Annotated in this window: 87 protein-coding genes, 1 other RNA gene and 1 pseudogene; 32 read left to right on the top strand and 57 right to left on the bottom strand. The window is 58.3% G+C overall.

The window, feature by feature from the left end:
* A partial coding sequence (locus tag GSQ94_RS18030; protein ID WP_158945231.1) for a chromosome segregation SMC family protein occupies window positions 1-1,735 on the bottom strand: 1,735 nt, incomplete at its 3' end.
* An 842-nt stretch (window positions 1,736-2,577) separates the two neighbouring features.
* Between GSQ94_RS18030 and GSQ94_RS18025 the strand changes: the two genes are divergently transcribed.
* Window positions 2,578-3,891, top strand: a complete 1,314-nt coding sequence (locus GSQ94_RS18025; RefSeq protein ID WP_158945230.1) for a hypothetical protein — start codon at window positions 2,578-2,580, stop codon at window positions 3,889-3,891.
* 122 nt (window positions 3,892-4,013) lie between these two features.
* Here the strand turns inward: GSQ94_RS18025 and GSQ94_RS18020 are convergent, their stop codons facing one another.
* Both GSQ94_RS18020 and GSQ94_RS18015 read right to left on the bottom strand, forming a co-directional pair.
* The gene (locus tag GSQ94_RS18020; protein WP_158945229.1) at window positions 4,014-5,147 is read right to left on the bottom strand and encodes a citrate synthase; all 1,134 of its coding nucleotides are present in this window, start codon (window positions 5,145-5,147) and stop codon (window positions 4,014-4,016) included.
* 121 nt (window positions 5,148-5,268) lie between these two features.
* Entirely contained in the window at window positions 5,269-6,354 is a 1,086-nt protein-coding gene (locus GSQ94_RS18015) for an FAD-binding oxidoreductase (protein ID WP_158945228.1), read from the bottom strand.
* A 108-nt stretch (window positions 6,355-6,462) separates the two neighbouring features.
* Here GSQ94_RS18015 and GSQ94_RS18010 point away from each other — a divergent pair, with 108 nt between their 5' ends.
* The 3 genes from GSQ94_RS18010 to GSQ94_RS18000 all read left to right on the top strand — a co-directional run bounded on the left by GSQ94_RS18010 (window position 6,463) and on the right by GSQ94_RS18000 (window position 10,077).
* Window positions 6,463-7,290: a hypothetical protein gene (locus GSQ94_RS18010; RefSeq protein ID WP_158945227.1), complete on the top strand. Its 828-nt coding sequence runs from the start codon at window positions 6,463-6,465 to the stop codon at window positions 7,288-7,290.
* 791 nt (window positions 7,291-8,081) lie between these two features.
* Window positions 8,082-9,263 carry an acetyl-CoA C-acetyltransferase gene (locus GSQ94_RS18005; RefSeq protein WP_158945226.1) on the top strand — a complete coding sequence of 394 codons (1,182 nt, stop codon included), beginning with the start codon at window positions 8,082-8,084 and terminating at the stop codon, window positions 9,261-9,263.
* 40 nt (window positions 9,264-9,303) lie between these two features.
* The gene (locus GSQ94_RS18000; protein ID WP_158945225.1) at window positions 9,304-10,077 is read left to right on the top strand and encodes a class I SAM-dependent methyltransferase; all 774 of its coding nucleotides are present in this window, start codon (window positions 9,304-9,306) and stop codon (window positions 10,075-10,077) included.
* Window positions 10,078-10,129: 52 nt separating this feature from the next.
* On the opposite strand, the gene GSQ94_RS17995 is transcribed toward GSQ94_RS18000, so the two are convergent.
* The gene (locus GSQ94_RS17995) at window positions 10,130-11,587 is read right to left on the bottom strand and encodes an L-serine ammonia-lyase (RefSeq protein ID WP_158945224.1); all 1,458 of its coding nucleotides are present in this window, start codon (window positions 11,585-11,587) and stop codon (window positions 10,130-10,132) included.
* Between the two features lie 281 nt (window positions 11,588-11,868).
* On the opposite strand from GSQ94_RS17995, the gene GSQ94_RS17990 reads away from it, so the two are divergent.
* From GSQ94_RS17990 to rho, 3 genes are all read left to right on the top strand, one after another.
* The gene (locus GSQ94_RS17990; RefSeq protein WP_158945223.1) at window positions 11,869-13,461 is read left to right on the top strand and encodes a YifB family Mg chelatase-like AAA ATPase; all 1,593 of its coding nucleotides are present in this window, start codon (window positions 11,869-11,871) and stop codon (window positions 13,459-13,461) included.
* Between the two features lie 530 nt (window positions 13,462-13,991).
* The gene (locus GSQ94_RS17985; protein ID WP_158945222.1) at window positions 13,992-14,213 is read left to right on the top strand and encodes a DNA-directed RNA polymerase subunit omega; all 222 of its coding nucleotides are present in this window, start codon (window positions 13,992-13,994) and stop codon (window positions 14,211-14,213) included.
* Window positions 14,214-14,394: 181 nt separating this feature from the next.
* A complete protein-coding gene (rho, locus tag GSQ94_RS17980) occupies window positions 14,395-15,645 on the top strand; it encodes a transcription termination factor Rho (protein ID WP_020712094.1) in 1,251 nt (416 codons plus the stop codon).
* 166 nt (window positions 15,646-15,811) lie between these two features.
* On the opposite strand, the gene GSQ94_RS17975 is transcribed toward rho, so the two are convergent.
* From GSQ94_RS17975 to GSQ94_RS17965, 3 genes are all read right to left on the bottom strand, one after another.
* Complete coding sequence (locus tag GSQ94_RS17975; RefSeq protein WP_158945221.1) at window positions 15,812-16,471, bottom strand: riboflavin synthase; 660 nt, start codon at window positions 16,469-16,471, stop codon at window positions 15,812-15,814.
* Between the two features lie 46 nt (window positions 16,472-16,517).
* Window positions 16,518-17,723, bottom strand: coding sequence for a bifunctional diaminohydroxyphosphoribosylaminopyrimidine deaminase/5-amino-6-(5-phosphoribosylamino)uracil reductase RibD (gene ribD / locus GSQ94_RS17970; RefSeq protein ID WP_158945220.1), 1,206 nt, complete (start codon window positions 17,721-17,723; stop codon window positions 16,518-16,520).
* A gap of 571 nt (window positions 17,724-18,294) precedes the next feature.
* Window positions 18,295-19,203 carry an RluA family pseudouridine synthase gene (locus GSQ94_RS17965; protein ID WP_158945219.1) on the bottom strand — a complete coding sequence of 303 codons (909 nt, stop codon included), beginning with the start codon at window positions 19,201-19,203 and terminating at the stop codon, window positions 18,295-18,297.
* 433 nt (window positions 19,204-19,636) lie between these two features.
* On the opposite strand from GSQ94_RS17965, the gene GSQ94_RS17960 reads away from it, so the two are divergent.
* The gene (locus GSQ94_RS17960; RefSeq protein ID WP_158945218.1) at window positions 19,637-22,333 is read left to right on the top strand and encodes a glycoside hydrolase family 3 protein; all 2,697 of its coding nucleotides are present in this window, start codon (window positions 19,637-19,639) and stop codon (window positions 22,331-22,333) included.
* Window positions 22,334-22,505: 172 nt separating this feature from the next.
* Here the strand turns inward: GSQ94_RS17960 and ftsY are convergent, their stop codons facing one another.
* From ftsY to GSQ94_RS17900, 12 genes are all read right to left on the bottom strand, one after another.
* The gene (ftsY, locus tag GSQ94_RS17955) at window positions 22,506-23,510 is read right to left on the bottom strand and encodes a signal recognition particle-docking protein FtsY (RefSeq protein WP_158945217.1); all 1,005 of its coding nucleotides are present in this window, start codon (window positions 23,508-23,510) and stop codon (window positions 22,506-22,508) included.
* A 103-nt stretch (window positions 23,511-23,613) separates the two neighbouring features.
* Window positions 23,614-24,558: a ketopantoate reductase family protein gene (locus GSQ94_RS17950; RefSeq protein WP_158945216.1), complete on the bottom strand. Its 945-nt coding sequence runs from the start codon at window positions 24,556-24,558 to the stop codon at window positions 23,614-23,616.
* A 35-nt stretch (window positions 24,559-24,593) separates the two neighbouring features.
* Window positions 24,594-24,839, bottom strand: coding sequence for a hypothetical protein (locus tag GSQ94_RS17945; RefSeq protein ID WP_158945215.1), 246 nt, complete (start codon window positions 24,837-24,839; stop codon window positions 24,594-24,596).
* Between the two features lie 63 nt (window positions 24,840-24,902).
* The gene (locus tag GSQ94_RS17940; RefSeq protein ID WP_158945214.1) at window positions 24,903-25,109 is read right to left on the bottom strand and encodes a hypothetical protein; all 207 of its coding nucleotides are present in this window, start codon (window positions 25,107-25,109) and stop codon (window positions 24,903-24,905) included.
* A gap of 232 nt (window positions 25,110-25,341) precedes the next feature.
* A complete protein-coding gene (locus GSQ94_RS17935; RefSeq protein ID WP_158945213.1) occupies window positions 25,342-26,334 on the bottom strand; it encodes an NAD(P)H-dependent glycerol-3-phosphate dehydrogenase in 993 nt (330 codons plus the stop codon).
* Window positions 26,331-26,942: a glycerol-3-phosphate 1-O-acyltransferase PlsY gene (plsY, locus tag GSQ94_RS17930; RefSeq protein ID WP_158945212.1), complete on the bottom strand. Its 612-nt coding sequence runs from the start codon at window positions 26,940-26,942 to the stop codon at window positions 26,331-26,333. The genes GSQ94_RS17935 and plsY overlap by 4 nt, the downstream gene beginning before the upstream one ends.
* Window positions 26,943-27,182: 240 nt before the next feature.
* A complete protein-coding gene (locus GSQ94_RS17925; RefSeq protein ID WP_158945211.1) occupies window positions 27,183-28,472 on the bottom strand; it encodes a competence/damage-inducible protein A in 1,290 nt (429 codons plus the stop codon).
* 99 nt (window positions 28,473-28,571) lie between these two features.
* A complete protein-coding gene (locus GSQ94_RS17920; protein ID WP_158945210.1) occupies window positions 28,572-29,012 on the bottom strand; it encodes a cupin domain-containing protein in 441 nt (146 codons plus the stop codon).
* 51 nt (window positions 29,013-29,063) lie between these two features.
* On the bottom strand, window positions 29,064-30,875 hold the full coding sequence (locus GSQ94_RS17915; RefSeq protein ID WP_158945209.1) for an ATP-binding protein: 1,812 nt from the start codon (window positions 30,873-30,875) through the stop codon (window positions 29,064-29,066).
* 384 nt (window positions 30,876-31,259) lie between these two features.
* On the bottom strand, window positions 31,260-32,333 hold the full coding sequence (locus GSQ94_RS17910) for a gluconolaconase (protein ID WP_158945208.1): 1,074 nt from the start codon (window positions 32,331-32,333) through the stop codon (window positions 31,260-31,262).
* Window positions 32,334-32,498: 165 nt separating this feature from the next.
* Entirely contained in the window at window positions 32,499-33,008 is a 510-nt protein-coding gene (locus tag GSQ94_RS17905) for a phosphatidylglycerophosphatase A (RefSeq protein WP_158945207.1), read from the bottom strand.
* A complete protein-coding gene (locus tag GSQ94_RS17900; RefSeq protein ID WP_158945206.1) occupies window positions 33,008-33,223 on the bottom strand; it encodes a DNA gyrase inhibitor YacG in 216 nt (71 codons plus the stop codon). The genes GSQ94_RS17905 and GSQ94_RS17900 overlap by 1 nt, the downstream gene beginning before the upstream one ends.
* A 154-nt stretch (window positions 33,224-33,377) precedes the next feature.
* On the opposite strand from GSQ94_RS17900, the gene GSQ94_RS17895 reads away from it, so the two are divergent.
* A complete protein-coding gene (locus GSQ94_RS17895) occupies window positions 33,378-34,760 on the top strand; it encodes an alpha-L-fucosidase (RefSeq protein ID WP_158945205.1) in 1,383 nt (460 codons plus the stop codon).
* Here the strand turns inward: GSQ94_RS17895 and rimO are convergent.
* Entirely contained in the window at window positions 34,757-36,559 is a 1,803-nt protein-coding gene (gene rimO / locus GSQ94_RS17890; RefSeq protein WP_158945204.1) for a 30S ribosomal protein S12 methylthiotransferase RimO, read from the bottom strand. The two genes, GSQ94_RS17895 and rimO, sit on opposite strands and share 4 nt — an antisense overlap.
* Before the next feature lie 352 nt (window positions 36,560-36,911).
* On the opposite strand from rimO, the gene GSQ94_RS17885 reads away from it, so the two are divergent.
* The gene (locus GSQ94_RS17885; RefSeq protein WP_254063961.1) at window positions 36,912-38,612 is read left to right on the top strand and encodes a TIGR03118 family protein; all 1,701 of its coding nucleotides are present in this window, start codon (window positions 36,912-36,914) and stop codon (window positions 38,610-38,612) included.
* A gap of 110 nt (window positions 38,613-38,722) precedes the next feature.
* Here the strand turns inward: GSQ94_RS17885 and GSQ94_RS17880 are convergent, their stop codons facing one another.
* Window positions 38,723-39,469: a hypothetical protein gene (locus GSQ94_RS17880; protein ID WP_158945203.1), complete on the bottom strand. Its 747-nt coding sequence runs from the start codon at window positions 39,467-39,469 to the stop codon at window positions 38,723-38,725.
* Between the two features lie 180 nt (window positions 39,470-39,649).
* Window positions 39,650-41,113, bottom strand: a complete 1,464-nt coding sequence (locus GSQ94_RS17875; RefSeq protein WP_158945202.1) for a GH1 family beta-glucosidase — start codon at window positions 41,111-41,113, stop codon at window positions 39,650-39,652.
* Window positions 41,114-41,265: 152 nt separating this feature from the next.
* Here GSQ94_RS17875 and ffs point away from each other — a divergent pair.
* Together ffs and GSQ94_RS17865 are read left to right on the top strand one after the other, a co-directional pair.
* An RNA gene (gene ffs, locus GSQ94_RS17870) (signal recognition particle sRNA small type) lies at window positions 41,266-41,363 on the top strand.
* Between the two features lie 208 nt (window positions 41,364-41,571).
* Window positions 41,572-42,588, top strand: a complete 1,017-nt coding sequence (locus GSQ94_RS17865; protein ID WP_158945201.1) for a beta-ketoacyl-ACP synthase III — start codon at window positions 41,572-41,574, stop codon at window positions 42,586-42,588.
* Between the two features lie 106 nt (window positions 42,589-42,694).
* Here the strand turns inward: GSQ94_RS17865 and GSQ94_RS17860 are convergent, their stop codons facing one another.
* Window positions 42,695-43,420 carry a YqaA family protein gene (locus GSQ94_RS17860; RefSeq protein WP_158945200.1) on the bottom strand — a complete coding sequence of 242 codons (726 nt, stop codon included), beginning with the start codon at window positions 43,418-43,420 and terminating at the stop codon, window positions 42,695-42,697.
* 78 nt (window positions 43,421-43,498) lie between these two features.
* Window positions 43,499-44,341: a menaquinone biosynthetic enzyme MqnA/MqnD family protein gene (locus GSQ94_RS17855; RefSeq protein ID WP_158945199.1), complete on the bottom strand. Its 843-nt coding sequence runs from the start codon at window positions 44,339-44,341 to the stop codon at window positions 43,499-43,501.
* A gap of 54 nt (window positions 44,342-44,395) precedes the next feature.
* Here GSQ94_RS17855 and GSQ94_RS17850 point away from each other — a divergent pair, with 54 nt between their 5' ends.
* The 6 genes from GSQ94_RS17850 to GSQ94_RS17825 all read left to right on the top strand — a co-directional run bounded on the left by GSQ94_RS17850 (window position 44,396) and on the right by GSQ94_RS17825 (window position 50,761).
* Window positions 44,396-44,590, top strand: coding sequence for a DUF3565 domain-containing protein (locus tag GSQ94_RS17850; RefSeq protein WP_158945198.1), 195 nt, complete (start codon window positions 44,396-44,398; stop codon window positions 44,588-44,590).
* A gap of 58 nt (window positions 44,591-44,648) precedes the next feature.
* On the top strand, window positions 44,649-45,410 hold the full coding sequence (locus tag GSQ94_RS17845) for a hypothetical protein (RefSeq protein ID WP_158945197.1): 762 nt from the start codon (window positions 44,649-44,651) through the stop codon (window positions 45,408-45,410).
* A gap of 117 nt (window positions 45,411-45,527) precedes the next feature.
* On the top strand, window positions 45,528-46,712 hold the full coding sequence (gene dprA, locus GSQ94_RS17840; protein WP_158945196.1) for a DNA-processing protein DprA: 1,185 nt from the start codon (window positions 45,528-45,530) through the stop codon (window positions 46,710-46,712).
* Window positions 46,713-46,982: 270 nt separating this feature from the next.
* Window positions 46,983-49,883: a type I DNA topoisomerase gene (gene topA / locus GSQ94_RS17835; protein WP_158945195.1), complete on the top strand. Its 2,901-nt coding sequence runs from the start codon at window positions 46,983-46,985 to the stop codon at window positions 49,881-49,883.
* A gap of 20 nt (window positions 49,884-49,903) precedes the next feature.
* Window positions 49,904-50,323: a hypothetical protein gene (locus GSQ94_RS17830; RefSeq protein ID WP_158945194.1), complete on the top strand. Its 420-nt coding sequence runs from the start codon at window positions 49,904-49,906 to the stop codon at window positions 50,321-50,323.
* Window positions 50,324-50,476: 153 nt separating this feature from the next.
* Window positions 50,477-50,761, top strand: coding sequence for a DUF427 domain-containing protein (locus GSQ94_RS17825; protein WP_158945193.1), 285 nt, complete (start codon window positions 50,477-50,479; stop codon window positions 50,759-50,761).
* A 51-nt stretch (window positions 50,762-50,812) separates the two neighbouring features.
* Here the strand turns inward: GSQ94_RS17825 and GSQ94_RS17820 are convergent, their stop codons facing one another.
* From GSQ94_RS17820 to GSQ94_RS17760, 13 genes are all read right to left on the bottom strand, one after another.
* The gene (locus GSQ94_RS17820) at window positions 50,813-52,312 is read right to left on the bottom strand and encodes a sensor histidine kinase (RefSeq protein WP_158945192.1); all 1,500 of its coding nucleotides are present in this window, start codon (window positions 52,310-52,312) and stop codon (window positions 50,813-50,815) included.
* Window positions 52,313-52,546: 234 nt separating this feature from the next.
* On the bottom strand, window positions 52,547-53,572 hold the full coding sequence (gene ilvC, locus GSQ94_RS17815; RefSeq protein ID WP_158945191.1) for a ketol-acid reductoisomerase: 1,026 nt from the start codon (window positions 53,570-53,572) through the stop codon (window positions 52,547-52,549).
* Between the two features lie 2 nt (window positions 53,573-53,574).
* Window positions 53,575-54,021: a GIY-YIG nuclease family protein gene (locus GSQ94_RS17810; RefSeq protein ID WP_254063960.1), complete on the bottom strand. Its 447-nt coding sequence runs from the start codon at window positions 54,019-54,021 to the stop codon at window positions 53,575-53,577.
* Between the two features lie 150 nt (window positions 54,022-54,171).
* Complete coding sequence (ilvN, locus tag GSQ94_RS17805; RefSeq protein WP_158945190.1) at window positions 54,172-54,780, bottom strand: acetolactate synthase small subunit; 609 nt, start codon at window positions 54,778-54,780, stop codon at window positions 54,172-54,174.
* 26 nt (window positions 54,781-54,806) lie between these two features.
* On the bottom strand, window positions 54,807-55,364 hold the full coding sequence (locus GSQ94_RS17800) for a hypothetical protein (protein WP_158945189.1): 558 nt from the start codon (window positions 55,362-55,364) through the stop codon (window positions 54,807-54,809).
* A 248-nt stretch (window positions 55,365-55,612) separates the two neighbouring features.
* A complete protein-coding gene (ilvB, locus tag GSQ94_RS17795) occupies window positions 55,613-57,376 on the bottom strand; it encodes a biosynthetic-type acetolactate synthase large subunit (RefSeq protein WP_158945188.1) in 1,764 nt (587 codons plus the stop codon).
* 58 nt (window positions 57,377-57,434) lie between these two features.
* The gene (gene ilvD, locus GSQ94_RS17790; RefSeq protein WP_158945187.1) at window positions 57,435-59,132 is read right to left on the bottom strand and encodes a dihydroxy-acid dehydratase; all 1,698 of its coding nucleotides are present in this window, start codon (window positions 59,130-59,132) and stop codon (window positions 57,435-57,437) included.
* Between the two features lie 50 nt (window positions 59,133-59,182).
* Entirely contained in the window at window positions 59,183-59,818 is a 636-nt protein-coding gene (gene leuD, locus GSQ94_RS17785; protein ID WP_158945186.1) for a 3-isopropylmalate dehydratase small subunit, read from the bottom strand.
* A complete protein-coding gene (leuC, locus tag GSQ94_RS17780) occupies window positions 59,818-61,281 on the bottom strand; it encodes a 3-isopropylmalate dehydratase large subunit (protein ID WP_158945185.1) in 1,464 nt (487 codons plus the stop codon). The genes leuD and leuC overlap by 1 nt, the downstream gene beginning before the upstream one ends.
* Window positions 61,278-61,991 (bottom strand): hypothetical protein, encoded by a 714-nt coding sequence (locus GSQ94_RS17775; protein WP_254063959.1) that lies wholly within the window; start codon window positions 61,989-61,991, stop codon window positions 61,278-61,280. Before GSQ94_RS17775 ends, leuC begins: the two co-directional genes overlap by 4 nt.
* A gap of 7 nt (window positions 61,992-61,998) precedes the next feature.
* Window positions 61,999-62,181 (bottom strand): hypothetical protein, encoded by a 183-nt coding sequence (locus GSQ94_RS17770; protein WP_158945184.1) that lies wholly within the window; start codon window positions 62,179-62,181, stop codon window positions 61,999-62,001.
* Window positions 62,178-63,287 (bottom strand): 3-isopropylmalate dehydrogenase, encoded by a 1,110-nt coding sequence (leuB, locus tag GSQ94_RS17765; RefSeq protein ID WP_158945183.1) that lies wholly within the window; start codon window positions 63,285-63,287, stop codon window positions 62,178-62,180. The genes GSQ94_RS17770 and leuB overlap by 4 nt, the downstream gene beginning before the upstream one ends.
* A gap of 23 nt (window positions 63,288-63,310) precedes the next feature.
* The gene (locus tag GSQ94_RS17760; RefSeq protein WP_158945182.1) at window positions 63,311-64,504 is read right to left on the bottom strand and encodes a 2-isopropylmalate synthase; all 1,194 of its coding nucleotides are present in this window, start codon (window positions 64,502-64,504) and stop codon (window positions 63,311-63,313) included.
* A 120-nt stretch (window positions 64,505-64,624) separates the two neighbouring features.
* Between GSQ94_RS17760 and GSQ94_RS17755 the strand changes: the two genes are divergently transcribed.
* The 3 genes from GSQ94_RS17755 (at window position 64,625) to GSQ94_RS17745 (ending at window position 66,932) form a co-directional block, all read left to right on the top strand.
* Window positions 64,625-65,548, top strand: coding sequence for a LysR family transcriptional regulator (locus GSQ94_RS17755; RefSeq protein WP_158945181.1), 924 nt, complete (start codon window positions 64,625-64,627; stop codon window positions 65,546-65,548).
* 117 nt (window positions 65,549-65,665) lie between these two features.
* Window positions 65,666-66,130 (top strand): Spy/CpxP family protein refolding chaperone, encoded by a 465-nt coding sequence (locus tag GSQ94_RS17750; protein WP_158945180.1) that lies wholly within the window; start codon window positions 65,666-65,668, stop codon window positions 66,128-66,130.
* A 196-nt stretch (window positions 66,131-66,326) separates the two neighbouring features.
* Window positions 66,327-66,932, top strand: coding sequence for an acyloxyacyl hydrolase (locus GSQ94_RS17745; RefSeq protein ID WP_158945179.1), 606 nt, complete (start codon window positions 66,327-66,329; stop codon window positions 66,930-66,932).
* Between the two features lie 67 nt (window positions 66,933-66,999).
* On the opposite strand, the gene GSQ94_RS17740 is transcribed toward GSQ94_RS17745, so the two are convergent.
* The 4 genes from GSQ94_RS17740 to GSQ94_RS17725 all read right to left on the bottom strand — a co-directional run bounded on the left by GSQ94_RS17740 (window position 67,000) and on the right by GSQ94_RS17725 (window position 71,344).
* Window positions 67,000-67,527, bottom strand: coding sequence for an outer membrane beta-barrel protein (locus GSQ94_RS17740; protein WP_158945178.1), 528 nt, complete (start codon window positions 67,525-67,527; stop codon window positions 67,000-67,002).
* A 103-nt stretch (window positions 67,528-67,630) separates the two neighbouring features.
* Complete coding sequence (locus GSQ94_RS17735; RefSeq protein ID WP_158945177.1) at window positions 67,631-68,173, bottom strand: outer membrane beta-barrel protein; 543 nt, start codon at window positions 68,171-68,173, stop codon at window positions 67,631-67,633.
* Between the two features lie 115 nt (window positions 68,174-68,288).
* Window positions 68,289-70,157: a hypothetical protein gene (locus GSQ94_RS17730; RefSeq protein ID WP_158945176.1), complete on the bottom strand. Its 1,869-nt coding sequence runs from the start codon at window positions 70,155-70,157 to the stop codon at window positions 68,289-68,291.
* An 89-nt stretch (window positions 70,158-70,246) separates the two neighbouring features.
* Window positions 70,247-71,344, bottom strand: coding sequence for an energy transducer TonB (locus GSQ94_RS17725; RefSeq protein ID WP_158945175.1), 1,098 nt, complete (start codon window positions 71,342-71,344; stop codon window positions 70,247-70,249).
* Between the two features lie 377 nt (window positions 71,345-71,721).
* Here GSQ94_RS17725 and galE point away from each other — a divergent pair, with 377 nt between their 5' ends.
* The 3 genes from galE to GSQ94_RS17710 all read left to right on the top strand — a co-directional run bounded on the left by galE (window position 71,722) and on the right by GSQ94_RS17710 (window position 75,005).
* Complete coding sequence (galE, locus tag GSQ94_RS17720) at window positions 71,722-72,699, top strand: UDP-glucose 4-epimerase GalE (protein ID WP_158945174.1); 978 nt, start codon at window positions 71,722-71,724, stop codon at window positions 72,697-72,699.
* A gap of 84 nt (window positions 72,700-72,783) precedes the next feature.
* Entirely contained in the window at window positions 72,784-73,371 is a 588-nt protein-coding gene (locus tag GSQ94_RS17715; RefSeq protein ID WP_158945173.1) for a DUF421 domain-containing protein, read from the top strand.
* Window positions 73,372-73,661: 290 nt separating this feature from the next.
* Window positions 73,662-75,005 (top strand): amidohydrolase, encoded by a 1,344-nt coding sequence (locus GSQ94_RS17710; RefSeq protein WP_158945172.1) that lies wholly within the window; start codon window positions 73,662-73,664, stop codon window positions 75,003-75,005.
* Window positions 75,006-75,087: 82 nt separating this feature from the next.
* Here the strand turns inward: GSQ94_RS17710 and GSQ94_RS21015 are convergent, their stop codons facing one another.
* Both GSQ94_RS21015 and GSQ94_RS17705 read right to left on the bottom strand, forming a co-directional pair.
* Window positions 75,088-75,246 (bottom strand): hypothetical protein, encoded by a 159-nt coding sequence (locus tag GSQ94_RS21015; protein WP_174240957.1) that lies wholly within the window; start codon window positions 75,244-75,246, stop codon window positions 75,088-75,090.
* Window positions 75,247-75,303: 57 nt separating this feature from the next.
* Window positions 75,304-76,680: an OFA family MFS transporter gene (locus tag GSQ94_RS17705; RefSeq protein WP_158945171.1), complete on the bottom strand. Its 1,377-nt coding sequence runs from the start codon at window positions 76,678-76,680 to the stop codon at window positions 75,304-75,306.
* Window positions 76,681-76,883: 203 nt separating this feature from the next.
* Here GSQ94_RS17705 and acs point away from each other — a divergent pair, with 203 nt between their 5' ends.
* On the top strand, window positions 76,884-78,839 hold the full coding sequence (acs, locus tag GSQ94_RS17700; RefSeq protein ID WP_158945170.1) for an acetate--CoA ligase: 1,956 nt from the start codon (window positions 76,884-76,886) through the stop codon (window positions 78,837-78,839).
* A 7-nt stretch (window positions 78,840-78,846) separates the two neighbouring features.
* Here the strand turns inward: acs and GSQ94_RS17695 are convergent, their stop codons facing one another.
* Together GSQ94_RS17695 and GSQ94_RS17690 are read right to left on the bottom strand one after the other, a co-directional pair.
* Window positions 78,847-81,243: a PAS domain S-box protein gene (locus GSQ94_RS17695; protein ID WP_158945169.1), complete on the bottom strand. Its 2,397-nt coding sequence runs from the start codon at window positions 81,241-81,243 to the stop codon at window positions 78,847-78,849.
* A gap of 66 nt (window positions 81,244-81,309) precedes the next feature.
* Window positions 81,310-81,885 (bottom strand): DUF4440 domain-containing protein, encoded by a 576-nt coding sequence (locus GSQ94_RS17690; RefSeq protein ID WP_158945263.1) that lies wholly within the window; start codon window positions 81,883-81,885, stop codon window positions 81,310-81,312.
* A gap of 76 nt (window positions 81,886-81,961) precedes the next feature.
* Here GSQ94_RS17690 and GSQ94_RS17685 point away from each other — a divergent pair, with 76 nt between their 5' ends.
* Window positions 81,962-83,353, top strand: a complete 1,392-nt coding sequence (locus GSQ94_RS17685) for a dicarboxylate/amino acid:cation symporter (RefSeq protein WP_158945168.1) — start codon at window positions 81,962-81,964, stop codon at window positions 83,351-83,353.
* A 67-nt stretch (window positions 83,354-83,420) separates the two neighbouring features.
* Here GSQ94_RS17685 and GSQ94_RS17680 read toward each other — a convergent pair whose 3' ends face one another.
* Both GSQ94_RS17680 and sppA read right to left on the bottom strand, forming a co-directional pair.
* Window positions 83,421-83,774 carry an HU family DNA-binding protein gene (locus GSQ94_RS17680; protein WP_158945167.1) on the bottom strand — a complete coding sequence of 118 codons (354 nt, stop codon included), beginning with the start codon at window positions 83,772-83,774 and terminating at the stop codon, window positions 83,421-83,423.
* 251 nt (window positions 83,775-84,025) lie between these two features.
* Entirely contained in the window at window positions 84,026-85,039 is a 1,014-nt protein-coding gene (sppA, locus tag GSQ94_RS17675) for a signal peptide peptidase SppA (protein WP_158945166.1), read from the bottom strand.
* A gap of 196 nt (window positions 85,040-85,235) precedes the next feature.
* On the opposite strand from sppA, the gene GSQ94_RS17670 reads away from it, so the two are divergent.
* Both GSQ94_RS17670 and GSQ94_RS17665 read left to right on the top strand, forming a co-directional pair.
* A complete protein-coding gene (locus tag GSQ94_RS17670) occupies window positions 85,236-86,051 on the top strand; it encodes a dolichyl-phosphate beta-glucosyltransferase (RefSeq protein WP_158945165.1) in 816 nt (271 codons plus the stop codon).
* A gap of 299 nt (window positions 86,052-86,350) precedes the next feature.
* Window positions 86,351-87,118, top strand: a complete 768-nt coding sequence (locus GSQ94_RS17665; protein ID WP_158945164.1) for a GntR family transcriptional regulator — start codon at window positions 86,351-86,353, stop codon at window positions 87,116-87,118.
* Here GSQ94_RS17665 and GSQ94_RS17660 read toward each other — a convergent pair.
* Window positions 87,082-87,570, bottom strand: a complete 489-nt coding sequence (locus tag GSQ94_RS17660) for a DoxX family protein (RefSeq protein ID WP_158945163.1) — start codon at window positions 87,568-87,570, stop codon at window positions 87,082-87,084. The genes GSQ94_RS17665 and GSQ94_RS17660 overlap by 37 nt on opposite strands.
* 69 nt (window positions 87,571-87,639) lie before the next feature.
* Between GSQ94_RS17660 and chrA the strand changes: the two genes are divergently transcribed.
* Complete coding sequence (gene chrA, locus GSQ94_RS17655; RefSeq protein WP_158945162.1) at window positions 87,640-88,962, top strand: chromate efflux transporter; 1,323 nt, start codon at window positions 87,640-87,642, stop codon at window positions 88,960-88,962.
* An 87-nt stretch (window positions 88,963-89,049) separates the two neighbouring features.
* Here chrA and GSQ94_RS17650 read toward each other — a convergent pair whose 3' ends face one another.
* The 4 genes and pseudogenes from GSQ94_RS17650 to GSQ94_RS21730 all read right to left on the bottom strand — a co-directional run bounded on the left by GSQ94_RS17650 (window position 89,050) and on the right by GSQ94_RS21730 (window position 92,125).
* The gene (locus GSQ94_RS17650; RefSeq protein ID WP_254063957.1) at window positions 89,050-90,804 is read right to left on the bottom strand and encodes a cyclic nucleotide-binding domain-containing thioredoxin-disulfide reductase; all 1,755 of its coding nucleotides are present in this window, start codon (window positions 90,802-90,804) and stop codon (window positions 89,050-89,052) included.
* Between the two features lie 326 nt (window positions 90,805-91,130).
* Complete coding sequence (locus GSQ94_RS21520) at window positions 91,131-91,385, bottom strand: helix-turn-helix domain-containing protein (RefSeq protein ID WP_254063966.1); 255 nt, start codon at window positions 91,383-91,385, stop codon at window positions 91,131-91,133.
* A 229-nt stretch (window positions 91,386-91,614) separates the two neighbouring features.
* A pseudogene (locus GSQ94_RS21735) lies at window positions 91,615-91,938 on the bottom strand (sigma-54 factor interaction domain-containing protein); the annotation flags it as partial.
* A 1-nt stretch (window position 91,939) separates the two neighbouring features.
* A complete protein-coding gene (locus tag GSQ94_RS21730) occupies window positions 91,940-92,125 on the bottom strand; it encodes a sigma 54-interacting transcriptional regulator (RefSeq protein WP_305794722.1) in 186 nt (61 codons plus the stop codon).
* Between the two features lie 860 nt (window positions 92,126-92,985).
* Between GSQ94_RS21730 and GSQ94_RS17640 the strand changes: the two genes are divergently transcribed.
* A complete protein-coding gene (locus GSQ94_RS17640) occupies window positions 92,986-93,858 on the top strand; it encodes a class II fructose-bisphosphate aldolase (RefSeq protein WP_158945161.1) in 873 nt (290 codons plus the stop codon).
* A 139-nt stretch (window positions 93,859-93,997) separates the two neighbouring features.
* Here GSQ94_RS17640 and GSQ94_RS17635 read toward each other — a convergent pair whose 3' ends face one another.
* Window positions 93,998-95,011 carry a glycerol-3-phosphate dehydrogenase/oxidase gene (locus tag GSQ94_RS17635; RefSeq protein ID WP_158945160.1) on the bottom strand — a complete coding sequence of 338 codons (1,014 nt, stop codon included), beginning with the start codon at window positions 95,009-95,011 and terminating at the stop codon, window positions 93,998-94,000.
* A gap of 88 nt (window positions 95,012-95,099) precedes the next feature.
* Here GSQ94_RS17635 and GSQ94_RS17630 point away from each other — a divergent pair, with 88 nt between their 5' ends.
* Entirely contained in the window at window positions 95,100-95,645 is a 546-nt protein-coding gene (locus GSQ94_RS17630; RefSeq protein WP_158945159.1) for a carboxymuconolactone decarboxylase family protein, read from the top strand.
* 76 nt (window positions 95,646-95,721) lie between these two features.
* Window positions 95,722-96,399 (top strand): MOSC domain-containing protein, encoded by a 678-nt coding sequence (locus tag GSQ94_RS17625; protein WP_158945158.1) that lies wholly within the window; start codon window positions 95,722-95,724, stop codon window positions 96,397-96,399.
* Between the two features lie 30 nt (window positions 96,400-96,429).
* On the opposite strand, the gene GSQ94_RS17620 is transcribed toward GSQ94_RS17625, so the two are convergent.
* From GSQ94_RS17620 to GSQ94_RS17605, 4 genes are all read right to left on the bottom strand, one after another.
* Complete coding sequence (locus GSQ94_RS17620) at window positions 96,430-97,569, bottom strand: MFS transporter (RefSeq protein WP_158945157.1); 1,140 nt, start codon at window positions 97,567-97,569, stop codon at window positions 96,430-96,432.
* Between the two features lie 318 nt (window positions 97,570-97,887).
* A complete protein-coding gene (locus tag GSQ94_RS17615; RefSeq protein WP_158945156.1) occupies window positions 97,888-98,859 on the bottom strand; it encodes a zinc-binding dehydrogenase in 972 nt (323 codons plus the stop codon).
* A gap of 147 nt (window positions 98,860-99,006) precedes the next feature.
* Window positions 99,007-100,737 (bottom strand): MOSC and FAD-binding oxidoreductase domain-containing protein, encoded by a 1,731-nt coding sequence (locus tag GSQ94_RS17610; RefSeq protein WP_254063955.1) that lies wholly within the window; start codon window positions 100,735-100,737, stop codon window positions 99,007-99,009.
* Between the two features lie 42 nt (window positions 100,738-100,779).
* On the bottom strand, window positions 100,780-101,399 hold a 620-nt coding region (locus tag GSQ94_RS17605; protein WP_158945155.1), incomplete at its 5' end, for an FAD-dependent oxidoreductase.

The following is a 101,399-nucleotide window of genomic DNA, read 5'->3' as shown; positions in this document are numbered from 1 at the left end:
CGGTGAGCGTTGCTACTTCTCCGCGTAACTGGTCGCCACGGCGCTTGGAGTGCGTCTCCTCGTTGCGATTAGCCTCTATCTGAAGGCGGAGATCGGCGATCTCGGCCTCGAGACGCTTGAGGCGCTCGGTGACGGACTCGAAGGACATCTTGACCTGGCCACGCTGCATGCCGAGGGTTTCGAGCTCCTGCCTGGCGATCTCGGACTCGGAGAGGAGACGCTCGGCCTCGCGGTCCAGGCCAGCGAGAGCAGCGGCTGCCTGAGCCTCTTCATTGCGAGTCTGCGCTATGCGTTGGACGAGCTGCATGGTGGAGCGGCGATTTTGTTCGGCCTGTTGCTCGGCTGAGGCTACAGCGCGTACGGCTTCCTGCGCCTGCGCCTGATGGCTTTGCGCGGCCTCACGTGAGCCTGCTGATTCGGCAGTTGCACTGTTGAGAAAACTGCGGTGCTCTTCGAGGTCGGCGGTGAGGCTGGCGAGCTGTTCGCGGGCCTGGGCGAGATCGTCAGCGCCGGTGGCAAGCCGGTTGGTGAGTTCGGCGATGCGGTCGGCGTTGGCTACAGAGCGGGCGGTAATACGCTCGACTTCGACGGCGGACTGGTTGGCCTGCGCGCCAGCTTCGCGGATCTGCTGGTCGAGACTGTAACCGGAGTTAACTCCCTCAGTATGCTCGACGTCCATCTGCTCGACTGTTGCAGACTGAGAATCTATCTGAGTGGCAAGGGCGGTGATCTTCTCGGTGGTGGCGGTCTGCTCGGTATCGAGCTGGGCCATGCGGCTGGCAAGAACGATGCGGAGGCGGGTACGGAGTTCGTCGCGAAGGGCCCCGTAGCGCTCCGCCTTGGCGGCCTGGCGCTTGAGGGTGGTCATCTGCCGGGTGACTTCATCGAAGATGTCGTTGACGCGCGCGAGATTCTGACGTGCAGACTCGAGGCGTAGCTCGGCGAGGCGCTTCTTGGTCTTGAAGCGAGTGATGCCTGCGGCCTCTTCGATGATGGATCGACGATCGTGCGGCTTGGCGGAGAGAAGCTGGCCGATGCGCTCCTGCCCGATGATGGCGTAGGACTCACCGCCGAGTCCGGTTCCCATGAAGATGTCCTGAATATCGCGGAGGCGGCAGATCTTGCCGTTGAGGAGATATTCACTATCGCCGGAGCGGAAGAGGCGGCGAGTAATGGTGAGTTCGCCGGCACGCACCGGGGCGCGGCCAAACTTGCGGCGACGAATCTTCAGGACCACGTTATTCGGATTGGCGAGCTCGGCTGCGGCGTCGGCCTCGGTGGGGGGAGGGAGGATGTGTGGCCCCTTGGCCTCGCCCTCGATGATAGTGCCGGGCTGAGCCTCTGCAACGGCCTCTTCCGTCTCTTCTGCGCGCAACTGACGGAAGGTGGTTTCATCCCAGTCGGTGGGCAGGCTCTCGTCGATGACGATCTCTGGGTCGTCCTGAAGGCTGGAACCGTCGTAGACCTCGGGGTCGACAAGGGTGAGGGAGACCTCGGCCATGCCGGTGGGCTTGCGGTCGCGGGTGCCGGCGAAGATGACATCTTCCATCTTGATACCGCGGAGGCTTTTAGCGGACTGTTCGCCCAGTACCCAGGTGATCGCGTCGGAGATGTTGGATTTGCCGCAGCCATTGGGACCTACGATGGCGGCGATGCCTTCGCCTGAGAGCTGAACCTCGGTGCGGTCACAGAAGGATTTGAAGCCGAGTATCTGAACTTTCTTAAGCTTGAGCAAGTGCACCTCTGCGGGGCGACCGGTGAGTTCCCGAGGAATTCGCCCCCGTCGATAGGACTGTCTCAACTGTAGCTGCGGTTCAGCGCAGAATCAACGGGTACAACACTACCTATTGTGGATAAGACGACAGAAACACTAGAAATGGGCGGCTTTGTCGAGATAGGGGCCGAAACTGTCAAAATCGACAGGTTACCAAGTCTGGATGTTAGGGAAGCCCTAACCGGATCTCAACGCCATACAGATGCAGTACCACGAGGGTGACGCCTATGTTGGCAAAAAACAATAAAGCTTCACCCAAGGTGATTCTATTACGTATGAAGCGCATAAGAAGGCGGCAGAGCACCACGAACACGCAGCGAAGGCTCATCATGAAGCAGCAGAGCATCCTGCGAAGGACGACCAGCATATCGCCCATGAGCATGCGGTGAAGGCTCGCGAGCTCCACCTATGCCAACGAACACTCTACTGATGCGCGTGAGAAGTCCATGGCACACAAGTAACTTATTTTTGATTGGAAGATGTATGCCCTGACCGATGTTACCGGTCAGGGCATTTTCTGTTGAAAGGTCGTTCGCTCTGGGGGGCTTCTGCGCAATTGTTCGTGTATAACACTTTTATTGCCGGTAAAGGTTGCGTCGGCTTGCGTTTTGAGCAACGGCGTTTCTATAATCCGCATCATCATCCCGAGATGCCACGAACACTTCAATCGCTTGACCGAAGGGTTAGGCACGGCGAGGACAACTACCGAGGCACTAAGATCGGTTCTACTTCGTCTTATTTATCCAAGTGACCCCGAAGCATCGGTGACACATTTGAAAGAAAGCTTTACTGAGGAGTGTGGAATGAAGAAGGTAGTCGTTGCGTCTCTCCTGGCGGTCGCTAGCATGGCAAGTGTTGGTAGACCCCTTTTGGCACAAACCCAGGTCAATCTTGGTTCTAACGCGCAGGCCGCAGGCAGTGGTGGTGTTCAGTTGTCTCCGGCTGAATACAAGGCCTATAACGATGCGATCAGCCAGACAACCCCGCAGACGAAGGCTCCGGCCCTCGAACAGTATCTGACAGCTTATCCCCAATCCTCAGTGAAGGCATCCGTGCTGGAGCAGTTGATGCTGTCTTATGCAGCGTTCGATCCGGCCAAGACGCTGGATGCCGCAGACCGACTCCTGCAAGTGGATCCCAATAACCTGCGGGCGTTGACCTTCGAGGTTTACTTCCGCAAGCAGCAGGGTGACCAGGCCACAGATCCGACGGCGAAGCAGACAGCGCTTGATTCGGCCGCATCTTTTGGGCAGAAGGGTCTCGCAGTTACCACCAAGCCAGCGGATATGAGCGATGCGGACTTTGCCAAAGTGAAAGATGCTGCAACTCCCGTGTTCTATGGAGCGATTGCCGCAGCTGCTTTGAATAAGAAAGACGCCGCGACTGCGATTACGAACTATAAGGCTGAACTGGCTGCCGTTCCGGTCGCTCAGACCCAGACCCCAGGTGTGCTTCTTCAGGACACGTTCATCCTTGGTCAGGCTTACTATCAGTCGACTCCCCCTGATTATGTGAACTGCACCTGGTATGCTTCGCGCGCAGCCGCTTTTGCGCCCGAACCCTATAAGAGCCAGATGCTTCCCTTGGCGAAGTTTTGCTATAAGAAGTATCACGGCGCAGATGATGGCTACGATGCAGTTACGGCTGCAGTACAGACGAACTTGAATCCGCCCGCGGGCTTCACGATCAAGCCTGCCCCTTCGCCGGCCGACATCGTTGCCCAGGTAATTGCGAGCACGCCGGACCTGTCGACGCTCGCGATCAGCGACAAGGAGTTTATCCTTGCCAATGGCAAGCCCGAGGATGCTGCAAAGGTTTGGGACACGATGAAGGGTAAGTCAGTCCAGCTCCCGGATTCCACGGTGATCGCTGTTTCGGATACGGCTCTGCAGGTTGCGGTGTCGGATGATGCAGTCCAGTCGAAGACGGCGGACTTCACCTTCCAGCTGGCCGCTCCTTTGAAGACGCCCCCTGCTGTAGCCGCCAAGGTTACGGTGACCGGGACCTACGCCTCCTACACCCCAAGCCCCATCCTGATCACGATGAGCGATGGTGCGGTGGTGGAGCCGAAGAAGACTCCGGCCAAAGCGCCTGTGCATCATCCTGTTCATCACTAGAGTGCTGTAGCAAGAATGCTTTAGCAAACAGAAAAGCAGCTCCTGATGGAGCTGCTTTTCTGTTTGCATGAGAGAAGATTCCGAATCGTCGTCTTATGAGTTCCGAGCGGCTACATCTAACTTCAGCGTTTTTCGACAGGGATATAAGTTGCTGGGTAAGCCGGCCCAGTGTAGTCAGCGCGGGGGCGGATGAGACGGTTATCGTCATGCTGTTCGATGACGTGGGCGGCCCAACCGGAGATGCGACTGATGGCAAAGATAGGCGTGAAGAGATCGATATCGATACCGAGGGTGGTGTAGGTGGAGGCAGAGTAGAAGTCTACGTTGGCGTTGAGCTTCTTTTCCTGCTTCACGAAGAGTTCGATCTTGCGGGACATATCAAACCACCTGGTGTTGCCGGCGGCTTTTCCTAACTCCTCGGACATGCGGCGAAGATGAGTCGCTCGCGGATCTTCGGTGTGGTAGACCCGGTGGCCAAAGCCAGAGATCTTTTTCTTATCAGCGAACATCTGCTTGACGTATTCGGTGGGGTCGGCGCCAGCCTTATCGATGGCGTAAAGGAGGCGCATGGTGGCCTCGTTAGCTCCGCCGTGAAGAGCGCCTTTGAGCGCGCCGATGGCACCGGTGATCGCAGAGTGGATGTCGGCCAGGGTAGCTGCGATGACACGTGCGGCGAAGGTGCTGGCGTTAAGCTCGTGATCGGCGTGGAGGATGAGTGCGATATCGAAGGCACGAGTGGCGGTGTCCGAAGGCTTCTCGCCGTTGAGCATCCAAAGAAAGTTAGCGGCATGCGAGAGAGATTTGTCTGCTTCGACGAGAGGCTTTCCCTTGCGGATGCGATCGAAGAGAGCGACGATCATCGGGATCTGCGCGGTGAGACGGTATGATTTGCGGACGTTCGCGTCGCGGGTGCTGTCGGCTTCGTCTGCGTCGTAGATGCTGAGAAGAGAGACAGCGGTGCGGAGGACCTGCATGGGCGTGGCCTCTGTAGGGACACTACGGAGGAGGTCTACGATCTTGGGATTCAGTTCGCGCGCGGAAGAGAGGTGCTGGGTGAATTCTGCGAGCTCGGCGGTGGTAGGAAGCTTGCCGAACCAGAGAAGGTAGGTGCATTCCTCGAAGGTAGAGCGCTGCGCGAGTTCGTGAATGTCAATGCCGCGATAGGAGAGAACTCCGGCATCGCCGTCGATCCAGCAGATGGCGGACGTGGTGGCAACGATGCCTTCCAGGCCCTTCGGTGCGACGGCGGTAGACATAAGGCGCTTCTCCTGAACAGATGAAATGCGGTCGAACTGAGTACATCTGGTTATAGCGCAGCGGAGAAACGGTTGTCACGGGAGGCCGGGCGAATATCGATACGGCTGTGCGACTAAAGTGTCAGATCGCCTTGGCGCGAGTTGGAGAAAAAGCCGCCAAGTCGACTGAGGGAGCTTCGCCGGAAAGGATCTGCGCCATGACGCATGCCGTGGCAGGGGCGAGAAGGATTCCATTGCGATAGTGGCCACTAGCTATGAAGTAATTGGGCCGGTCGGGCAGAAGTCCTAGGAGAGGGAGGCCGTCACAGGTCACGGGACGCAGGCCAGCCCACGCTTCGAGTTGGGGGGCGTTGGCGAGGGGAGGAAGCAAGGCAGCGGCAAGGGAGCGTAGATGCGCAATGTCATTGGGATGCACGGTCTTGTTGAAGCCTGCGTCTTCGACAGTAGCTCCGACGATTGCGCAACCTGCTGCGGGTCCGGCGGTGCGGGGGACGATATAGATTTCCGGTGTGCGAATGACGAAGTGAAGCGGGAACGAGGTAGGTAGGGAAGCAGAGTACATCTGTCCTTTTTTTGCCGTGACTTGAAGGTTGCGCAGACGTGAGGTGCCCGAGGCCCAGGCGCCGGTGCAGTCAACAAACTGCGCGGCATCGAAGGTGCTTCCGGGAGTCCTAATCTCGATAGAACTGTCGGTGCGATGGACGGAGAGAACGGGCGTGTGGGAGCGGAGGTCGATGGTAGTGGCGCGGACGGCGGCGAGGAGTGCAGAGGCGAGTTGGCGCGGATCGAGGCTGTGTTCGTCGAGTAGTACGAAGCGATGATGGGAAGGAGTGAGTGCTGGGAGGAGATGAACGAGATCTTCCTGGGTGAGTACGGCGGAGAGGATGGGACTGTGCTCTGTGACTGATTGCAGAGCGGTGTGAGTCTGGAACGGAACCCGAATGCCGGAGAGGTCGTGGATGTGGTCGAGAAAATCGGGATACCGGGAGAGGCTTAGATCGGCGAGGGGACGGAGTGGTGGCGGGTTGTCTGGATCGGCGGCGGCAAGCATGCCTGCGGCGGCGGTTGAAGCCTCGCCGAGTGGGTCCCCCTGATCGAGGATCGTGACACAGCAACCGCGGCGGTGGAGTTCGAGGGCGAGCGAGAGTCCGATGATGCCGGCGCCCGCGATGCAGACCTCCGGTGCCGGAGAAGTGACAAGGTACATGGAATTAGTTTAGTTGGGTTTGGGAGAGGTGATAGTTTGGGTGTGTCCGTCTCACGAGACGGATGTCGGGAGATGGCAGCGAGTGGCAGAAGCATTGAGGAGAGTGTGATGAGCGAAGAGTACGTGGAGCAGAGGTCGATCTCCGGGGCATTGCTTGGAGTAGTGGCGGTCGCGTTGCTGGCGGCGCTGGGCGGACTGGTGTGGTGCTACGGTCTGCAGAATCATCTTGCAGCGGCCGAGCAGAAGATCGTAGCGAGTGACCAGAAGAACGCGGAACTGACGGAGAAGCTGGAGGCGACCAACGCACGGCTTCGAGCAACAAGCGAGACTCTGGGACAGACGGTTGGGATGACCCAGAAGCAGATTGAGCTGAGGACGCAGAGCATCATTGCGCAGCAAAAGATCGCTAACGCAAAGCTGGAAGAGGAGGAAGTCGCGACCTCAAAGAAGATTGGCGCGGTCTCGACCGATGTTGCGAGCGTGAAGACGGATGTTGGCGGCGTGAAGACGGATGTTGCGACGACGAAGTCGGACCTCGAGGCGACGAAGACGCAGTTGAACCGCGTGGTGGGTGATGCGGGCGTGATGAGCGGTTTGATTGCAACCAATCACGACGAGCTCGAGGTTCTGAAGCATAAGGGCGACCGGAACTATCTCGAGTTCACCTTGCAGAAGGGCGCGAAGCCAACGTTGCTGTCGACGATTAAGCTGCAACTGAAGAAGGCGGACGAGAAACACTCTCGCTACACATTGACGGTAAGCTCCGACGATCGCACGATTGAGAAGAAGGATAAGGGGCTGGATGAACCGGTACAGTTCTACAACGGTAAGGACCCTGTGCTGTATGAGCTGGTGGTGAATGTGATTGAGAAGAACAAGGTGTCGGGATATCTGTCGACTCCAAAGAACGCAGCCAGAGCGGCTGCAACGCCGTAGAGATCAAGGATTGCAGATGCAGAAAGGGGGACGCTTATCGCGTCCCCCTTTCTGTTGCCTTGGTTGGATTACTTCTTGGTTGCCTTTTTTGCTGCCTTCTTCGCTGGTGCTTTTTTTGCTGCTTTCTTAGTTGCCATTTGCCTATTCTCCCTAGTGATTAGACATTGACTCTACAAACCGCTGCATTGCAGCTAACGAAGGTATAGTTTTACGAAAATTCACTGTCAAGGAAAAAATGAAGGGAACGCAATTTCTTTTTGCGCGGCGAGGCGTGAGAGGAGAGCGATTGATTTCTGCGAAGGCGATTTCGAGCAGCGTGAAGCGAGGACTGCATAAAGAAAAAGTAAAACTTCGAATGTGGTTTTCAATTGCTCTGATGGGTGCGATGAGGCAATGACGAAGATCATGACGAGTAAGAAATGATGGCCTCCTCAATCGAAGCTCCTGTGATTTTGCTCTGGCGGGCACTCGATCCGTGGCCTGAAAAGGATCGTAAGGATCTTCTTGCTTCGCGATTGAGCGCTCCAGCAGAGGAGAAACTCAAATGCCTGGCAAGAGATCCTTCTTCGGTTTCTGGCAGAGCGGAGTAGATGCTTTGGTTCGCTGCCTCGTTTCCCTACAACTATCCGGCTACAGATTTCACCATGAGCCACGCTTCGTCCATGTGTCGCGCTGCGGCTTGCTGATTCAGTGAAGGGTTCGGCGTCGAGGATGTCTGTCGAGCAGGTGAAGTGTGGGCTAGTGTGAGATGAATCTAGTGGAGTAGAGTTTTCCTCGAGGTACTTCGATCAATGGATGTTGTGATTGTGGCTGCGGTACGGACGCCGGTGGGAAAGTTCCAGGGAGCGTTCGCGGAGATGACGGCTGTTCAACTGGGCGCGATTGTGGTTCGGGAGGCCGTGAAGCGAGCCGGAATAGATGCGGCGAGCGTTGACGAGTGCTTGATGGGGTGTGTGCTGCCTGCCGGCCTGGGGCAGAATCCAGCGCGCCAGGCGGCGTTGCAGGGCGGGTTGCCGGATACGGTGTCGGCGATGACGATCAATATGGTGTGCGGTTCCGGTTTGAAGGCCGTGGCGTTGGCAGCGCAGGCGGTGATGGCGGGAGATGCGGAGGTTGTGGTCGCCGGCGGGATGGAGTCGATGTCTAACGCGCCTTATCTTCTGCCGCAAGGTCGCAGAGGTTTTCGCATGGGTGATTCGGTGGCGGTGGACTCGATGGTGAAGGATGGCCTGTGGTGCGCGTGCGAGGACTATCACATGGGCATTACGGGGGAGAACGTTGCGGAAAAGCATACGATCACGCGAGAAGAGCAGGATGCGTACGCGCTGGCGTCGCACCGTAAAGCGAGTGCAGCTTGGAAGGAAGGACGGTTCGACTTGGAGGTAGTGCCGGTGAGCGTGCCTGGGAAGAAGGGTGCTGTGACGCTGGTGACGCGGGATGAGAGCGTTAGAGAGGATGCTTCGATAGAGGCTCTGGCAGCGCTAAAGCCTGCGTTCAAGAAAGATGGGACGGTGACTGCGGGAAATGCTCCGGGCGTGAACGACGCGGCGGCGGCTGTAGTGGTGATGTCGGCTGCGAGAGCCAAAGGGCTGGGACTCAAGGCGCTGGTGACGATCAAGGCACAGGCAACCAGCGGCGTCGCTCCGAAGTGGGTGATGCTGGCTCCAGTGACCGGGGTGCAGAAGGTTTTGAAGCGCGCGGGATGGGACAGGGATGACGTGGACCTGTACGAGTTGAACGAGGCATTCAGCGTTCAGGCACTGGGGATAATGAAGGAGTTAGGGCTCGACGCCGCGAAGGTGAATGTGAATGGCGGAGCGGTTGCCATAGGCCACCCGATTGGAGCAAGCGGGGCGCGGGTGCTGGTCACGTTGATTCACGAGATGTTGCGGCGGGATGTTACGAAGGGCGTTGCAGCGCTTTGCCTGGGCGGGGGCAATTCGGTGGCACTAGCGGTGGAGAGGCCGAAGTGACAGACATGCGCGTGATGACTGAAGTGCATCCAACATCAGCATGAGCGATAACACGGAGCGGTTCACAGGACGGGTTGAAGACTATGAGCGCTATCGGCTGAGATATCCAGAGGCAGTGATCGAGATTCTGGAAAGGGTTTGCGGTCTGCAGCGCGAACAGTTGGTGGCGGATATAGGTGCGGGAACAGGAATGCTGGCGGATCTCTTCCTGGAGCACGGCAACGCTGTGATCGCGATCGAGCCTAATGACGATATGCGAGCAGCTTGCGAGAAGTTGGCATCGGCGTGGCCGGGGCTGACTGTGAAGAAGGGCACAGCCGAGGCGACGGGGCTAGAAGAGGCATCGGTAGATCTCGTTGCGGTGGGGCGGGCGTTTCACTGGTTCGATCATGAGAAGACGGCGCAGGAGTTTCGGCGAATCCTGCGGCCGGAAGGTTGGGTGGTGCTGGTGAGCAATAGCAGGCTGCGAGATGAGTCGCCCCTGTCATTGGACTATGAGGCTCTGCTGCGCAAACATGGGACAGACTACGAGGCGAACCGGGAGCGATATGACATTGCGCCGCGTGTGGATGTTTTTTTTACGGGCGGGGAGCTGATTCGCGAAGAGGTGCACAGCGAGCAGAGACTTACGCTCGAGGAGTTAGTTGGGCAGACTCAGTCTTTATCGGTGACGCCAGAGTCAGGACATGTGAAGTATGAGGGGATGCAAGCGGCGCTGCGCGAGTTCTTTGCGAAGTGGCAGGCGGATGGAGTGGTGACGATGAGCACGACCTGCAAGATTGCCTGCGGACAGTTTAGCCGGGGCACCGCATAATCATTTCGGGTCATTTGGGGGCTCAAGGTAGAAGATGTTCGATGGTGAACCTCTAGCACTCGATGATGTTGAGGGCGAGACCGGCGAGCGAGGTTTCCTTATACCGCGATTGCATGTCGAGGCCAGTCTGGTACATAGTGGCGATGACCTGATCGAGGGAGAGCTTGTGGTCGCCGGTCTCATGCATAGCCATGCGGCAGGCGTTGATGGCTTTGACCGCGCCCATCCCGTTGCGCTCGATGCAGGGGATCTGAACAAGTCCGCCGATGGGATCGCAGGTCATGCCGAGGTTGTGCTCCATGGCGATCTCTGCGGCGTGTTCGACCTGGGCGTTGGTGCCATTGAGTGCGGCAACGAGTCCGCCGGCGGCCATGCTGCAAGCTACGCCTACCTCTCCCTGGCAACCGACCTCCGCACCGGAGATGCTGGCGTTCTCTTTGTACAGGATGCCGATGGCTGCGGCGGTCAGGAAGTAACGAAGGATGCCCTTGCGCTTTTCGTCTTCTGCTCCCTCAATGAAGCGCATGTAGTAGTTGCCGATGGCGGGGATAACGCCGGCGGCTCCGTTTGTGGGAGCGGTGACGACTCTTCCTCCGGCGGCGTTCTCTTCGTTGACGGCCATGGCATAGACGGTGACCCAGTCAATGGGAGCGAGAGGATCTTTGGAGCCGATGGTGTTGAGGCGGTCGGCAAGACGGTGAGCGCGGCGGCGGACGTTGAGACCGCCGGGAAGGATGCCTTCGGTGGCGATGCCGCGTTCGGTGCACTGTTGCATGATCTGCCAGAGGGCTAAGATGCTGGAGCGAATTTCTCCTTCGGGGGATTGAACGAGATGTGGGGAAGTGGCCGGGAGTGGCGGTCGATTGATGCGGAGGGTGGGGTCACTGAGGAGTGCGACTTCGTTCGCGAGAAGAAGATCGGCGATGGTGAGGCTGTGTTGCTTCGCCGTGGCGAGCAGTTCGGCGGCGCTACGGAATGGATACGGAACGGTGCGGCTATTGGTAAGAGACTCGGCAGTGCGTTCCGCTTCGGAGACGATGAATCCTCCTCCGATGGAGTAGAAGACCTCCTCCGCCAGGGTTACGCCTGTTTCATCGCGGGCGGTGAAGCGCATGCCGTTGGGATGGGAAGCGATGGTGGGGGCTGGGTACATCTGGTTGCGATGGAAGAGGAGGTTGGTCGATTCGGTGAACAGGATGGTCCTGCTGCCGTTGAGTTGGAGAGAGCCAGTGGAGCGTATCGCTGCGATGCTGGATTCTATGGTCGCTGGATCTACTGTATCGGGTGCCTTACCAAGAAGTCCGAGGAGGATGGCGCGGTCGGTTCCGTGGCCCATGCCTGTGAGGGCGAGCGAGCCGTAGAGATCGACAGTGATTGATACGGTGCGCGAGAGGAGATTCGTGGATTCTAGCTCGCGACTGAAACGGAGCGCAGCTCGCATGGGGCCAACTGTGTGCGAGCTGGAGGGGCCGATGCCGATCTTGAAGAGTTCGAAGAGGCTTGTGTTCACGACTTGATCACGAGTGAATTTATGGGAGTGGATGAGATGCGGTTAGTCAGAGTGATCTTCGCGCAGAGAGCTGATTGAGCCTGAATGGTTGGGATGGCTGATAGAACAGGGTCACTGGGTAAGGGTATAGCGGGAAATGAAGGGTATGAGAAGTTGCGGCAAGGCGCTTGCATTCGTTGTTGCTCCGTCGATCAGTAACTGGCTTCCCTCATCTTATAGGGGTGAGGAGTGCTATACTCGGCGAAAATCTTCTGCCACAAGGGTTTATCAGGCTCAAAAGAATGCTTTTCAAGGCTCGCAGTGCTGCAGTGTATGGAATCGACGCTCATATCATCGATGTCGAAGTCGATTTTTCCAATATCAAGCTAGACCAGGAACAGTTCCATACTGTTGGATTGCCCGACGCGGCGGTGCGGGAGAGCCGTGATCGGGTGCGGTCGGCGATCAAGAACTCCGGGTTTGAGATTCCGCCTACGCGGATCACAATTAACCTTGCTCCGGCCGATTTGAAGAAAGAGGGTTCTGGATTTGATCTGCCGATTGCGATTGGCATCCTCGGTGCTTATGGCGCGCTCCATATAAAAAATGTAAGCGACTACCTTCTGGTGGGAGAGCTTGGTCTCGATGGAAGCCTCCGTGCGGTACAGGGGATGTTGCCAATCGCCGTCGTTGCGCGTGCGAAGGGAATTCCGAACATGGTGATTCCTGCAAGCAATGCGCGAGAGGCTGCGGTGGTGGAGGGGGTCAACGTCTATCCTGTGAACTCGCTCCTGGAGGTTCGGGAGTTGCTGAACTCGGTGACGATGGGCGGAGTTACTGCGAAGCCGTTGAAGGTGGAGACCACAGAGCTCTTGAACGAGATGCAGCACTTTCCCTTCGACTTCAAGGACGTCCGCGGGCAACAGGTAGCGAAGCGGGCGTTGGAGGTCGCCGCTGCCGGTGGTCACAATATCCTAATGATTGGGCCGCCCGGGTCGGGCAAGACGATGTTGGCGAAACGACTGCCATCGATTCTTGCTCCGCTTCGATTTGAAGAGGCGCTTGAGACCACGAAGATTCACTCGGTGGCTGGTGTTTTGGATGCTGAGCAGGGGCTAGTGGCGCATCGCCCGTTTCGGTCGCCACACCATACCATCTCTGACGCCGGGTTGATTGGCGGGGGAATGATGCCGCGGCCCGGGGAGGTTTCGCTGGCACACAATGGGCTGCTCTTTCTGGATGAGCTGCCGGAGTTCCCGCGAAATGTGCTGGAGGTTCTGCGGCAGCCGCTTGAGGACGGACATGTCACCATAGCCCGGGCGGCGATGAGTTTGAGCTTTCCGGCGCGATTTATGCTGGCTGCGGCGATGAATCCGTGTCCCTGCGGCTATTTCAACGACAAATCGCGGGAGTGCATGTGCACCCCTCCCATGATTCAGCGATATGTTTCGAAGGTGTCAGGTCCGTTGCTGGATAGAATCGATATCCATATCGAGGTTCCCGCGGTGCAATATAAGGAGTTGCGTAGTGGAGCGGCCGCGGAGGGATCTGAGCAAATCCGAGCGCGGGTTCTGGCTGCGCGAGAACGGCAGCACGCGCGGTTCGGCCAGGCGGGGGAGCGGACAAAAGGTTCGGCAAAGGGAGCTTCGCGGCAGATCTTTTCGAACTCGCAGATGAATACCCAGCAGATCCGGTCTTATTGCGAACTATCTTCTGACGCCGAGCGACTGTTGGAGCGGGCCATGCAACAACAAGGGCTGAGCGCACGCGCACATGACCGTATCTTGAAGGTAGCAAGGACGATAGCCGATCTAGGTGCAGAGCAGGATATTGCAGTAAAACATATTGCGGAGGCGATTCAGTACCGCACTCTTGACCGCAGTTACTGGTCGTAGGGTGGATTGCATGACTGATAACAGTAGAAGAGTGGCATTTCCATAGAACTTACAAAAATCCTGTTTCTGGAATATCTTTATTGAGAGGTTCCCGAAATAAGTATTGACCTTGAGCCTCAGACAGTTTACTTTCCTTGAAGTCGTAGTTGCTCAGGTTCAGAAAACCCCCCTCACATGAGTACCGGGTAATCTGCGATGGACTTTCGACTTGTCAGAGCTCTGATAAGTCTTCTGTTTCGTTCCCTGGGCGCGGCGAGCGCTGAATCATACGGAGAAGCAGATTTGGATGGAAGGCTAATTTAGCCAGCGCAGTCAGATGTATGTTGTAAGGCAGCTGTATTTCAGATATCAGATATAGAAATATAGTAACTATCTACACTTTTACAGAGTCCCCTCGCTCGTTTGTTGCGTCTAACTTTTAGCGAGAATTAAACACGGCGACAGTTCGAAAGATCGGTAGCCAATTATCAGAACAGGCTAGTCAGCGCTGACAAGACGCTTATGCCTTGAAGGTCGAAAAGGGAGAAACTATGCGCTCAGATCTTATTTTTGGAGCTCTCACACACGTGAACAACCGCTACGAGCTTTGTCAGTTGGCTTCGAAGGCGACCCGTAAGCTGCACAAGCCAAACACTCGGTTGCAGGATACGACGAACGAAGTTCTGGATCGCTTCAAAGACACCATCCCGATGGACGAGTCAAGCGAAACAGTGGTAGAAAAGGTACAATTGCAAGAGCGCCGCGCGGCTTAACGCGCGGCTGTTTCACCTTTCGCAAAAGCTACGAGTAAATTTAACAAGATCACCCGCACTACAACCCATCCGCAGTTCAAATTCACCCAACAATTTTGGCCTTCCGCACGACCCCCTCGTCAAGCAGATCCCGCCTCAGTTCCAAACAATCCCTCCTAAATTTCAAATTCCAGGTTAAAACATGACTATCTCTGAGTTAAAAGAACATAACATCGCGGAGCTGAGTAAGCTTGCACGCGGTCTCGACATTGCGGGCACCAGCGGGCTCCGCAAGCAGGATCTCATCTTCAAGATTTTGCAGGCGCAAAGCGAAAAAGAAGGGCACATCTTTGCCGAAGGCGTGCTCGAAATTCTGCCGGATGGTTACGGCTTTTTGCGTTCGCCTGATTACAACTATCTGCCCGGTCCTGACGACATTTATGTCTCTCCTTCGCAGATCCGCAAGTTCGATCTGAAGACCGGAGATACGATTAGCGGCAATGTGCGCCCCCCGCATGAGGGTGAGAAGTACTTTGCTCTAGTGAAGATCGAAGCAATCAACTTCGAGTCGCCGGAAGAGACACGGAATAAGATCCTGTTCGACAATCTGACCCCACTGTACGCTCAGGAGCGAGTCAAGATGGAGACGGTTCGTGAGCACATCTCGGGCCGGGTGATGGACCTCCTGACGCCGGTGGGTAAGGGGCAGCGTGGGCTGATCGTAGCTCCGCCACGTACTGGTAAGACGATGTTGCTGCAGTCGATTGCGAATAGCATTACGGCGAATCATCCTGAGGTTGTGCTGATCGTGCTACTGATCGATGAGCGCCCGGAAGAGGTCACCGATATGCAACGCTCGGTGAAGGGTGAGGTGATCTCCTCGACCTTCGATGAGCCTGCTGCACGCCACGTACAGGTTGCCGAGATGGTGATCGAGAAGGCCAAGCGCCTTGTGGAGCACAAGCGCGATGTGGTAATCCTGCTGGACTCGATTACGCGTCTGGCGCGTGCCTACAACACGATTGTGCCGCCTTCGGGCAAGGTTCTCTCAGGCGGTGTGGACTCGAATGCGCTGCAGAGGCCGAAGCGGTTCTTCGGTGCGGCCCGCAATATCGAGGAGGGCGGTTCGCTGACGATCATTGCGACGGCGCTCGTCGATACCGGTTCGCGCATGGATGAGGTGATCTTCGAGGAGTTCAAGGGAACCGGCAACATGGAAGTCATCCTGGATCGCAAGCTGGTGGATAAGCGTGTGTTCCCGGCGATCGACATTCAGCGCTCCGGTACGCGTAAGGAAGAGCTGCTGATTCCGAAGGAAGATCTGCAGCGGACCTGGATTCTGCGTAAAGTGCTGAACCCCCTGTCGCCAGTTGAGGCGATGGAGCTGCTGACCGATAAGCTAGCGAAGACTCGGAATAATCAGGAGTTTCTGCATAATATGAGCTCGATCTAGATTCGGTTTTCGTAGGACCAAAGGCGCAGCTCTTCGGAGCTGCGCCTTTTTTGTTTTCCTAAGATCTTGTCCTGCCGGACGAGCCTCCTACGCGGAGGGCGGCCATTTCATGGCTTTTTCCTTAGGTGCCTCTACTTCGTCGGAATCCGAACCTTTACGCTGTTTTCTAGTAGCCGTTGGCGATGAGGTACTGCTCGGTAAGGTCGAATTTTTCCGGGGAGTGCCGGCGTTCGGCGTATTTGCTGAGGACGTCGACCTCGATGTTGACGGGGGTGCCGGGGGTGAGGGTGTGGAGGCTGGTGGCGGCGTAGGTGTGGGGGATGATGGCTACCTCAACCTCGGCGCCTTCTATGGAGGCTACGGTTAGGCTGATGCCCTCGATGGTGATGGAGCCCTGGGGTACGACGTAGCGGGTGAGGGTGTCGGGGAGTTGGATACGGAGGCGCCAGTCGGTGTCGGGCTGGTTGGGGGTGATCGGGGCGAGAGAGACCAGGGTGGCGGTGCCGTCGACGTGGCCCTGGACGACGTGGCCTCCTAGGGGGGAGCCGGCGGGGGTGGGAAGCTCCAGGTTGACTATAGCGTCCGGGCGCAGGTGGGTAAGGGTGGTGCGGGCGATGGTCTCGGCGGCGAGGTCAGCGGAGAAGCGCGGGGGGAAGGCGTTGGGCTCGATGCTGAGGGCGGTGAGGCAGACGCCGTTGACCGCGATGCTGTCTCCTGTATTGAGACGCGCGGTGAGCGTGGGCGAGGCGATGGTGATGCGGGTTGCGCCTGCGGTTGGCGTGATGGCGAGCAGGGTGCCGGTGGTTTCGATCAGGCCGGTGAACATAAGTACAGATTACAGTTGTCAGTTCTCAGGTGCCAGTTTTCGGGTGTCAGTCCGCAGTTTGCTCATGCCAGGGGTCGTGGAGGTAGCCGGTGACGCAGGCATCGGGGCCGTAGTTGACGCGGGTGGTGCGATGGAGGGATTCCTCGAAGAGGTAGGGGGAGGCGATGCCCTGGGCGAAGGGGATGGCTTGTACTCCCAGTTCGGTCTCGGCGTAGATCAGGACGGCTTTGTCGACCAGGTTCTGCTGGAGGAAGGCTCCGTTGAGATGGGAGCCGCACTCCAGCAGGAGGCTCAGGATGCTGCGCTCTGCGAGGGTGGTGAGGACGGCTGGAAGGCTGAGGCGTCCCGCGTGGTCGGGGATGGTTTCTACCTGGGCTCCGGCGTCGGTGAGGGCTGTGATTTTGTTGCTCGGCGCCGTTTTGCTGCAGAGGATCAGTAGATCCGGGTAGCCGGAGTCTTTTCCGCTGTCGGCGGAGAGGACCAGCTGCGAGATGAGCGGGATTCGCAGTTGGGAGTCGAGGATGACGCGGAGCAGGGGGCGGCGGCGGGGTAGAGCGTTGGGGCCGAAGACTCCGCTGCGGTCGGTTAGTTGAGGATTATCGGCTAGGACGGTGCCGATGCCGGTGAGTACGGCGTCGGAGGCGTGGCGGAGGAGCTGGACCTCGTAGCGGGCGGCGGGGCCGGTGAGCCAGTGGGGCTGGTTGGGGTAGCGGGCGGCGGGGGGTGGGGCTAGTTTGCCGTCGACCGAGAGCGCGGCCTTGAGCGTGACGAAGGGCGTCTTGTGCTGAATGAAGTGGGCGAAGGCGTCGTTGAGGTCGCGGGCCTGCTGCTGGAGGATGCCGACGGTGACCTCGATACCTGCGGCGCGGAGTTTGGCGAGCCCCTGGCCGCTTACCTGGGGATTAGGGTCTTGCGTGGCGACGACGCAGCGACTGACGCCTGCGGCGACGAGGGCGTCGGCGCAGGGGCCGGTGCGGCCGTGGTGGCTGCATGGTTCCAGCGTGACGTAAGCCGTTGCTCCGATGGTGGAGAGGCCTCGTTCAGCGGCCTGTTTGAGGGCTACTATCTCCGCGTGATCGCGGTAGGCGTAGAGATGCGCTCCTTCGCCGATGATCTTTGCACTACCGCCGTTGGGCGGGGTCTGCGTGAGCACACAGCCTACCTGCGGATTAGGTGAGGCCAGACCTGTAGTTTCGGCTGCGAGCTTGAGAGCCCGGCGCATGTAACCTTCGTCGATGGAGTTTAGGGTCATGCTCTTAGCAGGATAACTTTGATGTCTTTCACGTAACGGGTACCCCTCCCCCCACCCCTTCGGGGGTATTTTGCAGGGAAGTTATTTTGTTTCATAAGCTTACGGAGGGTGGCTGACTGCAAAATATTCATTCGAAAAGGTTTACGTGCAAAATATAGAAAACAGGACAGTTAGTGTCTAAACGACAGACGCTCCGACAGGCTGCCGGAGCGTTTTTCTTTCCATAGTCAGTATATCGTTTTGGCGATAACTCCTATGCCATGCGATTGTCCTTGTCTGATGCAGGTTTTCGTCGGTTGGGGGCTTGACAGCTCGCTGGAGAGACCAAGGTGCAGGCTGGTTCTTCCATCCTGTTACGAAACTCGCAAACCGGCCAGATGCTGGAATTTTTTGATGATTCCCGACGAAAAGTCGACTTCAGGGAATCTATCGTGCAGCGAGGAAACGATCGACGCGTGTGTTCCCTTAACCACCAACATCGGAGTGTTATTGAACTCGCTTCGTTAGGATTCTGGGTGGCGGAATCGCGCAGGTTTCAACGGCCACCCTGATTTGGTTTCCGTCGTGGGCCCTATTGATGCAATGAGAATCCAGATGGCAGAGCTGCCTCAAGATTGATTTGTTCTCCGGTGATGGGGTGGTGGAATCTCAGAGATTGGGCGTGCAGGAGATATCCTCCATCGCCGGGAAGGCCGGGGAGATCTTCAAGAGGCTGGCCGGTTATGCCGTACAGAGGATCGCCTAGCAGGGGATGGCCGATGGATGCCAGATGGATTCTGATTTGATGAGGGCGGCCCGAATATAGGCTTACCTCAAATGTTGTTGTGTTTGTCGTGCGTGAGATCACCTTCGCCAATGACTTTGACGGTTTGCTACCTGGTTTGCCAGTGGGGCTGGCGGCCCACACGGAACCGAGGCGCGGGTGCGGTACGAGGCCGATGGGTGTGAGAATTTCGTAGGCGTCCTGCTGTGCAACGTTTTGAGCCAGCGCCCGGTAGATCTTTTGAACTCTGGGTGTGTTCCAGTGTGTGGATAGTTGAGAGGCCGCCTGCGGTGTTTTGGCGAAGAGGACGATGCCGGTGGTGGCTCGGCCCAACCGGTGGACAGGGTTTGCGTTGGGGGTTTGCTTCTGCACCAGGCGCAGGAGGGTGTTTTCCAGGAAGCCGCCGCCGGGGAGGGTGGGCAGGCCGCTGGGTTTGTTGACGGCCAACAGGTGGGGGTCATTAAACAGGGCTTCGAAGTGCTGAGGGGAGTCTGGTTCGATCCAGGGAGGACGGTTCCAGACAAGGGTTTGGCCTGAAGTGACCGATTCGCTTCCGGTAGCGGTCATGCCGTTGAGGGTGACTTCGCCGTTGTCCAGATTTTGTTGCCATGCTTGTGGGGTTGAGTGGGAGTAAAGGCTTGCCAAGTGGGAGAGCAGGATTTGTCCATGATGTTTCCTGCTGATGATTGTCGTGTAGGCATAGCCCCGGTTGAGCATGTGGTTTGAGTGTAAGCGATGGCCTCTGCGGCAGGAGTTGCTGGGTTTCGAGCGTCACTGGAGTTGGCGGGCAAGAGCTCTCAACTGGGCCAGTGTGGGGCCAGATTTCGCGCGGATCACGGCGAGCGCTGCTCTTTTTCACATGGCGGGAGAGGTCTTCCTCATGGTGGCTCGGTGGTGGCTCGTGGTGATTGCGTGGAGTTTTGCCGCACACTCCTGTGTCGGCTGGGCTACAATCCTCTCCTTTGTAAGAGGCGTCTTTTCCGGGCGCTGAAGGCGGACCATCAGCAGAGCGGCCTGTTGAGCGAGGCTGGGTGCGGTTCGATGGATGAATTTGGGAGTTGAAGCGAGGGCGCGCAGGCGCGCTCTTATATCACTGGCGAAGGATGAACCTGATTACTGAGATTGCGCACGAAGAAAAGGATGAGGGGCCATGACTCTAAGGAAGAGCACATATCTTGCGTTTGCATTTTGTTTGAGCCTGTTGAGCGTTGGATCGGTCGCGGCGTGGGGGCAGGCGGTGCCTGCGGAGAAGGCTAATGAGGCGCGGGTGGACCGGCTGCTGAAGCAGATGACGCTGGAAGAGAAGATGAACCTGGTTCGCGGCGGGCTGGAAGATCCTTCGGTGTATCAAGGGCAGGCGGGGTATCTGCCGGGAGTTCCGCGGCTGCATGTGCCTTCGCTGCGCATGGCCGATGGGCCTCCGGGCTTGTTGACGCGGGTGCCGGGGCAGGCGGAGACGGCGACGATGGGTGTTGCTGCGACCTTCAGCGCGAAGGATGCCGAGGCGAATGGCGCGGTGATTGGGCGGGAGGCGCGGTCGTTGGGTATCGACGTGGTGCTGCAGCCGTTTATCAATATCGACCGCGATATTACGTTTGCGCGTGCGTATAACACGTTCGGTGAAGACCCCATGCTGAGTGGCGCGATGGGCGCGGCTGAGGTTCGCGGAGCGCAGGCGCAGGGTGTGATGGCGATGGCGAAGCACTATGTGGGGTACGACTCGAACTCGTACAACATCTTCATCGATCAGCAGACGCTGCACGAGGTGTATGCAGCGCCGTTTGTGGATGCAATTGGTGCGGGCGTGTCGTCGGTGATGTGCTCGTATAACCGCATCAACGGGCCGTTTGCGTGCGGCAGCAGCGATACGCTGAAGACGATTCTGAAGGATGAGATGGGGTTCAAGGGCTTTGTGACGTCGGACTGGGGCGGCGTGCACAGTGTTCTGTTTATCAACGAAGGGCTCGATATGGAGATGCCTGGCGCAGCGGAGGCGGATAGTCCGTTCAAGGCGTTTATCACTAACTATTTTGTGACGGCCCCACCGGAGCCACCGTCGAATAAGCCGCTCGATCCTGAGGAGCTGGCGGGGATCCTTGGCGGTCCGATTCCGGAGGAGCCAAAGGGAAACGGTCTGGATCTGGGAGGCTTCCCGCGCGATAACGATAAGACGACGATGCGTGAGGCTCTGAAGAACGGCACGGTGACAGAGGCTACGATTACGGCGGCGGCGCGGCGTGTGCTGTATGAGATCGACCGCTTTGGGTATCTGGACGGCAAGCAGAAACATAACGTGACGCCGCAGGATATCGAAGAGAATGCAGCTGTGATTCGGAAGACGGCTGAGGACGCGGCGGTGCTGCTGAAGAATGACCATGCGTTGCCGCTGAAGGACGAGGATCTGCAATCGCTGGCGCTGATTGGGCCGGGAGCGGGACAGATTGCGGCGATTGGAACGTTTGGCGAGCGCAGCCCCGGGTTGACGAAGAGGCAGATCGGCCCGCTGGAGGCGCTGATGAAGGGTGCTCCTTCGGCGAAGATCAAGTTCGCCGTGGATGACGATATGACGGGCGTGCCGGTGCCTGCGGCGGCGCTGTCGCATGATGGCAAGCCTGGTTTGCTGCGTACGGAGAGTTCGGGCCATAACAGCGTGGATGCACAGCTGGACTTTACGCATAGCGATGGCAAATCGCTTCCGGCGAACGAGGCGGCGACCTGGAAGGGAACGCTGACGGTGCCGAGCGAGGGCGAGTACTGGCTGTACCTGCAGGCGCTGGGTACACGGGCCAAGCTGATGATCGACGGCAAGCGCGTGGGTCAGACCGGCGCGGCCAAGGGAACGGTGCATGGCGATATTCAACAGGCCACGCAGGACAATGGATTCCCAACGGTGGATGGGCTGGATAATGTGCGGCGTGCGGTGCAGCTGACGAAGGGACCGCACTCGATCACGGTGGCGACGAGCAGCGATACGTCGAATGCGCCGGCGCAGGTTCGTCTGAACTGGATGACGCCGGAGCAGAGGATTAGCGATCACCATGCTGCTATCGATGCGGCGACGAAGGCGCATACGGCGGTGGTGTTTGTGTGGACGCGAGGGAAGCCGGACTTCGCGCTGCCGGGCGAGCAGGACAAGCTGGTGGAAGAGGTGGCTGCGGCAAACCCGAACACGATTGTGGTGATGAACGTAAGCCAGCCCGTCGCAATGCCGTGGCTGAGCAAAGTGAAGGGCGTGGTGCAGATGTGGTGGACGGGCGACGAAGGCGGATGGGCGACGGCGGATATTCTGCTGGGGAAGGCCAATCCGGCGGGTCGTCTGCCGTTTACGTGGGCGAAGAAGCTGGAGGACTATGCGGCGAACGATCCGGCGCATCCGGAGCGTTCGGCGAAGGGTGTGGATGGGAAGACGACTTACTCCGAGGGCGTGGATGTGGGATATCGGTGGTTCGACAAGGAGAAGATCGACCCGATGTTTCCGTTTGGATTCGGGCTTTCGTACACGACGTTCGAGTACTCGGACCTGAAGGTGGCGAAGGCTTCGGATCACGGACTGGATGTTTCGGTGAAGGTGAAGAATACGGGGAGCGTGGCGGGAGACGAGGTGCCGCAGGTGTATCTGGATGCTCCGGCGAAGCAGCCGGAGGGTGTGCAGTTTGCGCCGAAGACGCTGGCGGCGTTCGACCGCGTGACGCTGGCTCCGGGTGAGACGAAGGAAGTCACGATGCATGTGGCTCCGCGTGCGCTGGAGTACTGGTCTGTGGCGGAGAAGAAGTGGGTACGGTCGGAGGATCGCGTGGTGCGGGTGGGGCCGTCGTCGCGGGATCTGCAGTTGACTGCGGCGAGGTAGAGCTGCGAGGGGCCTGTCCTGCCGGACGGGCCTCCTGCGCTTGCCACCCACGGACGAAGATCTGTCCTGCCGGACGGGCCTCCTGCGCGGAGGGCGGTCACTTCGTGACTTTTATACCTTTTTGCGGCTGGATTATCTGCTTCGGTCCTCCCTTCGGTCGGGAGGGTGATGCTTAGTCGATGAGGGAGTCTACGAAGCTGGCGCTGTCGAAGGGGATGATGTCTTCAAGCTTTTCGCCTATGCCGGCGTAGATGACTGGCAGTTTTAGTTCTGTTGCGATGGCGAGGACTATCCCGCCCTTGGCGGTGCCGTCGAGCTTGGTGAGGACGATGCCGGTGACGTGGGCGGCTTCGGTGAAGAGACGGGCCTGGGTGAGGCCATTTTGCCCTGTGGTTGCGTCCATGACGAGGAGGGTCTGGTGCGGAGCGCCAGGGATGAGTTTCTCCGCCGTGCGGCGCATCTTGTCGAGCTCCTTCATCAGGTCGGTCTTGGTGTGGAGGCGACCGGCGGTGTCAACGATGAGGACCTGGGTGTTGCGGGCCTTGGCGGCGGCGCAGGCGTCGTAGAGCGCGGCTGAGGGGTCGCCACCTTGCTTGGTCTTGATGATCTGTACGTTGGAGCGCTGGGCCCATACTTCAAGCTGCTCGATGGCGGCGGCGCGGAAGGTGTCGGCTGCGCAGAGGAGAACGGTGCGGCCCTGGGCGGTGAAGTGCGCGGCGAGCTTGCCGGTGGTGGTGGTTTTGCCGGTGCCGTTGACGCCGACCATCATGATGACCTCGGGCGGGGTGGCCGGGTGGGTGACGGGCCGGGCTACGCCGTCGAGGATCTGCTTGAGCTCGGATTTGAGGAGGCGTTTGAGGTCGTCGCCGCCCTGGATGCCGACGCGGAGGGCGCGCTGGCGCAGGTTTTCCATGACGAGCGCGGTGGTGGGGGCGCCGAGGTCTGCGGCGAGGAGCAGAGGCTCGAGGTTGACGAGGGTGGTCTCGTCGACCTCGCGAGTGAGGGCGATGACGGAGCTGATGGACTCGGAGAAGGACTCGCGGGTGCGGGTGACCGCCTGCTTCATGCGGTCGAAGAGGCCGCGTTTTGGCTCCTGTGGCTCTGGGGCGGCGGGAGTTAAGGGCTCGTCTGGTTGCTGGTCGGATTTGTCGCGTTTGCCGAAGAGGGAAAAAGCCATGCTGTTGCTAGTTTAGCAATGTTGCGAGTGGGGGCGAATCGGCGGTGTTGCATGCGCTTTGACGCGATGCTAAAGCGGTGTTCGATTGAGGCGGTGGGGATTGCTAGGAGGGTTTCGTCGAGTTGAGGGTGTTCTGGTAGACGCGGAGACGGACGGAGCCGGCTTGAAGGAGCGGGGTGTCGATGTGATGGGCGTGGCCGTGGTCTAGCAGGTCGCCAAGGATGGTGTCTACTTCGACGGGATTGCCGGCCTGGAAGTCGCGGTACATCGAAGAGGTAAGGTTCGAGTCTTTGGTGGTGGCGGTCTTGCGGAGGTTTTCCAGGAAGGCCGGGGCGGGCGGGTAGCCGCAGGCGGCGGCGATCTCGGCGCACTCGTCGATGGCCTGGAGGATGGTCTGTTCGCCGTCGGGGACGGCGTTGATCTCGCCGATGGAGCCGCCCAGCAGGGAGTTGACCAGCCCGAGGGAGGCGATCATCACCCACTTCTGCCACATGGCCTGGGTGATGTTGGTGGAGAGCTCGACTTCGAAGCCTGCGTCGCGAAGGGTCTGGTCGAGGGCGCGGAGGCGTGGTGTGGTCTCGCTGTTGTGTTCGGCGTCGCGCTCCCCATAGATGAGCTTTTGCACTGGGGTGATCTGCACGATGCGACCGTGTTGGTCGAGCTCCGTGGAGACCAGGGTGACGCCGCCGAGGACAGCTTTCTCGCCGAAGGTGTGGGTCAGGGTCTCCATGTGGCGCATGCCGTTGAGGACGGGATAGATCATGGTGTCGGGTCCGACTGCGGGCGCCAGGTCTTTGATGGCCTGGTCGAGGGCCTGGGCTTTGACGCTGAGAAAGATGAGGTCGTACGGAGCGTGAATCTCAGCGGTGGTGATGGTCTGCGGCTTGAGAGTGAGGTCGCCATGAGGGCTGACGATGCGCAGGCCGTCCTGCTGGAGCTGCCTGGCGCGGGCGGCCCTGACGAGGAAGGTAACGTCGCGTCCTGCCTGGGCGAGACGAGCTCCAAAGTATCCCCCTACCGCACCTGCGCCGACGATCAAAATCTTCATCTTGCTCCTTGCTGTTGTCTGCGGCTGAGAATAGCTCAGCCTAGCTGGATGATGTATGTGGGAGAGAGGGAGGAGGGGCTGGCGGGCATGAGCCGCGAGGTGGGATGCGGATCTTTCGGGTTGGGGATGACCTTGGTCTGACGCGCCTTGATGAAGATGATGGCAGCCACCAGGACGACGATGATTGCAACCGCGAACGCGATGACGACGGGAAGAAAGGAGGAGTCGCTGGTGCGCTCTTCCGGAGCGGGGTCGTTATTCGAAGGCAGAGGTTGACTCATAAGGGGTTGGATGCAGGACCGGGCCGATGGATTTGCATGGCACTGTGCAAATCAGCTTGGGCGTTAGTTGGCCGGTGCAGGGGCGGTGGTGGCTGGCGCGTGGCTGGGCTGAGAGGGCCAGACCTGTGGACGCACAAGAAGCAGGAGGTAGAGGAAGAGGATCGCGATGAGGACGAGGCCACCGATGAAGATGTGAGGACGGAATCCCATGTAGGTTTTGTGCTGCGGGAGGTCCGGGGGAGGGATGTGTCCGTGCTCGTGATCATGCATGCGTACCAGCTTAGAGGAGATTTGGATGTGGTGCCGATGATCTTTTAAAACACAGAGGCAGATACAAATACGGGGGTCTCTCCACTGCGTATCGGACGATAGTGCTGTCCGCTACTTCGGTCGAGATGACGATTCTTATATCGTCACTGATCGCATTGCGACGATGACGTTGTCCGCTGCTCGGTCGAGATGACGATTCTTTATATTGTGAATGGTGAAGATTCGAGCGGCGTTATTCGTCGCGGCCGGGGCGGGCCATCAGTTCGCGGATGGCTTCCTTAGGACTTTTGTTGTGGTGGAGGATGGCGTCCATCTGTTCGGTGATGGGCATCTCCACGGCGTAGCGTGCTGCGAGACCGAGGGCGGCGGCGGTGCTGCGGATACCTTCGGCTACTTTGCCGTGGAGGCCAGCGACGATCTCTGGAAGCTGGCGGCCACGGCCCAGTTCGATGCCGACGGCGCGGTTGCGTGAGAGCGAGCCGGTACAGGTAAGGATGAGGTCACCGACACCGGAGAGTCCGGCGAGGGTTTGGCGGCGGCCACCGCAAGCTACGGCGAGGCGCGTCATCTCGGCGATGCCGCGTGTGATGAGGGCGGCGGAGGAGTTGTGTCCGAGGTTGAGGCCGTTGGCGACACCGGCGGCTAGGGCGATGACGTTTTTGAGGGAGCCGCCAAGCTCGACGCCGGGGACGTCCTCGTTGGTGTAGACGCGGAGACTGGTCGAGGTGAAGTCACGTTGGATGGTCTGCGCCACGTGCGTGAGCTCAGAGGCGACGACGACCGCGGTGGGCATGCCGGCTGCGACCTCCTGCGCGAAGGAGGGGCCGCTGAGGACGGCGAAGGGGTTGGCGGCGATGGAGGCGACTACCTGCGACATGCGAAGGTAGCTGGTCTCTTCAATGCCTTTGCTGGCGCTGAGGATGATCTGCTTGCGCGTGAGGAGGGGGGCGATGTGAGTGAGCACGCCGCGAAGATGCTGCGAGGGCGTGACGCAGAGGAGGATGTCTGCCTCGAAGATGGCGAGCGGCAGATCGGCGGTGACCTGAATATCGACAGGCAGGGTGAAGCCGGGGAGGTAGGGCAGATTTTCGCCGGCCTCGCTGAGCTGGGTGGCGAGGGCGGGAGAGTGAGACCAGAGAAGGATCTGGTGGCCGCCGCGACGGGCGAGAGAGAGCGCGAGAGCGGTGCCCCATGCGCCTGAGCCGAGGACGGCGATGCGGCTCAAGCGGACACCTTCTTTTTGCCGAAGCGGCTTTCGGTGCCGGCGAGGAGGCGGCGGATGTTTTCGTGATGCTTGGCGATGACGAGGATCGGCATGAAGATCATGCCGGCGATGACGAGCGGAGTTCTTTGCGGGATGAGGTAGAGGCCGAAGAGAGGGAAGGTGGCCGAACCGAGGATGGAGCCGAGAGAGACGAAGCGAGTGAGGAAGACCACGAGGAGGAAGACGGAGAAGATGCAGACTCCGCCGAGCGGGCTGAGAGCGAGCATCACGCCGAGTGCGCTGGCGACGCCTTTGCCGCCGCGGAAGCCAAGCCAGATGGGATAGACGTGTCCGAGCATGGCGACGGCACCGGCGATGACGGCGAGGCCCCAGTTGCCGGGCGCGAGGTGCTGGGCGATCTTGACGGCGAGGAAGGCTTTGCCGAGATCGAGGAGAAGCGTGGCGATGCCGAGGCCTTTGGCTCCGCTGCGGGCGACGTTGGTGGCGCCGATGTTGCCGCTGCCGGTGGCGCGGATGTCCTCTTTGCGAAAGGTCTTTACGAGGAGATAGCCGAAGGGGATAGACCCAAGAAGATAAGCGAGCGGAATGGAGAGGAGCCAGGGGTTCATTGTCGTCCGAATGAGTCTACCAAGTGTGGGTGAGGATGGGATAAGAGACGGTCGACCGCGGAGTTGCGCGGATGATGCGGATGATGCGGATTTTAAAAAGACGAGAGAGACGGATTGACTGCAAAGACGAATGAAGACAGATGCGTTGTAGCAAGAGGATCAGTTTAATGATGATGATTGCGTGGGGAAGGTTTATCCGTGGTTATCCGTGCGATCCGCGGTCGTCTTTGTTTTTGTGGGTCAGAGGATGTGGTGGCGGATGAGTTCGAGGGCGTGCTGGCTGGCCCACCAGCGGACGCGCTCGCGGTCGCCCATCAGGCGGAACTCCTTGACCTGGGTGTCTTGTGCGTCGGCGAGCGCGATGTAGACGAGGCCGATGGGTTTTTCCGCGTCGGGGCCTGGCGCGCCTGGGCCGGGGCCGGCGATGCCGGTGATGGAGATGCCGAGCGAGGCTCCGGTGCGGGTGCGGATGCCTTCGGCGAGGGCGCGCGCTACCTCGGCGGAGACGGGGCCTTTGGTGGCGACGAGGTCTGCGGGGACATCGGCGAAGGTGGTCTTGAGCGCGTCGCTGTAGACGACGGCGCCCCCGAGGAAGTAGCGCGAGGAGCCGGCGATGGCGGTGAGGCGCTGGGCGAGGAGGCCTCCGGTGCAGCTCTCGGCGGTGGCGAGGGTGAGGTGACGCATACCGAGGTGGAGCAGGACGACCTCTTCGAGGGATTCGCCGTTAGAGGAGAAGATGGTGTCTTCCATCTCGGCTTCGATCTTTTCGGTGAGGTCGTCGACGCGCTGCTGGGCTTCGGCGAGGGTGGGCTTGGCGCAGAGGAAGTGCAGCTGAATCTCGCCTGCACCGGCGAGGATGGTGGTCTCGATGTCGGAGTACTGCTTGTAGATGGGAGCGGTTCTCGCGTCTACGTGCGACTCGGGGATGAGGGCCATGCGGAGCATGCGTTTGGCGAGGTGACGCGGGGGTAGAGAGGAGGCGAGGCGCGGCTTGACCTGCGTATCGAAGAGCGGCTTGAGCTCTTTGGGCGGACCGGGCAGGAGGATGACGATCTTGCGGATGGGCTGCTGCTTGCCGTCGGCGTCGGGGATTGCGGTGTCGATGGATGTGTCGAGGAACTGGCCGGGGGCACTGCCGTTGGGGTTGTCGAGGACGATGGCGCCTTCGAGCACGTCGGCCTGCTTGGCGTTGTTGGGCGGCATCACCATCTGGCGCGCAGCGAAGCGCTTGTAGAGCTGGGCGAGGATGGCGGGGTTGGGCTGGAGGGTGATGTTGAGTGCGGCGGCCACGGCCTCGCGGGTGAGGTCGTCTTCGGTGGGGCCGAGGCCTCCGGAGAAGACGATGACATCGGCGCGGTTGATGGCGATGGCGGCGGCGCTGGTGAGATGAGCGAAGTTGTCGCCGACGATGGTCTTGAAGGCGACCTGCACGCCGAGATCGTTGAGGCCGTCAGTGAGGTAGAGGGAGTTGGTGTCCTGACGGAAGGGTGTGAGCATTTCGGAGCCGGCAGCGATGATTTCAGCGATCATGGTAAAGAGTGGCTTTCTGCGCCCTGGGAGTGGCCTTGGTTCTGCTGTTTTGATGATATGCGGGATGTGGGTTGCGCGGATTGTTGGATTTTCGAGCGTTTAGTAGAGACGCTTGCTTTGAATGAAGCTGTCCGGGTTGCCGTCGGCGGGGTTGACGAAGTGGACGTCGCCGGGATCGCGGCGCGGGGTGTCGACGGCGAGGACGACGAAGGGTTCTTCAAGGATCGCAGGCGTGCCGTGGATGGTGCCTTGTTGGAAGAAGACGAGCTGTCCGGGGCCGACTTCAAAGGGCGGAGCGTCGCCAAGGAAGAATGTGGCGCGGCCCGACAGGACGACGAGATACTCGTCGCAGGTGGAGTGATAGTGCGCTGCGACGGGCCGATAGACGCGGAAGACGCGCGAGCTGGCATGCGTCCGGTCGGTGAGCCGGGTGTCGATCAGCATGGTGTCGGCGGTATCGGGAAAGCTGGCGGCGATCTCGCGGAGATCGAAGATGGCGGTGCTGGGTGAGGCTTGGTGTGGCTTAGAGGTCTTAGGCATAAGGGTGTCCCTCTGCATAAGATGACGGATTTGGGGTTGAAGAGCGAGGAATTAACTTACAAGGTTGGGTTGCGCCTTGTGCCCGTTGAGTTCCGGGTTGGCGTGGGCACCCCCCTGTACGGGCAGGAAGATGGAGAAGACGGTGCCGCAGTTGGGAGTGGTGGTGCGGGAGCGTACGCGGAGGCTGCCGCCGTGCTTTTCTACGAGCTCACGCGAGACCCAGAGGCCGAGCCCGGTGCCGGTATCTTTCTTTGTGGTGAAGAAGGGCTCGAAGATGCTGTTGAGGTGTTCGGGGGGCACCCCGAGGCCGGTGTCGGCAACGGTGATGCGGACGCCTGGCCGTGTGGGGTCGCGGGGATCGGTGGTGGAGTTGGCCCTGAGGTGGACGGTGTCGCCCCGGGTGCAGGCGTCGAGACCGTTGGCGATGAGATTGGAGAGGACCTGGCGGAGCTCGCCGGATGCGCCAAGGACCTCGCGGTCGGTGTCGGAGTGGGCAAGAAGCGTGATGCCGAGAGCGGCGGCGCGGGCGGAGTAGAACTCGCAGACCTCCTGAACGACGACCGCGGGCTGGAAGCGTGCGGCGGACGAAGCCTCGCGATAGAAGCCGAGGGATTGGCGGGTGATGTGGGCGATGCGGCCAAGCTCACTCTCGGCCTGCGAGAGGAGGTGGCGTACCTCGTCGATCTCTTCGGAGCGGCGAGCGATGTAGATGAGATTGGTGAGCCCTTCGAGGGGATTGTTGACCTCGTGCGCGACGGTGGCGGCGAGACGGCCGGCGGCGGCGAGCTTTTCGGCACGCATGAGAGCGCCCTCGGACATGCGACGCTCGGTGATGTCGCGGAAGACCAGGACGACGCCGATGAGCTTGCCGGAGCTGTTGCGGATGGGCGCGCCGCTGTCGTCGATGCAGATCTCTGCGCCGCTCTTGGCAACAAGGTAGGTGTGGTTGGCGAGGCCTACGACGGTGCCCAGACGAAGCACCTTGTCGACGGGATTTTCGACGGCGGCGCGCGTCTCTTCGTTGAAGATGGGGAAGACGCGGTGCAGCGAGATTCCGCGCGCCTCATCCTCCTGCCAGCCGGTGAGCTGCTCGGCGATAGCGTTCATAAAGACGACGTTGCCCACGGTGTCGCTGGCGATGACGGCATCGCCGATGCTGCGAAGGGTAGTGGAGAGCCATTGCTCGCGAGCGTAGGACTCTTCGACTCGCTGCCTGATCTCCTTGATCTGCTCGTTATGGGCGGCGGTGAGGATGCGAAAGATTCTGCGGGTCTCCCACGCAAGCAGGCCGGCGATGAGGGAGATGGCGACGATGAGGACGATGCGGGCGTTGCGGGTGACGAGTATGTTTTCCGCAGAGCGTTGGGCGCGACGGCCCATGACGATACTCAGAAACTCATCGAGCTGGGCGCGCAGGGTGTCCATGTCCTGCTTGCGCTGCAGGAGGTCTTGCTCGAGCGTAGTTGCATCCTGCGGGAAGGCGCTGATCTCCTGATAGGCCTCCAGCTCCCATTGCTTGTGGCCGGCCTGGAGGCGATGCAGGCGGGCGACCTGATCGGGACGGTGAACCAGCGAGAAGAGGGTATCGAACTCGGGTTCGATCTGCAGATCCGCGGAGTGGAGAGGCTCCAGAAAGACCGGATTGCGGGTGAGGAGAAAACCGCGCAGGCCTGTCTCTTCATCCAGGATCAGCTTGCCCAGCCTATTTCCGTGGAGGGTGACCACATCCGCCCGGTCGATGGCGTTTGCGCTTTCTTCGACACGCTGAAGGCCGTATCCAAGGATTAAAGCGAGAACGGCAAGTGCTGCAACGGGTAGAGCGAGGAGCCGAAATAAGAGCCTGTTGTAAAGCCGCGATTCCAAGTTGTGCTCCTCACGCGAGAGACGCTATCAGTCTGGATCGTTTTCCAGAAGAGGTATTTCTGGCTGTGATGATTCTACGGAATGATGGGCTGATCTGGCGACTGCAAGAGCAGGATGGTTGTACCAGGGTCAATAATGGCGACTTGAGAGTTTGAAAGGCGACCACGGATTTCGCGGATGCTCGCGGATAAAAGATGAAAGGCGTAACGATGATAAAAACGGATTTTTAGAGATTAGAAGGGATTTTGAGTCTTTAGATAGCGGCTTTAAGGTCTGGGTGCGGGATGCACTCGTTGAGATCGCACTCGACAGTACTAGCCGTCGCGGGATCTAAATTCTTCTTATATTTATCGTTTTTTTCGTTGTTACGCCGTTGTCCATCAGCTAGGGAAGTTGGCGGCCTTCTACTTCCATGGCGACGTGATAGAGGGCGTCGCGGGTGGCGAGGGCGGCGTTGCCATCTTCGAGGAAGACGAGACCGACTAGGTTGCTGCCGGAGACCACGAGGGTAGCGTCTTGATGGCGGTCGATGCGCACGATACCGCGCTGACCGCGAAGGCTGGCGGCTACGTAGAGATTGTCGTCGACATCGAAGGCCATGCCCTGAGCGCGGCCAAGCCCTTGGTAGAAGGCGGTCGCATTGCCATCGCGGTCGATGGCGTGGATGACCTGGTTGGAGGAGGTGGTGGGGCCGGTGACAAAGAGCGTTCCGGCGTCGTTGAAGGCGAGATGGTAGGCGGCGATGCTGGGTTCGAGCGTGGCGTAGACGAAGATCTCGCCGCTGGCGCCGGTGCTGCTGCCGCGGCTGATCTTGAAGATGGTGCCGGAGCGGTCGCCGACGAAGAGGTTGCCGTCGCGGTCGAAGGCGATGCCGGTGGCGATGCCCATGCCCTCGGCGTAGGTGGAGCTGGCGCCGTCGGGGGAGATGCGGTAGACGGTGCCTTCGGCGCGGGAGCTGGCGTAGAGGTGTCCGTCGGGGCCAAAGGCGAGGCCGGTGGCGTTCATCATCTCGCGAACAAAGGGGCGGATCTGGAAGTCGCGCTGGATTTGAAAGATGGAGACCGGCACGGCCTGGCCGCGTGAGCCGGAGACGGTCGCGTAGACGTTGCCGTCGGCATCGACCGCAGGATTGGCGACGGGGTGAAGATTCTCCGCCATGGGCACGGCGACGCGGACGTTGAGCGGGTTGCTGGCCACGCCGCTGCGGTGCAGGATGAGGTCGCCGGTGATGGTGCCTTCGGGCACGCGGACGGTGGCGCGGGTGGGCCGGCTCATTAGAACAGGGGAGGAGATGTCGCCGATGCTGGCGTGGGGGATAAGGGTGCCGTACGGCTCGAGATGCGAGCCGTGGACGTTGATCTCGCCACCAGGCATCGCCGCGAGGGGGGTCACGCGGTCGAGATGAGGCGTGGGGGCGTCGGGCTTTTCGGGGGTCAGGAGCGAACGAAGTGTAGTCATGGCTGACTTAGCGTAGACGGCTGCAGAGGGGAGCGCAACTTGTGAAGTTCGCCCTGCGCGGGCGGCGGTCACTTCGTGACTTATATATCGGCTTCGCCAAGGCCCGAAGCGCCAACCGAAGGGGTATACAAGTCACGAAGTGACCGCACCACGTGTAGTGGGCGTTTAGAAGCGGAGATGGATGAGTTGCGCGATGGCGAGTGCGAAGAGGCCCGCGCCTACATCGTCGAGCATGATGCCGGTGCCTCCGTGAAGGCGCTCGAGCTGGCGGATGGGAGGCGGCTTGAGGATATCGAAGAGGCGGAAGAGAAGCAGCGAGAGCGCGGCGTGCTGCCAGTCGGCGGGGATGGCGATGAGAGCGATGAGCTGGCCGGCGACCTCGTCGATAACGACATGGCCGGGATCTTCGCGGCCGGACTCGCGAGCGACGATGGTGGCGGCGGGGATGCCGATGAGCGTGGCGAGGATCGCAGCGATGGTGGTGCCGATGGCAAGCGCGACGGGGGCCGGGTGCAGGAGATGCGCTGCCGCGTACCAGAGCAGTACGGAGGAGATGCTGCCGTAGGTCCCGGGGCCGGGCTTCAACAGGCCCGCGCCGAAGAATGTTCCGACGAGCCACGCCCAGAGGGTCTTTTTTTCTGAGGGGGGATGGATCTGGATGGTGGAGTTGGCCACTAGTTTCCGTCGTCGTCGTTCTGGCGGGAGTGCTTGGTGGAGCGGGCGAGCTCTTCGAGGAGGTCGGGGTCCTGAATGGGCGAAGAGATCTTGTAGTCGCCGCTGGCCCACTTGCCGAGGTCGATGCGGCGGCAACGATCGGAGCAGAAGGGAAGGTCTTCGTTGGAGGCGAGGACGATGTTGCGGCAGGTGGGGCAGCGGAGGATCTTTGACATAACGTTAATGATTGTAAATTCTTACGCAATCGAACGCAGCCGACCGCCTTTGGCAAGCAGTGTGGCTCCGTTTATCGCAGAGGAGAGCGGGCTGGCGATGGGAACGCGGGAAAGTTTTGATGGGTCCGCTTGCTGCGGGTGTAAAACGGAACAAATGAAAAAGAATGCGGCGAGCGCATGGTTTCTAGTGACAGTACTTCTTGTCGTAGGTGTGACGTCTGCCGTGGCTCAACAGCAGTCGACGATCTCTGACGAGGCGGCAGCTTCGCGGATTGCGTGGTGGCGCGATGCCAAGTTTGGTCTGTTTCTGCATTGGGGTGTCTATTCCATACCCGGTCGCGGCGAATGGGTGCAATGGAAGGAACAGATTCCGGTGAACGAGTATGCCAAACTGGCGGCTCAGTTTCATCCAGATAAGTTCGATCCTGATGCGTGGGCGGCTATCGCTAAAAGAGCCGGCATGAAATACACCGTCCTTACGACGCGTCACCATGACGGCTTTGCTTTGTTCGACGATACGGAGAGCGATTTTACGGCGATGAAGTCAGCGGCTCATCGCGACTTGGTTGCCGAGTACGTTACGGCAGTGCGCAAAGCCGGGCTGCACATTGGCTTTTATTATTCGCCCCTCGACTGGCGATACCCAGGGTTCTTCTTTCCCGACCTCTATCAGGCGAATGCGGTGAAGATGCGCGAGCAGTATCATCGCCAACTTAATGAACTGGCTTCGCACTATGGCAAGATCGATATCCTCTGGTTTGACGGCGGTGGTGTTGATTGGCTTGGGTTCAATGGTGTTACTTACAAGGATGGATGGCATGAGAGACCAAAGGACAAGCATTATGCTGGCGCTTTTACGTGGAAGGACGACGAGGCTCTGGGCAATCTAAGAAAGCTTCAGCCATCGATCCTCACCAACGATCGTACGGACGCCCCAGCGGATTTTCTTTCGCGCGAAGGTGATGGTGCGATGGGGAACTTCGACGGTGTGCATCCCTGGGAGTTGTGCACGACATTGACTACCGGGGCGTGGGGCTATCTGCCGAACGCGAAGATTAAGTCGTTGAACGATGTCATCCGCCTTTTAGTTGGAGCCGTCGGGCGCGATGGGAATTTGCTGTTGAATGTGGGACCTCGTCCCGATGGACAGATTGTGCCGGAACAGGTCGAGCGTCTTCGCGAGGTTGGTGATTGGTTGAGGAGGAACGGGCAAAGTATCTATGCCACACGGGGCGGCCCGTATCTGCCAGGTGACTTTGGTGTCTCAACCTATCGTGACAAGACGATCTATCTGCATGTTCTCAATGCCTCAGAGAGGACGCTTTCGCTGCCTGCTCTTCCGGCCAGGATCTTGAGTTGCGCAAGCCTCACGGGAGGAAGTGTTGCTTGTAAACAAGTTGGGGATTCGGTGGAGATTACGTTGAACGGAAGTGCGGATGCCAGCGACAGAATTGTTGCGTTGACACTTGCGTCGCCGGCAGGAGAGATCAAGCCGATTGCGACTCCAGTTGCCGGCAACGCTGAGTTGGCGCGCTAGTCGAGGATGCGGGCTACTACGTCGTAGTCGTGGGATTCGGTGATCTCGGCGCGGTAGAAGGTGCCGGGGACCAGAGTTTCGTGCGGGCCGAAGTCGTTGATGAAGACCTTGCCGTCGATCTCTGGGGCGTGCAGCGAGGTGCGGCCCTCCCAGAGGAGTTCGGTCTCTTCGGACTCGCCTTCGACGAGGAGGTCGATCTCGCGACCCACCCACTCGGCTTTGGATTTGGTGCTGATCTTTTGCTGCAGCTTCATGAGCTTGCGGCGGCGAGCCTGGATGGTGCGGTTGGGAACCTTGAGATCGTCAGCCAGTTCGAAGGCCTTCGCACCCTCTTCGTCGGAATAAGTGAAGACGCCGAGCCAGTCGATCTTCGCGGCGGTGACGAAGGCCTCGAGTTCTTTGTAGTCGGCTTCGGTCTCGCCGGGGAACCCCACAATGAATGACGTCCGGATGACTATGCCGGGAACGATGCGGCGGGCCTTGGCGATGAGGTCGAGGAAGATCTGCGCGTTGCCGCCGCGCTTCATGGTCTTGAGGACGCTGGCGCTGGCGTGCTGCAGTGGGACGTCGAGATACTTCGAGATGGTGTCGTGCTTCGCCATGGTCTCGAGCAGGCGCGTGGTGACCTTGTTGGGGTAGGTGTAGAGGAAGCGCAGCCAGCGCAGACCGGGAAGGACGGCGAGCGCGTCGAGCAGGGTGGCGAGACCGTCGGTGAAGCCGAGGTCTTCGCCGTAGCAGGTGGTGTCCTGGCCGATGAGGGTGATCTCGCGGACGCCCTGCTTGATGAGGTTTTCGGCCTCGGCGATGATCGACGACATGCGGCGCGAGCGGAACTTGCCGCGAAGCTGCGGGATGATGCAGAAGCTGCAAGGGTGGTCGCAGCCCTCTGCGATCTTGATGTAGGCTGAGGCGCGCGGCGTGGTGAGGATGCGCGGGGTCGCGTCGTTGTAGAGGTACTCGGGGAGCGCGGCGGTGGCTCCGTCCCATGACTCGCGGGAGAAGCGGCCCTGTTGCTGGCGGAGGTCGCCTTCGGCGCGCGAGGTGTTGCCTGCGTCGATGCCGACAGGGAGGTGCGCGATGTGGTCACCAGCGTGGTTCAGTGGCTCGTCGCCGTGGGTGGTGCCGGTCTCGGCGAGCGATTGCACGATGCGGAGTTGGGGGGCGATCTCGCGGTCGTGTTCGGGGTCAGCGAGTGGGCGCGAGTGCTGGCTGACGGCACTGGGGGCGCGGTCTATCAGATTCGGACCGGTCTGCTGTATGCTGATCGATTCAAGTTGTGCGACTTCGCCGTCGGTCTGGGACATGCTGATGGCGTGGGTGTGGATGGTCGCTTCCGGCGTGCCTTGCGGGAGGATGTTGAAGGGCGAGTTGGTTTGGGCGTGGCCGGTGGGGGTGAGGCCTGCGGCGGCGAGGATTGCCTCGAGTTCGCCTGTGCCTACGACAGCGTCTACCTCGGGGATGTTCTTCTGGATCTCGTCGCGATAGCGTTCGACGAGGCAGCCAGCGACGACGATGCGCTGGGCCTTGCCACCGAACTGACGCTTATGCTGCACCATCTCAAGGATGGTATTGACCGACTCCTGCTTGGCGGAGTCGATGAAGCTGCAGGTGTTGATGACGATGATCTCGGCGTCTTCAGCGCGAGGCGTGAGCTCGGCTCCGTTGTGGTGGAGCAAGCCCATCATTACCTCGGAGTCGACGAGGTTTTTGGGGCAGCCGAGAGAGACGAAGCCTACCTTGGGACGTGTCCTGGCAGGAGATTCGAGGCTTACATCATCGAGAATTGCGGGTGGAGTCACAGACTTCTATTCTACCAACTTTGCGCCGATCGCGAGGATCTTTGCGCCTTCGCGAGGTGTCCGCTCTCTTTATGCCGCGGATACGCACAGCAGGTTGCGTCGTCCGACCGGTTTGATTCCTGCCGACCGTTAGACCTCACGACCACGTCTTCGACTGAGGCCATTGGTGGAGGAGGTGGTTGAAAAAGAGACCAAACGCGGAATAAATAATCGCCCTGCGGGTTTCTCATGCAGAACCAAAGCACAGGAGAACTTTTTATCAATGAATCGCAATGAAGTATCAGGTCCAGTGGAACGAAAAAACCAGACACGTTCAGTTTGCACCTTAGAGCACAGATCTTTCGACAGCAGTATGAGCAAGGAAGCTCCAGCTCAGGGATCGTCTTCTAAAGGGATGAAGGGGCGAAGCAAAGCTCTTTTGGCGGTTTTGCTTGGAGGTGCTTCACTCTGTGCGAGCGCATCGGCACAGACCGGCAATAGCTATCGAGTCACGAACATTATCTCTGACGGCTCCGTAACGGCCACAACTACCGATCCGAACCTGATCAATCCGTGGGGCCTCTCTGCTGGCGGAGCTGCGTTCTGGATCAGCGGTGAGAAGACCGGTTTCGAGATTGTGTCCGCTGCTACGGGCGCCGAGAAGTTCGATGTCAACATTCCCGCTGCCACGGGTAGTGGTCCCGGGCAGCCAACTGAAGTTGTCTTTGCCGCTACGGCAAAGGGATTCACCCTGCCGATCGGTGCTCCCCCGACGTTTCTCTTCGCGACGCATGACGGTGCTATCGCCGGCTGGAACGCCGTTCTCGGAATGAATGACAGCACCGCCCAGATTGTGATCAATAACAGCGCGACCAACGCGTCGTACACAGGAATGGCGCTACTAAATAACTCAACCGGTACCTTCCTGCTCGCGGCGAACTTCGGTCAGGCCAGCGATATTGAGGTCTACAACACCAGCTTCCAGCCCGCGAAGCTCTCGGGCAACTTTACCGATCCCAAGCTTCCGGCGAACTATTCGCCCTTCTCTGTTCACGTGATTGGCGATCAGGTCTACGTAGCCTACGCCCTGCGCTCCACGACCACGACGAACGGTGTGACGGAGTTCAAGCAGACAGTACAGGCTGGCGCCGGCATCCTCGACATCTTCGACCTCAACGGGAACTTCGTTGCGACGGCGGTGAACGGTGGCAACCTGAATGCTCCCTGGGGCGTGGCCGTGGCACCGAGCGGCTTCGGCGTGTTTGGCGGCGACCTGTTGGTGGGTAACTTCGGCGATGGCATCATCAATGCCTACAACCCGACCACGTATGCCTTCCTCGGCCAGATCACCGACTCCACCGGTAAGGCAGTGGCGAATCTGGACCTGTGGGAGATCGTCTTCGGTCAGAGCAACGCCACGCCTGCGGGTGCGGGCGATCCTAACACCTTATTCTTCGCCGCTGGGCTCACAGGTGCAGCTCATGGCCTGGTTGGTTCGATTGCCTCTGCCACTTCTACCTCTTCTGCCACCTTTGGATTCAGTGCATCGACCTCGGCTACAACGGTCACGGATGGTTCCAGTGCAACAGCAACCCTTAGCGTGGTCCCAACCAATGGGTTTACAGGCAATGTGGCGCTCTCCTGCAGTGGTCCGGTAGGCGTGACGTGCACGTTCCCTTCGCCGTCACTCGCGGTCTCGGCGACTGCAGTCAGCACAGAGAACGTCACGATCCAGACGACAGGCAGCGCGGCGAATCGTCAGCCTCACTCGTTCTGGCATAACGGAGAGGCTGCGATTGCAACGGCTCTCCTGCTTCCCTTCGGTTCGATCCTTGCGTTCTCCTGGAGACGCAACGCGAACGGAAAAAACCCGCTGCGCCTGTTGGGCGTGGTCCTTCTCTCTTTCACTGTTGCCACCCTGGTGGTAGGGTGCTCGTCGTCTCCCTCGCAGCCAGCAACCTCAACGAATCCCCCTCCTCCACCCTCAACTCCGACGGGAACGCAGCAGGTCACCATCACTGCTACCTCTGCCGGCATCACCCAGACAGCGAACATCACTCTCACTGTTCAGTAGGCTGGAAGTTGTAATGAAAAGGGGGATGCTCTTTTATGGAGCATCCCCTTTTCGCTTTGTGAGAAGTACCTTGAGAGGGCCGTTCTTCAGGCAAGACCGTCGACGGATCGTTATTGCTCAGGCGGATTTTCATCGATGATCTTGAAGTTGGCGGGCACTGCAAAGACGGACGCGGCGGGTTCGTGGCGTTCCACATCGGAGACGGCGACGAGCTGCTCGCCGGTGCGTGGGTCGTTGTGTTTGATGATCATGTAGATGGAGAGGTCGGGTGAGTACCAGTACTCATCGACGATGGCGATGTCTTTGCCGGTGCTGCTCATTGCAGCGGGAATAATGTGGGTTTTGCGAATGCCGGTCAGAGTGAGACCGTCGAGTGGCTGGGTGCCGATGTCTTCCTGCTTGAAGTAAGGATTGTTCGCGGGGGTGCGAGCAGGGGTCGTGTTAAGCGGTGCAGCGGGTGGCCCGTTGAAGATGCTCTCGCGAGCGATGCGTTGGAACGGGTTGTAGAAGATATTGAGACGGCTGGATGGATCGTAGATGTGTGCGGAGAGAAGCGCCGGCTCGCCTTTGAAACCGGTGGGAACGAGCTGGCGGCGCTCGTTATAGATGCGTCCTGATGATGCGCGTGCGATGTGAGCCTTGGTGGTGCGCACGTTTTCGCTGCCGTCCGGTAGAGTCTCGTGCGAGAGGATTTCGACTGTGGCGCTGAAGGGAGCATTGGGGACGGGAGTGACGAAGATGCCGGGAACGAGCGTCTGGACGCCGCGATAGTCGCGGGGCATCTGCTGTTGATTCTGCGCGGAGCATAGCGTGGCGAAGAGGAAGAGTACAGCAGGGTAGGAACAGAAGCGGCGCATGAGAAACCTCCCGACGACAAAGAGGATAGCGCAGAAAGATGCTTTGCAGACTGTAAACTCGCCCTGCGCGGGCGGCGGTCACTTCGTGACTTTTATACCCTTCCGGTTGGCGCTCCCGATGGTCGCGGTGAAATATCTTGCGAGCATCGGGAGGCATAACCGGTACACCCACGGAGTGACTTAGGCCAACCCATTGCGTGCGATGACTTCTTTGTAGAAGTGCGCGCTCATCTTCGGGGTGCGCTTCTGGGTGGCGAAGTCGACGTAGTGGATGCCGAAGCGGTAGGCGTAGCCGTCGGCCCACTCGTAGTTGTCCATCAGGCTCCAGAGGAAGTAGCCGCGCACGGGAACGCCCTCGGAGACGGCGCGGTGCAGCTGCGTGAGGTAGTTGCGCAGGTACATCACGCGGTCGGAGTCGTAGACGTTTCCATCCGGGGCGAGGATGTCAGTCGAGGATGCTCCATTCTCGGTGATGTAGATCTCCTTGATGTTCCAGAGCTGCGCGGCGAGCTTCGGCCCCCAGTAGAGAGCCTCAGGGCCGACGTGCAGCCAGGGGCTCATCATGTGCGGATAGGACGCAGGTGGTGGGACGAGGGCGAAGCCGCCGTGGGAGTCGTCGGCACGAACGTAGGTGGGGGTGTAGATGTTCAGCCCGACGAAGTCGAGCGGCGTGCCGATGGCCTTCATGTCGGCGTCGGTAAACTTCGGCGCGTCGGCTCCGGCGTGGGCGAGGTAGGCGTCGGTGTAGCGGCCCTCCATGACGACGGTGAGATAGCCGGCGTTGATCTGGCGCATCGCCTTTGCAGCGGCGGCGATGTGCTCGGGGGTTTCGATGATGGGCACGGCCGCTCTTGCATTCTCCGCAAGGCCGACCTTGGTGCCGGGCTTCGCATGCGCGCGAATCGCCTGTACGCCGAGGCCGTGGGCGAGCACAGCGTGATGACGAACCTGATTGACGCCCGCAGGCGGCAGCTTGAGCCCGGGAGCGTGGCGGCCATCCTTGTAGCCGATATCGACGAAGGAGCTCATCTCGTTGAGGGTCATGAAGTGCTTGACGCGATCGGAGAGGTGCTCGGCGACGTAGCCTGCATAGTTGGCGAAGGCCTCCGAGGTATCGCGCGACTGCCAGCCGCCCTTGTCTTCGAGCGCCTGCGGAAGATCCCAGTGGAAGAGAGTGCAGTAGGGCTGAATGTTCGCGGCAAGAAGCTCATCGACGAGCCGGTGGTAGAAGTCGAGACCCTTGGGGTTGGGTGTACCAGTGCCCTGTGGGAAGACGCGGGGCCATGCGACGGAGAAGCGATAGGTCTTGAGACCCAGCGCCTTCATCAACTGCACATCTTCTTTATAGCGGTGGTAGTGATCATCGGCGACGTCGCCGGTGTCGTTATTTTTTATCTTGCCTGGAGTGTGCGAGAAGGTGTCCCAGATCGAGGGCCCTCGGCCATCTTCGTTGACTGCGCCTTCTACCTGATAAGACGCGGTGGCAGAGCCCCAGAGGAAGCCTTGAGGAAAAGATCGCGCAATGGGCGCGGTCGCGACAGTCTCGCCAAGAGCAGCCTCGGGCAGAACGGAGAGTGCGGTGGGGGCGAGTGCTGCGGAGCCAAGAAGGCGGGCAAAGGTGCGGCGGCTAAATCGATTGAGCAAAGGATTCCTCTCGTAAGACAACAGGAAGTGTAACTACTTTGATTGAGAGTGGCAACGGTCGAAAGGTCAAGTGAGATTTCGCTCCTTCCTTTCCTCCATCGAGCGTGTGCGGCATGAGCGCAGTACGAGTTGAAGTGGTAAACTGGTTTTCGTGCCGGGTCCTACGCGACGTAATCCCGCCAACCCCGCCAGGTCCGGAAGGAAGCAACGGTAACGGGTCATTACGGGCGCAGTAGGTCGCCCGGTGCACTATCCCTCTACACTTTTTTCCACTCAGGATATGACAGGCCCAGCCTGCCTCCCGAGGCGCGGATGTGTCTTTTTCGGCTTCCACCTCGTCAATGGAAGAGTGACACGAGTACGCTTCTCGGAGAGAATGGTCTCCGACGGTGAACGACGGTTCATTGGAAAGAGATGAGTTCTATAGTTACTGCTGTAAGAGGCAATGAGGTGAGAGTTTGAGTTTGACGTTGAGACCGCAGATGCGGGTGCGCGCGAAGATCAGTTCGGTGGGAGCGTACGTTCCACCCAAGTTGTTGACCAATGCGGACCTGGAGAAGATGGTCGCCACCAACGATCAGTGGATTACGGAACGGACCGGAATTCGCGAGCGGCACATTGTGGAAGCGGGGGTCGCGACCAGCGATCTGGCGGTCGAGGCAGCGAAGAAGTGTCTTGCGAATCGCGGGATCGACGCGAGCGAGTTAGAGGTGATCATCGTCGCGACGGTGACGCCGGATATGTTTTTTCCAGCGACGGCGTGCCTGGTGCAGGACAAGCTGGGCGCGAAGGGCGCGTGGGGATTCGATCTGTCGGCGGCCTGCTCGGGATTTCCTTATGCGCTGCAGGTGGGTGCGAAGCTGGTGGAGAGCGGGATGCACAAGAAGGTGCTGGTGATCGGAGCGGATGTGATGAGCTCGATCATCGACTACACCGATCGCGCCACGTGTGTGATCTTCGGCGATGGCGCCGGTGCGGTGCTGCTCGAGCCTTGCGAAGAGGGAGAGATCGGGCTGGTGGACTACTGGCACGAGGTGGATGGATCGGGCGCTTCGGCGCTGAATATGCCCGGTGGCGGTAGCCTGCATCCGCCGACTGCGGAGACGGTTGCGGCGAAGATGCACTATGTTCACCAGGATGGGCAGGCGGTCTACAAGTTTGCGGTGCGCAAGATGGCTGAGGCCGCGGAGATCGTGCTCTCGCGCAATGGGGTAGAGGGGAAGGACCTTGGTTGCTTCATCCCGCACCAGGCGAACAAGCGCATCATTCTTTCAACGGCGGAGCGGCTGGGGATGCCGGAGGAGTCGGTGATCATCAACATCGATCGCTATGGCAACACGACAGCGGCGACGATTCCAATGGCGATGCAGACCGCGCTCGAGGAGAAGCGGTTGAAGAAGGGCGATCTCGTTCTGCTGGCCAGCGTTGGTGCTGGTTTTACGGTGGGCGCCACCCTGCTGCGGTGGGAGTTCTAAACCTGATTTAGCGATGAATAAAGGCGGGTGAAGGGAAGACCTTCACCCGTTTTGCTTTTAATCCCAGCAGGCGAAGTTCTCCTCGCGGGTGAATGCGGGGGTGTGGTCAGGTTGTGGGAGTCGGACGGCCCACGAGCTTTCCGGGCTGGCTGCTAACGGCACGAGAGGTCTTGTAGAGCTGCCAGAAGGCGAAGGCGCAGCTGCCCAGGATGAGGGTCCACAGAACGATGAGGACCGGCGTCGCATACTTCTGCGAGAGGTTGTTCCAGAGATGCACGATGTGGCGGCCGTAGTGAATGCCGAGCCATGCCGCGATGGTGTGACGCAGGCAACGGCTAAGGATGAAGGTCGTGAGGAACTTCTTGCGCGACATCTTCAGCGCGCCCGCTGCGAGGACAAACGGACTGAGCGGCATCGGCGGCGGCAGGATTGCGGGCAGGGCGACGGAGAGGATCGCGTGATTCTCCATCCAGTCGCAGACGCGTTTGAAGATGCGGGCGGGAATGCGTTTTTCGATGAACGCCATGCCGCCGGACTGTCCTACCTGATAGCTGAACCATCCGCCAAGAGCGGAGCCCGCGGTTGCGAGCAGGATGAGCAGGAACCAGCTCTGATGCTGCGCCGCGAGGATGATGATCATGATGTCGGTGACGCCGGGCAGAGGCAGCGGGATAAAAGAGCTGTCGACGATGGAGACCAGGAAGACGCCAAAGAGTCCGAAGCTGAAGAGCAGATGCAGGAACGGGCTACGGGCGCGATGCGAGGCAGCAGCCTTGGGAACGGCTGCTGCGAGATTCTTCGCGATGAGGATGGCAGCTGTCCGCAGGCTCATAGAAGTTAAGACGCGCTCCGCCGGGCAGAAGTCGCGGAGATATTGAAGATTGGTAGAGCCGCGAGTATAGCAGAGGAGCTAGAGGAAGCGGAGCTCGGGCAGAGGCGGCAGGATGTTCGACTCTGCTGCGTAGCGGCGAAAGAGCTTGATCGCCTCGGTGCAGTCAGTATTCAGGACGTAGTGGATGTTATGCGAGAGGTAGTGGCGAATGACGGCGGGGCGCAGGGCGATGCGTGGCGTCCATTGCTCCACCAGATCTTCGATGTGCAGGAGACCGTGATTGCGCGAGGCCTCGAGATCTTCGATCAGTTGAGCGGCCGTCATCCCCTTTGCGCTGAGCGCCTCGGGCCGTACCGCCCATACTGCGGCGACCCAGGGCAGGTTGGTGCGGGTGCGCCACTCGCGGGCGAGATCGAGCCACTGGCATGGTCCTACCTCAGCCTCAATCTGCTCGCGTCGTTCGAGGGCCAGCAGAGCCGGATCGCCGATCAGGATGGCGGCATCTGCCTGACGCAGCATGACGACAGGGTCCGCTGACGCGGGATGGAATGCCGGGGAGTTGTTGGCGAACTTGCGGAAGAGGATTTCGGCGTAGGCGAGCGAGCTGCGCGAGGCGGTGTCCGCGGCGACGGTTCGCACGGTGCTGAGCGTATGAGGAGCTTTGAGGATGAGCTGAATCGAGCGCACCTCGTCAAGCGAAGCGATGGTGCAGCCGGGGACGATCGCCAGCTCCGGCGTCAGTGCGGCGATAGGGATCAGGCCCAGGTCCGCGCGGCCTGCGAGAAGCTCGGCGGCACACTGCGAGGGTTGCGTGTAGTGCAGCACGTAGCGCTCCGCCAACTCTGCGGCGAGAGGTGCGTGTTCGAAGTCCCACATCAATGGAGCGGGGTTGAGAAAGTCGATGGCGGCGACACGCAGCATGGAAGAAGAGTTGCTCAAAGGACTAGTTTATTAGATGTTGCGAGGGAACGTGCGATGCAGAGGCGAGTGGTCGCTTTTTATCAGGATGAAAATTACGACTGGGCGGCGCGGCTGGACTGCGGACATGGACAGCACGTGCGGCACGATCCTCCCTGGATGCTGCGAGAGTGGGTGCTCTCCGAAGAGGGAAGAGAGGCGCGGATTGGCAGTGTGATGGAGTGCAAGCGATGCGACGAAGCCGCGAAGTAGTCGCCTGGTAGTACGATGCTGCCGTATGCGGAAGGTCACACCGAAGGGAGTGTAGACAATGGACGGATTGCTGCGAACTGGCCGCTATCTCTTCGCCATCGCGATGGGGTGTTTCGGCGTGGAGTACTTTCTCTACATCGGCGGGTTGAAGGGTCCTGCCCCTGGTCCGCCGTGGATTCCCGCGTCGCATGTTGGAGCCGTGCTGGCGGGCGCAGCGTTGATCGCCGTCGGAGTCTGTCTCGTGACTGGAAGACTGGCGCGACTATCGGCAACACTGCTTGGGGTGGCTCTGCTCCTCGATGTTCTCTTCTTCCATCTCCCCGGGCTGATCGCGCAGCTTCACAACCCCGGCCCCTGGACCAGCAGCTTCGAGCTTCTTGCGCTGATGGGCGGCGCCTTTGTACTTGCGAGTACCGCGCTGCCTGATGGCTTCAGAATGGAGCCGTCGAACGAGGTCACCACGCTGTTGGCGTCTTTCGGACGCATCGTGTTTGCGATCGCGTTGGTTGTCTTCGCGGTTCAACACTTCCTGTATGCGCGATTCGTCGCCACGCTGATCCCTGCGTGGATTCCGGCGCATCTCTTCCTGACATACTTCGTTGGCGTGGCGTTTCTCGCTGCAGCTTTGGCCATCGCGACGAAGAAAGTAGCGCGTACTGCATCGGAGTTACTTGGCACGATGTTTCTGTTGTGGGTTCTCTGTCTGCATGCGCCGCGCGTTGCGGCTTCTCCACGCAACGGCGATGAGGTCACCAGTCTGCTTGTATGCCTTGCGATGAGCGGCGCGTCTTTTGTTCTGGCGAAGTCCTTCGCGTCCTGACCTTCGCGGCTAACCCCAGCCCAGTGAGATGCGATACAGTGACGTTGAGCCTATGCCAACAGCAGGGTTCAGATTGCAGACACAGACGACGAAGCGTACCGATGAAGAGGACGATGAATGGCTTTGGCGCAGCGGGATGAAGCAGCCACGCGGGAGACCGCGCGGTTAGCATGGATGGCGTTGACCCTGACGCCCGGAATGGGACCCACACGAATCTGGAAGGCGATGAACAGGCTGGGCGCAGCGGAGCGTGTGCTCGATGCTTCGCTCACCGAGTTAGAGGGCGCAGGGATGCCGGCGCAGTCGGCGCAGTTCGTCTTCGAGGGCAAGGCGAAGGCTGCGGCGGAGGACGAGATCAAGCGCGTCGGCGAAGCTGGCGGCAGTATCCTGACGCCCGAAGACGAAGCCTATCCCGAGCGGCTGCGCGAGATCTACGATCCTCCTGCGGTTCTCTGGATTCGCGGCGATGCGTCTCTGCTGGCGCGTCCGGGAATTGCAGTCGTGGGAACGCGGCAGCCGTCGCCCTACGGAGCGGGAATGGCGGAGCTGCTCTCACGCGATCTGGCCAATCGGCGCATTGTGATCCTCAGCGGCATGGCTCGCGGAGTCGACACTGCGGCGCACAAGGGCGCGATGGAGGCCGGCGGCAAAACCGTCGCGGTCTGGGGCACAGGCATCGACGTCATCTATCCCAAGGAGAACAAGAAGCTCGCCGAGCAGATCGTCGCGACCGGCGGAACGATCGTGAGTGAGTATCCGCTGGGCACCTTCCCCGCGCCGCAGAACTTCCCCATCCGCAACCGTATTCTTAGCGGAATGAGCGTGGGCGTGCTGGTGATCGAAGCCGCAGAGTACAGCGGAACCAGAATTACGGCACGCTGCGCGATGGAGCAGAATCGCGATGTTTACGCGGTTCCCGGGAATGTGACGAATAAGAACGCCTGGGGACCTAACACGTTGATAAAACAGGGGGCTAAGCTGACCGCTACGTGGGAGGACATCTGGGAGGATCTGCCCTCTGAGATCAGGCTGCAGCTGGAGGACGAGAGGGATGCCGCCGGTGGGGGCTCTGAATCGAAACCGGCTGGGGCCGCATCTCTATTTAACGATACGCCGCTTCCGGAGCACGAACGGATTGTCTTCGAGCGTCTGCGGCACGATGAGTCCACTCAGCTGGACGAGTTGATCGAACAGTTGGAGTCGACGTTGGGGTCCGCCGAGATCTTTACGGCGCTCTTCGAACTGGAGCTCGCAGGCCGCGTACGGCAACTGCCCGGAAAAAATTATGTGCGGACTTTCTGATCGTGAGTGGCGGAGTTGATTCCAACAACGGAGCGGCAGCCGCAAAGATCGGCGTAAGCTCATGGTTTCGTTTGACTTGGCGAGTTATCCACAACGTGGATTTTCTTGTCGATTTGTTTTGTTGTGCTATGACCTTCTCAGTTCGGTTTCGTCAGTTGAGGAATCAAGAGAGGATGACGCGTTTGCAGAACTCGTGTTAGGTTCGCAATGGAATAAGGAAGTGTGGAACGTTTTGCCTCGGCAGTACGTTCTGGTGGATGAAGGGAACAAATGGGTAAATCATTAGTGATCGTCGAATCGCCGGCGAAGGCGAAGACGATTGGGAAATATCTCGGCAGTGACTACGTGGTGGAGGCCTCCATTGGCCACATCATGGACCTGCCGAAGAACGACATCGGCGTGGAGCTTAAGAAGCGGACGTTTGAGCCGACGCTGATCGTGTCTCCGGGCAAAGAGAAGGTGGTGGATCGTCTTAAGAAGCTCGCGGCGAAGGCCGACATGGTCTACCTTGCGCCTGACCCTGACCGCGAAGGAGAGGCGATTGCCGCGCATCTCTCTATCCAGCTGCTTCCGATGATGAAGGACAAGTCGAAGGTTCGGCGTGTCACCTTCAATGAGATCACCAAAAAAGCCGTGCAGGCTGCGTTTTTGAATGCACGGGATATAGATGAGGACCTGGTGGATGCGCAGCAGACACGGCGCGTGCTGGATCGCCTGGTGGGATACCAGGTCTCGCCGCTGTTGTGGGATAAGGTTCGGCGTGGACTTTCGGCTGGACGGGTACAGACTGTCGCGTTGCGGCTGATCGTCGAGCGCGAGCAGGAGATTAATGACTTCAACCCGGTGGAGTACTGGACCATCGATGCGCAGCTTGAGCCGACTGCGAATAAGCAGAGCTTCACGGCGCGATTTGTGGGCGTCAACGGTGTTCCGGCACGTGTTGCGAATGGAAAAGATGAAGAGGGCAAAGATCTCTTCCTGTCGAACGCACTGCCCGATCACGAGGCCGTCGATGAGGTTGTCAGCGAGCTGAAGGTCGCGAAGTGGAGCGTCCGTTCGGTCGAGAAGAAGGAGCGCAGAAATAATCCGAAGGCTCCTTATACGACCAGCAAGCTGCAGCAGGATGCGGCAGGCCGTCTCGGCTTCAACGTGCGGCGCACCATGGGCGTGGCGCAACGTCTTTATGAGGGCGTAGAGATAGGATCCGAAGGTACGGTCGGTCTCATCACCTATATGCGTACCGACTCGACCCGCGTCAGCGCGGATGCGATCGAGGAAGCTCGCGAGTACATCGGCAAGCTGGGCGCGAAGTATCTGCCCGCAAGTCCGAATGAGTATGTCGGTAAGAAGCAGCAGGTGGAGGCGCAGGGCGCTCACGAGGCTATTCGTCCCACCAGCGTGAAGTACACCCCGGACTCGATCCGGAAGTATCTGAGCGATGAGCAGTTCCGGCTCTACAAGTTGATCTGGCAGCGCTTCGTGTCGAGCCAGATGACTCCTGCGGTCTTCGATCAGACGACGGTGGACATCGTTGCGCAGGCAAAGCTTGCCTATGACTTCCGCGTGACCGGCAGCGTGTTGAAGTTCGAAGGCCATCTGAAGTTTGAAGAAGAGGACAAGCGCGCTCGTCAGGCTGCGAAGGACAAGGCGGCCAAGGAAGACGGAGCGGTCAGCAAGCCGAACGCCGAAGCGTCTGCCGAGGGCGGCGACGAGGAAGAGGCGGAGGCCCGGCTGCCGGAGTTGAGCGACGGCGAGGCGCTACGCCTGCAGAAGCTTGACCCGCTGCAGAAGTTTACCCAGCCACCGCCGCGCTTCAACGAAGCCAGCCTGGTGAAGACGCTAGAAGAGAAGGGAATCGGCCGGCCTTCTACCTATGCGTCCATCATTAATACGATTCAGGATCGCGACTATGTGAAGAAGATCCAGTCGAAGTTTGTTCCGACCGAGATTGGCACCGTGGTCACGAAGCTACTGGTGAAGAACTTTCCTTACATCTTTGATACCGCGTATACGGCGACGCTTGAGGGCGAGCTTGACGCTGTAGAAGATGGCACCGAGCGTTGGACCGATCTGCTGAAGGGCTTCTACGACCACTTCGAAAAGGAGCTGAACGTCGCCAGCGACAACATGGAAGACGTGAAGCGGATGGAGCAGAAGACTGACGAGATCTGCGACAACTGCGGCAGTCCGCTGATCCTGAAGTGGGGCAAGTTCGGCAGCTTTTATTCGTGCAGCAACTTCACCAAGGTGAAGCCGATGACGATCGCGGCAGGACCCTGGAAGAAGGACGCTAAAGCTGTAACCAAAAAGGTTACAACTGCATTTGCGTTTCCGCTGATCGTGAAGGCGACTACCGAGGATGTGACCGAGTACTCCAAGGAGGTTGGCGACGCGAAGGAGATGGCCGCTTCCATCGCCGAGGCTGCGACCCAGGGCAAGAAGGTTACGGTCGAGCCGATCAGCTGCGACTTCACCAAGGAGAACTTTGCCGCAAAGCCCGACCTGAGTGCTCCCGGCGCCGACGAGGTTGCGGAGGAGGAGTTCTGTGACAACTGCGGCCGCGTGATGGTGCTTCGCAACGGCCCCTGGGGACCCTTTATGGCCTGCCCCGGCTACAACGAAGACCCCCCATGCAAGACGATCCGCAAGCTCAACCAGAAGGTGCAGCAGAAGCCGCCGGTCCAGCTTGAAGAGGCCTGCCCGAAGTGCGGCAAACCGCTGCTGCTTCGCAACGGCCAGTATGGCGAGTTCATCAGCTGCAGCGGCTACCCGAAGTGCAAGTACATCAAGCAGGAGCTGCTCGAGGTCAAGTGCCCGAAGGATGGCGGCGATATTGCAGTCCGCAAGACCAAGCGCGGCGACCTGTTCTATGGATGCGTCAACTATCCGAAGTGCGACTTCGCCTCGAACCTGAAGCTGATCAACCAGACCTGTCCGAAGTGCGACAGCGCGTATCTGCTTGAGGTAGTCAACGACAAGGGAACGCACGTGGTCTGCCCGAACAACCGCGAGGCGTTGCCGAAGCGCCGCAAGAAGAAGGGCGCACCGGAGGAGGAGCCTACAACTCCCGCCTGCACCTATCAGAAGAAGACCGCCGGCCCGGCCCCGGTGCCGGTGATTGAGCGGCCCGACCCGGAGAAGACCCGGGCGGTTATCGAGAGCGTAGCTTAACCATAAGGCAAGAGGACGAGATGGCAACTGCAGCGGATGCGGAGCTGATCCTGAAGCTGTACGAGATTCGCCGGGAGGAGACGCTCCGCAAGGCGCGGCGGTTTCTCGTCTTCGACTTCAATCCCAAGACGGTGGAGGAGCTTCGCGTCGTCTCACGCGACGTCAAGGCCGAGCACAACTCCTCCTGGCGGCAGACTCTCAGCTATTGGGAGATGGCAGCATCGCTGGTTCTGCGTGGTGGGCTGGACGCGGATCTCTTCCTCGACTCCGCCCAGGAGGGGATTCTGCTCTACGCCAAGTTCCATCATTTCCACGTCGAGACGGAGAAGCAGAGCGGTAAGCGCTTCATGGCGCAGACCGCAGCCCTGATCGATAAGTACCCCACCGCCAGGGCAGGGTACGAGGTGTTTCTAAAGAACTTCAGCCCTCAGAAGTCTTAGCCGAGGCGGCTGCCGCGAGGGCGAAGCTTTTCTTTCCTGCATCATTTCTGTTACAAATGCAGGACGGCTCCACAAGTTCCAGAATTTTTTCAACGGAGATGCCCGACGTGGGAGATCTCCGTAACTCGTTGAAAAGAATGCAGGTAGCGGATTATGGCGAAGGCAGTTTGGAACGGTCAGACATTGGCCGAAAGCGAAACCTATGAGACGGTCGAGGGAAATATCTACTTCCCCGAGGAATCAGTAAAACGAGAGTTTTTGAAGCCCAGTTCGACGACCTCCAGTTGCCCCTGGAAGGGCCAGGCACGCTACTACACGATCGTGGTGGACGGACAAGATAACCCCGACGCAGCCTGGTACTACCCCGACCCCAAGCCGGCGGCCCGCAACGTGAAGCACCACATCGCCTTCTGGCGTGGCGTAGAAGTCACGAAATAAGCTCATGCATAACATGCAGCGGGAGGGGTTAACTACCTCTCCCGCTGCATGTTAGTAGGCTTGCAGACGGTCGAGCGGCAGGCGCACCTGAAAACAGGTGGCACCGGGCTTCGAATCCACCGTCACAAACCCAGAGTGCTTGTTGACGATGCGTTGAACCGTATCCAACCCCAATCCAAGTCCTCGTCCCGGGGCCTTGGTGGTAAAGAACGGCTCGAAGATCCTCGACCGGTCTTCCGCCTCGATCCCCGGCCCGGAGTCCCACACCTCTACCAGCGCCATCTGGCCGCTCTTGTGAGTCCTCAGCCGCAGCGTCCCCATATCGCTCATCGAGTCCAGTGCATTTTCGATCAACGCCGTCCAAACCTGGTTCAGTTCGCTGCCGTATGCGCTCACCGACTCCAGCTCCGGGTCGAACTCCAGCTCGACCTTGACGTTCCTCAGTCGGGAGTTGAACATCACCAGCGTATTCTCCAGCGACTGCGCCAGATCGACCTCCTGGATCGGCGCCTGGTCCATGTAGGAGTAGTCCTTGATCGCGCTGATCAGATCGAAGATCCGCACGGTCGAGTCGACCACCGTCTCAGCCATCCGCTCCACGCGCAGCGAGCTTGCGATCGTGGCCACGGCTATCGGCAGCACCTCAGGAGTTACGATCGTCGCCAGCTCATCGAGCAGGTCAAATGCCAGCGTCGTCTCCGCGAGTGCCGGGGCGATCGTCCACGGATTGGGAATGTTATGCGCGGTCAGCCACTGCACCAGCATCTCCTCGCGATCCGCGTTGGCCAGCGGATTCTGCGAGCCCTTCGGGAGGTTCGAGTATGCGGACATGCGCGCACGCGCATTCTTGATCCAGTCGCGATACTTTTCAGTCGTCTCGTCCGGCAGGCACAGCTTGCCCATGCTGTACTTCTGCTCGCCGTACTCGCGCAGCTCACCGAACAGGCTCGCAGCCGAGCGCTGGGCGGCAGACGCGGGGTTGTTCAGCTCATGCGCAAGGTTCGCAGCCAGCTTGCCCAGCGCGTTCAGCTTCTCGGACTGCTGCTCGATGCGGGTCACCTCGCGCACGCGATCCAGTAGCGCGGAGACGCATCGCTGCGCCATGGAAGGAATCGCGGCCAGCATCTCGGGAAACAGCGACTCGGGAATATCGATCGCCCACACCGGGCCGACGGAGTAGCCTTCGCCGCCATAGTTCTTCATGCGCGAGAAGGGCAGCTTGCCGGTCATCGCGCCTGCCCGCCCGATAAACAGCGCCTGATTCGAATGCCGACGACGTACCTGCACCTCACCCTGCAGGATGAAGTTCATATTGATTGCGGGCTCGTTCTCCTGGAACACGATGGAGCGATCTCCACCCACGCGCTCCGTGCCGTTGGTCGCAAGCCATGTGTACTCTTCTTCGGTAAGGCCATCGAGCGGAGTAATCGTGCGCAGTCCGGCAACGATCTCGGGGATCGGAGTGGGTACAGCAGGGCGGCCAGCGAACTGGTCTACCTGGGGAACGGGAGGTGTCTGAAGCTGGCTTTCATAGAGATCTGCGGTGGCCATTCTCGGGCTCCTTCTGCCGCTAGCTATGTCTGAATCGGTTTCAATAGATCTACGTCTCCATTGTTACAGGAGTTCCGCTTTGCAGCTTCTCTTCCCCATAAAATTCAGGCAACAGGACGGGCGAAGCGAAGTCAAACGATCAGGTTGAGAGGGAAACAGAAGAGGCGACACCAGATTGGATGCCGCCCCCGCTGTTTTGATTGTAAAAATCATGTACCTGTTAGACGTGCCGCTCTACGCTTTGTGAACCTGTCCGTCCTTGACGACGACTGGGTCGAGGAACGGCATGGACTTCCGCAGCTCCGCCCCGACCTTCTCGATCTGGTGGGCAGCCTCCGCCTTGCGGATGCGCGCAAACTCATGACGCCCGGTCTCATTCTCGGCGATGAACTTCTTGGCGAAGCTGCCATCCTGAATGTCGTTCAGCAGGCCCTTCATCGCCTTCTTCACCTCGGGCGTCACGATGCGCGGTCCGGCGACATAGTCGCCCCACTCCGCCGTGTCGGAGATCGAGTGGCGCATATACTCCAGGCCGCCGCGGTACATCAGGTCGACGATCAGCTTGAGCTCATGCAGCACCTCGAAGTACGCAAGCTCAGGCTGGTAGCCCGCCTCGACCAGCGTCTCGAAGCCCGCCTTCACCAGCGCACTGGTGCCGCCACACAGCACCGCCTGCTCGCCGAAGAGGTCGGTCTCGGTCTCTTCGGTAAACGTGGTCTCAAGCACGCCCGCGCGGGTACAGCCGATGCCCTTGGCGTAGCTCAGGGCAAGCGCCAGCGCATGGCCGCTCTTATCCTGCTCTACCGCGACAAGAGCCGGTACGCCGCCCCCCTCGGTGAAGACCTCGCGAACGCGATGCCCCGGTGCCTTGGGCGCGACCAGCGAGACGTCTACGCCGGCAGGGGGAGTAATCGTGCGGAACCGGATGTTGAAACCATGAGCGAACATCAGGGTCGCATTGGACTTCATGTTCGGCTCGATCTCAGCGTGGTACACCTTCGCCGCCGTCTGGTCTGGCGTCAGGTTCATGATGACGTCCGCCCACTTCGAAACCTCGGCCACGGTGTCAACCTGAAGTCCGGCCTTGCGCGCACGCTCGGCATTGGGCGAGTCCTTGCGCAGACCCACGCGAACGTCAACGCCCGAGTCCTTCAGGTTCAGCGCGTGCGCATGGCCCTGCGAGCCATAGCCGATGATGGCAACTTTCTTTGCCTGGATAAGAGAGAGGTCTGCGTCTGCGTCGTGGTATGCCTTTGCCATTGTTAGATAACTCCACTTTCTTGTTTTCCCATCAAAATTGATTCTAAAGCTTTCCGATGTGTATCTTCTGAGAAGGCTTCCAATGGCTTCTCCCAGTCGGCACTCAGATCGGACCAGTCGGGGTTCGTCGAGACGATCAACTCCAGTTTGCGCACACGCAGCCACCCTTTCAGTTGCTTCTCGCGGACGATTGCTGCGCTAATTGAAGTGAACCTTTCCAGGTAAACCAGCCTGTCAATCTTGTAGCGCGCAGTGTGACTGTTTGGGCTTGAGGCCCGTTTGTGCTGCGCAATCCTGATCTCAATCTGCGTCGTCACCCAGATATACAGCTTTTTGAAGCTGCTCGCCATGATGTACACATAAGCCTGCTTTTCCAGAAAACCTCCTAAGTTGCATGCATCAGCTGTCCTGTCAGCTACATTCTCCAGTTGGCACCCTCGGCCATCCACGCCGTCATCCTGAACGAAGTGAAGGATCCCCGCATTTTGTTCTTGCCTGCTCTAATTCCCACACGAGATTGCAATCCAGAGAGTGTAGTCGTTGGTTCAACCGGAGCAAAGGCGGGGATCCTTCGCTGCGCTCAGGATGACAACGGAATATCAATCCTCATGAACATCGGTGAACTCGTTCGGTAGAATCTCGTCCGCGTCGGGCTTTTCAGGAAACGACGTATCATCACTGTGGTTGGGATGAGGCGTGCCCAGCGCCTTCAGTACGCGGCTGGTATGGTGGCCGCGGCGCATGGCCATACGACCCGTGCGCGAGACCTCAAGGATCGTGTAGCCGCTCTCGGTAAGCACTTGAATCAGACCTTCGATCTTGCTGGCAGCGCCGGTCATTTCTAGCATCACCGACTCCGGCGCAAGATCGACCACCCGCGAACGGAAGACAGTTGCAAGCTCGAAGATCTGCGAGCGCGTCTTCGGCCCAGCGGCCACCTTGATCAGGCAGAGCTCGCGAATCACAGCCTCGCTTCGCCCAACCTCATCGACGTCGACAGTAATCTCAAGCTTGTACAGCGAAGCGCGAATGCGGTGCGCCGCATGATCCGGGGCCTCGCAGACGATGGTCATCCGCGAGACATCGGGCCGTTCGCTCTCGCCCACCGTCAACGAGACGATGTTGATGTTGAGTCTGCGAAACAGCGAAGCGACTCGTGTCAGTACACCGGGCTTGTCTGAAACTAAAGCTACAAAAGTGTGAAGCATGTGTGCCTTTCAACAGTTTCTACGTTCTAGTTCGGATTGTGAGGCAACGTGTCTACCGGCGGGTGAGGGTACTTGCGAATGTAGGTCTTGGGAACTTCATAGAGGACCAGCTCACCCGGATTCGCAGGAACGCTCGTACTGCTGCAGAGATTGCCCGTCGTAATTCCGGTACTCACGATGATCTCGACCCGGTAGTTGGTATAGAGCTCGCCCCGTGGTCGGCAGTCCGCATACATGTTCGAGAGGATGCGGACGATGGTTGCGTCCTTTAGGTCGACGAGAATGATCCCCTTCTTGTCGGTGCCCATGGCGACGGACCCGACCTGATCCTCGCGGAGAGCAACGTTCAACCTCTCGTCCGTGATGGGCTGATTGGTAGTCGCGTTGATGACTTTGATGTGAATCTGCAGTGGTTGGGGCGGTTTAGCTGGGTCAGAGGGCTGGGCACTCTGAGCCGAACTGGCTGCAGGCGCTACCCCTGCTGAGAACGCTGCGAACGCCGCGAACAGGGCGCATGCGAGCAACCGCGCAGATCGCATGCGTACGAAGCTGCTATCCTTCACGGCCTTGACTGGATTTGGCATCGTGTCCTCTCTCTGGAAGCTCCCAGCCGCTGCCGGGAAAAAATAAATTTGAAAAAGCTGGCGTATCTTTCGAGCGTCAAAAACAGGTTGCTACAGCACCACGTCAGCCACACAATCCACCACGTTCGCACCAGCAAAAAACCACGTTGTGAAACACCGTTTTTCCAAAACACCCCTCAAAAACAAAGGAAAATAGAGATATTTTGCCCTCCACCATCCGCCAGATTTTTTTCTGCGAAAGAGGAAAATTATTCATCCTCCGCCGTCTCAAGAAGCGGGTCACTCGCAGGCCGTCGCACCATCTCATGAAGAGCCGCCCCGGGAGCAATCATCGGATAAACCCCATCCTCTTTTTCCACCTGGAAGTTGATAAGAAAAGCCTTTCCGCTGGTCCGCGCTTTCGTAACCGTAGGGGTTACGTCTTTGCGAACGCTGACGTGTGCGCCGTCAATGCCATGCGCTCCAGCCAGCTTCACAAAATCAGGCGAGAGAATCGGCGAAGCAGCGTAGTTCTTCTCATAAAATGCCTCCTGCCACTGCCGAACCATCCCCAGAAAGCCGTTATTAATCACGGCAATATTGATCGCCAAACCCTCTTGAACAATGGTCGAAAGCTCCGAAGCAGTCATCTGAAAACCACCGTCACCGGCGATCACCCAAACATCTTTCTCAGGACAAGCGACCTTCGCGCCAATCGCAGCAGGCAGCGCAAATCCCATCGTTCCAAGGCCTCCGCTGGTGATCAGCGAACGTGGCGAATCATGCTTGTAGTACTGTGCCTCCCACATCTGGTGCTGGCCGACATCTGTAACGATGATGGTCTGCGCGAGCCGCCCTGCATCGAGAGCCTCGCGCCATATGTCGTTGATGACATGAGCGGCATAGAGATGGCCATTATCAGGCAGATTGATGATGTCACGTACGGCAGCATCGCCCTTCATCGCGTTGACCTCTGCGATCCAACTTGTATCGGAATTCTTGGGCAGCAAGGGCAGCAACAACTCGAGCGTCTCGCGTAGATCACCAATCAAAGCAACGTCAGCCTTCACGTTCTTGTTGATCTCCGACGGGTCAATCTCGATGTGGATCTTCTTCGCGTTAGGCGCATAGTGCGCGAGGTTTCCGGTTACGCGATCATCGAACCGCATCCCGAAAGCAAGCAGAAGATCGGCTTGCTGAATGGCGTTATTGACCCATGATTCGCCATGCATTCCCATCATGCCGAGCGAGAGCGGATGATACGTCGGGAAGGCTCCAAGGCCAAGCAGAGTGCTGGCAACGGGGATCTGCTGACGTTCGGCGAAGGCTAGAACTTGCGCCTCTGCACCTGACTGCGTGATGCCGTGTCCTGCGAGGATGACTGGCCGCTTCGCTTGTTGAATGAGCTCGATGGCCTGTTGAATCGAAGAGGACTCCGCCTGCAGCATAGGGTGCGGACGATAAGCCGCAGGTGCGGCCGCTTCAAAGTTGAATGCCGCGCTGTTCTGCTGCGCGTCTTTTGTGATGTCGATTAACACTGGCCCGGGGCGACCATTGGTCGCGACCTGAAAGGCTTCGCGTAGTGTTGGTGCGATGTCTTCGGCGCGCGTAACGAGGTAGTTGTGCTTGGTGATGGGTAGAGTAATGCCCGTGATGTCGACTTCCTGAAACGCATCGGAGCCGAGCACTTTTGAGCCAACCTGGCCGGTGATGCAGACGATGGGAATCGAGTCGAGCATCGCTGTTGCTATGCCGGTGACCAGATTTGTAGCGCCGGGTCCACTCGTGGCAATGCAGACGCCGACCTTTCCCGAAGCGCGCGCGTAGCCGTCAGCCATGTGCGACGCGCCCTGCTCGTGCCGCACGAGGATATGGTGAATCGGGAACTTGCGCAGCGCGTCGTAGGCGGGGAGGATGGCTCCGCCTGGATAGCCGAATACTTTGTCCACGCCCTCGCCGACGAGGGTGGCCCAGATGATTTCTGCTCCGGTGAGTTGCGGGTGATTCGCATTGGAACTGCTTGTCTTCGACATGGTAGTTACCTCTTACAGATTTGGTTTGGTCCAAGTTGCCAAAGGTGCAATGAGAAAATTAAGTGGTTACCGCACCCTCTGACGCGCTGCTTACTGAGTTGGCATACTTGGCGAAGACGCCGCGTTTGAAGCGGGGTTCGGGGGCCTTCCATGCTGCGAGGCGTTTGTCGATTTCTGCTTCGGGGACGTTGAGCGTTAGTTTGCGGTTGGGGATGTCGAAGGTGATGGTGTCGCCTTCGTGGACGGCGGCGATGGGGCCGCCCAGTTGAGCTTCGGGGGCTACGTGGCCAGCCATCAGGCCGCGAGTGGCTCCGGAGAAGCGGCCGTCGGTGAGGAGAGCTACGGTCTCTGAGAGGGCTGGGATACCTTTGATGGCGGCGGTGACGGCGAGCATCTCGCGCATGCCTGGGCCGCCGCGTGGACCTTCGTAACGAATGACGAGGACGTCGTTAGGGTTGATCTTTCCGGCTTCGACGGCGGCGTGGCAGTCGTCCTCGGATTCGAAGACGCGCGCGGTGCCAGTGTGGTGGATGCGTTCGTGGCCGGCGACCTTGATCACCGCTCCATCAGGGGCGAGGTTGCCGCGCATGATGACGAGGCCGCCGGTGGGTTTGAGAGCGTTATCCCAGGTGCGAATGACGGGCTGGCCCGGAGTTTCGACAGCGAGCGCGGCCTCTTCGGCGAGCGTTTTGCCGGTGACGGTGATGCTGTCACCTTTTAGGAGTCCCTTTTCGATGAGACGCTGTGCGAGAAGGCGCGAGCCGCCTGCCTCCTGATAGTCCTTCGCAGCATACTTGCCGCCGGGGGAGAGGTCGCAGATGAAGGGCGTGTGCTCGGAGATGCGGTCGAAGTCTTCCATGGTGAGCGGAATGTCGAACTCGTGCGCGATGGCGATGAGGTGAAGGACGGCGTTGGTGCTTCCGCCCGAGGCGGCGACGGCGGCGATGGCGTTGTCGATGGACTGGCGGGTGACGATCTTGCGCGGGGTGAGGCCAGCGCGGGCGAGGTCCATGACGAGGCGGCCAGCCTGGCGGGAGGCCTCATGCTTTTCGGGTGACATGGCGGGGACGCCGGTGATCATCATGGGAGAGATACCGAGGAACTCGCCGGCCATCGCCATGGTGTTGGCGGTAAACTGGCCGCCGCAGGCTCCGGGGCCGGGACAGGCGGAGGCTTCGAGGGCTTCGAGCTCGTCGTCGTTGATCTTTCCAGCGGCGTGTGCGCCCATGCCTTCGAAGACCTGAAGGATGGTGATCTCTTTGGTGGTACCGTCGGCCTGCTTGAGTGAGCCGGGGGCGATGCTGCCGCCATAGAGCATGAGGCCGGGGATATCGAGCCGGGCGAGGGCCATGATGGCTGCGGGCATGTTCTTGTCGCAGCCGGCGATGCAGACGATGCCGTCGAAGGAGTTACCGCGGGCGACGAGCTCGATGGAGTCGGCGATGACTTCGCGGGAGATCAGCGAGGCCTTCATGCCTTGCGTGCCCATGGTGATGCCGTCGTGAATGGTGACGGTGTTGAACTCCATCGGTGTGCCGCCGGCCTCGCGGACGCCTTGCTTGACGGCCTCGGCGACTTTGCGCAGGTGGAAGTTGCAGGGGCCGATCTCGGTCCAGGTGTTGGCGATGCCGATGATGGGCTTGTGCAGGTCTTCCTTGGTGAAGCCGACGCTGCGAAAGTAAGAGCGCGCTGCGGCGCGGCTTGGGCCTTCGGTCAGGACGATGGAGTTTTTCTTCGGATTGATTTCGTTGCTCAAAATGCAGCCTTTCAGAGGAGCTGGTTAGCGAGTCAGCGGGTTAGCGTGAGTCAAGCAGCAGTGGGTCTGGGGTTCATCCAGAACTCGGCGTCATGTTTGATTTCGAAGGCGTCGAGCTCGGATTCGTGGCGCAGGGTGAGGCCGATGTCGTCGAGGCCATTCAGCAAACAGTATTTGCGGAATGGGTCGATGTCGAAGTGAGAGCTGAATCCCTGGTCGTCGGTGAGGGTCTGGGCTTCGAGGTTGATGGAGATCTTGTGCGCAGGATTTTTTTCAGATCGCTCCATCAGCGTCTGCACATCGGCTTCGGAGAGGCGGACTAGGATCATGCCATTTTTGCCGGCGTTGGAGAAGAAGATGTCTGCGAAGCTGGGGGCGATGACGGCGAGGAAGCCAAAGTCGGTAAGAGCCCAGGCGGCGTGCTCGCGAGAGCTGCCGCATCCGAAGTTTTTTCCGGCGATGAGGATCTTCGCGCCCTTGTGATGATGCTTGTTGAGGACGAAGCCGGGATCGGGCTCGCCTGTGTGTGGGCCCTCCTGAATGCGGCGCCAGTCGTAGAAGAGGAAGTCGCCGTAGCCGGTGCGCTCGATACGCTTGAGAAACTGCTTGGGGATGATCTGGTCGGTGTCGACGTTGGGGCGGTCGAGGGGAACGGCGTGGCTGGCCAGAAGATTGATGGGATGCATTAGTTTGCCTCCTTGAACTGCCAGGTGCGGATGTCGGTGAAGTGGCCTGTGATGGCGGCGGCAGCGGCCATCACAGGCGAGACAAGATGGGTGCGTCCGCCACGGCCCTGACGTCCTTCGAAGTTACGATTCGAGGTTGAGGCGCAGCGTTCGCCCGGGGCGAGGATGTCGGGGTTCATGCCGAGACACATGCTGCAGCCGGGTTCGCGCCAGTCGAAGCCTGCCTCGGTGAAGACTTTGTCGAGACCTTCTTTTTCTGCCTGCGCCTTGACCGCCTGGGAACCGGGGACGACCATCGCTCGGACGGACGTTGAGACGTGGTAGCCGCGAACGACAGAGGCAGCGGCGCGAAGGTCTTCAATGCGCGCGTTGGTGCAGGAGCCGATGAAGGCGCGGTCGATCCTGATCTCTTCGATAGGCTCGCCAGCGTGAAGGCCCATGTACTCGAGGGCGCGCTCGAAGGCCTTCTGGTCGGCCTCGCTTGCTGTGGGATCGGCGAGGGGAACGGTGCTCTTTACGCCGACGACCATGCCTGGTGATGTGCCCCAGCTTACGGTTGGAGTGATGTCCGCTGCGTTGATGGTCAGTTCGCGATCGAAGATTGCCCCTTGGTCGGTTCCAAGCTGCGACCAGTGGGCGACGGCTTCATCCCATTCGGCGGGTTTTCCATCTTGGCTCACGGCTGATGGAGAGAAGCGGCGACCTTTCAGGTAGGCGAAGGTCGTGGCATCGGGGGCGATCATGCCGGCCCTGGCTCCGGCTTCGATGCTCATGTTGCAGACGGTCATGCGGCCTTCCATGGAGAGGGCGCGAATGGCGGAGCCGGCGTATTCGACGACATAGCCGGTGGCTCCCGCAGTGCCGATCTCGCCGATGATGTGGAGGACGATGTCTTTTGCGGTGACGCCGAGCGGAAGTTCGCCTTCGACGTTGATGCGGAGGGTTTTTGGCTTGTCCTGAGGCAGGGTCTGGGTGGCCATGACGTGCTCGACTTCGCTGGTGCCGATGCCGAAGGCCAGCGCGCCAAAGGCTCCGTGGGTGCTGGTGTGGGAGTCGCCGCAGACGATGGTCATGCCGGGTTTGGTGATGCCTAGTTCAGGGCCGATGATGTGGACGATGCCTTGATTGGGAGATTGGACGTCGTAGAGTTCGACGCCGAAGTCTGCGCAGTTTTTTCGCAGCGCTTCGATCTGCTTCGAGGCGATCTGGTCGACGATGTGGAGACGGTCTTCGATGCTGCTGGTGGGGACGTTGTGGTCCACCGTGGCAACGGTACGGTCTGGGCGGCGGAGCTTGCGGCCGGTCATGCGGAGGCCATCGAAGGCCTGCGGGCTGGTGACCTCGTGGACGAGATGCAGGTCGATGTAGAGGAGCGAGGGCTCACCAGCAGGCTCCGCGACGAGATGCTGCTGCCAGACTTTTTCGAAGAGGGTCTTCGGGGATTTTTCGAGAGGTGCGGTCATTGCTGTGCCTTTTGCTGGTTGAGGGGAACGGTGAAGGTGTTGGCGCCGGTGGTGGAGGCCGCGATGGGATGCGGAGAGCCGTCGGGATCGACGAGGATGGCGTTGCGAATCTGCTGAATCACGGTGCTTCCCGTCGTGGGTTTCGCAGTCCAGCGGGCGACACTGTGAACAAAAGCCGGGGGGAGATGCTCGGAGTCGATGGGGTGATTGGAGAAGATCCAAAGGGTGTATTCGGCGTCGGGTTCGCTGGGGACCTTGCTGTCTTTGATCCAGTCGATAGCGGCGAAGACGACGAGGGGATGCGGGCCGTTGAGGTCGACCCATAGCAAGCCGCGTGACGGACAGAAGCGGAAGACGCAGCCAGTAATGGTGAGATAGCGATTGTCGTCGGCGATGACCTTGTCGGGGACCGAGAGGAAGTCGAGAGCGGTTTCGTCGAGGGTTTTGTAGCCGGTCTTCGGATTGCCCCAGAAGGTCTGCGGGGCGGTGAGGTATTGCGCAAGAAAAGGACGGAAGCGCGGGTCGAGGACGAGTTGATTCTCGCGGCCTTCGGCGGGTGGCGGTCCGTACTGCCAGAGCCACTCGAGGTTTTCTTTGGGCTGCTTCTTGTCTCTTTTGATCTGCGGCGAAGAGATCTGGGCGTGGGCGTGCGTCATCGTTCCTGGTAGAGCGAGAAGGAGAGCAGCAGCGAGTTGGAGAGAGCGAGTCACTGATTATCTATCTGCTTCGATTCGGCTGTTGTTTCGCGGTGATGGCCATCATTACGTTTGCGAGCGGAAAGAGGATGACGGCGACGATAGCGATGATGAGCAGAGGTGTGCCGGTCCAGTACCGATAGATGAGGGCAGCAGCGATGCCGCAGTTGATAAGGACCGCTTTGATCTGAAACCAACGAGTCATACGGCGTGCATGGCCTGTCGGCGGTCGATGGACTCGGCAAGGGCCTGATGGACGAGCTTGCCCATCTCCTGGGTACTGACGGGCATCTGTCCGGGCTGCTGGCCGCGTGCGATGTCTGCGGTGCGGTAGCCTGCGTTGAGTACCTTGTGGACCGCTTGCTCGACGGCCTTTGCATCTTGGTCGAGGTTGGCGGAGTGACGAAGGATCATCGCGGCGGTGAGGATCGCGCCCAGTGGGTTGGCCTTGCCAGTTCCGGCGATGTCGGGTGCGCTGCCGTGGACGGGCTCGTAAAGGTTGACCGCGCCGCCGATGGTGGCGGAGGGGAGCATGCCGAGCGATCCCGTAATGACTCCGGCTTCATCGGAGAGGATGTCGCCGAAGAGGTTTTCAGTGAGAACCACGTCGAAGTTCCGGGGGATGTTCATAATGTGCATTGCCATGGAATCGACGAGCTGATGTTCGAGCGTGACGGAGGGATAGTCTTTTGCGACTTCGGTGACGGTAGCTCTCCAGAGCTGCGAGACCTCGAGGACGTTCGCTTTGTCGACAGAGGTCACCTTTTTGCGGCGGTTAGCTGCAAGCTCGAAGGCGATGCGGGCTACACGGACGATCTCGTCGCGGGTGTAACGCATGGTGTTGATGGCCTCGTTGCTCTCGCGGTCCCACCAGCGCGGGGCACCGAAGTAGAGACCGCCGAGAAGCTCGCGAACGAAGAGGATATCAACGTCTTTGGTGACTTCGGGCCTTAGCGGGGAACTCTCGCTGAGCGCGGCATAGGCGATGGACGGACGCAGATTGGCGAAGCCGCCCAGAGCCTGGCGGATTTGTAGAAGGCCGGCTTCGGGGCGCTTGTCCGGTGTTAATGCGTTGAACTTGTTATCCCCGACTGCACCGAGGAGAACGGCGTCGCACTCCAACGCAGCGTCGAGTGTGGCGGTAGGGAGCGGCGAACCGGTCTCGGTGATGGCGATGCCACCGATGAGACCTTCGACGAAGGTGAACTCGTGTCCGCCGAGCTCGGCGACTGCGCGGAGAATGTTCGTTGCCTGACGGGTGACTTCGGGGCCGATGCCGTCACCGGCGAGGACTGCAATTTTGAGGCGCATAACGCTCGTTCCTTTTGCGTGGTCTAGTGCGTGATGACGGCGGACTTGTCGGGCTGCAGGAGGCCGAGGAGATCCTGGTCATAGATGGATTTTTTGCGGTCAGCGAGTTCAGTGAAGCGGTGGTAGACCTCATCAAGCTGGCTGCGTGTGAGCTTGTGACCCAGTTCGGTAAGGCGCTGCTCGAGAAGACGGCGGCCGCTGTGTTTGCCAAGCACCATGTTGGTTGAGGGGACGCCGACCGACTCCGGCGTCATGATCTCGTAGGTGAGTGGGTTGGCCATCATTCCATGCTGGTGGATGCCGGACTCGTGCGCGAAGGCGTTGGCTCCAACGACTGCCTTGTTGGGGGAGCAGCCGAAGCTGATGAACTCGGCCAGCATCTGGCTGGTAGGGTAGAGCTGGTTCAACTTGATGTTGTTGGTGTAGGGAAGCTTGTCGCGACGAACCATGAGGGCGGCGGCGATCTCTTCAAGGGCTGCATTCCCGGCGCGCTCGCCGATGCCGTTGATGGTGCATTCGGCCTGACGGGCGCCGGCGTGGATGCCCGCCAGGGTGTTGGCTACTGCCATGCCGAGATCGTTGTGGCAGTGGGTGGAGAGGATGACATCGTCTTTCCCATCGACTCCGGCGAGGCCCGGGACTTTTTCTATGAGCATGCGGAAGGTTGCAGCGTACTCGTCGGGCGTGGTGTAGCCGACCGTGTCGGGAATGTTGATAGTGGTCGCGCCGGCCTGGACTGCGACGGTTACAATTTTGATGAGAAAGTCAGGATCGGTGCGGGTGGCATCTTCGGCGGAGAACTCGACGTCGTCGGCGAAGGTGCGGGCGAGACGAACGGACTCGGCGGCCTGATCGAGTGCTTCGGCGCGGGTGATTTTGAGTTTGGCTTCGAGGTGCAAGTCTGAGGAGGCGAGAAAGGTGTGGATACGAGCCTTCTCGGCGGGTTCGATAGAGCGTGCGGCGGCCTCGATATCCTCGCGTTTGCAGCGGGCGAGGGAGGCGATGCGCGGGCCTCGCACCTCACGGGCGATCATGCGGATGGAGTCGGAGTCACCCTGACTCGCGATGGCGAAGCCTGCTTCGAGAACGTCGACGCCGAGGCTTGCCAGCTGGTGGGCCATGCGGAGTTTTTCGTCGTGGTGCATGGTGCAGCCAGGTGACTGCTCCCCGTCGCGGAGGGTGGTGTCGAAGAAGACGATTTGGTTATGCGAAGACATAGGGCTGGTCACTCTCGATCTGGACGTTATCATAATGCATGCTTATGATGGCCTGTAGGTATATCAAAAATTCTAATTGCGGCATTCGCTTCAGAGATCTTCGCCGCGTGGAGGGTTGAGTTGGATTTAGTCCAGATGGAGACGTTTCTGGCGGTGGCGGAGGAGCGAAGTTTTTCGCGAGCGGCAGCACGGCTCCATCGTACCCAGCCAGCGGTGAGTCAGGCAATTGCCAAGCTTGAGGGAGAGCTGGGCGAGGTTCTGTTCGAACGGTCTTCGCGGGATGGAACGCTGACCGATGCAGGCGAAGTTTTGCGGGAGTATGCCGCTAAGTTATTGAATCTGCGTAACGAAGCGGCTGGGGCTTTGACGGAGCTGCGAGAGCTGCACCGTGGCAGGCTGAACCTTGCGGCAAACGAGTACACCTGTCTTTACCTGCTGCCGCTGCTCGACGAGTTTCGGCGGCAAAATCCTCGGATCAAACTGGCCGTTCAGCGGACTTTGGCGAGCAGAATCTCAGACGAGGTGCTGATGCATTCTGTGGAGCTGGGAGTGTTGTCCTTTCGCCCGGACGACACACAGGTGAAATCGATGGTGGTATATCGGGACGAGCTGGCATTTGTGGTGAATCCGCGGCACCCGCTGGCTGGGGAAGGGAAGGTGTCGATCCGGCAGCTGGGCGGCCAAAACTTTATTGCGCATAATATTCCGTCGCCGCAGAGGCAGAAGGTAATTCAGGCCTTCAAACGGCATAAGACTCTGCTGCAGATGGGAGTGGAACTACCCTCGCTGGAGGCGATCAAGCGGTTTGTCGAGATGGGAAACGGCGTAGCGCTTGTGCCTAGGCTGACAGTGCGAACCGAGCTGGAGAGCGGAGCGCTGGTGCGGGTGCAGGTGCCGGAGCTGCAGATAGAGCGAAAACTTCGATTGGTGTACCGGAGACAGGCGAGCTTGTCGCATGCGGCGTTGGCGTTTCTGAAGGTGGTGGAGGCCTATGCCGAGGCGCATGGCGATCCTTACTGTTTTCAGGCGGAGCGAGGGTTGTAAGGGGGCGGTGTGAATTTTCCGCGATACCAGAACCTTTGCAAAAAAAGCGCGTCTGTAGCAGTAGATGGACTGCTGGAGAGGCTCTTCCGGCGATTGCAGTAGGAGAGTGAGAATCCGATGACGACACTATTTCGAAGATCAGTATTGCAAGTAGCTTTTCTGGCGCTATGTACGACAGCGCTAAGCGCCCTTCCCGCGATGGCGCAGGATCCGTCTACGGCGCCTGCACAGGATCAGGCGGGCCCTCCTAATGGCGGCCACCGTGGGTCAGGGCAGCGAGAGGAGCACCAGGTTGAGTTTCTGACGAAGAAGCTGAACCTCTCCGCCGATCAGGTGACGCAGGTGAAGGCGATTGACGATGACACGCGGAAGCAGATGATGGCGCTTCGCGAGGATACCTCAACCTCACGAGATGACAAGCGCGCGAAGATGATGGACATCCACAAGGCGTCGCAGGACAAGATTCGCGGCGTGTTGACAGATGACCAGAAGACGAAGTTCGACGCGTTGCAGGCCGAGATGAAGGCGCGCCGAGAGAGCCGCGAGGGTGGCCAGGGGGCTCCTCCTCCTCCTCAGCAGTAGCGACAGGGTAAGCACAAGCGAGGAAATCTGGCCGGAGGAGCATATCCTCCGGTCTTCTTGCGTTGGCGGGACACCTGAGGGCGGTCGTGCGGTTACAATGAAGAACAGTGACTACGGCGTTCCATAACTCTGTAAACGCGTTGCCTGCGGGACAGCGTAGGAAGTTTTGGACGAATTCGAAGGGATCCAGCGAAGAATGAAGAAGACGATGTTGTTGTTGGGCGCGCTGATGTTGTCTGCGGCGGCCGGTTATGCGCAGGAGAGCCGGCAAGACGTGAGCGTGAGCGGCAGTGCTGCGTTTGCCCCACAGATTACCGGGAACAGCGTGCAGAAGAACACGAGCACGACTCTCGGACTGGTAGCGAGCTACCGCTATCTGCTGACGCCGCGGAGCGGACTCGAAGTCAACTATGGATACCAGCAGAATACGCAGTATTACCAGGTCTTTGGCAAGGCGAACGGCGGTCTTCATACTCTGCAACAAGAGGTGAGCGCGGCTTATGTCTACAACCTGAACTTCAAGCGGTTCAACCCATTCCTTGAGGCTGGTCCTGGCGTGATGTTCTTCTCGCCGTTCAAAGATGCAGGATCGACCAATTTGGACGCAAAGCGGAGCACTGGAATCGGCGGCCTGTTTGGCGGCGGCGTGGCTTATGAACTAAGCCCAAGCTTCGACATACGTGCAGAGTATCGTGGGTTCGTGGTGAAGACTCCTACCTTCGGCCTACCGGGGAACATCTTCAATACCAACCGCTATGAGGTCATCTCGACTCCTTCTATCGGCATTGCTTACCATTTCTAGAGGCTGAAGTTTAAACTGAAAGCCCCGGCGCTGACCGGGGCTTTCGTGTTTTAGGCAGGGCGCTCTCTTATCGGAAGCGATAGGCTGCGCCAAGGGTGACGATGTTTGGGGTGAGGCTGGAGCCAGCGAATTGGAACCACTGCTGGTACTCCCAGTCTGCACGGACGTAAAGATAGGGCTTCACTTTGAAGTCAGCTCCTCCGCCAGCAGCTACGAGGTTGTAGGCTAAGTTCGCGCGGAATCCATCAGGGTTGACCGGGAAGTTGAAGACTCCGCGGCCGTAGAGCACCTTGACGAAGGGAACGAAGCGGCCGTAGTCGCGAAAATAACGGCCGCCGATCTCGTAGGTCTTTTCGTAGAGATCGTTTTGATCTTTTACGAAATGGAACTCGCCGGTGATTCCAAGCCGGGGGCGGAAGTCAAAATCGAAGTAAGCAGCGCCACCATTGAAACGGTCTCCGTAGTCAGAGGCGGCTGAAGAGAAGCCGCCGCCAATCTTGAGATCTCCGGTACGTGACGCCGTCGGAGAGGCTTGACCATGCAGCAGGGATGTGGCCCCCAACAGGCCCAGAAAGATGACAACCTTAGTCAGCACGTGCACTCCTGTAAAACGAAATAACTCCTATCGCAAATAAGTAAGGGTTGCGAAGGGAGGTCGAACGAAAGCAAATTTTTATCATCACGATAATTTTGCCGGTTTAGCGCAAGGTGTAAGCCACGCCAAACGTATAGGCGATGGGGGATAGTCCGTGAGGCTCGAATCCTGGCCACTTCTGAAACTCGATGTCGAACGGTCTGACATTGATGTGGCGTGTCACTCGTACATCGAGACCGCCACCAGGGGCAAACTGGAAGTAAGAAAACGTAGCCGGGATGGGGTATTGGCCGGACTGAAATCCGAAGCGGCCTACGCCGAGCAGGACTTTGGCATAAGGTTCGAAGCGCCCGTGGTGCCATTTGTAGCGCGGGCCGAGGAGATAGGAGTTCTCACTAATATCGTCCTTGGTGATGACGGAGTAATGGATCTCCCCTTCTACGCCCAGGTGCTGGCGTACGTCCAAGTCACCGTAAAAAGTCACGCCCTTCAAGTATGGCTGGGTGTAGTCGGGACTGATGGTGCTTCCTGCAATACCAAGTTGTATTGAACCGGAACGGGAGGCGGTAGGAACGGCCTGCGCGTGAGAGTAGGTGGCCAGACTGAGGACGCAGGCGCAACAGATAATCAAAATATGCCGCTTCAACAGGGTGCCTCCTTATAAAACAACTTCTATTGCCTAAGTCATGTTGAAGTGAGCCGACTCAACGTAGCTAGAGCGTGGGTGGTGTGGAGTTAGTAGCCACCCACGCTCTCGGAGTTTAGTTCTGCTGTGCGTTGGTTGGTGGGGGAGTGACAGCCGGCGTTGCTGCGGCTGGTGCTGCAGTATTGTCGGCCGGAGCCGCGGTCGCAGGCGTCGCGGCCGGAGCTGCGGCTGGTTCTGCGGGCGCCTTATAGTAGCTCAGCTTCAGATAAACCGGCTCAACCTCGAACGGCATCTTGTCAGCCGCGGTAAGAAGAGGCTCAAAGGCAGAGTGCAGAACGAATACCTGATCGGTCCAGGGATCGAAGCGGAGGAAGCTGGCCAACGGCATGGCGGCCTGCTGTTTCAGGTCCTTCATGTCGAGCTTTGGTCCCTTTGCCGTGATGGCCTGCATCCAGAAGGTAGGATCTGCGTCGCTCTTGACGAGACCGTCGCCGATCATCGGCTCATTGAGCGCCTTCAGACTCTTAACCCGCTGTTGCAGTTGCTGAAGGTAAAGACTGAAGTACTGCTGTCCACCTTCCAACTCCTTCGCGTTGAGTAGCTCCATAGCTTTTTTCGCTGCTGCGGTGTTGTCTGCATCGGTGTGGTGCATAGGGATGCGGTTGAAGACCGTAGTAGAAGGGAAGAGCAGACGATCGTTGAAGGCGTACTTCGTGTCGAGACGGTGAGCAAGAATAATGTGAGCAATCTGGAAGGCCAAAATCGCATTGAGGTTACCCATCTGTTGTGCGCCGTCCTGAGTTACAACACCGGTCGTGTCGAGAAGGCTCTTCGAAATCACGATGGTGTTGCCGATGGCGAGAGACTCCAGCGGTTCAGTGAGCAGCGTACGGCAGCGGATCGGTCTAGAGAGTGTGATGTTGTTGTAGGCCAGAATGTTGCCAGCGAGAGCTTCAAGAGTTTTATCGAACTCGCTGGGCGCATCGAGCAGGCCAGCCTGGAAGAGACGCTCGACGATGTTGTCCTCTGCCTGCTGAACCCATGCACGCTGGGCTCCGAGAGGGCTGACGTCCTGAGCATCGTTGCTGACGTCGGTTGCGCCGACGACATCCATCGAGGTGTTCTCAGACTCCGGTGGCGGAACCTTGAGCACGTAACCCCAGATATGATTAATCGCTTTGAACTTGAGTGTGCGGGAGACGCTCCTGGGATCGCTCTCTTCGACGTAGAAAGAGGTGGGGAGCCAGAGGTCAGGCTGAACGTTGGTCCGCCAGCTGTCAAAGTGATAGAACTCCTTCTGATCTTCCTGGGTGCCGGCGAAGTCGCCGTTGAAACGTACAACGTTTCCGCTGCGCGCTTCGATCCAGATGCGACCGAAGAAGCGGCCAAAAGCCTTCTTGCCTTCAATCGGGGTTACGTCAAACACTGCCGTCGGGGTGTTGCCGAGAAAGTCGTTACGGACGTAGCCGAAGGTGTAATGCTGGCGGTCGAAGCTGTTCGAGTCCATGAGAAGCATCTGGACAAAGCCGGACTCGTGGAAGTTCAGGTGAAGGCTGTTGCCAAGGCCACCAACGAAGGAGACGGAGTGCTTGAAAAAGCCAAGTTTGCCGTCGCCGCTGCTTCCTTTGGAGGTCTTCTCGTTTACGGCATACGAGTTGTCGCCGATAACACTCTTGAAGTCGACGCGGCTCAGGAAGTGCTCGTCCGACTCAGGCACCTGACCCAGGAGCGGATCCGGTTTCATGGTTTGGATATAGGTCTCAACGAGGGGAGCCCTTTCCTTGACCGTCTTGACGATTACCTTTTCACGGGCGATCGCCTTATCGATGAGCGCGTTTTGCGCAGGGGTGGGTTTGCGCGTCGAGGAGAGATCATCATCCTTTTTTTTCTTGCCAGGATGTAGGATGCCTGCTCCAGCGGGGAGAGTAGTTGCGACTAAAAATGCCAGAAGCAGACCGGCGGTAGACTGTTTCCCGAGAATCATGATTTACGGCTCCTACGGTGACCCTTGGGTCAGCCTGAGTATGGTCTAAATGCTATTTTATGCTGCGACGACGGAACAAAAATTGTTTCTTATCCAGCAAGTTGGAAAGCTACATTGACAACACCTTCCCAATCGATCGGTTGACCCGATGCGTCGGTGGCGGGTTGAAAGCGTGTGGCCTGCACGGCGTGAATGGCAGAGTCGCCGAGGCCGTGGCCGAGATCGCTGGTGACGCCCAGAACCTGGACAGCACCGGACGAAGAGACACGAAGCCGAACCGAGACGACGCCTTCGATATGAAGGTTGCGAGCCTCTGCGGTGTACTCCGGCTTGGGTTTGAAGAGAACCTTGGGTCCGGACTTGACTGTTGCCGCGGACGGACCTGCAGGCTTCGGCATGGGCGGAGGAGTGTTCTGCCCTAGGTTGACAACGCCTGCGGAGCGGCCGGGCGCGTTCATCGGTCCAGTGCCACCGGTGACTCCAAGCTTGACTCCAACTACTCCGGCGGAGGCGTTATCTCTGCCGTGCATGTTTTGACTGCCAGCCGAGCCGGAACCTAGGTTGACAACAGCTGATTTTGCTCCCATGCCGTTATTCGACGCTGGCATCCCGGACATTCCCTTGTTGCCGAGGTTGATGGAAGTGGTGGTGGGACGATTCGACGGCGCAATCGGGTTGGTCTGAGAGCCGAGGGCGACAGCTGTCGGATGTGGAGAGTTATTGACCACAGAAGCAGGCTGGGCCTGGGCGAGGCTGACGACCTTCGGAGCCGGCGGAGGCTGAACGATCTTGGGAGGAGCCGGAAGCACGACCGGCATCTGCTGCACCATCTTGATCTCTGGCGGTTTCGGCACGTCAGGCAGCTTCACATCTGGAAGCTTAATTTTTGGCGGATCTACTTTGACTACCGGAGTGGGCGGAAGTTTTGGCGGCTTGATTTTGATGGGCGGCGGTTCATCTGGTTTCTTCATCGGGATCGGCTCGGTAAGCTCGGTGAGCTTATGCCGTGTATCGATCGTCTTCTTGGCGGCTGCTCCGATGATGATCGCGCAGAGAGCAAGCACGATGTTCAATGTGATGGAGGTAAAGAGCGAAGACTTGCTCTGGCTGCCGTCGTTCAGGACGCCGAAGTGTGCGAACTGCATATTCTGCGGTGTGGGATCATCACTACGAAGCGGCTTTGCCATAAAAAAGTCCTTGAAGTGCCTCACATCGAGAGGCGGGAGAGTTGCACTGGTACTGCTATGGAAACAGAACGAGTGCGAAGTAGAAATAACTCCGAGGTGCTATGCCGGAGCGCCATAGGGTGATTCAAACCTGCGGTCATTTCACTCAATGCAACTTATGACTACATCAGGGGGAGTTTGGAAGCCTGCGCTGGACTTATCTTTGAAAAGACGCAAGGGCTCAAGAAAAAGGTTGTAGCAGGCGCCGTGCTTCGGGGGGGTCCTACATTTCAGGGCCGGGGCTCTGCTCTTCACTTACTGCAAGTATAGTGCCGTAAGCGTAAGTGATTGACACTGGCACTTTTGTGGTATCCAAGAAGGGTACTAGGAGACAATCTATGAAGATTCTGATAGCAGGCGGAGCAGGCTATATCGGCGGTACGGTCACGCGGATCTTGCAGGCCCAAGGACACACCGTCACAGTGTTCGATAACCTTTGCCACAGTAAGCGTTCTGCGGTTGCTGGGGGCGAGAATGTCACGTTCGTCGAGGGAGATATAGCAGATCGTCCTTTGATCGAAGAGACCCTTCGCAAAGGCCGTTTTGATGGGGTGATGAACTTCGCTGCGCTGATCGAAGCAGGCGAGAGCATGAAGCGGCCGGAGATTTATTTTCGAAACAACACCGCAGCGACTTTGACTTTGCTGGAGGCGATGCTGGCAACGGGACATGACCGTCTGGTATTCAGCTCGACGGCGGCCTGCTACGGAGAGCCGGAGAAGACGCCGATTCTTGAGGATGCAAAGCTGCAACCTACCAACCCGTATGGGGAAAGCAAATTACTGGTGGAGCATATGCTTCGGTGGATGAACCTCATCCATGGGTTTAAGTATGCAAGCCTGCGTTACTTTAATGTAGCCGGGGCCATCGAAGGCTATGGAGAGGCCCATGAACCAGAGTCGCACCTAATCCCGCTCATCCTCGATGTGGCGCTGGGGAAACGGGCGAACATCAAGATCTTTGGCCGCGACTACCCGACCAAGGATGGGACGTGCGTTCGTGACTACATCCATGTGCAGGATCTGGCCGAGGCGCATCTTCTCGCGCTTGGGGCGTTGAGCGAGTCCAAGAGCCGCTTGATCTACAACATCGGTAATGGGCAGGGGTTCAGTGTGCTTGAGGTCGTCGAGTCGGTGCGTCGCGTGACAGGAAGGCCGATTGCGGTGGAGGAGTGCGATCGCCGGCCGGGCGACCCCGGCATTCTGGTGGCGGGTTCGGAGAAGATCAAAGCCGAACTGGGGTGGAAGCCGAAGTTCGCGGAGTTGGATCAGATTGTGTCGAGCGCTTGGGAGTGGCACCAGAGGCGGTACGCATAGGGATGTTTCCCGGACAGGACGGCAAACATGATCCCTCGTGCTGCCGTCCTGCTTGCAGCTGCAGCAAAGTAGAAGGAGAGACCCTTGATTGAAAGCATGTTTCATATGCATCTGCCGCTGCTGGAGAAGATTCTCCGGCCGGTTATTGTCTATCTGTGTCTCATCAGCTTCCTGCGGCTGTTCGGCAAGAGGGAGCTGGCACAGCTTAATCCGTTCGATCTGGTTGTGCTTTTGAGTCTCTCAAACACTGTGCAGAACGCGATGATCGGAGACGACAACTCGGTCTCGGGTGGTGTGATCGGTGCGCTGTCGCTGCTGTCGATCAATTGGCTTCTGTCGCGAGTGCTGTTTCGGATGCCGAAACTTAGTCAGGCTTTTGAAGGCAAGGCGTCGGTGCTGATCCGGCACGGGGTCGTCGACTGGGATGAGGCGAAGCGCGAGGCGCTTACGGAACTTGAGCTGCGATCGGTTCTGCACAAGCAGGGATTTAACGATTTCAACGAGGTAGAGAAGTGCGTTCTTGAACCGAATGGGAACTTCTACCTGGAGGGCATCAAGGCTATGGGAGATGATGCACAGCGTGCCGAGCTGAGAAAGTCGATCGAGGAGCTGCATCTCGAGGTGAAACAGATGCGTGCCGAGCTGGCGGCGCGAGGCGCGTTGCCGATTTAAGCCTGCATTCGCCCGTCCGTTCCCTTGGCAGACGCTATGAGTCCGCTGATTTTTCCTTTGCTCTAAGGTAGCGCTCGGGCGGGGTTGTTAGCTGGGAGTCGCGTACGGCTGCGCGATATCCTCCCATATAGATCGAGTACATCACTGCCAAAGCACAGCCGACTCCGAAGGCGAAGCCCAAGAAAAAACCGATCAGCGATGGCCAGTAAAAGCTCACGATAACTGGAGTCTACAGGGGCCCGCCATGTAGAGTCAGTTACAAACAAATTCAGTAATAACAGGAGAGCGCAATGCAAACACGGCAGGCGATAGCGGTGTGCGCGGTCACGGCAATGGTTCTTGCGGGCGCAACGGCAAAGGCAGTTGCTCAGGAGGTATCGTCGTTGGTGTCGCAGCAGCTTCCGGGACTTCTGACTACCTATAAGGAGCTTCATGCTGCACCGGAGCTGTCGCACCACGAAGCTGCGACCTCAGCTCTGTTCGCGGTGGAACTGCGCAAGGCCGGCTATACGGTCACCGAGCATATTGGAAAGTATCCTGACGGGTCGCAGGCGTTTGGTGTGGTTGGAATCCTCAAGAATGGTGCGGGACCCACTCTGCTGATCAGGACTGATCTTGACGCTCTGCCCGTGACGGAGAAGACGTCATTGCCTTATGCGAGCACACAGCGGTCCAAGAATCCTGCGGGGCTGGAGGTTGGCGTGATGCACGCCTGCGGGCACGACATCCACATCACCACCATGATCGGAGTGGCGCGGAATATGGCCGCACTGAAGGGTCAATGGCATGGCACGTTGATGGTGATTGGACAACCCAGCGAAGAGACTATAGACGGCGCCAAGGCGATGCTGGCGGATCGTCTGTACGAACGGTTCGGCCGGCCGGATATGGCGATTGCGTTGCACGATGCGAACTTTGCCGCAGGCAAGGTCTCGGTGGTCTCAGGACCGGCGCTGGCCAGCTCTACCTCGATTGATGTGGTGATGCGCGGGGTTGGAAGCCATGGTGCAGCTCCGGAGGCAGGAAAGGATCCGATCGTGATGGCGAGTGAGTTTGTGGTGGAGGCGCAGACGATCGTGAGCCGGTCTGTCGCTCCAGATCAGCCCGCGGTCGTGACGGTCGGGGATATTCATGGCGGGACCAAGCGCAATATTATTCCGGACGAGGTGAAGATGGAACTCACGACCCGCTGTTACAGCGAAGCGGTACGGCAGAGGATCATCGACGGGGTGCGGCGCACTGCGAAGGGCGTTGCCATCGCCGCAGGCGTCCCGGAAGACAGAATGCCGATCGTTACTGTATTGGACGACGAGTCGACCCCGGCTACAGTGAATGACGCTGCGCTCTCGGAACGGCTGCAGAAGATCTTCGTGGCAAAGCTTGGTGCGGAGAACGTGGTGGAGAAGAAGCCCATTATGGGGAGTGAGGACTTCGGACTCTTCAGCCTAGACCATAAGATTCCGGCGGTGATGTTCTGGCTGGGAGCTTACGATCCGGCGAAGGTTGCTGAGAGCGAACGGACAGGTGTGGCGCTACCCTCGCCGCACTCTCCATTTTTTGCGCCGCTGCCTGAGCCGACGCTGCGTACGGGTGTCACGGCGATGACCGATGCGGCGATTGCCCTGTTGCAATAAAAAAACCTGGCACCGGTTGAGCGATTCCGGCGTCAGGCTGTTGCCTTATTGTCCAGATTGAACCGAAGAGCGACTTCCCGAACTACTTTGTCTGAACGACGGGGGCGGCGGTTGGCTTGGCGAAGATCTTCAACGCATTTTTGACGGTGTAGTCGAGGCCCCATGCTGTGGGGATGATGACGACGATCCATGCCGCTGCGATGAGTAAGGGAGAGGATTTCTTGGTGGTGGACTCTGCCATGAGAGGGCTCCTGAGTTGAGTGAAGGGCGGAGGTGAACTGCACTCCGCCGGATGAGATTAATGTGCGGGTCCGTCGGGAACAACGACGTTCTGATCCTTCAGCCAGAACTTCTCTGCAACTGGCCGAACCATCAGGTTAGCGAGGAAGCCGACCACCAACAGACCGCACATGATGTGCAGGATCAGCGGGTAGGCCTCCTGCTTGTTCATATGGTTTTCCACGTAGTGGTCCAGAATGCCATTGACGATGAGTGGGCCGATGATACCGGCAGCCGACCATGCGGTAAGCAGACGGCCGTGGATAGCGGAGACGTTGAAGCCGCCGAAGAGATCTTTCAGGTAGGCCGGGATGGTGGCAAAGCCTCCGCCATACATCGAGATGACCAGGGCGGCGATGGCTACGAAGAGTGGGACGGAGTTGATCTTGTCCTGCCGCGAGAAGGGCAGAAAAAAGTAGAGGATGGAGCCGAGCACGAAGAAGGTGAAGTAGGTTCCTTTGCGTCCGATGAAGTCGGAGACCGAGGCCCAGAGGAATCGTCCCGCCATGTTGAAGATGCTTAGAATTCCTACGAAGCCGACAGCGGCGACAGGGCTGATCTGACCTTTGAAGAGGTCCTGAATCATGGGTGCGGCCTGCTCGAGGATCCCTATGCCCGCGGTGACATTGACGAAGAGCATGACCCACAGAAGCCAGAACTGCGGCGTCTTCCAGGCCTCGGTGACAGCGACGTTATGACTGGAGATCAAGGCGGAGTGGTTGACCTTTGGCACCCAGCCTTCGGGCTTCCAGCCGGTTGGCGGGACGCGGATGGTGAAGACGCCAAACATCATGAAGATGAAGTAGAGGACGCCCATTGTGGCCATTGTGTAGGGGATGGAGGGTTGGCCAGCGGCTTTGAAGTGTGCCATCAGATTGCTCGCGAGCGGACCACCGATCATGGCACCGCCTCCGAAGCCCATGATGGCGAGACCTGTGGCCAGGCCGGGGCGGTCAGGGAACCACTTGATGAGCGTCGAGACCGGGGAGATGTAGCCGAGCCCGAGGCCTACTCCGCCGACGACTCCATAGCCCAGGTAGATCAGGGCCAACTGATGGGTGCTGGCACCGAGCGAGGCGATGATGAAACCCGCGCCGAAGGAGATAGCCGCGTAGAACATCGCGCGGCGGGGGCCTGCCTTCTCGAGCCATGCTCCGAAGAGTGCCGCGGAGATGCCGAGAAAGGCGATTGCGATTGAAAAGATGTAGCCGATCTCTTTCAGGTTCCAGGCAGAGCCGTCAGCTGCGTGCAGAGCAAGCAGCGGGTTTTTGAAGACGGAGAAGGAGTAGACCTGACCGATGGAAAGGTGAATGGCAAGGGCTGCGGGGGGAACGAGCCAACGGCTGTAACCTGCCGGTGCTATAGAACGATCACGATCGAGAAAAGCGAGTGCCATTGAGAACCTCAGGAGCGATAGGTCGTACAACGTCGAACAAAAAAGCGTTGGAACTGATCATCTCGTTTGACATCTATACGCGCAAACCAACATACAGGATTTATGCGTCCCAAGTGTCATCGAAGTGTAACGGAGTTGCTGCCTTCGAGTTGTATAGGGTACCTTCACATTGCTGGGTCAAATGACGGAGGACTGTGCGGCAGATGTCTGAGGCGAGTACCGATTTGAATTCAAGTTTGCGGGAGAACCGGGTTTTTCCTCCTCCGGCAGAGTTTGCCGCCAGGGCTCATGTGAAGAGTCTGGAGCAGTATGAGGAGATGTACAGACGCAGCGTCGATCATCCGGAGGAGTTTTGGGCCGAGGCAGCGCAGGAACTGGAGTGGTTTGCCCCGTGGACGAAAGTGATCGAGGGGGAGGCCGCTCATACGAAGTGGTTTGTTGGGGGGAAGCTCAATCTCTCACATAACTGCGTCGACCGACACGCCCTGGGAGCACGCAGAGACAAAGTGGCCCTGCTGTGGGAGGGGGAGCCGGGTGACGTACGAAGGCTGACGTTTGGCGAACTGCATGAGCAGGTGCAGCGTTTCGCCAATGTACTGAAATCGATCGGAGTACGGCGTGGCGACCGGGTTGCGATCTACATGGGCATGGCTCCTGAGCTTGCGATTGCACTACTTGCCTGCGCGCGAATTGGCGCTGTGCACTCGGTAATCTTTGGTGGGTTTGCAGCGCACGCCATATCGGACCGCGTTAATGATTCAGGTTGCGTTGCAGTTATCACTCAGGACACCAGCTATCGCCGTGGGTCAGAGGTTCAGTTGAAGTCGATCGTCGACGAGGCGCTGGAGAAGTGTTCCACAGTGAAGAACTGTGTCGTCTTCAAGCGTTCGGGTTCGCCGGTGAAGATGAAGGCAGGGCGCGATCTTTGGTGGCACGACGAGATGGAGAAGGCGGCTCCTGAGTGTGTGGCTGAGTGGATGGATGCTGAGGATCCGCTCTATCTTCTCTACACGTCGGGAACTACCGGGAAGCCGAAGGGTCTGCTGCATACGACCGGCGGCTATGCGGTGCAGACTTATCTGACGAGTAAATATGTCTTCGATCTGCGCGATGACGATGTGTACTGGTGTACCGCCGATATTGGCTGGGTGACCGGGCACAGCTACGTGGTGTACGGCCCACTGCAGAACGGCGCTACGGTGATGATGTACGAGGGCGCTCCGAACTGGCCGGAGTGCGATCGATTCTGGAAGATCATCGACGACCACAAGGTCACGGTCTTTTACACTGCGCCGACGGCGATCCGCGCCTTCACGAAGTGGGGGAACGAATGGGTAGAGAAGTACTCGCTTGCTTCGCTGCGCCTGCTCGGAACGGTTGGCGAGCCGATCAATCCTGAATCATGGATGTGGTATCACCGGATGATCGGCAAGGAGCGCTGCCCGATCGTTGATACTTATTGGCAGACCGAGACAGGCGCCATCATGATCGCACCTATTCCCGGGGCAGTAGCGACCAAGCCCGGCTCCGCTACGAGGCCTTTCTTTGGGATTGTTCCTGAAGTGGTTACAAAAGAAGGCAACCCTGTCTCAGATGGTCACGGGGGGTTGCTGGTTGTGCGTAAACCCTGGCCTTCGATGGCGCGGACCATCTACGGAGACCAGGCACGTTATGAGGCGACTTACTGGAGTGAGGTTCCTGGGAGCTACTTCACCGGAGACGGCGCACGGCGCGATGCGGATGGCTACTTCTGGCTGATGGGCCGTGTTGACGACGTGATCAATGTCAGCGGCCACCGGCTTGGAACGATGGAAGTGGAGTCGGCGCTGGTGGCACACCCCAAGGTGGCTGAAGCAGCTGCGGTCGGCAGACCTCACGAGATGAAGGGGCAGGCTATCGCGGTGTTCGTAACGCTCGAAGGCGGCCACGAGCCGAGCGAGGAGCTTCGGCAGGAGCTGCGGCAGTGGGTGGCGAAGGAGATCGGCGCTCTTGCGCGACCGGACGATCTGACGTTTACGCAGGCTCTGCCGAAGACAAGAAGCGGCAAGATTATGCGGCGTCTGCTACGCGAACTCGCGACCACCGGCGAGGTGAAGGGCGATACGACGACGTTAGAGGACTTCACCGTCATTGCGAAGCTTCGCGAAAGCGACGAGTAAGGTTTTCCTAGCGCAGATTGGTGCTGGGTTTGGTGGGCAGGGTGAAGTGGAAGATAGTGCCCTTGTCCGGCGCGCTGGTGGCCCAGATGCGTCCACCATGCTGATTGACGATGCTGCGGCAGATGGCGAGTCCGAGGCCAGTGCCGCCCATTGCGCGCGAGTCCGAGGCATCGCCTTGCTGAAAGCGGTCGAAGATGTGTTCGAGCTTGTCTGCGGGAATGCCCCGGCCCTGATCGCGAACCTCGATCAGCGCTTCATTCTCGTCGAGATTGCGCGCTGTAAGGTGGATCTCACTGCCCTCAGGGGAGAACTTGATCGCGTTGGAGATAAGGTTGTTGAGTGTCTGGAGGATACGGTCAGGATCGGCCCAGACGTTGACACCATGCGCAGCGAAGAAGATGCGGATGTTGGGGCGGGGCGATCGCGTCTGCTGAACGCCGGCGGCCCGTCGTAGGAGATCTTCGGCGCTGCACATCGTGGAGTGCAGCTCTGTTTTGCCGCTGCTGATGCGCTCAAGATCGAGGATGTCGTTGACCAAGCGGACGAGGCGGTCGGAGTTGCTGATGGCAATCTCGAGCATCTGCTGAGTTTTCTCGGGACGGTTGGTGAGAGCTCCGCCTGCGAGCAGACCGAGGGCTCCGCGCAATGAGGTGAGCGGCGTGCGAAGCTCGTGTGAGACGGTCGAGATGAACTCGTCCTTCATGCGGTCTAGAGCGCGGCGCTCGGTGGTGTCGGTGAAGGCAACGACGACGCCAAGTGTCTTCGGACCAGTGGAATCGGGGGATTGCGAGTCGATCTGGGGCCGCGCGACGTACTCTACAGGGAAGCAGGTGCCATCCTTGCGCCAGAAGATCTCGTTTGAGATACGGACGGTGGCGAAGTTGGTGAGGCTTTTGCGAATCGGTGAGTCCTCTGAGGCGTACGGTGTTCCGTCGGCGCGGGTGTGGTGGATGAGTTGGTGCATGTTGCGCCCCAGCATCTCCTCCTGCTTGTAGCCGAGCATCTGTGCGGCAGCGGAGTTGACGACTGTAACCTTGCCCTCGAGATCGATGCCGTAGATGCCGTCTCCCACCGACTCCAGGATAGAGTCGGACTGCCGCGTGAGGGTTCGGAGCCTGCCTTCTGCGCGAACCTGCTCGCTGATGTCGACGCCAAACCCAAGAACATACGGGGCGCGTCCAGGTACGACGATGAGCTTGTTGCGGTAGGCGACTACTCGCATGTCGCCGTCGCTGTGAGAGAGATGAAGGAGGCCCTGTGCTTCGCCTGTCTCGCCGATCTTTTTCAGATAGGCAGGCAATGCAGCTTTCTTTTCCGGCACGATGAACTCTTCGAGATTGTGGTTGGTCATCTCTTCCAACGTGCGGCCCAGTGTTTCGGCGCCGTGAGTGTTGATGCTCAGCAGGTTGCCCCGCAGGTCGTGGGTGCAGACCATACCCAACGAACCTTCGACGAGCTGGCGATAGCGGGCTTCACTTTCGCGGAGCGTGGCTTCAGCAGCGCGTTGTGTTGTAACGTCGATGCCGGTAGCGATGATAAAGGCGATCTGACCCTGCGTGTCGGTGAGCGCTGTCGCCGACCATGCGATGCGACGTAAGCTACCGTCGCGGTTGAGCCATTGATTTTCGTAGGCGGCGGGAAAGTGACCGGAGCGCAGGCGCTCAAAGGTCTCGATTGCCTCTGGAATCTCCTGTCGGGGAATCAGCTTGTCCCATGCATAGCGACCGACGAGGGTGGGGAAGTCATACCCGGAGGCATTTTCGCAGGCACGGTTGAAGCGGACGATGCGGCCTGCAGGGTCGAAGACGGCGACCAATGCACCCACAGTGTCTAGTACGGCCGAGACGAAGTTACGCTCCACGGTAAGGGCCGACTCGACACGCTGGCGGGAGCGCGCGGCGCGATCCATCTGGCGAATGCGGCCGTTGAGTTCGAGACGTGTGATGACCTGACGGCTGAGAACGCTTAGTGCTGAGGACTGAGCTTCGGTCAAGGAGCGGGCATGACGGTCGAGAACCAGGAGTGCTCCGACACTGACGCCGCCTGGAGTCGTGAGTGGGGCACCCGCGTAGAAACGATAAGGACGGCCCTCGATGAGGATGCCGTCGGGGGCATAGTCGTGATCGCTGCGCGCGTCGGTGATCTCATAGACGGTGTCGCCCAGAATAGTGGTCTCGCAGGGCAGACTGCCAAGTGCGACGTCAGGCGAATCGATACCAAAGCGAGAGCGCAGCCAGATGCGGTCAGAGCCGATCAGCGAGATGGCAGCGACCGGCGTGTCGCATATCTGGGCGGCGAGGCTGGTCAGCTCATCAAGCATGGGATCGGGCGCAGAGTTGAGTACCTCATACTGATTGAGGGCCTCGATTCGTAGCGCTTCGTCTTTGACCAGGAGAGCATTCATTTTGACAGTTCGATCGTAGGATATGTGCAAATGGTTGCGCACTCCTACTTTTGTTGCAGCAATGGTTTACGGCTTTGGTAGGACACAACACTCCTTAGTTGCCGGCGGTTCGTCGGCGCTTGCATCCAAGGCGACTTTCCAGGTGCCGTTGGGGAGTTTTTTCCAAATGGTGAAGTAGCGGCCTGAGATTACTACTGGTTCGCCGTTTTTGTCTTTACTGCGCCCTTCATAGTGGCCCCAAGTGAATCCCATGTCATTGGAAGGGCCCATCTGGGCCCCTTGGGGAGTCCAGCTAAGTTGATAGGTCTTCGGATCCCACTGGGCCTGGGCAGCGATAGCGGTCCGACCCAAAATTGCAGGTTTCCCATTGTTGAGCGTCACTCCGTCCTCTGCAAACCAAGTACCAAAAGCCTTGCCTCCGCCCTCTGAGACGGCCTGCGAGAAACGCCCCTCGAGTTCCAGCAGAACCAGGGCTCCAGGCGTAAGTGTCGGCTGAGACAGGGGATTGGAGATGATGGCAGGACTCTGGGCAAATGCGTTATAGCCGGAAGCAGCGACCGGCCCGACTTCGACAGGGCTCTGGGCTACCAATGGGCAGGCCGCAAGAGTACATAACAGGATTTTGACGGCTACGCGATGCATACTAAACATGCTATCAACGCTTGAAACAATCTGGGGACATTGGCTTTCTGTTGAAGACTGATATTCTTCGCACCTAATGTTAAAGACGAACTTTCAGCAGATTGTGTTGCTTGCGGCTGTAATTTTACTGTCAGCCGGAGTTTTCCTGGGCCTGACCCACGGAGTCGCCCTTCATCAGGCCGGCGCTATCTTGCGGTGGTTCGGGATTGCGATGCTTGGTTTGTTCGCGTTTCGGCGGCGATCCTTAACCCCCTGGATCTTTGTCGCGATGGTGGCAGGTGCGGAGTTGGGATTTGATGCTCCGGTATTAGCGGTTAGCCTCCGGGTGTTCAGCGATATCTTTCTGCGACTCATCAAGACGATCGTTGCACCGCTGATTCTCGCCACGCTGGTTACAGGAATCGCCGGCCACGGGGATCTGAAGAGCGTGGGTCGCATGGGCATCAAGAGCCTGATCTACTTTGAAGTCGTTACTACGCTTGCTCTTGTCGTTGGCCTTGCTGCGATCAATCTGAGCCACGCCGGCGTGGGGTTAAACCTGCCTGCCGTTACCACAAACGAAACTATTGTTACTCCTCCGCCTACGCACTGGCAGGACTTTCTTCTGCACATCTTTCCAGAGAATATCGCTAAGTCGATCGCCGAAGGACAGATCCTTCAGGTTGCCGTCTTTGCTGTCTTTTTCGGTATAGCGTTGGCCACGCTGAATGAAAAGAAGCGCACCCCGGTTCTGCACTTGTTCGAGAGCCTGAGCGAGGTAATGTTCCGATTTACCAATGTGGTCATGTACTTCGCGCCGATTGGAGTAGGAGCGGCAATGGCCTTCACTGTAGGTCAGATGGGTCTCGGCGTACTTGTGAACCTCGGAAAGCTGCTTCTGACCCTTTATGGAGCGCTGGTAGGATTTGGTCTTCTCGTTCTGTTGCCAGCGGCGTTGCTGTTTCGCGTGCCTGTTCGTCGATTTCTTGTAGCGGTGGCCGAACCAGCAACGATTGCCTTTGCCACCTCCACCAGCGAGGCCGCACTGCCCCGCGCCATGGAGTCCATGGAGGCCTTTGGAGTTCCGCGCCGCATTGTGGCGTTCGTTATTCCCGCCGGCTATAGCTTCAACCTTGATGGGTCCACGCTTTACCTTGCGGTTGCCAGCATCTTTGTGGCACAGGCTGCGGGAGTCCATCTGTCGGTCGGCCAACAGCTTTTGATGATGGTGACTTTGATGCTGACCAGCAAAGGGGTTGCGGGAGTTCCCCGCGCAACGCTGGTTGTGCTGCTTGCGACGGCAGCCACCTTCCATCTACCTACTGAACCGATATTCGTTATTCTTGGTATCGACGCACTTGCGGACATGGCCCGCACAACCGTCAATGTCGTGGGCAACTGCCTTGCCAGCGTCGTGGTTGCGAAGTGGGAGGGCGAGTTTGGCATGGAGCCTATCTCGCCTGCGGTTCTCGAGGGGATCAGCGAGTAATCCTAGCCCAAAGCAAAATAGCAGATGCCGGAGCATCTGCTATGCGAACCGATCGCGCGCTAAGGTGCTACATCGCGGGAGGGTGGTGTGGATCGATGTGCTCCTTATCGACCTTCTTCGCGATGGGCTTGGATTTTACCGCTCCATTCGGGTTAACCGAATCGCGCAACTCCTTTGATGGTTTGAAGAAGGGAACTCGTTTAGCCGGAACATCAACCTTGGCACCGGTCTTGGGGTTGCGGCCCGTCCGGGCGTTGCGTTGGCGGGTCCGGAAGCTGCCGAAGCCACGGATCTCGATCTTGTCACCAGACTTCAGGGCGCCGATGACGGCGTCGAAGAGCGTATCGACGATAACCTCTCCGTCACGACGGGTCAGATCGCCAAGGGCAGTCACTTTATCAACAAGGTCGGCTTTAGTCATAGTGGGTTCCTTTCGTACTTGGGGAGGGCGATAGGGGCCGTGATGAAACAATCCGTTCTTGTTGATTGTAGACGGGATGGGGGCGAAAAGGTTGGGAAAGAAATCAAAAGAATGAACACAATAAAGCTAAATTCTAGGATGCGCAAAAGCTCTGTTTGGTCGGATGGGACGTAAAAAGAGCCCCACTTTTTCGGGGCTCTTTGAAGGTGCGGATGATCGGCGGAGCCGGGTAAAGGTTGAAGGACTGTGCGTTACTTCCACATGAAGTAGAAACCCGGGGCGCGGTTCAAGAGCTGGCTTGGGTTTGGAAACAGGTCTTCCCCGTCATCGGTCAGTAGAGCAAACAGCCCGCGCTTATTTTTTGCCGTGCGAACCACGTTCGGTTCTCCAGAGATTCCCGCCTCCCTGGCAGTTTCGACAAGAGCCACCCGGTAGCCGCCGACCTTATCGATCAAACCGAGGGGAAGAGACTGTTGCCCGGTCCAAACCTGACCTGTCGCCAGCGGCCTGATCTTGTCCTCCGAGGTGTGACGGCCTGTTGCAACGTCGTGCACAAATTGTGTGTACATGTTGTCGACCAGAGACTGGAAATAAGCTTCCTCTTTTGGCGTCAGATCGCGGCTGGGGTCTCCGGCGTCTTTCAGCTCTCCGGCGTGGATAACGACGCTCTTGAGCTTAGCCCAGCGGAGCAGGTCGCCGTAGTTGGTCCACTCCATGATCACGCCGATGGAGCCGACCACCGAAGCATCGTTTGCGTAGATTTTGTCGCATCCACTGGCGATGTAGTATGCGCCCGAGGCGCCAACGGATTCGATGGAGGCTACGATCTTCTTGTGGTTTTCCTGCCTTACCCGGAGCACCTCATGATAGATCTCCTGCGAGGCTGCAGCGCCTCCACCGGGGGAGTTAATGTGCAGGACGATCGCCTTCACGGATGAATCTTCGCCGAACTTGCGGAGCTGCGCATCGATGGTCTCAGGAGACAGGATGGGACCGGCGATGTCGATCACCGCGATACTGTCGGAGTTCAGTCCAAGCCCGCCTGAGTTTCCGCCGACCGAACGCATGGTGAGCCAAACCATGCCAGTGACGAGTAGGAAGACTGCCGCCAGTGAGCCGGCGATGATTGCGATGTAGAACCACGCGGACCGGCTACGCGGTGGAGGGAAGCCGTACCTCTGGGGATAGGGGTAGGCTGGGGCTTGTGTGTACGGAGAGGCTGGGGGTGGGGGTGGCGGCGGTGGTGTAGAAAAGTCTTCCGGCATGCTGTGGAGTTTAGCAGGGAGTCGCGGTGGAGTGCGCGGCAACGCCACTGGTCGAGCTAAGCGTGGAAATATGTGTGAAAGGTGAAAAATTGCGCCAAACGAGGCACGTCATACGTCAAACGTTGCAGTATGATAAATCGCGGTACCATCACTCCCGTCCCCTTGGAATCAGCAGCCTGAAAGTTTGGCAATCGTTATGGCACATCCACATTTGAGTATCGTAATACCGGCGTATAACGAGAGCGCCCGAATTGAGCATGCGCTGGATCGCGTCTTGTCGTGTGTCGAGGAGCGGGGTTGGGACGCCGAGGTGCTGGTTGTCGATGATGGCTCGACCGACGATACCGCGACCATTGTTCAGCGCTGGATGACGAAGCATCCGCGGCTTCATCTGGTGAAGAACCCCGGCAACCGTGGCAAAGGCTACTCCGTACGCAATGGCCTGCTGCAGGCTGCGGGCGAGATCGTCATGTTCACGGACGCGGACCTTTCGTCTCCGATGGAAGAGGCGGAGCGCCTTATCGCTGCTTTGAACGATGGGGCAGATGTGGCGATCGGCTCCCGCTGGATGGACCGCACGCGCCAGACGATCCATCAGCCACTTTACCGCCAGTTTTTCGGCCGGTGCTTCAACTGGGTGACCCGGGTCGTCATGGGACTGCCCTTCAAAGATACTCAGTGCGGCTTTAAGGCTTTCAAGCGCTCAGCGGCCCAGGTGATCTTTCGCCTGCAGACGATCGAAAGATGGGGCTTCGATCCGGAGATACTCTTCATCGCACGCAAGTTGGATTATGTCATCTGCGAGGTCCCTGTTACATGGGGACACGACGAACGCAGTCGTATGAGCTATCTAAGAGATGGCATCAAGATGCTGGAGGATATGGCCCGCATTCGTGGGAACTTCTTGGCCGGCCGATATGATAAGGCCATCGCCGCGATGAAAGACACCAGCAGCATGGTGACTCCGCAGGTTGAGCAAGTCGTCAAAGTGAGTAACGCAGAGGTCCGCTAGTCACTTGGTGTAGCTTCCCCCTGCAGACAATCCTGCAAGCGAAGCTGTGAAACGGTCATCCAGACAAGCGGTATCTTTTTGCAGAGCTCCTTTCCAAGGAGCGCGAATCTATGACTATTGTTTGTCCTTCCGTTAAGATGCAAGTTATCTGGTGAGCCGTGTTATCCGCGCGAAGACTGCACAGAGCCAACCATCTATGAGAAAAACGGCTGAAAGCCCACTTCTCGTCCGGGTCGTCGGCGCAGGGGACAACATACGGTCCCAAGAACTGAGCGGCAGAACGACGTTATATTGTGTCTATGGCTGAAGTTCCGCTCTACGGAAAGATCGAAGAGGTTCTGGCATCCGAGATTGCACGAGGAGACCATCAACCCGGTGATCGGCTTCCGTCGGAAGACGAGTTGCTGGCTCGCTTTGGTGTTAGTCGGATTACCGTCCGGCGCGCCGTACAAAACCTTATCCAACGTGGAATTGTTGAGATTCAGCGTGGCCGCGGCACATTTGTGCTTGCACCGAAGATCTCGCAAGAGCTAACCAAATTGACCGGGTTTGTGGAAGACATGCACAGCCACGGACGCAAGGCTTCCGCTCGTGTCGTCACCCAGGGCATTGTGGCGGCAAGCAAACGCGTGGCGGAGCATCTCGGTATCAGCAAAGGAACACGCGTGATGCGAATCGAACGCGTCCGCCTGGCCGACTCCGTCCCGATGTCAGTCGACGAAACCTATCTTCCACTCGAAATTGGTAAAGAGATCGTTCGCAACGATCTTCGGGTCATGCCTATCTTCACACTGCTTGAAGAAAAATATGGTGTACCCCTTATCGAGGCCGAATACAGCCTGGAAGCCGCAGCGGCGTCGGCCTATGTGGCCGATGCCCTCGGAATTCCAGAAGGGGCCCCCATCTTCCGTATCGAAAGAACCTCGTTCACAACGAAGGGCAGGCCAGTCGACTACGAGATGCTCTCTTACAGAGGAGATCTCATTCGGTTTGTCACCCGGTTGGGGCGGCAGAAGAAGGGAGAAGCTCCTCAATCCAAAGTCTCGCCCTCTTTGCGAAGGCGGTAAGCATCGACCGACCAAGGGCTGGGATCAGACAGTAGAAGGGTCAGAATGCATGCGATATAGAGCAGATCGCACTCGTAGCCTGGTGGCCCAAACTGTGCGCGCCCATCAACAACACGCATCAACTTGATGGAGCTGAATCCATAAGGGAGATGGACCGTTAGTATCGCGACAATCAGCAACGTGATCGCGGGAAGGCTCACCCAGGACACGAAAGCACCACCGAGGATCGCAAGCCCGCCGACGATCTCTGTAAAGATCGTGAGCCAGGCCATCATATGAGGCGCAGGAACATGGAGCACCTGCAAGATCGCGGCGAATGCCTCTGGCCCCTTGTTCCATTTGGCCAATCCATGCGCCAGAAAACCATATCCCACCATCAATCGAAGGGGAACAAGAGCATACTTCTTCGAAATTCTCCGTATCCGCATCCACCACTTCGTGTCTTGGCTCATCACTCGGTCTCCTGCGATCTCCTCAGATTATGTAAATGACCACTGACAATATGACGTTATAATGTCTATGTGGTTACAGAAAAAACTCAGATTCAAAATGAATCTCCCTGCGCCCCAGGGTTTTCGGAGGCGGTCCGTTTTTGGTTTCGGCTTGGCTGGATCAGTTTCGGCGGGACGGCAGCACATATTGCCCTTATGCATGATGGTCTCGTCGAACGTAGAAGATGGATCGATAACGAAACGTTCTTTCATGCGCTGGCTCATTGCATGATTCTTCCCGGCCCGGAAGCCCAACAGCTTGCCATCTACCTCGGGTGGAAACTGAACGGCGCCAAGGGGGGCATTGTCGCTGGTACCTTGTTTGTTCTTCCATCTATGTTTGTGCTGTTGGCTCTGAGCATCGTGTACGCCCTATTGGGAAACCGACCTTGGATCATCGCTATTTTCGGTGGTTTAAGGCCGACCGTACTGGCTCTTATCCTACTCGCATTGACGAGGCTTGCAAGACGCTCGTTGACTAAGCCCATAGAGTGGATCGTCGCCTGCGGAGCCTTTACAGCAATGTTCTGGTTGCATGTTTCGGTGCCCGTCGTGATGGTGGTAGCGGTTGCTTTCGGATTGATTCTGTCGAGGTTCCGCAGAGATTCAGCATCGTCAGTACCCACTGCGCCGCGCCGCGTCAACTTGGATGCAAATCGAGAGATGAGGACGCAAGCTCTCAAATCATTTGCAAAGATCACCATTACGGGATTGGGGATATGGCTTATCCCGTTGCTGGCGCTATACCTTTCCAGCCAGGACTTTCCTTTTTGGACCCAACTCGGTCTCTTCTTTACGCGTACTGCGTTCGTGACAGTAGGTGGCTCCTACACCATCATTCCTTACGTAGCCCTCGCGGCTGTCACTAAGTATCATTGGCTGAGTCAACAACAGATGCTCGATGGTTTTGCTCTCGCGGAGACGACACCGGGCCCACTGATTATCGTCGTAGCCTTCGTTGGGTTCATGGCTGGCTTTCACCACTTCCATGGTTCGATCGTCATGGGAACGTTGGCTCTCCTCCTGACGACTCTCTACACCTTTCTGCCATGTTTTCTGTTCGTGTTCGTTGGCACTCCTTTTGTCGCGTGGACGCAAGAGAGCCGGAGCATCAAAGCTGTTCTGAGCCTTGTCATCGCCGTCGTATTCGCCGCGATGATCGATCTCGCCACGTTTCTCGCTCGTGGCATTCTGCTTCCATCAGGACGATCTACCTTTGCAGGGGTCGACGGGATCGCCCTCGCGGCGACGGGCTTGTCGCTCTATCTACTTGGAAGGCTCAAGATAAAGGTGGGTATTGTCATTGCGCTGGGCATCGGATTGGGACTTGCCGGCTGGTTACTTCGCCTCTAGAGCATCTCACTGTCCACGCCGGACGGGAGCAACTAACGGCGCGAGTGCTCGCACAGCTTCCTGAAGAGGAGAGCCCCAAGTGAGCATTCACGCCTGTTGCTCTCCCTGTCCACGTACCGCTCGTAGCGCGGCGAGCGCAGAGTTCGGCTGAGCCGAAAAGCTGTTGCGATGGTCGGCAAGATAACGATGGACATCTGAAATCACTACGGAGCCTTCGCCCACCGCAGAGGCAATGCGCTTGACCGAGTTAGCGCGTACATCCCCTACCGCGAACATGCCGGGAACGCTCGTCGCGTATGGCGTGGTCTCAAAGCCATGTGGATGTCCGGTGAGGATGAACCCCTTTTTATCGAGCTTAACTGTACCGAAGAGCCAACCTGAATTTGGTTGAGCACCGATCATGACGAAGACGCTGCCGATCGGCTTTACCGTCGTCTCACCTGTCCTACGATTGGTCCAGGTAACGCATTCGAGGGAAGGGTCCCCCTCGAGTTTCTCGATCTCGGAATCGGTGCAGAGTGTGATGCGGGACGAACTCTCGATTCGAGAGATCAAATATTGCGACATGGTACTCGCGAGTGAGCCACCGCGGACGATGTGATAAACGTGTTTGGCGATGCCAGATAGAAAGACAGCTGCTTGCCCCGCGGAGTTACCACCCCCTACGACGATGACCTCTCGCTCACGACAGAGCAACGATTCCATGGCGGTGGCCGCGTAATAAAGACCACGGTTCTCAAATTGCTCATAGTTCTCAACGGAGAGCTTGCGGTACTGTGCGCCCGAGGCCACCACGACCGAACGAGCGCACACCTGAATACCGCCTGCGAGAGTGAGTTTATGTACTCCATCAATCTGCTCAGCCGTGACTGTATCTCGAGAGATTGCGAAATGGACTCCGAACTTCAGAGCCTGCAATTGCGCGCGACTCGCGAGTTGCTGACCGGAAACCCCGGTCGGAAAACCCAAGTAATTTTCAATCTTAGAGCTCGTGCCCGCTTGGCCTCCGGGAGCAGTCCCCTCAATCACGATGGCGCAAAGGCCTTCAGAAGCGGCATAGACGGCTGAGGCAAGCCCCGACGGACCAGCCCCGACGACAGCCACATCATAGGTCATCTCCGAATCTGGCAGCTCCGTGATGCCCAATTCATCCGCGAGCTCCGTAATACTCGGGTGAGCGACGACGCGGCCGCCGGGCAGAATAACGGCCGGTAACATCGAATCGCTTACGGATCCACTCTCCGCTTCGGGAGCCACTTCGACAATCCTGTGGGGATAGCTGTTACGAACGAAGAAGCGTTGCAGACGAATCAACTCCGCATCCCCTCTTTTCCCCCGGAGCACTACTCCACTCGATGCTTCACCAAAAATCCCGATACGACGCCATATCGTTGCTTGGATTACGAGATTCGCGATGTCTCCCTCCGCGCGCATCAAATGCTGGAACTCCTTGCGTGATATCCGTAAGAGATGGCTGTCACAGATAGTTCGAGCTTCGACAACGGCTTTTTGAGAATTAAGAAGATTGAACTCTCCACTGAAGTCGAATTTACGATGACGCGCGAAGATCTTTGTCCCCCCACTCAAAGCCGGCAATAATACATCGATGCCCCCTTCCAGGATGACGAACATATCAATTTGCGAGTCACCGTGGGTGTACAGGATCACGTTCGCAGGAACCGCTTCCTCGCGACCGTAGTGCTTCAGCCTTTGGACCATCTCTTCGGTCAGTTTCGGAAAGGCAAGATCGCGCCGAAAATCAGCCGTTATCCCCTCGAGAGAACTCGCCTCTATCGATTGAGTGGGTAGCATTTCGTTGGCGTCTTTGTTTGTGGCTTCCATGTGTCAATAGCTCCCTAAATGAAGAGGCGTCTGCTTTAGCCGCGCCTTTATCACGATACCTAGGGCATCCCTCTAACGGCAAGAAGGACACCTCCCGCCTCCTCCTAGGTTGCAAAATTCAATTCATCCTTCCACAAGCTGAGAGTTCTGGACTCGGATTGCCCAGTCACCAGGCGATAAGTCGGTATCTTCGCTTGGTCCCATGTGGGTAGTTCATAAACGGGGATAGCAGGACGAGTTGATCTCAGTTGAAAGTGGGCTGCTCTCCGTTCAAAACGAATGAGCGCACTGGAGAGTACAGAGGTTGCGCCAATCCGTCGACCTCATCACTGGAGACCAGGGTGGGTCTCTGAATATTCAGTCTTTGCATCTTTATAGAGAGAGGTTCGCTTGACTCCGAGAAGCTCGGCCGCACCATTAGGGCCACCGACAATCCATCCGCTGGCTTGCAGTGCTCGAAGGATATGCTCGCGCTTTACTTCGTCCAGCGTTCCCATCGGTATCCGCGACGCACGTATGCTCGGTCGAGCCTCCAGTTCGTGAATCGGTGCCATCAGCACCGACTGTGGAGATAGGATCACGGACCGCTCGATAAAATTCCGCAGTTCCCGGACATTGGCCGGCCATGGATAGTGAATGAGTGCGGTGTGCGTGCTTTGCGGCATCTCTCGAATGCATTTGTTCATGCGAGACGCAAAATGTGACGCAAAAATGCCAAGCGAGCTCAAGTATGTCTTGCGTGCGATGACGTAAGGCAGGTATGCAAATCGGAAATACATTGAGCCGATAGAAGAGATCTTCGCGAAAGGACTTCTGTTGAACCATCCCGGCGAGATCGCGATTTGTAGCTGCGACCACGCGCACGTCGACCTTGTGAGTCTTATTGCTTCCGAGCCGTTCGAACTCTTGCTCCTGCAGCACCCGGAGCAACTTGGGCTGAAGCTCCAAAGGAATATCGCCTATTTCGTCGAGAAAGAGCATCCCTTTGTTAGCAAGTTCAAACCTGCCGAGTTTTTGCGTAGTCGCCCCGGTAAATGCTCCACGCTCATGTCCAAATAACTCACTCTCAAGAAGTCCCAAAGGAATGGAGGCACAGTTGAACTTAACGAAGGGAAGGTTCTGACGAGAGCTCAACTCATGAAGGGCCTTCGCGATGAGTTCTTTTTCCGGTACCTGTCTCCCCTTGCACTAGAACGCTAGCGTCAGTAGGTGCAACGATCGAAACCATGTGCAGGGTATTCATCAGAGATGCACTTTCGCCAATGATGAAGCCGAGGCGAGTCCGGATCTGCTCTTCTATGTAGTGCCCTCTTGTTCTCATCACAAACCGGTGCTTTTCACAAGTGGCGCACAAGATCTGATGTCATGAACTAGCAATCCCCTCAGCTGTCTAGGCCCCACCATGATGCTTTGGTAAGAAGAGCGCTCTACAAATTCACTATCCACCGTCAAGCTTTCCAGCGCGACAGTCGAAGCGTTACTGCAGACTGACAAATCTGACAACATCGCCGTTCTCTGCGACGCCGTTCGGTGAGAGGAGCAGAGAAGTTCCTATTCTTTAGCGGTCGTGCTTTCTACACATCGCTTACGACCTCGGTTTCGAGAGTTTCTACGAATGACAAGCAACAATCTTGACCGTATAGGATCGCCAATATTTGCTCCACCTCCGAAAGGATGATGAGGTGACCGTTCGTTCGCAGGTGGTTATGCAGCGAGATCCAGTGGCTCGATGAGGAATCCCGGACTGTCAGGATGAGGCAACTTGCGACGGATGGCCGCCAAGTGACGGATATCCGTCGCCAATCTGTCAACGAGAGAATGGTTCCACCCGACGGATGCCTTGACCATCGTTATGTCGGGCTAAGCGTTAGAGCCGAAGTTGTGTTCTCAGGAACAGCAACCTGCGTCTGGCACGCTGAATGCACCTTTGGTTTGTGACAAGTCGCCTTGGGCCGACGGCAAGTCGAAGATGCGCATTCGTTAGGTCTAACTTGGTATCGTTCGATGGCGACCCAAATAATAGCGACTCAAGAATCGGAAGAGAATCAGCCTCAACCCCAGACTGTTGCGTTCGATCTTTCGGGCGTGGCTCGACAGCTTATCGCCTACTGGCAGTAGAGGATTGGCGCGAGCGCGTTATCATGCTATCTAAGATAGCAACTCGTTATCCAGGAGGAATTCGTGTTCCAGCTCAAGCCCATTCTCGTGAAGGCACAAGCCGAAGGAGTCGCCGTCGGTCACTTCAACATCTCCGACTTGGTGCTTCTCAAGGCAGTCTTCGCCTCAGCGCGCGAACTCAATGTCCCAGTCATCGTAGGCGCCTCCGAAGGAGAAAGGAGCTTCCTCGGCGTCCGACAGGCTGCTCTCCTCGTGAAAAGCCTCCGCGAGGACTATGGCTTTCCGATTTTCCTAAATGCGGATCATACCCATTCGCTGGAGAGTGCGATTGCGGCAGCTGAGGCTGGCTTTGATTCGATCGTCTTCGATCTTTCCGCGCTTCCATTCGAAGAGAACATCAAGCAAACCAAGAAGGCCATTGAAGTGTTGAAATCCATCAATCCCGCAATTCTGATAGAGGGAGAGATCGGCGATATAGGAAGCGGATCGGAGATTCATGACACGGTACCCGACCACCCAAGAATTCTTACTACACCTGAAGAAGCCAAGCATTATGTCGAGAACACCGGCGTCGACATCCTCGCTCCGGCTGTCGGCAATATGCACGGCATGGTCCAGACTATGGTGGAGGGACGCCTCAAAAAACATCTAAACCTGACAAGTATCCGAGAGATCAAAGCTGCCACCGGCGCCCTTCTGACGCTCCACGGAGCCTCGGGTACCGACGACAAGGATCTCGCTGATGCTGTTGGAGCTGGGATCAATATCGTCCACATTAATACCGAGCTTCGTGTGGCGTGGCGACACGGTTTGGAGGCGGTCCTCGCGTCGAATCCCAAAGAAGTTGTGCCCTATAAGTTGCTCCCTGCCGTAGAAGCAGCTGTGAAACAGGTCGTTACAGGCCGCCTGCGGCTCTTCAACCGAATGAACGCATAGTCCCGCCGACTCCGACATTCACAAAGGTCTGCCGAATTCGTCTGTCTTCACAACAATCTGCCGAACCGAGGAGATGATGAATCTTGTTCACATAGCTTTTGATCGCCGAGGTCGCTTTGCTGTTCGACCAGCGAAGCTCCTACGCCATGAGCCAGCCAACCACTGGCGCGGCGTCAATCGCATCCCGCCAGGAGTACATCTGTAATCCAATCCTTCGAGCGAGGACATCTTCAATCGTCACCGCCATCTCTTGACGCACGGCATAGATCACTTCGGCCTTGATCGCCGGATAGCCCGCGACCATCGGTTCGGCCAATTCAGCATTGTCCGCGGTTAGTCGCAGAATGCTCTCGGCTGCAATACCGAACTTGCAGGAGAGATGGTGAGCTGTCTCATCGGAGATGTGAAACTGGCGTACTAGACGCTTCCAATAGTTGTCGGTAAAGCCCTCGCCGCCGTATAGCACATGATTTCGCGTGAGTGACTCTGTCCGCGCGATCCCCGCTGCTTCCTGTACGGCATTGATGGAGTCTTCTGCCATCGCCCGATGCGTCGTCCATTTCCCGCCCATGATGCTGATGAGGTGGCTCTCGTCATCGATCTCAATTTCGTCGTCACGCGCAAGCTCCTTCGTGCTGTCCTGGTCTCCGGACGCGATGAGAGGTCTGGCTCCCGCGAATCCACTGACAACATCTGCCGGGGTAACGGGGCGAGTAAGGTAGTGATTGATATGCCGGAGCAGGTATTCAATGTCCTTATCGGTTACGACCAACTCGGCGTCGGCGTCAATCTCTTCGTCCGTCGTGCCAACCAGGAGTCGCCCGCCCCAGGGAACTGCGGAGAGAACTCGTCCATCCTCGGTCTTGGGAATGAGCAGCGCATCCTTCGTCGGAAAGACTTCCAACGGCAGAAGGATATGTGCGCCTTTGCTGTGGCGCATCCGCTTTGGCACGGAAGGTGTGGCCATTTGGCGGAGTGTGTCCGATACCGGCCCAGTCGCGTTGACCACGACTTTGTTGAGGTTTGAACAACGGACACGAACGCTGGTCCAGGGCTGGCTACTGCTAAGAAATGGACACCTGCGAGTGTGAGAAGAGACCAGAAGATAGACATACTGATTGTGGCTCAATAGTGTGACACCTTTAAAAATCATCCAAGATGGTGTTTTTTTGCATCGTTCCCCTCAGCCTGGGATTCCAATATATGGATCGCTTGTGCGGTCGCGAAAAGGAGAGTCCACAATGTCTCGTTTAAACTCAGTCGATCCATCTAAAGCTACCGGCAAGGCGAAGGAGTTGCTGGATGGAGTTAAAGCAAAGCTAGGAATCGTACCCAACATGACAAAGGTGATGGTCAACTCGCCTGCCGTACTTGAGGGCTTCCTCGGTTTCAGCGGCGCACTTGCAGGGGGACATCTCAATCCGAAGTTGCGTGAAAAGCTCGCATTACTCAGCGCTCAAGAGAACCACTGCAATTATTGCCTTTCGGCACACAGCGCGATCGGGAAGATGGTGGGGCTACCTCCTGAGCAGATCGTTGCAAGTAGAAAAGGCGAAGGAAGCACTGAGGAGGAGACGGCGGCTCTGAGCTTCGCGAAGCATCTGCTCGACGCGAAGGGCCAAGCCACTGAAGCGCAAATTGCCGAACTTCGCACTGCGGGCTTCACGGATGGCGACATCGCTGAAATAATCGCTCATGTCGCTCTCAATGTGCTCACCAACTACTTCAACGTTGCGGCTGGAGTCGATATCGATTTTCCCAAGGTGTCTTACCAAGAGTTAGCGTAGTGGGTCTTCTCCCGGGGATCTCCGCTACTATATGTGGACCCCGGGAGTGAGCGCCTTACTCTAATGGAGCATAAGGATGAAATCGCTGCGCGTGGTCTCACTTAATCTCGGCCAAGTCGAACCGCTTGACTTCAACGGGAAGACTGTATACACGGGCATTTTCAAGAGGCCGGTTAACCGCCCGGTCACTGTTAAAACCCTTACACTCGAGGGTGATTCGCAGGTTGATCTCGTGAATCACGGTGGGGCCCGCAAGGCGGTTTACTTTTATCCTTCGGAGCACTATCCATTTTGGGCTGATCTGCTTAATGTAAAGGGGTTAGAGCCTGGTGCTTTAGGTGAGAACTTCACTTCTATTGGCTTGTTAGAGGCGGAAGCTTACGTTGGTGATCGATGGAAGCTCGGATCGGCGATCTTTGAAATCACCCAACCCAGAAGTCCCTGTTACAAGCTGGCGCTCAAGTATCAGAGAAACGATCTGGTGGCGAGGTTCCTCGAGGCGATCAAGCCAGGGTTTTATGCCTCGGTCATCGAAGAAGGAGTTGTCGCTCCCGGCGATGCTCTCACTCTCGTATCTAGCGCACCGGAGCGAATCAGCGTTCATGATGTCTTCCGTTTAGCTGTAGGTTTCGAATCAGAGCCGGATCTTCGATTGGCGATCTTTCGCAATGAGCGAATCCCGGAGTTTTGGCGTCGCAAGGTCTTATCGCATGGCGGTACTCAGGTGTTATCGATGATGGGCCGCGTGAAGTGATGGCAGGAGTTTCCGCTTCTTGCAACATTCTCATGTCTGCGGAACTTCGCTCATAAAACCGATAGCGGCAGCGACCCCGAATAAGGTTTCAAGACCAGCGAACGTGAGCAGCGCCGCAGGGTATCCGAGTCGAAGCAGTTCACGAAACACGAGGGCGCCGATTGCCATACCGAGAAAATTCGCAAAGGTCGTCATCCCGGTCACTTGACCCCGATGTTTCGGATCGAGGGACGTGGTAATGCTCGACATCAATGGATGCGTCGCATCGAAGCCAATCGAAAGTGCGGCAACTGCTAGCCCACTGATCCAAGGCGTGGTGTGCAACGCAAGCAACCCGGCGCATACAGCTGCCCAGAAGAAGCCAGCTGGAACAACATAGCGTCTCCCAAACCTGTCAGCCCATCCTCCGATCAGTCTCCCAAGAATGAGATCGGGAATACCGTAGCCGATCAATACAAATCCGATGCCCGCTGCGCTTAGGTTGTAACGTTCAGCAAGAAGCACTCCCAGCCACGCAAAAATTCCTCCATGAAAGAGCCCGTTAGCAAAGATAAACGTAAGGGCGCGACTCCCCCTTGAAGACTCCAGAATGCAGCGATATTCCTGCACGATCCAACGAATGCTTGCCCCATGCCGGTCTCGAGCGATGTGTTTTCTATAGCAACGGTGGACCCAACAGCCGGCGACTATAAACCCTATCGAAATCAATCGAAGTGTCACTCTCCAGCCCAAAACCGCGGAGAGCATAGGGCCTAGACTTACCCCAAGCCCCATTCCCGCAGCAATCGCGCCGAACAACCTACCCATTGGTCGACCCTGCACCGGATAGGGATATCGGTCGCCAATGATGCTGAGAGCGATTGTGACAATGCCTCCGGTTCCAAGTCCGGACAGAGCCCTCAGGACAATCAGTTGATCTGCCGTTCGGGCGAGGGATACCACCGCCATCGCGATCGCAGCGAAGCAGAGTAGAAGCTTGAGAATCGGCGTACGTCCAAGTCGGTCGGACACGATGCCATAAGCCAGCGTGGCAACGCCATAGATAAGCGCGAATCCTGGAACCAACCACTTAAGATCGAAAGGCCGTACCGAAAACTCACGTGCCAGTGTGGGAATAAGCGGCGGGAACATCGCATTGCTGAAGAACACAAGAAATGCAATTGCGGCCATTACCCTGTCTTCGACACGTTCCTCATAGACACTACTTTTTTCTAGGGTCGACTGCCGGCCTGGGAAGGAGTGCTGCGATAACATAATCTACCTCTGCTATCGGCTTGAGCGTCCGGGTCGCCTCATAAATGCAGAACGATCGCTCCCGTCCACCAGCTGCTGACAGCTTGTACACCGTCTTAGTCTATATTTACAGGTGTTATTGAGGTAAGGCGGCGCTCTAAAAAGAGTGTCCTCGTGTTCCAAACGCCAGAGAAAGTCGGGATGTGTAAATCAACGACCAAGACCGTTCGAGGCTGGCTGAATCTTCAATAGGGATCAGAGCTTCACGACGATCTTCCCGCTCGCACCATTGGATTCCATCAGTGCTTGGGCTTCTCTAATCTGATCGAAATTAAAAACAGCCGCGGGCTTTGCCTGATAGATACCCTCTTCCACTCGATTCACGATTTGCTGCATCGGAACCTCCGTAAGCGGGAACTCTTCTGTTCCAAAGACAAAGCTTCCAAAGAGGCTGAAATGTACTCCACTCGCCATCTGGAGCAGCGGATTGAAGTCCGTTACCGGATCAAGACCGCCCAACCAGCCCGCGAGACATACACGACCATGACGATGTGGCACCGCAAGCGAGTCGAGGAGCGTGGAGTTACCCACTAGATCCAGAACTGCATCGACTTGCTTCGTTTCGGGGAGACGCTGGGCCAGACGAGGTCCCTCCCGCTCAATTCGCGCGGCCCCTAAGGAACGCAGTTGTTCAAACCTGGCCTCATTCCGCGTGGTCGCAATGACGCGGACGCCGGCGTTTGCAGCAATGTTGAGAGCAGCCTGTCCAAGCGCTGACGTCGCTCCTCGCAGTAAGAGCGTCTCGCCTTGTTGGATCTTCAAGTTGCCATATAAACATGTCCATGCGGTCGCATAAGACTCCGGCAGTACTGCGAAGTTCTCCCACGAGAGGCGCGTTTGCACCTTTATCACGTTGGTTGCCGGCGCCACGGTGAGTTCCGCATAGCTACCATTGATCGTTCGGCCCAACCCGCCCATAATCGCTGCGACTGTGTCGCCCTGCTGAAATTCCCCGCCTGGTGCTGCGACAACCTCGCCAACACACTCTATGCCGCTCACCTCTGCCGCCTCGGCCCATTCCCCCTTACGCATATGGGTTTCAGCATGATTGATCCCGAAAGCGCGAACAGCGATTAGCACTTGGCCAACTGTAGGCTCTGGATCTGGTAACTCCTTAATCGCCAAACTCTCCAATCCGCCGAATCCCTGCAGGACAATAGCACGCATAAATATCTCCTCCTCGCTTTGGATGAATCACATGCTAGAGATGGAAAACACCATTAAAAGGATTCTTAAACGGTGTTTGTTTAAAAATTCGCCGTCAATTTAAGGAAGCATTTGCCTGCATCTGTCACCGGGCGGATTCTTGGTCCGCTAGAGGTCAAGCGCAAGATTTGATTTCGGGCGAGAACAACAGACAAGAAGTCTGCCCGTCGCTGGCGCATCAAGAGGTGCGGGGGCGTACTCTATTTGCCCGTCGAGGATACCAATCTCACAGGTATGGCAAACCCCAACCCTACATGACCACTGCACAGGAATCTTCTCGTCCTCTAAGAATTCAAGGAGGCTCGGGCGGTCGCCGGTCCAGTGCAAAACTCGATTGGACCGGGTCAGGGTGATTTGAAACTCCTGATCTCCTTGCGTCCCGCTCCGAGGTTTCGTACTCGCACCGCCTGGGCTTCCCCCAAATGTTTCAAGATGAATCTGGTCCGGAAATACACCCCACGTACTGAGGCTGTCTCCCATCGATTGCAGAAACTGAGATGGGCCGCATAGATAGAATTCAGCGGACTTGGGGATCTGAATTGACTTGATGGCATCCATCGTCACGTGCCCAGTCCAGTTATAGTCATCACCGAAGACATCGCTTTGTCCCGGCCGACTGAAGGCGGTAAGCCTCTTGGCGTTTGGCAGTGAGGCTAAGAGTCTCTTGATCTCGCTCCGAAATCCAAGGTGTTCCCCATCACGAGCGCCGTGGACCCAGAAGATATCTCTTGTTGAGTTTGCGAGAGCATGCAGCATTGAGAGTAATGGGGTCACACCGATGCCAGCACTCAGCAGCACGACCGGTTTCGCAGACTCCATATCGAGAACAAATGTTCCGCGCGGAGCACTGGCATCGATCTCGACTCCGGGTTGGAGCAAGTCCTGCAAGTATCCACTTCCTACTCCCTGTGCCTCGCGCTTGATGCTGATCCGATAACGATCTCCTTCAGGGGATCCTGACAGGGAATAAGTTCGAATAAGTTCCTTGTGATCGGGGCCGGGAGTCTTCAGTACGATGTGTTGCCCAGCATGGAAGGCTGGCAATGACTCGCCACCTGGCGCGCCCAGCACGATCGATCGAACATCTGCAGACTCGCTCTCATTGGAAAGAACCGACAACTTGCGGAACCCTTGCCATGGCTCTTTGCTGACATCCTGTGAAAGGCCTGGATTACCGACGAGGTGCCCGTCTCGTTGGGCTTGAAGCAGATCACGAAAGGAGTCTTTCCAGCCCTCGCTCAGCGCTTTGATCGAGAGTGCTCGCTCAAGTTGGTCCACCGGATGCTTGCCCAGGTAAAGAAGATGGTCGACGTCAACAACCGACATCATGGCACCATCGCTGACGACACGTTCGATAGGATCGCCAGGTCCGACCGTGCCTTCCTCCAAAATGCGAAGATAAAAACCGGGACGTCCATGTTGCACGAGCAGAGAAGGCATCTCTGGACGCTTCATCCGTATACCGAGCCGGTAGCAGGTGACTCGTGGTTGGGTAACCTCAACGAGGACTTCGCCAATGCGAAACCGATCTCCGATACACACATCGGCATCCGCGAGTCCCTCCACCGTGAGGTTTTCACCAAAGCGGCCCATCTCATACGGAGTGTCCCCGAGCAATTGCTGCCAATAGCGATAGGATTCCAGTTGATACACGAGCAAGGAGCGATTTTCACCGCCGTGTCCCACGAGATCGGCTTGCCCGTCACCCTCCAGATTCAATCGCCGAGCCATGATTCGGCCAGCTACCGGTGATTTCCAGATTGCGGTGCGAACGAATTGCCCACGCCATTCAATCTGACGAGGCATTCCGACGTTCACGGAGATGACTTTACCGATCACTTCTGACAGCCGCTCCCGTCGGCATGGTCTGAACAGCTTTGTCTACTTCGCTCCGCTATCGCTCGGCTGCGATAAGAAGAGAGGGCGTAGTCCCTCGCTCATGGTCGGATGGGCAAGGATCGCGTCGCGAATTACAGTGTAGGGTACTCCTCCGAGCATAGCTATCTGTACGGTCGACATGACTTCTCCTGCGCTAACGCCAAAAGAGAGAAAGCCAATGATTTTGTCGGAGTCGTGCGCAACTAATGCTTTCATGAAGCCGCGTGTCTCCATGATGGCTTGAGCACGCAACACAGACTTCATGGGAACTTTGAACAGGCGGTACCTGATGCCCTGGGCCTGGGCCTCGGTCTCATTGAGACCAACCCGCGCTAGCTCAGGATCAAGGAACAGGCAGTAAGGGATGAGTCTACCCGTGGTGGTCTGGTCGCCCCCCGTGGAGGTCGATCTAAAAACGCGGAAATCATCTGCGCTGACGTGCGTGAACTTTGGACTTCCGGCCACGTCGCCAACGGCCCAAACACCTGGGGCCGTCGTCTCGAGACGTTCATTGACCATAACGTATCCGTCTTCCGTAATCGCAACTCCCGCGCTTTCCAACCCGAGTCCATCTGTATTTGGGGTTCTGCCCGATGTGACCAGGAGATGCGTTCCTTCGAAGG

Origin of the sequence: Granulicella sp. S190 (genome assembly GCF_009766095.1) — a bacterium.
In the GTDB taxonomy this organism is placed as follows: Bacteria; Acidobacteriota; Terriglobia; order Terriglobales; family Acidobacteriaceae; genus Edaphobacter.
This window is presented reverse-complemented; position numbering and strand designations above follow the sequence as displayed.

Bases quoted from the DNA above. Each gene is read 5' to 3' on its own strand.
- GSQ94_RS18025 (WP_158945230.1), top strand. From the start codon at position 2,578: ATGAAGAAGGTAGTCGTTGCGTCTCTCCTGGCGGTCGCTAGCATGGCA.
- GSQ94_RS18020 (WP_158945229.1), bottom strand. From the start codon at position 5,147: ATGTCTACCGCCGTCGCACCGAAGGGCCTGGAAGGCATCGTTGCCACC.
- GSQ94_RS18015 (WP_158945228.1), bottom strand. From the start codon at position 6,354: ATGTACCTTGTCACTTCTCCGGCACCGGAGGTCTGCATCGCGGGCGCC.
- GSQ94_RS18010 (WP_158945227.1), top strand. From the start codon at position 6,463: ATGAGCGAAGAGTACGTGGAGCAGAGGTCGATCTCCGGGGCATTGCTT.
- GSQ94_RS18005 (WP_158945226.1), top strand. From the start codon at position 8,082: ATGGATGTTGTGATTGTGGCTGCGGTACGGACGCCGGTGGGAAAGTTC.
- GSQ94_RS18000 (WP_158945225.1), top strand. From the start codon at position 9,304: ATGAGCGATAACACGGAGCGGTTCACAGGACGGGTTGAAGACTATGAG.
- GSQ94_RS17990 (WP_158945223.1), top strand. From the start codon at position 11,869: ATGCTTTTCAAGGCTCGCAGTGCTGCAGTGTATGGAATCGACGCTCAT.
- GSQ94_RS17985 (WP_158945222.1), top strand. From the start codon at position 13,992: ATGCGCTCAGATCTTATTTTTGGAGCTCTCACACACGTGAACAACCGC.
- rho (WP_020712094.1), top strand. From the start codon at position 14,395: ATGACTATCTCTGAGTTAAAAGAACATAACATCGCGGAGCTGAGTAAG.
- GSQ94_RS17975 (WP_158945221.1), bottom strand. From the start codon at position 16,471: ATGTTCACCGGCCTGATCGAAACCACCGGCACCCTGCTCGCCATCACG.
- ribD (WP_158945220.1), bottom strand. From the start codon at position 17,723: ATGACCCTAAACTCCATCGACGAAGGTTACATGCGCCGGGCTCTCAAG.
- GSQ94_RS17965 (WP_158945219.1), bottom strand. From the start codon at position 19,203: ATGCTCAACCGGGGCTATGCCTACACGACAATCATCAGCAGGAAACAT.
- GSQ94_RS17960 (WP_158945218.1), top strand. From the start codon at position 19,637: ATGACTCTAAGGAAGAGCACATATCTTGCGTTTGCATTTTGTTTGAGC.
- ftsY (WP_158945217.1), bottom strand. From the start codon at position 23,510: ATGGCTTTTTCCCTCTTCGGCAAACGCGACAAATCCGACCAGCAACCA.
- GSQ94_RS17950 (WP_158945216.1), bottom strand. From the start codon at position 24,558: ATGAAGATTTTGATCGTCGGCGCAGGTGCGGTAGGGGGATACTTTGGA.
- GSQ94_RS17945 (WP_158945215.1), bottom strand. From the start codon at position 24,839: ATGAGTCAACCTCTGCCTTCGAATAACGACCCCGCTCCGGAAGAGCGC.
- GSQ94_RS17940 (WP_158945214.1), bottom strand. From the start codon at position 25,109: ATGCATGATCACGAGCACGGACACATCCCTCCCCCGGACCTCCCGCAG.
- plsY (WP_158945212.1), bottom strand. From the start codon at position 26,942: ATGAACCCCTGGCTCCTCTCCATTCCGCTCGCTTATCTTCTTGGGTCT.
- GSQ94_RS17925 (WP_158945211.1), bottom strand. From the start codon at position 28,472: ATGATCGCTGAAATCATCGCTGCCGGCTCCGAAATGCTCACACCCTTC.
- GSQ94_RS17920 (WP_158945210.1), bottom strand. From the start codon at position 29,012: ATGCCTAAGACCTCTAAGCCACACCAAGCCTCACCCAGCACCGCCATC.
- GSQ94_RS17910 (WP_158945208.1), bottom strand. From the start codon at position 32,333: ATGACTACACTTCGTTCGCTCCTGACCCCCGAAAAGCCCGACGCCCCC.
- GSQ94_RS17900 (WP_158945206.1), bottom strand. From the start codon at position 33,223: ATGTCAAAGATCCTCCGCTGCCCCACCTGCCGCAACATCGTCCTCGCC.
- GSQ94_RS17895 (WP_158945205.1), top strand. From the start codon at position 33,378: ATGAAAAAGAATGCGGCGAGCGCATGGTTTCTAGTGACAGTACTTCTT.
- GSQ94_RS17885 (WP_254063961.1), top strand. From the start codon at position 36,912: ATGAGCAAGGAAGCTCCAGCTCAGGGATCGTCTTCTAAAGGGATGAAG.
- GSQ94_RS17880 (WP_158945203.1), bottom strand. From the start codon at position 39,469: ATGCGCCGCTTCTGTTCCTACCCTGCTGTACTCTTCCTCTTCGCCACG.
- GSQ94_RS17860 (WP_158945200.1), bottom strand. From the start codon at position 43,420: ATGAGCCTGCGGACAGCTGCCATCCTCATCGCGAAGAATCTCGCAGCA.
- GSQ94_RS17855 (WP_158945199.1), bottom strand. From the start codon at position 44,341: ATGCTGCGTGTCGCCGCCATCGACTTTCTCAACCCCGCTCCATTGATG.
- GSQ94_RS17850 (WP_158945198.1), top strand. From the start codon at position 44,396: ATGCAGAGGCGAGTGGTCGCTTTTTATCAGGATGAAAATTACGACTGG.
- GSQ94_RS17845 (WP_158945197.1), top strand. From the start codon at position 44,649: ATGGACGGATTGCTGCGAACTGGCCGCTATCTCTTCGCCATCGCGATG.
- dprA (WP_158945196.1), top strand. From the start codon at position 45,528: ATGGCTTTGGCGCAGCGGGATGAAGCAGCCACGCGGGAGACCGCGCGG.
- topA (WP_158945195.1), top strand. From the start codon at position 46,983: ATGGGTAAATCATTAGTGATCGTCGAATCGCCGGCGAAGGCGAAGACG.
- GSQ94_RS17830 (WP_158945194.1), top strand. From the start codon at position 49,904: ATGGCAACTGCAGCGGATGCGGAGCTGATCCTGAAGCTGTACGAGATT.
- GSQ94_RS17825 (WP_158945193.1), top strand. From the start codon at position 50,477: ATGGCGAAGGCAGTTTGGAACGGTCAGACATTGGCCGAAAGCGAAACC.
- GSQ94_RS17820 (WP_158945192.1), bottom strand. From the start codon at position 52,312: ATGGCCACCGCAGATCTCTATGAAAGCCAGCTTCAGACACCTCCCGTT.
- ilvC (WP_158945191.1), bottom strand. From the start codon at position 53,572: ATGGCAAAGGCATACCACGACGCAGACGCAGACCTCTCTCTTATCCAG.
- ilvN (WP_158945190.1), bottom strand. From the start codon at position 54,780: ATGCTTCACACTTTTGTAGCTTTAGTTTCAGACAAGCCCGGTGTACTG.
- GSQ94_RS17800 (WP_158945189.1), bottom strand. From the start codon at position 55,364: ATGCCAAATCCAGTCAAGGCCGTGAAGGATAGCAGCTTCGTACGCATG.
- ilvB (WP_158945188.1), bottom strand. From the start codon at position 57,376: ATGTCGAAGACAAGCAGTTCCAATGCGAATCACCCGCAACTCACCGGA.
- leuD (WP_158945186.1), bottom strand. From the start codon at position 59,818: ATGCATCCCATCAATCTTCTGGCCAGCCACGCCGTTCCCCTCGACCGC.
- leuC (WP_158945185.1), bottom strand. From the start codon at position 61,281: ATGACCGCACCTCTCGAAAAATCCCCGAAGACCCTCTTCGAAAAAGTC.
- GSQ94_RS17770 (WP_158945184.1), bottom strand. From the start codon at position 62,181: ATGACTCGTTGGTTTCAGATCAAAGCGGTCCTTATCAACTGCGGCATC.
- leuB (WP_158945183.1), bottom strand. From the start codon at position 63,287: ATGCGCCTCAAAATTGCAGTCCTCGCCGGTGACGGCATCGGCCCCGAA.
- GSQ94_RS17760 (WP_158945182.1), bottom strand. From the start codon at position 64,504: ATGTCTTCGCATAACCAAATCGTCTTCTTCGACACCACCCTCCGCGAC.
- GSQ94_RS17750 (WP_158945180.1), top strand. From the start codon at position 65,666: ATGACGACACTATTTCGAAGATCAGTATTGCAAGTAGCTTTTCTGGCG.
- GSQ94_RS17745 (WP_158945179.1), top strand. From the start codon at position 66,327: ATGAAGAAGACGATGTTGTTGTTGGGCGCGCTGATGTTGTCTGCGGCG.
- GSQ94_RS17730 (WP_158945176.1), bottom strand. From the start codon at position 70,157: ATGATTCTCGGGAAACAGTCTACCGCCGGTCTGCTTCTGGCATTTTTA.
- GSQ94_RS17725 (WP_158945175.1), bottom strand. From the start codon at position 71,344: ATGGCAAAGCCGCTTCGTAGTGATGATCCCACACCGCAGAATATGCAG.
- galE (WP_158945174.1), top strand. From the start codon at position 71,722: ATGAAGATTCTGATAGCAGGCGGAGCAGGCTATATCGGCGGTACGGTC.
- GSQ94_RS17710 (WP_158945172.1), top strand. From the start codon at position 73,662: ATGCAAACACGGCAGGCGATAGCGGTGTGCGCGGTCACGGCAATGGTT.
- GSQ94_RS21015 (WP_174240957.1), bottom strand. From the start codon at position 75,246: ATGGCAGAGTCCACCACCAAGAAATCCTCTCCCTTACTCATCGCAGCG.
- GSQ94_RS17705 (WP_158945171.1), bottom strand. From the start codon at position 76,680: ATGGCACTCGCTTTTCTCGATCGTGATCGTTCTATAGCACCGGCAGGT.
- acs (WP_158945170.1), top strand. From the start codon at position 76,884: ATGTCTGAGGCGAGTACCGATTTGAATTCAAGTTTGCGGGAGAACCGG.
- GSQ94_RS17695 (WP_158945169.1), bottom strand. From the start codon at position 81,243: ATGAATGCTCTCCTGGTCAAAGACGAAGCGCTACGAATCGAGGCCCTC.
- GSQ94_RS17690 (WP_158945263.1), bottom strand. From the start codon at position 81,885: ATGCATCGCGTAGCCGTCAAAATCCTGTTATGTACTCTTGCGGCCTGC.
- GSQ94_RS17685 (WP_158945168.1), top strand. From the start codon at position 81,962: ATGTTAAAGACGAACTTTCAGCAGATTGTGTTGCTTGCGGCTGTAATT.
- GSQ94_RS17680 (WP_158945167.1), bottom strand. From the start codon at position 83,774: ATGACTAAAGCCGACCTTGTTGATAAAGTGACTGCCCTTGGCGATCTG.
- sppA (WP_158945166.1), bottom strand. From the start codon at position 85,039: ATGCCGGAAGACTTTTCTACACCACCGCCGCCACCCCCACCCCCAGCC.
- GSQ94_RS17670 (WP_158945165.1), top strand. From the start codon at position 85,236: ATGGCACATCCACATTTGAGTATCGTAATACCGGCGTATAACGAGAGC.
- GSQ94_RS17665 (WP_158945164.1), top strand. From the start codon at position 86,351: ATGGCTGAAGTTCCGCTCTACGGAAAGATCGAAGAGGTTCTGGCATCC.
- GSQ94_RS17660 (WP_158945163.1), bottom strand. From the start codon at position 87,570: ATGAGCCAAGACACGAAGTGGTGGATGCGGATACGGAGAATTTCGAAG.
- GSQ94_RS17650 (WP_254063957.1), bottom strand. From the start codon at position 90,804: ATGGAAGCCACAAACAAAGACGCCAACGAAATGCTACCCACTCAATCG.
- GSQ94_RS21730 (WP_305794722.1), bottom strand. From the start codon at position 92,125: ATGAGAACAAGAGGGCACTACATAGAAGAGCAGATCCGGACTCGCCTC.
- GSQ94_RS17635 (WP_158945160.1), bottom strand. From the start codon at position 95,011: ATGATTTTTAAAGGTGTCACACTATTGAGCCACAATCAGTATGTCTAT.
- GSQ94_RS17630 (WP_158945159.1), top strand. From the start codon at position 95,100: ATGTCTCGTTTAAACTCAGTCGATCCATCTAAAGCTACCGGCAAGGCG.
- GSQ94_RS17625 (WP_158945158.1), top strand. From the start codon at position 95,722: ATGAAATCGCTGCGCGTGGTCTCACTTAATCTCGGCCAAGTCGAACCG.
- GSQ94_RS17620 (WP_158945157.1), bottom strand. From the start codon at position 97,569: ATGGCCGCAATTGCATTTCTTGTGTTCTTCAGCAATGCGATGTTCCCG.
- GSQ94_RS17615 (WP_158945156.1), bottom strand. From the start codon at position 98,859: ATGCGTGCTATTGTCCTGCAGGGATTCGGCGGATTGGAGAGTTTGGCG.